Origin of the sequence: Glaciibacter kafniensis, from assembly GCF_039538945.1 — a bacterium.
Taxonomy (GTDB): Bacteria; Actinomycetota; Actinomycetes; order Actinomycetales; family Microbacteriaceae; genus Cryobacterium; species Cryobacterium kafniensis.
The window spans coordinates 386,573-501,915 of the sequence record NZ_BAABCN010000002.1; the positions used below are offsets into that span (position 1 = coordinate 386,573).

General features: G+C 65.0%; 103 protein-coding genes (2 of these 103 running past the window's edge). 80 read left to right on the forward strand and 23 right to left on the reverse strand.

What is annotated here, in order from left to right; all coding sequences use genetic code 11:
- Positions 1-1,438 carry the 3' portion of a lipase maturation factor family protein gene (locus tag ABD791_RS02325; protein WP_345061893.1) on the forward strand. Its footprint begins 20 nt before the window's first position, so only the last 1,438 of its 1,458 coding nucleotides appear in the window; its start codon lies beyond the left edge, outside the window; the stop codon is at positions 1,436-1,438.
- Between the two features lie 21 nt (positions 1,439-1,459).
- Here the strand turns inward: ABD791_RS02325 and ABD791_RS02330 are convergent, their stop codons facing one another.
- Both ABD791_RS02330 and ABD791_RS02335 read right to left on the reverse strand, forming a co-directional pair.
- Positions 1,460-2,845 carry an MFS transporter gene (locus ABD791_RS02330; RefSeq protein ID WP_345061895.1) on the reverse strand — a complete coding sequence of 462 codons (1,386 nt, stop codon included), beginning with the start codon at positions 2,843-2,845 and terminating at the stop codon, positions 1,460-1,462.
- 278 nt (positions 2,846-3,123) lie between these two features.
- Entirely contained in the window at positions 3,124-3,495 is a 372-nt protein-coding gene (locus ABD791_RS02335; RefSeq protein WP_345061897.1) for an RNA-binding S4 domain-containing protein, read from the reverse strand.
- Between the two features lie 48 nt (positions 3,496-3,543).
- Here ABD791_RS02335 and ABD791_RS02340 point away from each other — a divergent pair, with 48 nt between their 5' ends.
- From ABD791_RS02340 to ABD791_RS02370, 7 genes are all read left to right on the forward strand, one after another.
- Entirely contained in the window at positions 3,544-4,107 is a 564-nt protein-coding gene (locus ABD791_RS02340) for an adenine phosphoribosyltransferase (RefSeq protein ID WP_345061899.1), read from the forward strand.
- 50 nt (positions 4,108-4,157) lie between these two features.
- On the forward strand, positions 4,158-4,607 hold the full coding sequence (locus ABD791_RS02345) for an NUDIX hydrolase (RefSeq protein WP_345061901.1): 450 nt from the start codon (positions 4,158-4,160) through the stop codon (positions 4,605-4,607).
- A gap of 102 nt (positions 4,608-4,709) precedes the next feature.
- Positions 4,710-5,210, forward strand: a complete 501-nt coding sequence (locus ABD791_RS02350; RefSeq protein ID WP_345061903.1) for a hypothetical protein — start codon at positions 4,710-4,712, stop codon at positions 5,208-5,210.
- 82 nt (positions 5,211-5,292) lie between these two features.
- Entirely contained in the window at positions 5,293-5,910 is a 618-nt protein-coding gene (locus ABD791_RS02355) for a CDP-alcohol phosphatidyltransferase family protein (RefSeq protein WP_345061905.1), read from the forward strand.
- Between the two features lie 10 nt (positions 5,911-5,920).
- On the forward strand, positions 5,921-6,412 hold the full coding sequence (locus ABD791_RS02360) for an FHA domain-containing protein (protein WP_425562209.1): 492 nt from the start codon (positions 5,921-5,923) through the stop codon (positions 6,410-6,412).
- On the forward strand, positions 6,412-7,110 hold the full coding sequence (ftsR, locus tag ABD791_RS02365) for a transcriptional regulator FtsR (protein ID WP_345061907.1): 699 nt from the start codon (positions 6,412-6,414) through the stop codon (positions 7,108-7,110). Before ABD791_RS02360 ends, ftsR begins: the two co-directional genes overlap by 1 nt.
- Positions 7,111-7,269: 159 nt before the next feature.
- Complete coding sequence (locus ABD791_RS02370) at positions 7,270-7,821, forward strand: MerR family transcriptional regulator (protein WP_345061909.1); 552 nt, start codon at positions 7,270-7,272, stop codon at positions 7,819-7,821.
- A 753-nt stretch (positions 7,822-8,574) separates the two neighbouring features.
- Here ABD791_RS02370 and ABD791_RS02375 read toward each other — a convergent pair.
- On the reverse strand, positions 8,575-9,390 hold the full coding sequence (locus tag ABD791_RS02375; RefSeq protein ID WP_345061911.1) for a ParA family protein: 816 nt from the start codon (positions 9,388-9,390) through the stop codon (positions 8,575-8,577).
- Between the two features lie 77 nt (positions 9,391-9,467).
- On the opposite strand from ABD791_RS02375, the gene ABD791_RS02380 reads away from it, so the two are divergent.
- From ABD791_RS02380 to def, 3 genes are all read left to right on the forward strand, one after another.
- Positions 9,468-12,872, forward strand: coding sequence for a pyruvate carboxylase (locus ABD791_RS02380; protein WP_345061913.1), 3,405 nt, complete (start codon positions 9,468-9,470; stop codon positions 12,870-12,872).
- A 35-nt stretch (positions 12,873-12,907) separates the two neighbouring features.
- Positions 12,908-14,329 carry a MinD/ParA family ATP-binding protein gene (locus tag ABD791_RS02385; protein ID WP_345061915.1) on the forward strand — a complete coding sequence of 474 codons (1,422 nt, stop codon included), beginning with the start codon at positions 12,908-12,910 and terminating at the stop codon, positions 14,327-14,329.
- Between the two features lie 123 nt (positions 14,330-14,452).
- Positions 14,453-14,944 carry a peptide deformylase gene (def, locus tag ABD791_RS02390; protein WP_345061916.1) on the forward strand — a complete coding sequence of 164 codons (492 nt, stop codon included), beginning with the start codon at positions 14,453-14,455 and terminating at the stop codon, positions 14,942-14,944.
- Between the two features lie 325 nt (positions 14,945-15,269).
- Here the strand turns inward: def and ABD791_RS02395 are convergent, their stop codons facing one another.
- Complete coding sequence (locus ABD791_RS02395; protein ID WP_345061917.1) at positions 15,270-17,105, reverse strand: AMP-dependent synthetase/ligase; 1,836 nt, start codon at positions 17,103-17,105, stop codon at positions 15,270-15,272.
- 174 nt (positions 17,106-17,279) lie between these two features.
- Here ABD791_RS02395 and ABD791_RS02400 point away from each other — a divergent pair, with 174 nt between their 5' ends.
- The 3 genes from ABD791_RS02400 (at position 17,280) to ABD791_RS02410 (ending at position 20,414) form a co-directional block, all read left to right on the forward strand.
- A complete protein-coding gene (locus ABD791_RS02400) occupies positions 17,280-18,236 on the forward strand; it encodes an ROK family glucokinase (RefSeq protein WP_345061919.1) in 957 nt (318 codons plus the stop codon).
- A gap of 23 nt (positions 18,237-18,259) precedes the next feature.
- Entirely contained in the window at positions 18,260-18,949 is a 690-nt protein-coding gene (locus ABD791_RS02405) for a lysophospholipid acyltransferase family protein (RefSeq protein WP_345061921.1), read from the forward strand.
- Between the two features lie 94 nt (positions 18,950-19,043).
- A complete protein-coding gene (locus ABD791_RS02410) occupies positions 19,044-20,414 on the forward strand; it encodes a class II 3-deoxy-7-phosphoheptulonate synthase (RefSeq protein ID WP_425562210.1) in 1,371 nt (456 codons plus the stop codon).
- 143 nt (positions 20,415-20,557) lie between these two features.
- Here ABD791_RS02410 and pknB read toward each other — a convergent pair whose 3' ends face one another.
- Positions 20,558-22,615: a Stk1 family PASTA domain-containing Ser/Thr kinase gene (pknB, locus tag ABD791_RS02415; RefSeq protein ID WP_425562233.1), complete on the reverse strand. Its 2,058-nt coding sequence runs from the start codon at positions 22,613-22,615 to the stop codon at positions 20,558-20,560.
- A gap of 117 nt (positions 22,616-22,732) precedes the next feature.
- A complete protein-coding gene (locus tag ABD791_RS02420; protein ID WP_345061925.1) occupies positions 22,733-24,043 on the reverse strand; it encodes a muramidase family protein in 1,311 nt (436 codons plus the stop codon).
- Between the two features lie 186 nt (positions 24,044-24,229).
- Between ABD791_RS02420 and ABD791_RS02425 the strand changes: the two genes are divergently transcribed.
- On the forward strand, positions 24,230-24,571 hold the full coding sequence (locus ABD791_RS02425; RefSeq protein ID WP_345061927.1) for an Rv2175c family DNA-binding protein: 342 nt from the start codon (positions 24,230-24,232) through the stop codon (positions 24,569-24,571).
- Positions 24,572-24,600: 29 nt separating this feature from the next.
- Here ABD791_RS02425 and ABD791_RS02430 read toward each other — a convergent pair whose 3' ends face one another.
- Positions 24,601-25,686 carry a polyprenyl synthetase family protein gene (locus tag ABD791_RS02430; protein WP_425562211.1) on the reverse strand — a complete coding sequence of 362 codons (1,086 nt, stop codon included), beginning with the start codon at positions 25,684-25,686 and terminating at the stop codon, positions 24,601-24,603.
- A gap of 75 nt (positions 25,687-25,761) precedes the next feature.
- On the opposite strand from ABD791_RS02430, the gene ABD791_RS02435 reads away from it, so the two are divergent.
- The 21 genes from ABD791_RS02435 to dnaE all read left to right on the forward strand — a co-directional run bounded on the left by ABD791_RS02435 (position 25,762) and on the right by dnaE (position 50,102).
- Positions 25,762-26,157, forward strand: coding sequence for a DUF3040 domain-containing protein (locus tag ABD791_RS02435; protein WP_345061930.1), 396 nt, complete (start codon positions 25,762-25,764; stop codon positions 26,155-26,157).
- A gap of 438 nt (positions 26,158-26,595) precedes the next feature.
- Positions 26,596-27,027 (forward strand): division/cell wall cluster transcriptional repressor MraZ, encoded by a 432-nt coding sequence (gene mraZ / locus ABD791_RS02440; protein WP_345061932.1) that lies wholly within the window; start codon positions 26,596-26,598, stop codon positions 27,025-27,027.
- A gap of 101 nt (positions 27,028-27,128) precedes the next feature.
- Positions 27,129-28,082 (forward strand): 16S rRNA (cytosine(1402)-N(4))-methyltransferase RsmH, encoded by a 954-nt coding sequence (gene rsmH, locus ABD791_RS02445; protein WP_345061934.1) that lies wholly within the window; start codon positions 27,129-27,131, stop codon positions 28,080-28,082.
- Positions 28,079-28,789 (forward strand): cell division protein FtsL, encoded by a 711-nt coding sequence (gene ftsL, locus ABD791_RS02450; RefSeq protein ID WP_345061936.1) that lies wholly within the window; start codon positions 28,079-28,081, stop codon positions 28,787-28,789. Before rsmH ends, ftsL begins: the two co-directional genes overlap by 4 nt.
- A 42-nt stretch (positions 28,790-28,831) precedes the next feature.
- Positions 28,832-30,640, forward strand: coding sequence for a peptidoglycan D,D-transpeptidase FtsI family protein (locus tag ABD791_RS02455; RefSeq protein ID WP_345061937.1), 1,809 nt, complete (start codon positions 28,832-28,834; stop codon positions 30,638-30,640).
- Positions 30,641-30,652: 12 nt separating this feature from the next.
- Positions 30,653-32,197: a Mur ligase family protein gene (locus ABD791_RS02460; protein ID WP_345061939.1), complete on the forward strand. Its 1,545-nt coding sequence runs from the start codon at positions 30,653-30,655 to the stop codon at positions 32,195-32,197.
- A gap of 2 nt (positions 32,198-32,199) precedes the next feature.
- Positions 32,200-33,648 (forward strand): UDP-N-acetylmuramoyl-tripeptide--D-alanyl-D-alanine ligase, encoded by a 1,449-nt coding sequence (locus ABD791_RS02465; RefSeq protein ID WP_345061941.1) that lies wholly within the window; start codon positions 32,200-32,202, stop codon positions 33,646-33,648.
- Positions 33,645-34,742, forward strand: a complete 1,098-nt coding sequence (gene mraY, locus ABD791_RS02470) for a phospho-N-acetylmuramoyl-pentapeptide-transferase (RefSeq protein WP_345061943.1) — start codon at positions 33,645-33,647, stop codon at positions 34,740-34,742. Before ABD791_RS02465 ends, mraY begins: the two co-directional genes overlap by 4 nt.
- A complete protein-coding gene (gene murD / locus ABD791_RS02475) occupies positions 34,721-36,223 on the forward strand; it encodes a UDP-N-acetylmuramoyl-L-alanine--D-glutamate ligase (RefSeq protein ID WP_345061945.1) in 1,503 nt (500 codons plus the stop codon). Before mraY ends, murD begins: the two co-directional genes overlap by 22 nt.
- A complete protein-coding gene (ftsW, locus tag ABD791_RS02480) occupies positions 36,220-37,473 on the forward strand; it encodes a putative lipid II flippase FtsW (RefSeq protein ID WP_345061947.1) in 1,254 nt (417 codons plus the stop codon). The genes murD and ftsW overlap by 4 nt, the downstream gene beginning before the upstream one ends.
- Positions 37,470-38,537 (forward strand): UDP-N-acetylglucosamine--N-acetylmuramyl-(pentapeptide) pyrophosphoryl-undecaprenol N-acetylglucosamine transferase, encoded by a 1,068-nt coding sequence (locus ABD791_RS02485; protein ID WP_345061949.1) that lies wholly within the window; start codon positions 37,470-37,472, stop codon positions 38,535-38,537. Before ftsW ends, ABD791_RS02485 begins: the two co-directional genes overlap by 4 nt.
- A 168-nt stretch (positions 38,538-38,705) precedes the next feature.
- Complete coding sequence (gene murC / locus ABD791_RS02490; protein ID WP_345061951.1) at positions 38,706-40,103, forward strand: UDP-N-acetylmuramate--L-alanine ligase; 1,398 nt, start codon at positions 38,706-38,708, stop codon at positions 40,101-40,103.
- 13 nt (positions 40,104-40,116) lie between these two features.
- Entirely contained in the window at positions 40,117-41,235 is a 1,119-nt protein-coding gene (locus tag ABD791_RS02495; RefSeq protein ID WP_345061953.1) for a cell division protein FtsQ/DivIB, read from the forward strand.
- Positions 41,236-41,377: 142 nt separating this feature from the next.
- On the forward strand, positions 41,378-42,577 hold the full coding sequence (ftsZ, locus tag ABD791_RS02500) for a cell division protein FtsZ (protein ID WP_345061955.1): 1,200 nt from the start codon (positions 41,378-41,380) through the stop codon (positions 42,575-42,577).
- 42 nt (positions 42,578-42,619) lie between these two features.
- A complete protein-coding gene (locus ABD791_RS02505) occupies positions 42,620-43,330 on the forward strand; it encodes a YggS family pyridoxal phosphate-dependent enzyme (protein ID WP_345061957.1) in 711 nt (236 codons plus the stop codon).
- Between the two features lie 36 nt (positions 43,331-43,366).
- A complete protein-coding gene (locus tag ABD791_RS02510) occupies positions 43,367-43,870 on the forward strand; it encodes a cell division protein SepF (protein ID WP_345061959.1) in 504 nt (167 codons plus the stop codon).
- Positions 43,871-43,879: 9 nt separating this feature from the next.
- Entirely contained in the window at positions 43,880-44,185 is a 306-nt protein-coding gene (locus ABD791_RS02515; RefSeq protein ID WP_345061961.1) for a YggT family protein, read from the forward strand.
- Between the two features lie 92 nt (positions 44,186-44,277).
- On the forward strand, positions 44,278-44,922 hold the full coding sequence (locus tag ABD791_RS02520) for a DivIVA domain-containing protein (protein WP_345061963.1): 645 nt from the start codon (positions 44,278-44,280) through the stop codon (positions 44,920-44,922).
- Entirely contained in the window at positions 44,912-45,607 is a 696-nt protein-coding gene (gene lspA / locus ABD791_RS02525; RefSeq protein WP_345061965.1) for a signal peptidase II, read from the forward strand. The genes ABD791_RS02520 and lspA overlap by 11 nt, the downstream gene beginning before the upstream one ends.
- A gap of 8 nt (positions 45,608-45,615) precedes the next feature.
- Positions 45,616-46,539, forward strand: coding sequence for an RluA family pseudouridine synthase (locus ABD791_RS02530; RefSeq protein ID WP_345061967.1), 924 nt, complete (start codon positions 45,616-45,618; stop codon positions 46,537-46,539).
- Between the two features lie 38 nt (positions 46,540-46,577).
- A complete protein-coding gene (gene dnaE, locus ABD791_RS02535) occupies positions 46,578-50,102 on the forward strand; it encodes a DNA polymerase III subunit alpha (RefSeq protein ID WP_345061970.1) in 3,525 nt (1,174 codons plus the stop codon).
- Positions 50,103-50,300: 198 nt separating this feature from the next.
- Here the strand turns inward: dnaE and ABD791_RS02540 are convergent, their stop codons facing one another.
- Positions 50,301-50,465, reverse strand: a complete 165-nt coding sequence (locus ABD791_RS02540) for a hypothetical protein (RefSeq protein ID WP_345061972.1) — start codon at positions 50,463-50,465, stop codon at positions 50,301-50,303.
- A 179-nt stretch (positions 50,466-50,644) separates the two neighbouring features.
- Between ABD791_RS02540 and ABD791_RS02545 the strand changes: the two genes are divergently transcribed.
- Together ABD791_RS02545 and ABD791_RS02550 are read left to right on the forward strand one after the other, a co-directional pair.
- Positions 50,645-51,565 (forward strand): hypothetical protein, encoded by a 921-nt coding sequence (locus ABD791_RS02545; protein WP_345061974.1) that lies wholly within the window; start codon positions 50,645-50,647, stop codon positions 51,563-51,565.
- 293 nt (positions 51,566-51,858) lie between these two features.
- Positions 51,859-52,641, forward strand: coding sequence for a lysophospholipid acyltransferase family protein (locus ABD791_RS02550; RefSeq protein WP_345061976.1), 783 nt, complete (start codon positions 51,859-51,861; stop codon positions 52,639-52,641).
- An 18-nt stretch (positions 52,642-52,659) separates the two neighbouring features.
- Here the strand turns inward: ABD791_RS02550 and ABD791_RS02555 are convergent, their stop codons facing one another.
- Positions 52,660-53,238 (reverse strand): flavin reductase family protein, encoded by a 579-nt coding sequence (locus ABD791_RS02555; protein WP_345061978.1) that lies wholly within the window; start codon positions 53,236-53,238, stop codon positions 52,660-52,662.
- Positions 53,239-53,310: 72 nt separating this feature from the next.
- Between ABD791_RS02555 and hisD the strand changes: the two genes are divergently transcribed.
- The 3 genes from hisD (at position 53,311) to ABD791_RS02570 (ending at position 56,350) form a co-directional block, all read left to right on the forward strand.
- Positions 53,311-54,621: a histidinol dehydrogenase gene (gene hisD / locus ABD791_RS02560; RefSeq protein WP_345061980.1), complete on the forward strand. Its 1,311-nt coding sequence runs from the start codon at positions 53,311-53,313 to the stop codon at positions 54,619-54,621.
- A 118-nt stretch (positions 54,622-54,739) separates the two neighbouring features.
- Complete coding sequence (gene nrdR / locus ABD791_RS02565) at positions 54,740-55,231, forward strand: transcriptional regulator NrdR (protein ID WP_345061982.1); 492 nt, start codon at positions 54,740-54,742, stop codon at positions 55,229-55,231.
- 90 nt (positions 55,232-55,321) lie between these two features.
- Complete coding sequence (locus tag ABD791_RS02570) at positions 55,322-56,350, forward strand: quinone-dependent dihydroorotate dehydrogenase (RefSeq protein WP_345061984.1); 1,029 nt, start codon at positions 55,322-55,324, stop codon at positions 56,348-56,350.
- On the opposite strand, the gene ABD791_RS02575 is transcribed toward ABD791_RS02570, so the two are convergent.
- Positions 56,347-56,808: an SRPBCC family protein gene (locus ABD791_RS02575; RefSeq protein WP_345061986.1), complete on the reverse strand. Its 462-nt coding sequence runs from the start codon at positions 56,806-56,808 to the stop codon at positions 56,347-56,349. The two genes, ABD791_RS02570 and ABD791_RS02575, sit on opposite strands and share 4 nt — an antisense overlap.
- Positions 56,809-56,868: 60 nt before the next feature.
- Positions 56,869-57,762: an SDR family oxidoreductase gene (locus ABD791_RS02580; protein WP_345061988.1), complete on the reverse strand. Its 894-nt coding sequence runs from the start codon at positions 57,760-57,762 to the stop codon at positions 56,869-56,871.
- 101 nt (positions 57,763-57,863) lie between these two features.
- Between ABD791_RS02580 and ABD791_RS02585 the strand changes: the two genes are divergently transcribed.
- The gene (locus tag ABD791_RS02585; RefSeq protein ID WP_345061990.1) at positions 57,864-58,559 is read left to right on the forward strand and encodes a pyridoxine/pyridoxamine 5'-phosphate oxidase; all 696 of its coding nucleotides are present in this window, start codon (positions 57,864-57,866) and stop codon (positions 58,557-58,559) included.
- A gap of 153 nt (positions 58,560-58,712) precedes the next feature.
- Here ABD791_RS02585 and ABD791_RS02590 read toward each other — a convergent pair whose 3' ends face one another.
- Entirely contained in the window at positions 58,713-59,747 is a 1,035-nt protein-coding gene (locus tag ABD791_RS02590; protein WP_345064448.1) for an App1 family protein phosphatidate phosphatase, read from the reverse strand.
- A gap of 170 nt (positions 59,748-59,917) precedes the next feature.
- Between ABD791_RS02590 and ABD791_RS02595 the strand changes: the two genes are divergently transcribed.
- The 5 genes from ABD791_RS02595 to ABD791_RS02615 all read left to right on the forward strand — a co-directional run bounded on the left by ABD791_RS02595 (position 59,918) and on the right by ABD791_RS02615 (position 64,012).
- Positions 59,918-60,628: a TetR/AcrR family transcriptional regulator gene (locus ABD791_RS02595; RefSeq protein WP_345061992.1), complete on the forward strand. Its 711-nt coding sequence runs from the start codon at positions 59,918-59,920 to the stop codon at positions 60,626-60,628.
- Positions 60,629-60,730: 102 nt separating this feature from the next.
- Complete coding sequence (locus tag ABD791_RS02600) at positions 60,731-61,609, forward strand: ABC transporter ATP-binding protein (protein WP_345064451.1); 879 nt, start codon at positions 60,731-60,733, stop codon at positions 61,607-61,609.
- Positions 61,606-62,349, forward strand: a complete 744-nt coding sequence (locus ABD791_RS02605) for an ABC transporter permease (protein ID WP_345061994.1) — start codon at positions 61,606-61,608, stop codon at positions 62,347-62,349. Before ABD791_RS02600 ends, ABD791_RS02605 begins: the two co-directional genes overlap by 4 nt.
- Entirely contained in the window at positions 62,346-63,086 is a 741-nt protein-coding gene (locus ABD791_RS02610) for an ABC transporter permease (RefSeq protein ID WP_345061996.1), read from the forward strand. The genes ABD791_RS02605 and ABD791_RS02610 overlap by 4 nt, the downstream gene beginning before the upstream one ends.
- Complete coding sequence (locus tag ABD791_RS02615; protein WP_345061998.1) at positions 63,086-64,012, forward strand: ABC transporter substrate-binding protein; 927 nt, start codon at positions 63,086-63,088, stop codon at positions 64,010-64,012. The genes ABD791_RS02610 and ABD791_RS02615 overlap by 1 nt, the downstream gene beginning before the upstream one ends.
- Positions 64,013-64,069: 57 nt before the next feature.
- Here ABD791_RS02615 and ABD791_RS02620 read toward each other — a convergent pair whose 3' ends face one another.
- Together ABD791_RS02620 and ABD791_RS02625 are read right to left on the reverse strand one after the other, a co-directional pair.
- On the reverse strand, positions 64,070-65,029 hold the full coding sequence (locus ABD791_RS02620; RefSeq protein ID WP_345062000.1) for a M56 family metallopeptidase: 960 nt from the start codon (positions 65,027-65,029) through the stop codon (positions 64,070-64,072).
- 56 nt (positions 65,030-65,085) lie between these two features.
- Entirely contained in the window at positions 65,086-65,481 is a 396-nt protein-coding gene (locus tag ABD791_RS02625) for a BlaI/MecI/CopY family transcriptional regulator (protein WP_345062002.1), read from the reverse strand.
- A 110-nt stretch (positions 65,482-65,591) separates the two neighbouring features.
- On the opposite strand from ABD791_RS02625, the gene ABD791_RS02630 reads away from it, so the two are divergent.
- From ABD791_RS02630 to cydC, 4 genes are read left to right on the forward strand one after another with little or no spacing between them, the layout of a single operon-like run.
- Positions 65,592-67,004: a cytochrome ubiquinol oxidase subunit I gene (locus ABD791_RS02630; RefSeq protein WP_345062004.1), complete on the forward strand. Its 1,413-nt coding sequence runs from the start codon at positions 65,592-65,594 to the stop codon at positions 67,002-67,004.
- A gap of 9 nt (positions 67,005-67,013) precedes the next feature.
- Positions 67,014-68,018 carry a cytochrome d ubiquinol oxidase subunit II gene (gene cydB, locus ABD791_RS02635; protein WP_345062006.1) on the forward strand — a complete coding sequence of 335 codons (1,005 nt, stop codon included), beginning with the start codon at positions 67,014-67,016 and terminating at the stop codon, positions 68,016-68,018.
- 3 nt (positions 68,019-68,021) lie between these two features.
- Positions 68,022-69,737: a thiol reductant ABC exporter subunit CydD gene (gene cydD / locus ABD791_RS02640; protein WP_345062008.1), complete on the forward strand. Its 1,716-nt coding sequence runs from the start codon at positions 68,022-68,024 to the stop codon at positions 69,735-69,737.
- Positions 69,730-71,514, forward strand: coding sequence for a thiol reductant ABC exporter subunit CydC (cydC, locus tag ABD791_RS02645; protein ID WP_345062010.1), 1,785 nt, complete (start codon positions 69,730-69,732; stop codon positions 71,512-71,514). The genes cydD and cydC overlap by 8 nt, the downstream gene beginning before the upstream one ends.
- Positions 71,515-71,558: 44 nt before the next feature.
- Here cydC and ABD791_RS02650 read toward each other — a convergent pair whose 3' ends face one another.
- The 3 genes from ABD791_RS02650 to ABD791_RS02660 form a co-directional block, all read right to left on the reverse strand.
- Positions 71,559-72,323 (reverse strand): DedA family protein, encoded by a 765-nt coding sequence (locus tag ABD791_RS02650; RefSeq protein WP_345062012.1) that lies wholly within the window; start codon positions 72,321-72,323, stop codon positions 71,559-71,561.
- Between the two features lie 55 nt (positions 72,324-72,378).
- Entirely contained in the window at positions 72,379-72,777 is a 399-nt protein-coding gene (locus ABD791_RS02655; RefSeq protein ID WP_345062015.1) for a PPOX class F420-dependent oxidoreductase, read from the reverse strand.
- Positions 72,778-72,839: 62 nt separating this feature from the next.
- The gene (locus ABD791_RS02660) at positions 72,840-73,634 is read right to left on the reverse strand and encodes an SDR family oxidoreductase (protein ID WP_345062017.1); all 795 of its coding nucleotides are present in this window, start codon (positions 73,632-73,634) and stop codon (positions 72,840-72,842) included.
- 149 nt (positions 73,635-73,783) lie between these two features.
- Here ABD791_RS02660 and pabB point away from each other — a divergent pair, with 149 nt between their 5' ends.
- From pabB to holA, 5 genes are all read left to right on the forward strand, one after another.
- A complete protein-coding gene (gene pabB, locus ABD791_RS02665) occupies positions 73,784-75,274 on the forward strand; it encodes an aminodeoxychorismate synthase component I (protein WP_345062019.1) in 1,491 nt (496 codons plus the stop codon).
- A gap of 81 nt (positions 75,275-75,355) precedes the next feature.
- Complete coding sequence (leuS, locus tag ABD791_RS02670; RefSeq protein ID WP_345062021.1) at positions 75,356-77,935, forward strand: leucine--tRNA ligase; 2,580 nt, start codon at positions 75,356-75,358, stop codon at positions 77,933-77,935.
- 434 nt (positions 77,936-78,369) lie between these two features.
- Entirely contained in the window at positions 78,370-79,119 is a 750-nt protein-coding gene (locus ABD791_RS02675) for a helix-hairpin-helix domain-containing protein (protein ID WP_345062023.1), read from the forward strand.
- Between the two features lie 36 nt (positions 79,120-79,155).
- Positions 79,156-81,912 carry a ComEC/Rec2 family competence protein gene (locus tag ABD791_RS02680; RefSeq protein WP_345062025.1) on the forward strand — a complete coding sequence of 919 codons (2,757 nt, stop codon included), beginning with the start codon at positions 79,156-79,158 and terminating at the stop codon, positions 81,910-81,912.
- Between the two features lie 29 nt (positions 81,913-81,941).
- A complete protein-coding gene (holA, locus tag ABD791_RS02685) occupies positions 81,942-82,985 on the forward strand; it encodes a DNA polymerase III subunit delta (protein WP_345062027.1) in 1,044 nt (347 codons plus the stop codon).
- A 331-nt stretch (positions 82,986-83,316) separates the two neighbouring features.
- On the opposite strand, the gene rpsT is transcribed toward holA, so the two are convergent.
- From rpsT to ABD791_RS02700, 3 genes are all read right to left on the reverse strand, one after another.
- Positions 83,317-83,580 carry a 30S ribosomal protein S20 gene (rpsT, locus tag ABD791_RS02690; RefSeq protein ID WP_345062029.1) on the reverse strand — a complete coding sequence of 88 codons (264 nt, stop codon included), beginning with the start codon at positions 83,578-83,580 and terminating at the stop codon, positions 83,317-83,319.
- A 206-nt stretch (positions 83,581-83,786) separates the two neighbouring features.
- On the reverse strand, positions 83,787-84,413 hold the full coding sequence (locus ABD791_RS02695) for a response regulator (RefSeq protein ID WP_345062031.1): 627 nt from the start codon (positions 84,411-84,413) through the stop codon (positions 83,787-83,789).
- Positions 84,410-85,729 carry a sensor histidine kinase gene (locus ABD791_RS02700; RefSeq protein WP_345062033.1) on the reverse strand — a complete coding sequence of 440 codons (1,320 nt, stop codon included), beginning with the start codon at positions 85,727-85,729 and terminating at the stop codon, positions 84,410-84,412. The genes ABD791_RS02695 and ABD791_RS02700 overlap by 4 nt, the downstream gene beginning before the upstream one ends.
- 123 nt (positions 85,730-85,852) lie before the next feature.
- Here ABD791_RS02700 and ABD791_RS02705 point away from each other — a divergent pair, with 123 nt between their 5' ends.
- The 8 genes from ABD791_RS02705 (at position 85,853) to hemW (ending at position 95,117) form a co-directional block, all read left to right on the forward strand.
- Positions 85,853-86,818 (forward strand): NAD(P)H-binding protein, encoded by a 966-nt coding sequence (locus ABD791_RS02705; RefSeq protein WP_345062035.1) that lies wholly within the window; start codon positions 85,853-85,855, stop codon positions 86,816-86,818.
- 129 nt (positions 86,819-86,947) lie between these two features.
- Entirely contained in the window at positions 86,948-87,691 is a 744-nt protein-coding gene (locus tag ABD791_RS02710; protein WP_345062037.1) for a hypothetical protein, read from the forward strand.
- Between the two features lie 72 nt (positions 87,692-87,763).
- The gene (locus ABD791_RS02715) at positions 87,764-88,333 is read left to right on the forward strand and encodes a DUF2087 domain-containing protein (protein ID WP_345062039.1); all 570 of its coding nucleotides are present in this window, start codon (positions 87,764-87,766) and stop codon (positions 88,331-88,333) included.
- A gap of 207 nt (positions 88,334-88,540) precedes the next feature.
- A complete protein-coding gene (locus tag ABD791_RS02720; protein WP_345062041.1) occupies positions 88,541-89,431 on the forward strand; it encodes a methyltransferase in 891 nt (296 codons plus the stop codon).
- Positions 89,432-89,851: 420 nt separating this feature from the next.
- Positions 89,852-91,702 carry a translation elongation factor 4 gene (gene lepA / locus ABD791_RS02725; protein WP_345062043.1) on the forward strand — a complete coding sequence of 617 codons (1,851 nt, stop codon included), beginning with the start codon at positions 89,852-89,854 and terminating at the stop codon, positions 91,700-91,702.
- 150 nt (positions 91,703-91,852) lie between these two features.
- Positions 91,853-93,022: a hypothetical protein gene (locus tag ABD791_RS02730; protein ID WP_345062045.1), complete on the forward strand. Its 1,170-nt coding sequence runs from the start codon at positions 91,853-91,855 to the stop codon at positions 93,020-93,022.
- 206 nt (positions 93,023-93,228) lie between these two features.
- Positions 93,229-93,876, forward strand: coding sequence for a DUF1990 domain-containing protein (locus ABD791_RS02735; RefSeq protein ID WP_345062047.1), 648 nt, complete (start codon positions 93,229-93,231; stop codon positions 93,874-93,876).
- A gap of 2 nt (positions 93,877-93,878) precedes the next feature.
- Complete coding sequence (gene hemW, locus ABD791_RS02740; protein ID WP_345062049.1) at positions 93,879-95,117, forward strand: radical SAM family heme chaperone HemW; 1,239 nt, start codon at positions 93,879-93,881, stop codon at positions 95,115-95,117.
- A 107-nt stretch (positions 95,118-95,224) separates the two neighbouring features.
- On the opposite strand, the gene ABD791_RS02745 is transcribed toward hemW, so the two are convergent.
- Positions 95,225-95,599 (reverse strand): DUF4870 domain-containing protein, encoded by a 375-nt coding sequence (locus ABD791_RS02745; RefSeq protein ID WP_345062051.1) that lies wholly within the window; start codon positions 95,597-95,599, stop codon positions 95,225-95,227.
- 83 nt (positions 95,600-95,682) lie between these two features.
- A complete protein-coding gene (locus tag ABD791_RS02750) occupies positions 95,683-96,120 on the reverse strand; it encodes a DUF4870 domain-containing protein (protein ID WP_345062053.1) in 438 nt (145 codons plus the stop codon).
- Between the two features lie 154 nt (positions 96,121-96,274).
- Between ABD791_RS02750 and hrcA the strand changes: the two genes are divergently transcribed.
- The 11 genes from hrcA to ABD791_RS02805 all read left to right on the forward strand — a co-directional run bounded on the left by hrcA (position 96,275) and on the right by ABD791_RS02805 (position 107,113).
- Positions 96,275-97,297, forward strand: a complete 1,023-nt coding sequence (gene hrcA, locus ABD791_RS02755) for a heat-inducible transcriptional repressor HrcA (RefSeq protein ID WP_345062055.1) — start codon at positions 96,275-96,277, stop codon at positions 97,295-97,297.
- Between the two features lie 80 nt (positions 97,298-97,377).
- Positions 97,378-98,481, forward strand: a complete 1,104-nt coding sequence (gene dnaJ, locus ABD791_RS02760; RefSeq protein ID WP_345062057.1) for a molecular chaperone DnaJ — start codon at positions 97,378-97,380, stop codon at positions 98,479-98,481.
- A 9-nt stretch (positions 98,482-98,490) separates the two neighbouring features.
- On the forward strand, positions 98,491-99,267 hold the full coding sequence (locus ABD791_RS02765) for a 16S rRNA (uracil(1498)-N(3))-methyltransferase (protein ID WP_345062058.1): 777 nt from the start codon (positions 98,491-98,493) through the stop codon (positions 99,265-99,267).
- 19 nt (positions 99,268-99,286) lie between these two features.
- Positions 99,287-99,646 (forward strand): HIT domain-containing protein, encoded by a 360-nt coding sequence (locus tag ABD791_RS02770; protein ID WP_345062060.1) that lies wholly within the window; start codon positions 99,287-99,289, stop codon positions 99,644-99,646.
- 106 nt (positions 99,647-99,752) lie between these two features.
- Positions 99,753-100,769, forward strand: a complete 1,017-nt coding sequence (locus tag ABD791_RS02775; RefSeq protein WP_345064454.1) for a PhoH family protein — start codon at positions 99,753-99,755, stop codon at positions 100,767-100,769.
- Positions 100,766-101,230: an rRNA maturation RNase YbeY gene (ybeY, locus tag ABD791_RS02780; RefSeq protein WP_345062062.1), complete on the forward strand. Its 465-nt coding sequence runs from the start codon at positions 100,766-100,768 to the stop codon at positions 101,228-101,230. The genes ABD791_RS02775 and ybeY overlap by 4 nt, the downstream gene beginning before the upstream one ends.
- Positions 101,230-102,558 (forward strand): hemolysin family protein, encoded by a 1,329-nt coding sequence (locus tag ABD791_RS02785; RefSeq protein ID WP_345062065.1) that lies wholly within the window; start codon positions 101,230-101,232, stop codon positions 102,556-102,558. The genes ybeY and ABD791_RS02785 overlap by 1 nt, the downstream gene beginning before the upstream one ends.
- On the forward strand, positions 102,542-103,444 hold the full coding sequence (gene era, locus ABD791_RS02790; protein WP_345062067.1) for a GTPase Era: 903 nt from the start codon (positions 102,542-102,544) through the stop codon (positions 103,442-103,444). Before ABD791_RS02785 ends, era begins: the two co-directional genes overlap by 17 nt.
- 204 nt (positions 103,445-103,648) lie before the next feature.
- Positions 103,649-104,356, forward strand: coding sequence for a lysoplasmalogenase (locus ABD791_RS02795; protein ID WP_345062069.1), 708 nt, complete (start codon positions 103,649-103,651; stop codon positions 104,354-104,356).
- 152 nt (positions 104,357-104,508) lie between these two features.
- A complete protein-coding gene (locus ABD791_RS02800) occupies positions 104,509-106,419 on the forward strand; it encodes a sensor histidine kinase (protein WP_345062071.1) in 1,911 nt (636 codons plus the stop codon).
- A 10-nt stretch (positions 106,420-106,429) separates the two neighbouring features.
- Positions 106,430-107,113, forward strand: a complete 684-nt coding sequence (locus ABD791_RS02805) for a response regulator (RefSeq protein WP_345062073.1) — start codon at positions 106,430-106,432, stop codon at positions 107,111-107,113.
- Here the strand turns inward: ABD791_RS02805 and ABD791_RS02810 are convergent.
- A complete protein-coding gene (locus ABD791_RS02810; protein WP_345062075.1) occupies positions 107,110-107,760 on the reverse strand; it encodes a TetR/AcrR family transcriptional regulator in 651 nt (216 codons plus the stop codon). The two genes, ABD791_RS02805 and ABD791_RS02810, sit on opposite strands and share 4 nt — an antisense overlap.
- A 128-nt stretch (positions 107,761-107,888) precedes the next feature.
- Between ABD791_RS02810 and ABD791_RS02815 the strand changes: the two genes are divergently transcribed.
- The 5 genes from ABD791_RS02815 to ABD791_RS02835 all read left to right on the forward strand — a co-directional run.
- Positions 107,889-109,316 (forward strand): MFS transporter, encoded by a 1,428-nt coding sequence (locus tag ABD791_RS02815; protein ID WP_345062077.1) that lies wholly within the window; start codon positions 107,889-107,891, stop codon positions 109,314-109,316.
- A 165-nt stretch (positions 109,317-109,481) separates the two neighbouring features.
- Complete coding sequence (locus ABD791_RS02820; protein ID WP_345062079.1) at positions 109,482-110,243, forward strand: ABC transporter ATP-binding protein; 762 nt, start codon at positions 109,482-109,484, stop codon at positions 110,241-110,243.
- On the forward strand, positions 110,240-111,637 hold the full coding sequence (locus tag ABD791_RS02825) for an ABC transporter permease (protein WP_345062081.1): 1,398 nt from the start codon (positions 110,240-110,242) through the stop codon (positions 111,635-111,637). Before ABD791_RS02820 ends, ABD791_RS02825 begins: the two co-directional genes overlap by 4 nt.
- Before the next feature lie 163 nt (positions 111,638-111,800).
- The gene (locus ABD791_RS02830; protein WP_345062083.1) at positions 111,801-113,072 is read left to right on the forward strand and encodes an alpha/beta hydrolase; all 1,272 of its coding nucleotides are present in this window, start codon (positions 111,801-111,803) and stop codon (positions 113,070-113,072) included.
- Positions 113,073-113,088: 16 nt separating this feature from the next.
- Positions 113,089-115,343: the 5' portion of a phosphatidylglycerol lysyltransferase domain-containing protein gene (locus ABD791_RS02835; RefSeq protein ID WP_345062085.1), read on the forward strand. Its footprint extends 280 nt past the window's final position; the window shows 2,255 of its 2,535 coding nt (coding positions 1-2,255); the start codon lies at positions 113,089-113,091; its stop codon lies beyond the right edge, outside the window.

A 115,343-nucleotide genomic window follows, 5' to 3' on the forward strand; every position in this document is an offset into this window, starting at 1 on the left:
CTGGTGGAACGCCGGTGACTACTACATCGCGCGTGAGATTCTGCAGCGCGGAGTGGCCGCCTGTTTTCTGATCGCCTTCATCTCCGCCTTCAATCAGTTTCCGGCCCTGCTCGGCGATCACGGGCTGTTGCCCGTCGCCCGATTTGTCAGACGCATCAGGTTTCGTGATTCTCCGAGCCTGTTCCATTGGCGCTACTCAGACCTGTTGCTGCGGACGCTGGCCGTCGCTGGTGCGGTGGGCGCGGCAACCCTCATCATCGGGCTCCCGCAGCTCGGGCCGCCGTGGCTGCCGATGCTGCTCTTTCTGCTGCTCTGGGCGATTGACCTGTCGATCGTCAACGTCGGCCAAACCTTCTACTCGTTCGGTTGGGAGAGCCTGCTGCTCGAGGCCGGGTTCGTGGTGGCGTTTCTCGGGTCGAATGAGGTCGCCCCGCCGCTCGTCGTGATGCTGTTCTTGCGGTGGCTCGTCTTTCGGCTCGAATTCGGAGCCGGCATGATCAAGATGCGCGGCGGGCCGGAATGGCGAGACCTGACCGCGCTCTACTTTCACCATGAGACCCAGCCGATGCCGAACCCGGTCAGCTGGTACGTGCATCATCTGCCGAAATGGGTGCATCGCGGCGAGGTGCTCGGCAACCATTTCGCCCAACTGGTCGTGCCGTTCTTTCTGTTCGCGCCGCAACCCGTCGCCTCCGTCGCGGCAGCCGTCATGATCCTCACGCAGCTCTGGCTCGTGCTCACCGGAAACTTCGCCTGGCTGAACTGGCTCACCATTGTGCTCGCCTGCTCGGCCATCGACGACCGCACATTTCGCACGATTCTGCCCGGCCTGGCCACTGAGCGAGTGGCATCCGTCTCGCCGCTCTGGTTCGTGATCGTGGTCGCGACGGTGACCGTGGGGCTCCTCGTGCTCAGTTGGTGGCCGCTTCGCAACCTCTTCGCCCATCACCAGCTGATGAACGCCAGCTTCAATCGCTATCACCTGGTCAATGCCTACGGTGCGTTCGGCACCGTGTCACGGCATCGGTTCGAGGTCGTCGTGGAGGGTAGTGCGGCGGCGACACCGGGTGCCGACGGATGGCGGGAGTACGAGTTTCGAGGCAAACCGGGTGACCCGAAACGGATGCCACGCCAATTCGCCCCCTATCACCTGCGACTCGACTGGTTGATGTGGTTCCTGGCGCTCGGCACGCCAGACACCCGGTGGTTTGAGATGTTGGTGGTGCAGCTGCTGGCGGGGGATCACACCCTGCTGCGGATGCTGCGGGTCAACCCGTTCCCCGATGAGCCGCCCCGGTGGATTCGGGCACGCGTGTTTCTCTACCGGTTCTCGACGAGGCAAGAACACCGGGCCGACGGCGTCTGGTGGAGCAGAGTCGAGTTCGCGGAGCTCGTTGCGCCGGTGTCCCTGGCGAGAATCGGGCGTCGCGCCAGTTGAAAACCGCCACGCGGCGTGACGTCAGCCGGTGTGGCTGTTTTCAACCCGCGTAGAGGTTGTGGCACGCCCCGGCAGGAAGCTCGCAACGACGATTCCCGCAATTGCAACGATGATCAGGGGCACCATCGCCAGCACGTACCCGTCGCCGGGGCCAGCCACGTTCAGCGCGAGGACTGTGACGACAAGCGCGGTTCCAAAACTTGACCCGAGGTTGGAGATGCTGCGCGAGAGCCCTGAGATTTCTCCTTGCTGTTCCTCGGGGAAGGCGGACTGCACCAAGTTAACGCTTGGCGTGAGCATGAGTCCGACGCCGAGTCCGATCGCGAGAAGGCCGGGTGCGAACGGCCAGGCGCCGGGGACCGCCGCCACAAGAAGCAGGAGAGGCAGGCCGACGCCAGTGATCACAAATCCAGCGATGATCAGCGTGCGCTGCGAGAATCGCCGCACGAGTGAGCTCGCGGACAGAGACGACACCAGAATGCCGAGTGTGGCGGCGCTGAAGATGATCCCGGTCTCGATCGCATCGTAGCCGCGGACCACTTGGAGGTGGCTCGCCACGAGCATGGAGGTGCCGAGCAGCAGCAGCCATTGGAAATTCTGCGTCACGAGGGCCAGATTGGAGACTCGGCTCCGGAACAGTGCCGTCGAGAGCAGCGGTTCTCGCTTATCCCGTTCCAATCGGCGCACCCACCAGAAGAACAACGCGATCACGCCGGCGCCGGCCGCCATCAAGCCGAGCGAGAGGAGGAGATTGTTGTCGGCGGCAAGGATGCCGATGACGAACACGATCAACCCCAGCGCCGAGAGGATGGCACCGACCACATCGAACGGTCGGTCTGGTTCGCGGGCGAGCGGATCCTTCAGGCGCACGGCGAACAGAAGGATGATCACGATGATGAGCGCCTGGAATCCGAATGCTGCCCGCCAGCTGAAGGCCGCGGTGATCCAGCCGCCGATCAGGGGTCCCGTTGCCGCTCCAATTCCCCCGGCGGCGCTGACAATCCCGAATGCGCGAACGCGCTCGGAGAGGCCGGTCCAGTACATGGTGACCAGAATGTAGACCGGCGGGATAAGTAGGGCGGTACCGGCGCCCTCCAGCAGTGAATTCCCGAGGATGAGCACACCGAGCCCCGGGGACAGCGCGCTGATGATGGCGCCGAGACCGTAGACGGCGAGCCCGACGATGAAGCACACCTTTCTCCCGAGTTGCACGGTCAGTTTGCCGAATGGAATCATCAGTGCGGCCATGACAAGCAGGAAGAGCGTGATCGAGATCTGGATCCCCTGAACTGTCGTGTCGAGATCCTGGCTCATGTCGGTGAGCATCACATTCATGTTCGAGCCGGCGAACGAGCAGATGAACTGCGCGAGCGCAAGCGGCACCAACGTCCACTTCGCCGGGACCACGAGCCGCACCTCCGCGTGGGAAGACACCGGGCCCTACCGAACTCCGAGGCTGTGCATTCCGGGGCTGTGCATTCCGGGGCTGTGCATTCCGAGGCTGAGCATTCCGGGGCTGTGCATTCCGAGGCTGCGCATTCCGGGGCTGTGCATTCCGAGGCTGTGCATGATGACCTGCCCTCAGTCAGGAAACGTGACGTGATGGTCCTGCATCCCAGCTTGCGCCGCGTTGGACCAATTCAAAATCGCACAGAGTGGATGACGCGGGCAGGCACATTCGCGAATCAGTGCCCGCGCAACTCCTCGAGCTCACGACGCTCACGCTTCGTCGGACGCCCGGTTCCTCGATCGCGGATCGGGAGCAGCGCGACTTCTTCGCGTGGGGGAGGCGGCGGGGTCAGATCGGTGTAGCACTCGACGGCGACGGCCGCGCCGACCCGCTTGGCCACGATGCGGGTGACGACCACGATGGTGTCGAACCCCGCTGAGCGCACCCGCACTTCATCGCCGACTTTCACCGACTGCGCGGCCTTCGCCCGGTCACCGTTCACGCGCACGTGCCCGGCACGGCAGGCAGCCGTCGCCAAAGATCGCGTCTTGAACAACCGAACGGCCCAGGTCCAGCTGTCGACGCGCACGGTCGAGAGAGGGTCCATGCTTCGACTCTACGGCTCTTCCCATCTGTGAGCGCCTACAGTTGAGTGGTGAATTCACCCGAAACCTCCTCTGCTCCCGCCGCCAGTACGCGCACTGCCGCCGATGAAGTGAACGCGCTCCTCGCGTCATACCCCGATTTTCCGCAGGACGGCATCCTGTTTCGCGACCTCAACCCGGTCTTTGCCAACGCGCAGGCGTTCAAGTCGATCATCGACGCTCTCGTCACGCGTTTCAGCGGCACGTTCGATGCCGTTGCCGGAATCGAAGCGCGCGGCTTCTTGCTCGCAGCGGCAATCGGCTACGCAGCGGATGCCGCGGTTCTGGCCGTGCGCAAGGGCGGAAAGCTGCCGGGAACGGTTCTGACAGAGGAATACGACCTCGAATACGGCTCGGCCCGTCTGGAGCTTGAAGTCGGTCAGCTCCCGGCCGGCTCCCGCGTGCTGATCGTCGACGACGTGCTCGCCACCGGCGGAACCATCGCCGCGACCGCCCGCCTCATCGAACGTGCAGGCTACGTCCTCACCGGCGTCGGAGTGGTGCTGGAACTCGCCGAACTCGATGGGCGCAGCCGCCTCGGCGACGCCGACGTTCACACGATCGTGTCGGTTTAAGTCATTTTCACTCGGCCATTCCCACGCCCCGGATGCGGCATGCTTGAACCATGAGCGGCAGCGACGAGGCGTGGGTCTACGGGCCGGACGGCCACAAGTATTGGGGCCGCTTCGGAGCGGCAGGATTGCTCGTGCATCACCCCGAACTCGGCGTGCTGCTGCAGCACCGCGCGCTCTGGAGCCACCACGGCGACACCTGGGGGCTGCCGGGAGGCGCCCGTCACGAATATGAAACTGCGGTCGAGGCTGCCCTCCGCGAAGCCCGCGAAGAAGCCGGAGTGCCGGCTGAGCTCGTTCGGGTCAGTTTCACCACCGTGTTCGACCTCGGATTCTGGTCGTACACGACTGTTGTGGCGGAGGCCACCGACCGCTTCGAACCGGTGATCAGCGACCCGGAGAGCATCGCACTGCGCTGGGTGCCGCCGAGTGAGGTCGAGCTCCTTCCGCTGCACCCCGGCTTTGGAGCGAGCTGGCCGATGCTCCTCGCCCGGCTCGGCTGAACGCGGCGGCATCCGTCTCACCGATGCAACTTTCAATGGATGCGGGGCGTCTGCGTGCCCATTACCGTTGAGCGTGACAAGCGAGCGTGACTATGGAGACGAATGAATCTTGAGCCGATGTTTCTCAAGCTCGACCGCATCGCCGGAGGGCGCGGCGTTGGCTACACCATTCCCGAAGAGATGCGCATTCATCCGACGACGCGCGCTGCGTTCGTCGCGATCACCTGGCTTCTCGTCGCCGAATTCGTGCTGGGCATCATCGCGGTGATCATTGCGATCGTGCTCCAGCTCAACGGCACCGATGTTCGATTCTCAGTCTGGATGCGCGGGCTTGTCGTGCTCGCCATGACCGCGACACTGTTCTACTTCGCCTGGCGTGCCCAGAAGGGCTACTACTGGGCCTACTCCCGGCTCAAGCTGTTCAGCAAGATCTTTCCGATCGTCACCCTGGTGTTGGCGGCGATTCCCGGCCTCTACCCGCTGTGGATGGTGACGGAACAGATTCTGTTCAGTCTCATTCTGATCGGGGTGTCCGATTATTTGTCGAGCGACCACATGCGCGCGGCATTTCCGAAGCCCCCGAAGCGCGTCGACGCCGAATAGGCAGCTCGCACCCCGGGTCGTAGCCCGGTTTGTGCCGTGGCTTGCGCAGAAGGGCGCGTCACGCTCAGTAGAATCAGGAGGTGTGAGAGCTGTAGGGGAGAAGGACGCCGGCTCACGAGTGTGGACGGTGCCCAACATCCTGTCGTTCATTCGACTGGCCTTGGTTCCGGTCTTTCTCTGGCTGATCGTCGAGGGCGAGGACATCGCCGCGCTCCTGGTGCTCGTCGTGTCGAGTGCGACAGACTTTCTCGACGGCTATCTGGCCCGCCGTCTGAACCAGATCACACGACTCGGCCAACTTCTCGATCCGGCCGCCGATCGGCTGTACATCTTTGCGGCGCTGATCGGCTTGGCCTGGCGTGACCTGGTGCCGTGGTGGATCGTTTTGGTTGTGGTTGGACGCGACGTCTTTCTGCTCGGCCTCGGCGTCGTCTTGGCCAACTTCGGTTTCGGCCCGCTGCCCGTGCACCAACTGGGCAAGGTCGCAACATTCTGCCTGTTCTATGCCCTCCCGATGATCATGCTCGGCGAGGCATTCCCCGCCGTGGCGTGGTGGTCGCAACCCGTCGGCTGGGCATTCGGCCTCTGGGGAGCCTTCCTCTATTGGTGGGCCGGCATCATCTATGCCATTGAAACCGTGCGAGTGATTCGCCTGCCGCGCGGCACGGCACCCGTTCAATCCGATACGCTGGAACTCTAGGAGGTCTACGGTGGGAAATTCCGACGAGAAGCACGACGCAGAGCGCCAGGTGGCGCCCGACAGCTCGCCGGGGAGCACTGATACGACACTGAACTTTAGCCAAGAGTTTGCGGCTGCGATGGCAGGCATCGACGCAGACGTCAGCGCCGAAGAGCAAGATGCGATTGCTGCGCTTCCCTCTGGCTCAGCGCTGCTTGTCGTGCGCCGCGGCCCGAACACCGGTGCGCGTTTTCTCCTCGACGCCGATGTGACGACGGTCGGTCGTCATCCGGAGGCTGATATTTTTCTTGACGACGTCACGGTTTCCCGCCGTCACGCCGAGTTTCTGCGACACGGAAAAACGTTCGAGGTCAAAGACCTCGGTTCTCTGAACGGCACCTATTTCGATGGTGAGCGCATCGAAACTGCCGCCCTCAGCGACGGCGCCGAAGTTCAGGTCGGAAAGTTCCGTCTCACCTTCTACGCGTCGAGGCACGACCGCGTGCGCGCAAAGAGCAACTAGTGAGCCCTGTCTCCGCCGCGGCAAAGTCTTCAAGCGCCGCTCCGTTGCTGAGCATCGGGCAGGTGCTCGCCCGACTGACCCCGGAGTTTCCGGATTTGACGCCGTCGAAGCTCCGATTTCTTGAAGAGCAGCGGCTCGTGTTTCCTGCGCGCACCGAATCTGGCTATCGCAAGTTCGGTACGAGTGATGTCGAGCGCCTTCGGCTGATCTTGTCGACGCAGCGCGACCAATACCTTCCGCTCAAGGTCATCCGTACCTACCTCGAAGAACTCGACGCCGGACTGTCGCCGACCCTTCCGGGTGGGGCAACCCTCGGACCGACGATGCTGACAACCGCGCGACGATTTACTCGTGAGGAGTTGCTGCGCGAGGCAGCGGCGTCAACGACGTTGCTGCACGACGCGATCTCGGCCTCGATCATCCTGCCTGCCGATCACTACAGTGACGAATCCTTGAACGTGCTCAAGGCCCTGGTCGAACTGCAGCGCAGCGGAATCGAGCCCCGTCACCTCCGCGGTTTTCGCGGAGCAGCAGAACGCGAGCTGGGGCTCATCGAAAGCGCTCTGGTTCCGCTTTCCCGGCGCAAAGATGCCTCGAGTCGGGCGAAGGCTAGCGAGATGGCGGTCGAGATTGCCGGGCAGCTCGAAGTCGTGCGCGGCAGCCTGATTCGGTCGGCTCTCGGCCGTCTTGTCACCTAAAGACGTAGACTAGAAAAGCGCCACCGGTCGGCTTGTCGGAATGACTTGGCTCGACACGCCGAATCTGTCTAACGGATGTGAAGGCCGAACGACCTTTGCCTCGATAGCGTGGTTACTGCGAGCCGTCAGCGTCGCAGACAATCCCCGAGAGGCAAGCGTATGAGTGAACTCAATTCCCAGAGCGAAGCTTCTCGCTATGGCTTGGATCTGCTGTTCACCGATGGTCTGCCAGAACTCGATGAGCACACCGGGTATCGGGGGGCGGTTGCCGCTCGCGCTGCCGGAATCAGCTATCGCCAGCTGGACTACTGGGCACGCACCGAGCTCGTGCAGCCCACCGTGCGTGGCGCGGCCGGCTCAGGTTCGCAGCGGCTCTACGGTTTTCGAGACATCCTGGTGCTGAAGCTCGTGAAGCGTCTTCTCGACACCGGAATCTCGCTGCAGCAGATTCGTACCGCCGTCAATCAGCTGCGTGAATCAGGCGTGAGCGATCTCGCTCAGACGACTTTGATGAGCGACGGCGCCAGCGTCTACCTGTGTACCTCGAACGATGAGGTCATCGACCTCGTCAGCCGCGGCCAAGGCGTCTTCGGCATTGCCGTCGGCAAAGTGCTGCGCGAAGTTGAGTCCAGCCTGGTCGAACTCGACATTCAGGCTGTTGACCAGGCTGACGAGCTCGCCCAGCGTCGCACGTCGCGCAAAATCTCGTAGTCAACGTCCATCTCGGTGGTCGAGGAGGACGCCCGCGATCGGGTCGAGACCCCGTGAGCCAATGTTTGAACGCCACCCGATTTCAAGGATTTGCTCGCGAGATCTCGAGACGCGTGCTCGCAAGCTCGCGCGCTCCTCGATCAACGAATTGGCCCATCTGCCTCATAGTCACGGGCTCGCTCGTTCCTCGACCAACGAAATGACGCGGCCTCCCACGTCGGCTGCTCCTCGATCACCGAAGCGGCTCGATCACCGATCGGTTGGTCGAGCTTGCCGACCCCGTTAGCCGCTCCGCGTGCCCGCCCCGGCCACGGGCAGGTGTCTCAGGCCGATCGTTGGTGCTGCGCAGGTCGAAAGCCGCGACGCCCACTGAACTCAATGGGCGTCGCGGCTTTCGGCCCTCGGATTACGAAACGGGCCGACCACGGATGGCGCTGCGCGGGTTGAGCGCCGCCGCGCGGGTCGGAAGCCCGGCCGCTTTCAGGCGAAATACCGATGCGCGGGTTCGATGCCGCGGCGCGCACTGGGCCGGTGCGCGTAACGGCGCCTGACCCGCGCGGCGGCAATGTGGTGGTCGAGCTCGAGACGTCGCGAGCCAATCCTCGAACTCAACCCGAGTTCAAGGATTGGCTCGCGAGATCTCGAGACGCGTGCTCGCAAGCTCGCGCGCTCCTCGATCAACGAAACGGTCATATGCCTCAGAGACGCGGCCGACTCCGTCGGGCGCTCCTCGACCACCGAGGTGGAGGTTGACTACGCGTCGCGCGGCTTCTCCGCATAGTCGCCGATGCGCGCAGTGCGCAGCACCCGGTCGAGCAGCTGGTCGAAGTACCGCGCCATCTCCTGAGCGCTGTCGCCCGGCCAGATGTGCAACGGCTTCGCCGCGCCCTGCGCCTGCTGCAGTGAGGTCCGTTCCGGCAGTTGCGGGCTGAGCACGAGCGGACCGAACATGTCACGCAGTTCCTTGATGCGGAACTGGTGCTCCAGCGATGCCGTGCGGGCTCGGTTCACGATGATGCCGAGCGGCTGCAGACGCGGACTGAGACCACGACGAATCTCTTCGATGGCACGCAATGCACGGTCGGCAGCGGCAACCGAGAACAGGCCAGGCTCGGTGACAACAGCCACCCGGTCGCTGGCTGCCCAGGCGGTGCGGGTGAGTGCGTTGAGCGACGGGGCACAGTCAATGAGCACGAGATCGTACTCGTGCTCAACCGTCGACAGTGCCTCTTCAAGTTTCCAAATATCACGGATGCTGGGGTGCGGTCCGTCGAAATTGATGGCCGACGGGCTTCCGATCAAAACGTCGATCGTTCCGGAGCGACCCTTCGTCCAGCCGCTCGGGGCAATGGCGGCCCGCACCGTCTTCTCCTTGGGAGAAGCGAGCACATCCGCCACATTCAAATGGCCTGCCACCTGGATGTCCATGCCGGTGGAGACATCCGATTGGGGGTCGAGATCAACGACCAAGGTGCGCACACCGCGGGCGAAGGCAGCAGAAGCCAGACCAAGGGTCACCGTGGTCTTTCCTACGCCTCCCTTGAGGGAGCTGACGCTAAGTACGTGCACAAGTAGCTACGTTACCTTCAGTAGGCTTACAGAACCTAACCGTTAGCTGTGTGCCGCACCACGCTCGAAAGGTCTGAATGTTTACCAAGATTCTTGTTGCCAACCGTGGTGAAATCGCGATTCGCGCGTTTCGTGCGGCCTATGAACTCGGCGCGAAGACCGTTGCCGTCTTCCCGCACGAAGACCGCAACTCGCTTCACCGTCTGAAGGCCGATGAGGCCTATGAGATCGGTGAGCCCGGTCACCCGGTACGTGCCTACCTCACGGTGAGTGAAATCATCCGTGTCGCTCAGGAGTCCGGTGCCGACGCCATTTACCCCGGCTACGGCTTTCTGTCTGAGAACCCCGAGCTGGCTGAGGCTGCTGCCGCCGCCGGGATCACCTTCATCGGCCCTGGCAAGAGTGTGCTGGAGATGGCCGGTAACAAGGTCACCGCGAAGGAGCACGCGATTGCCGCCGGAGTTCCGGTGCTCAAGTCGACCCCGCCGTCAGAAGACGTCGACCTGCTGATCAGCCAGGCCGATGAGATCGGTTTTCCGATCTTCGCCAAGGCCGTCGCCGGAGGCGGTGGCCGAGGCATGCGCCGCGTCAACACGAAGGCCGAGCTGCGTGGCTCCCTCGAAGAGGCCATGCGTGAGGCGAAGAGCGCATTCGGCGACTCGACGATGTTCCTTGAGCAGGCTGTGCTCCGCCCCCGTCACATCGAGGTGCAGATTCTTGCAGACGCCTCTGGCGAGACGGTTCACCTCTTCGAACGCGACTGCTCTGTACAGCGTCGCCACCAGAAGGTCATTGAGATCGCTCCGGCGCCGAACCTCGACGAGAACGTGCGCCAGAGCATGTACAAGGACGCCATCGCGTTCGCCCGCTCCATCGGCTACGTCAACGCCGGCACCGTCGAGTTCTTGCTCGACACCGAAGGCGAGCGCGCCGGTCAGCACGTTTTCATTGAGATGAACCCGCGCATCCAGGTCGAGCACACGGTGACCGAAGAGGTCACGGATGTCGACCTCGTGGTCGCGCAGATCCGCATTGCTGCGGGGGAGTCGCTGTCCGATCTCGGCCTGCTGCAGAAAGACATCAAGCTGCGCGGCGCCGCCCTGCAGTGCCGCATCACGACCGAGGACCCCACTGCGGGATTCCGGCCTGACACCGGCAAGATCACGACGTACCGCTCACCCGGTGGCGCGGGCGTCCGTCTCGATGGTGGAACCATCAACCCGGGCGCTCAGATCAGTCCGTACTTCGACTCGATGCTGGCCAAGTTGACCTGCCGTGGCCGCGACTACACCGCCGCTCTGACCCGTGCGAAGCGGGCGCTGGCCGAGTTCCGCATCCGTGGCGTCTCCACGAACATCCCGTTCCTGCAGGCTGTGCTTGACGATGCCGACTTCGCTGCCGGCAACCTGAGCACCTCCTTCATCGACGAGCGTCCAGAGCTGCTCAAGGGTCGTGCGTCGAAGGACCGCGGCACGAAGATCCTCAACTGGTTGGCCGACGTCACGGTGAACCACCCGAACGGTGTGCCGGCGACAACGCTGCACCCCGCCGAGAAGCTCCCGACCGTTGACCTGTCGATTCCGGCTCCGGCCGGTTCGCGTCAGCAGTTGCAGGAGCTCGGCCCGCGCGGCTTCGCTCAGGCTCTGCGCGCGCAGACCGCGCTGGCGGTGACCGACACGACCTTCCGTGACGCTCACCAGTCGCTGCTTGCCACGCGGGTGCGTACCCGTGACCTCGTTGCCGCCGCTCCCTACGTGGCACGGCTCACCCCGCAGCTCTTGTCCGTTGAAGCCTGGGGCGGTGCCACCTACGACGTGGCCCTGCGTTTCCTCGGCGAAGACCCGTGGGAGCGTCTCGCTTCGCTGCGTGATGCCCTGCCGAACATCAACATCCAGATGCTGCTGCGCGGTCGCAACACGGTCGGCTATACGCCGTACCCGACAGAGGTGACGGATGCTTTCGTCGCGGAGGCCGCGGCCACCGGCGTCGATATCTTCCGTATCTTCGATGCGCTGAACGATGTCTCGCAGATGCGTCCAGCCATCGACGCGGTCCTGGCGACCGGCACGAGTGTGGCCGAGGTGGCCGTCTGCTACACCGGCGACCTGATGAACCCGGACGAGAAGCTCTACACGCTGGACTACTACCTCCGTCTGGCCGAGCAAATCGTCGACTCCGGCGCCCACATCCTGGCGATCAAGGACATGGCCGGGCTCCTGCGTCCTGCCGCGGCGGCCAAGCTCGTCACGGCGTTCCGCGACCGCTTCGACCTGCCGGTTCACGTGCACACGCACGACACCCCCGGCGGGCAGCTGGCGACGTTGTTGGCCGCCAGCGCGGCCGGCGCCGACGCCGTTGACGTCGCATCCGCTTCGATGGCCGGCACCACCAGCCAGCCGTCGGCATCCTCGCTCGTTGCGGCTCTGGCTCACACCGAGCGCGACACGGGCATCCCGCTGCAGAACGTGCTCGACCTGGAGCCGTACTGGGAAGCAGTGCGCATGGTCTACCGCCCGTTCGAGTCCGGCCTCGCCGGCCCGACCGGTCGCGTCTACAAGCATGAGATTCCCGGGGGTCAGCTGTCGAACCTGCGCACGCAGGCCGTCGCCCTGGGGCTCGCCGACCACTTCGAGCTCATCGAAGACATGTACGCGGCGGCGGATGCGATCCTCGGCCGCGTGCCGAAGGTCACCCCCTCGTCGAAGGTCGTCGGCGACCTCGCCCTCTACCTCGCAGCGGTGAAGGCCGACCCGGCCGACTTCGCCGAGAACCCGGGCAACTACGATGTGCCGGACTCCGTTGTCGGATTCATGGCCGGAGAGCTCGGCGACCTGCCGGGCGGCTGGCCGGAACCCTTCCGCACCAAGGTGCTCGCCGGACGCAAGATCAAGATCGGCGTCACCGAGATCACCGAGGCTGAGCGCAAGGCGCTGAACGCCGACAGCACGTCGCGTCGTCAGATGCTCAACCAGCTGCTCTTCCCGGCGCCGACGCGCCAGTTCGAGCAGATTCGTGAGCTGTTCGGCGACCTGTCGGTCGTCGACACCGTCGACTACCTCTACGGGCTCAACCAGGGCCGGGAAAGCATCATCGAGATCGAGAAGGGTGTGCGTCTCTACGCAGGCCTCGAAGCGATCGGTGAAGCCGACGACAAGGGCATGCGCACCGTCATGACCATCCTCAACGGCCAGATGCGCCCCGTCTTCGTGCGGGACCGCAGCATCACCGTCGAGACCAAGGTCGCCGAGAAGGCCGACACCAACCAGCCCGGCCAGGTCGCTGCGCCGTTCTCTGGCGTGGTGACCCTGCAGATCGAAGACGGGGCCAGTGTTGAGGCGGGCCAGACCGTCGCATCCATCGAAGCAATGAAGATGGAAGCGGCGATCACCTCGCCCATCGCCGGCACCATCGAACGTGTGGCAATCCCGAAGACGCAGCAGGTCGACGCCGGAGATCTGCTCGTCGTCGTTCGTCCACGGTAGGCTAGGCCTCGGTCCACCGAGGGAAGATTGGTCTTTTGTCTGAAAAACGCACCGACGAAGAGGGTTCCGTTGAACTAGTTTCGACGGAACCCGACGTCGCCCTGATCATTGAGCCCGGCGACGAGTATCACAGCGAGCTGCCGCCACACACGATCAAGAACCTGGCGGCGGCTCTGCCCGACAGCTTGAGCGTTTCGCTGCCCACCGAACCGGTGTCTGCGCGTGCACGGGCTCTCGACGAATCGCGCGCTCGGTCGCGTGCGTTCGACAGCGGCCCTCGGTCGTCAGTTTCGAACTCTGGTTTGAACACCTCTGGTTTGAACTCGCTGTCGAGCCGAAGCGCTGCGGCGTCTTCGTCGCAGCCTGCGACGCACACCATTGAGATCAGCACCCCGTCGGTGGCCCGCTCAGAGCGCTCAGCGGCGTCGAGCCAGGGTTACTCCGACGGGCACGTCGGCGCGCACTCCGATTCCGCGATCGCACCGGCCCGCCGTTCCGGCGCGACGGATGCTCCTGAGTCGGCGTCGATGCTCACCTCCGACCGTCTGCTCACGGTCAACCGGCGCACGCGCAAGGCCCCTCGCGGGGGCTGGAACCGTTTCGTCTACAACGTCACGTTGCACCTGGTTAACCTCGGTGACTCAGCCAAGGTGCGCGCCGCCGATGAACTCGCCGCCCGCATCCGCAAGCAGTTCGAGGGTGGCGCGCGGTTCGTGCCGATCCTCACCCGCAAGGGTGGCGTCGGCAAGACCACGGTCACCGCGTTGCTCGGGATGGCCCTGGCCGACGCCCGCGAAGACCGCATCATCGCGATTGACGCCAATCCTGACCGGGGCACCCTCTCGGAGCGGGTCAGCAAGCAGACCAGATCGACGGTGCGCGATGTTGTCACGAAGGCGGCCTCGATCGGCGGCTTCACCGACTTCTCGGCACTCGTCTCCCGCGATGAGACCCGTCTCGACATTCTCGCGTCTGACACCGACCCGCTGCTTTCCGAAGCTTTCGACGAGAACGACTACAACGTGGTCGCGGACCTCGCTGCCCGGTTCTATTCGATCGTGCTCACCGACTGCGGCACCGGCATCGTTCACTCGGTCATGCGGGCCACCCTGCAGCGGGCCGACTCGATCGTCATCGTCTCCGGCGGCAGCGTCGACGAAGCCCGGTTGGCGTCTGAGACGCTCACCTGGCTCGAAGCCAACGGCTACGGTGAGCTCGTGCGCAACTCCATCGTCGCGCTCAACACCGCAACCCAGGGCACCAACCTGGTGAAGCTCGAAGAGATCGAGTCGCACTTCCGGTCGCGCGTGCGCGAGATCGTGCGCATCCCGTATGACCCCCAGCTGGCTGCGGGAAGCGTCGTGTCGTACAAAGATCTGCAGCCGATCACGAAGCTCGCGTCGCGCACCCTGGCCGCACTCGTGGTCGAGGGTCTTCCGGTCGACCGCGCGGTCTGACGCAGCGTTCTCGCACACACCGGTGCGAGTCGCTGCCATACGCATCCGCCCACACGCATCCGCCCAGACACAGGCATCCGCCCAGACACAGGCATCCGCCCAGACACACCCAGGGAGTCCACCGTGGCCGAGCGCCCGATTCGTCTCTTCGGAGACCCGGTTCTGAAGACCGTCTCCGACCCGATCACTGTCATCGATGATCGCGTGCGTGGTCTCGTCGCCGATCTGATCGATAGCGTGCGTCTTCCCGGCCGGGCCGGGGTCGCCGCTGCGCAGATCGGCGTCAACCTGCGAGCCTTCAGCTACAACGTCGACGGCGAGATCGGCTACATTCTGAACCCCGTCATCGTCGAACTGTCTGGAGAGCCTGAGCTCGTCGACGAGGGCTGCCTGTCGGTGCCGGGACTCTGGTACCCGACCCAGCGCTATCCGTTCGCCCGGGTGACCGGAATCGACCTTGAGTCGAAGCCGATCGAGCTCTCCGGAAGCGGACTGATGGCGCAGGCATTGCAGCACGAGACCGATCATCTCGACGGAATGCTCTACCTCGATCGTCTCGATCGCACGAACCGCAAGGCCGCGATGAAGGAAGTCCGCGAGTCGACCTGGTTCTAGCGCTGCGCTGGTCGGGTGCCGCTGCGCTGGCTGGCCCCAGCGCGCGCGGCGGCGCCTGACCCGCGCCACGTGCTTTCCCGGGCTCAGGTCGTTTCACGCCCCGCCGCAAAGACACCCCTCTCTTCGGCCCAGTTTCCCTCCCATTCGACGGAGAATTGGCGCAAATAGTGAGATTTCGGCGCGGAGACAGCCGAAATCACGAAAATCTCCGTCGAATGGTTCAGACGAGCCGGGTGCTACTGCGCTGGCTGGGATGCGTGGGGTAACGAGAGAGGGCGGGCCCGACCACCGAAATGGTCGAGCCCGCCCCAGCGTCGTGAGCGCTCTACTCGCGAATCACCGGCTGGCTCTCGGTGACCGTCGAGCCCGCATACATGTTTTCGATCGTCTCGGCGAAATCGCGCAGGATGATGTTGCGCTTGATGCTGAGTTTCGGCGTGAGGTAGCCATCGGCTTCGGTCAGTTCGCCGGGCAGCACCACGAACTTGCGAATCGATTCGGCCCGCGACACCCGGTCGTTGGCGTGGTCGACTGCGCGCTGCACTTCGGCCAGCACGACAGCATTCTTCGAGGCCTCGGCGAGGCTCATGCCGGCATCCTCGCCATTGTTGTTCAGCCAGACGGGCAGCATCTCCGGGTCGAGCGTGATCAGCGCGCCGATGAACGGCTTCTGGTCGCCGACCACCACCACCTGTCCGATCAGTGAGTTCGAGCGGATCGGGTCTTCCAGGGCGGCAGGGGCGACGTTCTTGCCACCGGCCGTGACAATGATCTCTTTCTTGCGGCCGGTGATGGTGAGAAATCCGTCGTCGTCGATCGCACCGATGTCGCCGGTCTTGAACCACCCGTCGGTGAACACCTCGGCCGTCGCCTCCGGGTTCTTCCAGTACTCCTTGAAGATGTTGACGCCCTTGATCCAGACCTCGCCATCGTCGGCAGTGCGCACCGACACGCCGGGCAGCGGTGGGCCGACGGTGCCGATCTTCGATTTCGTGGCCAGGTTCACCGTGGCCGGCGCCGTGCTTTCGGTCAGGCCGTAGCCTTCGAGGATCACGATGCCGAGACTGTGAAAGAAGTGGCCGAGGTGGGCGCCGAGCGGCGCGGAACCCGACACGGCGTACTTGACGTTGCCGCCCATGGCCGCGCGGAGCTTGCTGTAGACCAACTTGTCGAACAGGGCGAACTTGATCTTGCCCATCAGCGGGATGCTCTGACCGGCCTCGAGCGCCTTCGAGTGCTCGACGGCGGCCGAGGCTGCGGCGCGGAAGATTTTGCCCTTGCCGCCGGCTTCGGCCTTCTGCTCGGCCGAGTTGTAGACCTTCTCGAACACGCGGGGGACCGCAAGGAGGAAGGTCGGCTTGAAACTTCCGAGCGAGGGCAGCAGCTGCTTGGTGTCGGCCTGGTGTCCGACCCGCACGCCGTTGTCGACGCAGAGCACGGCGATGAAGCGGGCGAAGACGTGGGCTGTCGTGATGAACAGCAAAGTGGATGCGCCGTCTTTGCCCGAGAGCACCTCGCTCAGGGCGACGCCGGCGTTGCGACTCGTCTCCACGAAGTTGGCGTGGGTGAGCACGCAGCCCTTCGGCTTGCCGGTGGAACCAGAGGTGTAGATGAGTGTGGCCATGTCTGAGCTCACCGCGAGGTTGCGACGGCGCTCGATTTCGGCATCCGTGACGCCGGTGCCGCCGGCGACGAGCTTGTCGAGGTCGCCGAGGTCGATCTGCCAGACCGAATCGATCAGCGGCAGGTCGGCGTGGACCTCGTCGAACTTGGCGAAGTGATCTGCGGTCTCAATCAGGATCGACGTCGCGCCTGAATCGCTCATGCACCACTGGATCTGGCTGGGGGAGCTGGTCTCGTAAATCGGAACGAGCACGGCACCGGCGAACCAGACAGCGAAGTCGATCAGCGTCCATTCGTAACGGGTCTTGCAGATCAGGCCGATCTTGTCGCCTGGTTCGATACCGGCGGCGACGAGGCCCTTGGCCAGGGCGATGACCTGGGCGTGGAACTCAGCCGTGGTGACCGGACTCCACCCACCGTTGTTCGGCAAGGAGAACAGCTCAGAGTTCGGGGTGGCTGCCAACCGGCCGATCAGCAGGTCGGTGCAGTTGGCTTGGGGGTCTGCGGGGACAACTGCTGGCATCTCGATCTGTTTCACGGCAACTCCTTTGGTACCGGGCGAATGGTGTTAACCGGTGGCCGCGCGGCGTGGATTGTCTCTTTCGCCCTGCGGCTAGCTGGTTTACTACACTCTAGGGGGTGCTGCTCCCACTGCTCTGACAGTGGGTTATCGCGTTCTCCCCACCACTCCCCTCAACGAAAGGTGCTCGCTGTGCATGCGATCGGCATTGATATCGGCGGAACGAAGATTGCCGGCGCCCTCGTCGACGAGGACGGCGCAATTGTTCGAGCCGAACGCGTGCCGAGTCCAGCCGGCGACCCGCGTGAGATCGAAGACGCCGTCGTGGCCATGATCGAAAGCCTCTCGTCCGGTGAGAGCGTGATCGGGGCAGGGGTCGCCGCCGCGGGTTTCATCGACGCCGCACAGTCGACCGTGTACTACGCCCCGAACATCAACTGGCGCAACGAGCCGTTCCGCGACAAGCTCGAAGCCCGCCTCGACCTGCCGGTCGTCATCGAGAACGATGCGAACGCGGCCGGCTGGGCAGAGTTCCGCTACGGCGCCGGCCGGCTCTACAGCGACATGGTCACCCTGACCATCGGCACGGGTGTCGGCGGCGCCATCGTCGCCAACGACCGCCTCTTCCGCGGTGGCTTCGGCGCCGGCGCCGAAATCGGCCACCTGCGTCTCGTGCCAGATGGGCTTCCCTGCGGCTGTGGCTCCCATGGCTGCATCGAACAGTACGGCTCAGGCCGCGCGCTGCTGCGCATTGCCAATGAGTTCGCGGATGCCGGCGGCGTCGGTCTCGGTCTCGCCGCAGTGCGTGAACGCAACGGGGCACTCACCGGCAGCGATGTCGGCCAGTTGATCATCGACGGCGACGGCGGCGCATTGGCTGCCCTCCGCCAGCTCGGAGCCGCCCTGGGGCAAGCCTGCGCGAGCCTGGGGGCAGTGCTCGACCCGCAGGTCTTCGTCTTCGGTGGGGGAGTCGCCGCTGCCGGCGAACTCTTGCTCGACCCCATCCGCACCTCGTACCTCGACCACCTCCCTGCACGGGGCTACCATCCCGAAGCCGAGTTCAAGACCGCAGAACTCGTCAATGATGCCGGCGTGGTCGGTGCAGCGGACCTCGCCCGCCTGCATGCCCTCTCGCTCGCAGTAGGCTGAAGAGCGGCGAAGGAGAGTCAACGATGTTCTACTGGATCATGAAGAACATTGTCGTCGGACCGATCCTTCTCGGTTTGTTTCGGCCGTGGGTGATCGGGCTGGAGAACATCCCGAAACAGGGTGGCGTCATCCTGGCCAGCAACCACCTCTCGTTCATCGACTCGGTATTCTTGCCTTTGGTGGTTCCGCGTCGCGTCGCCTTTCTCGCCAAGAGCGAATACTTCACCGGAAAAGGCCTGAAGGGCTGGGCCACCCGCCTGTTCATGACTGCGTCTGGCCAGCTGCCCATCGACCGTTCGGGGGGCAAAGCCTCCGAGGATTCCCTCAACACCGGGCTCAGAGTGCTCGGCTCCGGCGACATCCTCGGCATCTATCCCGAAGGCACACGCAGCCCTGACGCCAAGCTGTACCGGGGCCGCACCGGGGTCGCCCGGATGGTGCTCGAGGCCGGCGTGCCGATCGTGCCCGTTGCCATGATCGACACCGAAAAGGCCATGCCGACCGGAACCCGCCTGCCGAAGATTCGTCGCATCGGGATCGTCATCGGCAAGCCGTTGGACTTCAGCCGGTTTGAGGGAATGGAGGGCGACCGTTTCGTGTTGCGCTCTGTGACTGACGAGCTCATGTATGAGCTGCAGCACCTCAGTAATCAGGAGTACGACGACGTTTATGCGAGCAGTGTGAAAGAGAAGCGCGCCAGCCTTTCGCGATAAGCTTCGACCTACGCGCTCGCGTGACGATGCGCACCTTCCATCACCCCGGCCCGCGTACATTCGCGTGTCACCGAAGAGAAAATAGGGATAGTCAGTGGTAGACCCCACCGAACCAGTCGTGTTGGCAGACGAATCTGTGATCGCGGGCCTCGACTATTGGCGCACCCTCCCGATCAAGCAGCAGCCGTCGTGGCCGAACGCCGACGCTGTTGCAGCGGCATCCGCCGAGCTCGCCACCCAGCCGCCGCTCGTGTTTGCCGGCGAGGTCGACATTTTGCGCGACCGCCTGGCCGAGGCCGCTCGCGGTGAAGCCTTCCTCCTGCAGGGGGGCGACTGCGCTGAGACCTTCAGCGGCGCGAACGCCGACCAGATCCGCAACCGGGTCAAGACCGTGCTGCAGATGGCCGTCGTGCTCACCTACGGTGCGTCGATGCCGGTCGTGAAGATGGGCCGGATGGCCGGGCAGTTCGCGAAGCCGCGCTCCAGCGACTTCGAGACCCGCGGCGACGTGACGCTGCCGGCCTACCGTGGCGACATCGTCAACGGCTACGACTTCACCCCCGAATCGCGTGAGGCCGACCCGGCCCGCCTGATCAAGGGCTACCACACGGCTGCCTCGACCCTCAATCTGATCCGCGCGTTCACGCAGGGTGGCTTCGCCGACCTGCGCCAGGTGCACAGCTGGAACCAGGGCTTCGCCAAGAACCCGGCCAACCAGCGCTACGAAAAGATGGCGAAGGAGATCGACCGCGCCATCAAGTTCATGATCGCCTGCGGCGCAGACTTCGAAGCGCTCAAGCGCACCGAGTTCTACACCGGCCACGAGGGCCTGCTGATGGACTACGAGCGCCCGATGACGCGGATCGACTCGCGCACGGGCACTCCGTACAACACCTCGGCTCACTTCATCTGGATCGGAGAGCGCACGCGTGAGCTCGACGGTGCCCACGTCGACTTCCTGTCGCGGGTGCGCAACCCGATCGGTGTGAAGCTCGGCCCGACCACGACCGCCGATGACATGATGCGCCTGGTCGACCTCCTCGACCCGAACCGCGAGCCAGGGCGTCTGACGTTCATCACGCGTATGGGTGCCGGCAAGATCCGGGATGCCCTGCCCCCGCTTCTCGAAGCGATCAAGGCGAGCGACGCCCAGCCGCTCTGGGTCACCGACCCGATGCACGGCAACGGCATGACGACCCCGCTCGGTTACAAGACCCGTCGTTTCGACGACGTCGTCGACGAGGTCAAGGGCTTCTTCGAAGCCCACCGTGCTGTCGGAACCCACCCGGGCGGCATTCACGTGGAGCTGACCGGCGACGACGTCACCGAGTGCCTCGGCGGTTCGGAGCACCTCGACGAGGCTGCGCTGGCTACCCGCTACGAGTCCCTCTGCGACCCGCGTCTGAACCACATGCAGTCGCTCGAACTGGCGTTCCTGGTCGCTGAGGAACTCGCTCAGCGCTAGCCGCGCTCCTGCATCAACTGGCTCTGGCCTGTCGACTCTTGTCGGCAGGCCAGAGTTGTTTCTGCGCCGCGTGAGCTGCGCGTGGGGGTGCATACGGGCTCGACGCCGCGTGTACGGGCTCGATACCGCGTTGAGAGCGCGAGCTAGAGCGAGAAGGTCACCTTGACGGTGGAACCACGCGGAACCGATTCGCCCACGCCCGGCGTGACGGTGGTCACCGTGACCAGCGCGGGGAAGGTGTCTGCAAAGGCGTTGTAGTCGAGCCGCAAACCGGCATTCTCGAGGATCGACTTCGCATCGGCCCAGGTCTTGCCGACGACGTCAGGCACCTCGACCGGTTCGGGGCCGCGCGACACGGTCAGCGAGAAGGTGTCTCCCTGGCGCACAGGACCCTCCTTGACGGGCGCGGCCGAGATCACCCGCCCGACCGGCACGGTGTCGCTGTACTGCTCTTCTCCCGATTCGCCGGTCAACTGGGCCTCGCCGAGAATGGCCTGTGCGTCGTCAACCGACTTACCGGCGACATCCGGCACAGCTCCGAGTGAGACAGCGAGGTTGACGGTCTTGCCCTCGAACGACGGTCCGCCCTGGGAGAGGTCGGCGCCATCGCCCTCGCTGCCGGCAGCGAGCACGATGCCGGCGGAAACAGTGTCGTTGAACTGCAGGTCGATTGAGCCGACAAGAGCCTTCAGACCGGTGATGGCCTCCTTTGCCGCGTCTTCGGTCAGACCGGCTAGAACGGGGATCGTGATCGGCTGTGGGCCTTGCGACACGTTGAGCGTGACGGTGCTGCCCTTGTCGACATGGATGCCCTTGCCAGGGGACGTACTCGCCACGAGGCCTTCTGGAATGGTTCCGCTGTACTCGGTGCCGAGCTTGGCAGCGAGGCCGAGCGCTTTCAATTGCGCCGTCGCCTTTTCGGGCGTCGACGAGATGAGCGTCGTCGGAACGGCAACCTGGGAGCCGGGCCCCGCACCGAAGTACCACCCGGTGCCGCCGGCTACCGCAGCAAGAAGAATGACGAGCGCGAACAGCCAATAGCCTCGACGCTTGCGCTTGTGTGCCTTCTCGGTGAGTTTCGCTCCGGGGTTGGGCGGGGAATCGTCGCCATCGTCTGAGCCGCCGCCTGTCAGCGGACGTGACCCGAAGATCTGCGTGTCAGCATCGGCGATCTCGTCGAATCCGCCTGGCATCACCATGGTGGCACCGGCGGCAGAAGCCGCAACAGTCGACGCAGCATTGGACATGGCCAGCGCTGCGGGTGCGGCCGAGGCGGCCAGCGCAGTTCCGGCCAGCGCGGTTGGGGTCAGTACCGTCGTGGCCAACGTCGAGGGATCGGCGGCCAGGGGAGTGCCGGCCAGAGGTGCGCCGGCTTCCGGCGGACCGACGACAGCGCCACCGGACTGCAGGTAGTCGAGCAGAACGCGCGCATCACGCGGGCGGTCTTCCGGGTCGCGGGCCGTCGTCCAGGCGACGACCTGGTCGAAGATGGCCGGGATGCCGGGAACCTTGCTGCTCGGCACCGGCACCGTGTCATTGGCGTGCTGGTAAGCGATCCGCATGGGCTCTTCACCCTGGTACGGCTGCTCGCCGGTGAGCATCTCGTAGGTCAGAATGCCGAGCGCGTAAATGTCGCTGCGGGCATCCGCTACGCCGCGGGTCACCAGCTCAGGGGAGAGGTAGGCGATTGTGCCGAGCAGGGCCTGGCCGGTTGCCGTGTTGTTGCTCGCCGCACGGGCAAGACCGAAGTCGCCGAGCTTGATGCGGCCGTCATCGGCCAGCAAGACATTCTCGGGTTTGACGTCGCGGTGCACGATGCCGGCCTTGTGCGCTGCAGCGAGGCCGCTGAGCACAGCGACCAGAATGTCCATCGTCTGCTCGGGAGTGAGCCGACCGTAGTCCTTGATCAGATCGCGCAGGGTGATTCCCGGCAGGTACTCCATCACCAGGTAGGCCATGTCGGCATCTTGGCCCTGGTCGAAAACGTTGACGACGTTGGGGTGAGCCAGTCGCGCAGCAGAACGAGCCTCTTGCACGAAGCGGCTCTTGAACGTGTTGTCGTCGGCAAGGTGGCCGTGCATGATTTTGATGGCCACGCGGCGCTCGAGGCGCAGATCGGTGGCCAGGTAGACGGTCGCCATGCCCCCGCGGGCGATTCGGGAGCGCACCTGATACCGACCGTCAATCAGACGGCCGAGCATGGGGTCACTCGGGGTATCGCTCACTCGTCGATTCTAGGGAATGGCAGGAGCTTCGCCCCGATAAAACACCGTGAACGAGCCGTTTGGTCGCGAAGTCGTTACCGAATGCGTGACAAATCAGCCGAGTTGGGCGAGCCACGCGCGGGCTGAGCTCTCCCATTTTGCGTAGAGGTCGGGGTGAGCCGAAATTTGCACGGCCTGTGCGGCCTGAGTGACTGTCATCGACTCCCAGCCCGAGATGTCGAGCAGGCCCCTGATGCCGGGATTCGGGTTGCCGGGGCCACCGAAGAACGCGCGGGTGGCGCGGTCAGGGTCTGTCACCTGTTCGGGTGTGCCCCAGCCGGCGCTTGGACGCTGCTGGAACAACCCGAGCGAGTCGCGATCACCGTGACCGATATTGCGCAATCCAGACTCCTGAGCCGCGGCGGCGAGGGCGATGACAATTCCGTAGTCACTGATGCCCGTCGAACGGCCGATCGAGATGATCGTGTTGGCGTTCTGGCGCATCTCGTCGGTCAACGCCACGACGTCGGGGGCGACCTGGGCCGGAGGCGCAGCGGCGGGTTCCTGTGGAGTCACCCAGACCGCTGATTCCGCGGCGTGTCCGATGGGCACTGCCAGGTTCTGACCTGGATAGATCATGCTCTCCCAGCTCAGCCCGTTGGCGTCGAGGATCGACTGAACCGAGACGCCCAGTGCAGAGGCGACGCCGCTGATGGTGTCGCCGCTGACGATCGTGTAGGTCGACGCCGACGCGGCAGGCTGGGTCGAGCTGACGGGCTCGACGGGGGAGCTGGCTCCGGCACCGCTCTCCGGGAGCACAATGGCCTGGCCCGGAAAAATCACGCTGCTGGTGGAGAGTCCGTTGGCTCGAAGTACCGCGTTCGTCGTCAGGCCGTGAGCTGAGGCGATGCCGCTGATGGTGTCGCCGCTCTTGATCGTGTAGCGGCTGATCTCACTGGCGGGGCTGACCGGGCGCTGGATGCTCTGGGTCCCGGTGTTCTGCACGCTCAACGTGAGTTTCTGGCCGGGGAAGATGACGGCTTGCCAGCCGAGGCCGTTCAGAGCGAGCACGGATGCAGTGGAGAGCCCGAACCGGCCGGCGATGCCGCTGATGGTGTCGCCCTCCACCACCAGGTAGTCCTTCGGCGCCGCCGTGACGGTTGCCGGAACCGCCGACGCCGCCGAAGCTGCAACAGCAGAGGGGGTCACCCCGGCTGGAGTTGTCTTGAACTTGAGCGGCTTTTTGGTGTGTGTCGAAGCATCGGCGGGGGAGACCATGTGAAAGGTCATGGCGATGGCGCTGACCATGACGACGGGGATGCTGGCGAGAATCTTGCGGGAGCGTCGAGCGCCGCGGGGTTTCGCTTGGCCATGATTCTGCGGTGCAGAGTCTGCCGGGTCGTGATTCATTTCCTGCGCCGGCATGGTGTCCCCTTGGTTCGTGGTGCGCTCTCCACGCTGACATAGATGCATAGGCGAGTCAATCAGCCGTGCCGGTGAGGCGAGAGTTCCGTCACCCAAATGGGGCCAAAGTGCCAATTTCGAGATGATTTCGGATGCGGTCGGTGCGAGAGGTTTCGCAAGTGCCTCGAGTCGTGGGAAGGTTGGACTGTGACAGACACGTACTCTGATCAGCAGTGGCTGACCATTCCTGACCTTGTTGAACTGCTTGGATTGAGCCAGAGCCGGGTGCGGCAGCTCATCGAAGACAAAAACCTTCTGGCCGTGCGCCGGGACGGCCGACTCCAAGTCCCCGCCGCTTTTCTCAAAGATGGCGCGCCGATGGGCGAATTGCGCGGCACGATCTATGTGCTGGCCGACGACGGATTCACCGATGAGCAGGCCATGGACTGGCTGCTCAATGTCGACGACAGCCTGGGCGTTTCTCCGATCGATGCGCTTCGTGCCGGCCGCAAGGCCGAGGTGCGTCGCGTCGCTCAGGCGCTCGCGTAACCCCAGCCCGTCTCATTCTCGCGAGGCGGCTAGAACGAGCGGCGCGTCACCGTGTCGGTGAGTGCGCCCAGTTCGGCCACCGCATCGGCGTGCAGGGGAGCCGATGCGAGCACCCGGCGTGCCTCAGCGACATTGTCGGCGATGAGGGTTTCGACGCGATCGACCGCTCCGCTGGCCTGGATCGCGCTCTGAAGTCGCACGATCTGCGACTCGGTGAGGTCAGGGTTGCCGAGCAGCTCGTCGATCAGGGTGCGCGTTTCTGCACTGCCGTGATCCCTGGCGAGAGCAATCAACACTGTGCGCTTGCCCTCCCGCAGATCGTCGCCACTCGGTTTGCCGGTGACGGCGGCGTCGCCGAACACGCCGAGCACGTCATCGCGTAGCTGGAAGGCAATCCCGAGCGGCAACCCGAACTCCCGCAGTGAACCCAGCTGCTCTGCAGTCGCACCGGCCAGCGCCGCCCCGATCACGAGTGGGGCCAGCACGCTGTATTTGGCTGACTTATAGACGATGACGCGGTGGGCGCGGTCGAGTAATTCAGAATCGGGCTGGGTGACCCAGGCGCGCTCCTCGAGAATGTCGAGATACTGGCCGGCGGTGACCTCGGTGCGCATCCGGTTGAACTCGATGCGTGCCTGACGGGCGCCCGCCGCATCGGTCGCCTCAAGCAAGGCGTCGTCGAGGAGTTCGTCGCTCCAGCCGAGCATGAGGTCGCCGAGCAGAATCGCGGATGCCCGACCGAACTCGGTATCGTCGCCGGCCCACCCCGAGCGAGCGTGCAAGCCGTCGAAGAGTCTGTGCGCAGACGGCGCGCCCCGACGAGTGTCTGAGTTGTCGATGATGTCATCATGCACGAGCGCGGCGGCGTGAAAAATCTCGAGAGCGGATGCTGCTCCTACGACGGGGGAGAGGGGGGAATCGGGCGCGCAGACGCTGCGCCACCCCCAATAACAGAAAAGCGCCCTGAAACGCTTGCCACCGCTGAGAAACTGCCGTGAGAACTCAACGAGCGGAGTGAGGTCGGGGCTAATCGAGGTCACAATGGACTCACGGCTCGCCACGAAATTCTCTATGCGAGAGTGAACTAAATCGACTAGACGAGTGCTTTCAACCACGTGTCTAGCCTAGCCAACCCCGCGGCGCTAGAATTAAGAGCCAACCCGCTCGATCCCGTAATTGGAGGGAATGAGATGCCGCTTTCAGAACAGGAGCAGCGACTCCTCGAAGAGATGGAGCGCAGCCTCTATCACAACGACGCTGATTTTGTGGCGACCGTCGGAGCAACGCGACTTCGACCCAGCTATCGTTCGATAGCACTGGGGGTGCTCCTCGTCGTTGCCGGTATCGCCCTGCTGATTGCGGGCGTCGCCCTCCATCTGCTGTGGCTCGGCATCATTGGGTTCGTTGTCATGTTTGGCGGAGTGCTTCTGGCCATTACCCCCGGACGCACGAGCCGCGGGTTCGCGCCCAGCGCGTCGCAGGGCAATGGCCACGGTCACGGTCACGCATCTCCACAGAAATCCGATCAGGGTTTCATGGACAAGATGAACGACCGTTGGGATCGACGCCAAGACGGAAATCACTGAGCCAGTGGCTCACTGAGTCAGTAACCCAGTGACTCGCTGACTCACTGAGTCAGCAGTACAGGCTTCAGTTGCGTCGGCTTCGGCGGCACCGGCCTTCAGAAATCGCGCCCTCCGCAACTGTGCCCTCCGCAACTGTGCCCTCCGAAACCCTGACGTAGTCACACCTGTACTTGAGCTCACCACACGGGCCGATCCTCGGATCGGCCCTTTTTGTTTGCCCGAAAACGGTCGGCTTTCGTATGCCCCAAAACGATCGGCCTCGTCCCCTGTTCGATTGCTCCCCTTCCCTCCACCGTCCCTCCACCGCCGTGTCGCCCTTAATTTCGGGCATCCGTGGGCGACATCTGGCCGAATATCTCTCAATTTCCCTCGAAAGTGGGGGGTTGTGGAGTAAAGTGGAGCAACTCCTGACCCTGGCCGGAAGAGAAGAGGTGATGAATGTTCCTTGGGACCTATGCCCCGAAGCTCGACGAGAAGGGGCGCATCATTCTCCCGGCCAAGTTTCGCGATGAGCTGGCCACCGGCGTGGTCATGACGCGCGGACAGGAAAACTGCATCTACGTGTTCAGCACCGACGAGTTCGAGCAGCTGCACGAGAAGATCAAACAAGCCCCTGTCACCAGCAAACAAGCCCGCGATTACTTGCGGGTTTTTCTTTCTGGTGCCTCGGCCGACACCCCTGACAAGCAGAACCGGGTCATGATTCCGGCCAATCTGCGCAGCTACGCCGGCCTCGACCGCGAGCTCACAGTGATCGGCGCGGGAAGCCGCGTCGAGATCTGGGACAGCGCGGCGTGGGACAGCTACCTCACCGAACAAGAAACCGCGTTCGCCAACACTACGGAGGAGGTGATTCCGGGACTCTTCTAGCCCCTGGTGCCTGACTCCCAGCCGTTCACCCCTGACACACTTCCCCGGTGCCAGGTCGAATGGATGGGGATCCGGAATCAGGGTCGTTCCCGGCACTATCTATGGCCATCAACGACATTCACACCCCGGTGCTGCTCGAACGCTGCATTGAGCTTCTCGCACCCGCCCTGCAGAAACCCGGCGCCGTTCTCGTCGACGCCACCCTCGGAATGGCTGGCCACGCCGAAGCGTTCCTTACCCGATTTCCCGAGCTGACACTGGTCGGGCTCGATCGCGACCTCGAAGCGCTCGCGATCGCCGAAGAACGTTTGAAGCCATTCAGCAACCGCATCCACCTCGTGCACACCGTCTATGACGGCATCGGCGAGGCCCTCGACGAACTCGGCATTCCCGAGGTCGACGGGATCCTGTTCGACCTCGGTGTCTCCTCGCTGCAGCTCGACAGGGTCGAACGCGGCTTTTCCTACTCCAAGGATGCGCCGCTCGACATGCGCATGGACAACACCTCAGAACTGACCGCCGAACGCATCCTCGCCGAGTACAGCGAGCAGGACCTCCGTCGCATTTTTCACGAGTACGGCGAAGAGAAGCTTGCTGCACGCTACGCGAAGGCGATCGTGGAGGCTCGGGAGCACACCCCGTTTGTGCGCTCGGCACAGCTCGTCGCGGTGATCACAGCCGTCACTCCCGTCGCCGTGCAGCGGCAGGGGCACCCCGCCAAGCGGGTCTTCCAGGCCCTCCGCATTGAGGTGAACCAGGAACTCGCTGTTCTCGAACGAGCGATTCCCGCAGCCCTCGAAGCTGTCGCGGTCGGGGGGCGCATCGTCGTGATGGCGTACCAGTCCCTCGAGGACCGCCCGGTCAAGCGGGCCCTGGCCGCCGCATCCAGCTCCAGTGCACCCGCCGGCCTGCCGGTGGAACTGCCGGAGCACAAGCCGCTGTTCACCCTTCTCGTGCGCGGCGCTGAACTTGCTTCCGACGATGAAAAGGCAGAGAACCCGCGCGCAACGCCGGTTCGTCTGCGCGCAGCCGAACGCATCAGGAGAGCCGAATGAGTGACAACCTCGCCCGGGTTCTAGGCCAGAGCCAACCTCCGGAATTCGAGCACGAGCACACTCAAGTGAGTGGCAACCTCGCCCGGGTTCTAGGCCAGAGCCAACCTCCGGAATTCGAGCACGAGCACACTCAAGTGAGTGGCAACCTCGCCCGGGTTCTGCGCCCGAGCCAACTCCCCGAACCCGAGCGCGAGCAGACACCGGCTCGCCGGCCACTCCAGATCGTCACCACGCGCACCCAGCGCAAGGCTCGCCCGCGCATCATCTATGCGTTCACCGCGGTGACCGGCATCGTGGTCATCATCCTCGCGCAGCTGCTGGTGAGCGTCGGCATCTCGCAGGGCGCCTTCGAGATCTCGACGCTGCAGAAGAGCCAGGTCGAGCTTGGACGCACCGCCGACAGCCTGAACGAGAACCTCGTTCGGGTGTCAGCACCGCAGGCACTCGCAGCCAACGCCGAGGCACTCGGCATGGTGAGCAACTCGAACCCCGTCTACCTGCGCCTCTCCGACAACGCAGTGCTCGGCGCGCCCAGCCCTGCGGCCGGAACCGCCGTCAAGGCTGCGGCACTGGTTCCGAACTCGCTGTTGACCGGCATCCCGCTGGTCACCCAGCTCCCTGTCGCCGGTGCAGCGCTTGCCCCCGCGCCGGGAGTGCCGGCGATCATTCCCGCCGACAGCGGGATTCCGACCCCGATGACGCACTAACCGCAGACCCCTGCAGAACATGAGAGCAGTAAGGATTCGATAGTGTCGATCAGCACTGGGCCGAGCACCACAGGAACGGTCAACAGCCGGTCGACCAAACGACGAATCGTCTGCACGATCATTCTGCTGTTCGTGATCGTCGCCGTCTTCGTCGTCAAACTCGTCGACATTCAAGTCGTCAGGGCCGACACCCTCAACTCGGACTCGCTCGGCAACCGTTCGGTCGAAAACACCGTCTACGGCTCGCGAGGCGACATCGTCTCCGCCAACGGCGTGGTGCTCGCCGGAAGCGTCATGCGCTACGACGTGACAGTGTCGCCGAAGTACGCCGCGTCGTTCAAGCGCGACGTCGACGGCACCAAGACGAAGGTCTCGCTGGCAGAGGCGGCCGCCGAGATCGGCGCGCTCACCGGCCAGAGCGGCGATGCCATCCTCGCCATCATTTCATCTGCCCTCGCCGACAACCCGAGATCCGACTATGCCGTGGTGGCGAGACAGATCGACGTGGATGCCTTCCAGGCTCTGGACAAACTCGACATTCCCTGGGTCTACTTCGAGAAGCGCCCGGGGCGGGTTTACCCGAACGGGGCTGTCGCCGGCAACCTCGTCGGATTCGTGTCGTCGGCCGGCGAGGCGCAGGCCGGTCTCGAACTCGCTCAAGACACCTGTCTCGCCAGCAAGAACGGCAGCGAGACCTATGAGAAGAGCGCAGGCGGAGTTCCGCTCCCCGGCAGCACCGTCACCACGAGCAAGGCACAAGACGGCGGCAGCATCGTCACCACCATCGACTCCGACCTGCAATGGTTCGTGGCACAGGCCCTGGCCGCTCAGGCGCAGAAGACCGGCGCCGCCTGGGGCAACGTCATCGTGCAGGAGGCGAAGACCGGCAAGCTACTCGCCGTCGCCGACTACCCGTCTGTCGACCCGAACAACGTCAACGGCACGCCCAACCCCGACGATCGCGGTTCCCGTGCGTTCACTGCCTCGTTCGAGCCAGGCTCGACCTTCAAAGCACTCACCGCCGCGTCGGTGATCGACGCCGGAGTCGCAACGCCGAACGACAAGATCGTCGCCCCCTACCGCTACATCCCGGCTAACGGCGCCGACATCAACGACAGCTCGATCCACGGCGACCTGAATCTGACTCTGACCGGTGTGCTGATCGAATCCTCGAACACCGGTATGTCGAAATTCGGCGAACGTCTGACCGACGAGCAACGCTACGACTACATGACGAAGTTCGGAGTCGGCACCGAAAGCGAGGCGGGCTTCCTCGCCGAAGACTCCGGAATCCTGCACCCGTGGGAAGACTGGGACAACCAGACCTCCTACGCCACGATGTTCGGCCAGGGCCTCACCACCACCGCCATCCAGGGCGCAAGCATCTACCAGACCATTGCCAACGGCGGGGTGCGGATGCCCGTGCAGCTGGTGTCGGGATGCCGTCAGGCTGATGGAACGCTCACCGAGGTGCCGTCGACCGAGGGCCGACAGGTGATTTCAGCATCCGCTGCCACAGAAACGTCACAGATGCTCGAGATGGTCTATCAGCAGGCGTGGCTGAAAGATGTCTGGAATATTCCCGGGTATCGCGTCGCCGCAAAGACCGGAACCGCGCAGATGCCAGACGGCAACGGCGGCTATTCCAAAGGCTACTTGGTGTCGGTTTCGGGGTTCGCCCCTGCTGACGATCCTCAGTACGTCGTTACGGTGAGTCTCGCGGATCCTGTTAACATGAATACATCTGCCGCGCCTGCTCCGGTCTTTCAGGAGGTCATGAGCCAGGTGCTGAAGAAGTATCGGGCAGTTCCCTCAGGTGCCCCTGCACCTGCACTCCCTGCCACCTGGTAAGAAAGCGAGCCTGTGACCAACTCGGCGCCCTCGGCTCTTCGTCCACAGCACCCCGTACCCCGGTCGCTGTCAGGACTTGTCGAAGAATTCAACCTCGATCTCCGCGATGACATCGATGGACTCGAAGTGACCGGTGTGAGCCTCGGCTCACACACCGTTCAACCCGGAGACCTCTACGTCGGTGTCCCCGGCCGCAACAGCCACGGCGCCCAATACGCCGCTCAAGCGGCCGAGGCCGGCGCTGTGGCGATCCTGACCGACGAGGCCGGTGCTGCCTTCGCCGCCGGCAGCGGTCTGCCGGTTCTGGTGACCCCGGATGCCCGTGCCGCACTCGGCGCCGTCGCCGCCTGGATCTATCGCACCGACGAGAACCCGGCCACCCTGTTCGCCGTGACCGGCACAAACGGCAAGACCAGCGTCGTCTACCTGCTCTCCGCCATCCTGAACCAGCTCGGGATTGTCTCCGGGTTGACGTCGACGGCGGAGCGTCGCATCGGCGACCTCGCGGTGACCAGCTCACTGACCACGCCGGAGGCGAGCGAACTTCACGCTCTCCTCGGCCGGATGCGCGAGGCAGAGGTGCGCGCCGTCGGTATCGAAGTCAGCGCACAGGCCCTCACTCGCCACCGCGTCGACGGTCTCGTTTTCGACGTGGCCGGGTTCACCAACCTCAGCCATGACCACCTCGACGACTACGACGCGATGGAAGACTACTTCCAGGCCAAGCTCGAGCTGTTTCAGCCCGATCGCTCGAAGCGCGGCGTCGTGAACGTCGACTCTGAGTGGGGCCGTCGTATCGTCGACGAATGCCGCATTCCGGTGACGACCCTGACCACACGCACCGACATCGAGGCCGACTGGCGGATGCGTGTCACCGCCGAGAGTGCCCTCTTCACCGAGTTCGTGCTCGAAGGCCCTGAGGGCCGTCAGCTCACCACGCGTGTGCCGCTGCTCGGCTGGTACATGGCTGCCAATGCCGCCCTGGCCATCGTCATGCTCGTCGAGAGCGGCTTCGACCTCGAAGCGATCGAGCACACTCTCGGTCGTGACGGCGGAATCGACGCCTACATTCCGGGACGCGCCGAGCGGGTGTCCGGCGAGCACGGCCCCCTCGTCTACATCGACTACGGCCACAGTCCAGACGCGTTCCTCAACACGCTCGACGCCATCCGCAAATTCACCACCGGCCGCGTGATCATGGTTTTCGGCGCCGACGGCGACCGCGACACCACCAAGCGCGCCGAGATGGGCGCAATCGCCGCTCGCGGCGCCGATGCGGTCGTCATCACCGACTTCCACCCTCGTTTCGAAGACCCCGCCCTGATTCGGGCAGCCCTGCTCGACGGTGCACGGGCCGCCGTGCCCGACGGCGAGTTCTACGAGGTGCCCGACCCACGTGCGGCATTCCGCACGGCCCTGTCGCTAGCCAAAGATGGCGATTCCATCCTTTACGCCGGCCCTGGCCACGAGGACTACCACGAAGTTGCCGGAGTGAAAATCCCCTATTCAGCACGCGAAGACGCCCGTACCGCACTCCGGGAAGCCGGGTGGTTGTAAATATGATCGCACTGACACTTGCCGAGATCGCCTCGGCCACGAACGGCATGCTGCATCTCGACGGATGCGACGCCACGCCAGAGACCATCGTCGACGGCTCTGTGCACACCGACTCCCGTGAGGTCGTTCCCGGCGCCATTTTCGTCGCCAAGCCCGGCGCGGTGACCGACGGCCACCTTTTCGCTCCGATCGCCGTCGCCAATGGCGCAACCCTGCTGATCGTCGAGCGCGTGCTTGACCTTCCCGTCGCACAGCTCGTGGTCGCCGACGCCGTCACCGCTCTCGGCGACCTGGCCACCGAGGTCGTCACCCGCGTGCGCGCGCTCGGCCGCCTGAAGATCGTCGGGGTCACCGGCTCCAACGGCAAGACCACCACCAAGAACCTGATCCGGGCGGTGCTCGAACGCGTCGGACCCACCATCGCGGCGCGGGCATCCTTCAACAACGAGGTCGGCGCGCCGCTGACCATGCTCGAGCTGACCGAAGAGACCCAGTTTCTTGTCGCAGAGATGGGTGCCAGCGGCGTCGGCGAAATCGCACGTCTCGTGCGCATGGCGCGCCCCGACGTGGGCATCGTGCTCAAGGTCGGACTCGCGCACGCCGGCGAGTTCGGCGGCATCGAAGCCACAGTGCGTGCGAAAACCGAGATGGTCACCGACCTGCTTCCGACGGATGTCGCTGTGCTGAACGCCGACGACTCTCGCGTCGCCCAGATGGCCGCGCACACCGCTGCCCAGATCACCTGGTTCGGTCTCGACAGCCCGCTGCTGACCGCGCCAGACGTTCATGGCTCTGAGGCGCATGCGGTGCGCGCCACCGACGTTCACGCCTCGGCACAGGGCACCACCTTCACCCTGCACCTCGCCAACGGCGACTCGCGCCCTGTGGCCTTCCAGGTGCTCGGCGAACATCATGTGATGAACGCCCTGGCCGCCGCAGCGGCAACCGAACTTCTCGGCGTGCCCATTGACGACATCGTGTCTGCCCTCGAATCGGTGCAGACCGCCGAGCGTTGGCGCATGGAGGTCATGGGCGGCAGAGACGGCGTGACCATCATCAATGACGCCTACAACGCCAGCCCCGACTCGATGGCCGCAGCGTTGAAGACTCTGGCACAGATCAAAACTCCGGGGCAGCGCACCATTGCGGTGCTCGGCGAAATGAGCGAACTGGGCGAACTGGCCGGGGAGGAGCACGACTTAATCGGGCTGCTCGCCGTGCGGTTGAACATCTCGCAGCTCATCGTCGTGGGCTCCGCGGCTCGCCGGATGCATATCAGCACCATCAACCAGGGCTCTTGGGACGGCGAATCACTCTTCGCCGACACGCCGGAGAGCGCCTTCGAATTGCTTCGCACCACAGTGAAGCCGGGGGATCTGGTGTTGGTTAAATCATCGAACTCCGCAGGCTTGCGCTTCCTGGGCGACCGACTGGGAGAATTGTTCTCGTGAGAGCCCTTCTGATTGCCGGAGCCTTGTCGCTCGCCTTCACTCTCTTTTTGACCCCGCTGTTCATTCGGTTGTTCAAGAAGCTCGGCTGGGGTCAGTTCATTCGTGACGACGGCCCGCAGAGTCACCACGCCAAACGGGGCACCGCCACCATGGGTGGCATCATCATCATCCTCGGCGCTGTGATCAGCTATTTCACGGCGATGTTGGTGACGGGTGAACACATTCCGGCCTCCCCATTGCTCGTGCTGTTCATGATGGTCGGTCTGGGTCTCGTCGGCTTCGTCGATGACTTCCTGAAGACTCGAAACCAGCGCAGTCTCGGTCTGGGCGGCTGGTCGAAGGTCGCCGGTCAGGTCATCGTGGCCGGAACCTTCGCCTGGCTGTCGGTCCAGTTCCCGAATAAGAACGGTGTGACACCGGCCTCCACCCACATCTCGTTCCTGCGTGACCTTCCGCTCGACTTCCTGGCTCTCGGCATGATTGTCGGAACGATCCTGTTCATTGTTTGGGTCTGCCTGCTCGTCGTCGGCACGTCGAACGCGGTCAACGTGACAGACGGTCTCGACGGCCTCGCAACCGGCGCGTCGATCCTCTCCATCGGGTCATTCATCATCATCGGGTTCTGGCAGTCGAACCAGGCGCGGTTCGGGGGAGCGGATGTCGCTGACCTGTACCGCTCCTATGACGTGCGCGACCCGCTCGACCTCGCCATCGTCGCGGCAGCCATCGTCGGTGGCCTGATCGGGTTTCTCTGGTGGAACACCTCCCCAGCGAGGATCTTTCTCGGCGACACCGGTTCGCTCGCCATCGGTGGCGCGCTGGCCGCTCTGGCGATTCTCAGCCGTACCGAGCTCTTGCTGATCCTCATCGGTGGCATCTTCGTCATCGAGACCGGTTCGGTCATTGTGCAGCGCGCCTACTTCAAAGTCACCCGCGGCAAACGCATCTTCCTGATGAGTCCCATCCACCACCACTTCGAGCTCAAGGGCTGGGCGGAAGTCACCGTCGTCGTGAGGTTCTGGATCATCGGCGGTCTGCTCGTTGCGGCCGGCGTCGGAACCTTCTACCTCGAATGGCTGTCGCGCACACCATGAACCGTCTCGATACTCTGACCAGCTGGCACTCGGATTGGACCGGCCTGAAGGTTGCCGTGCTCGGGCTTGGTGTGACGGGCTTCGCCGCGGCGGATACCCTCGCCGAGCTCGGCGCCGACGTGCTCGTCGTGGCCGCCGACACCAACACCGAGCGCGCGCAGCTGATCCCGGTGATCGGCGCGCGACTGGTGCAGGCCGACGCCGATGAGATCCCGACCGAGCTGATTGACCTCCGTCCCGACGTCATGGTGGTCTCGCCCGGCTACCACCCCGACCACACCCTGCTCGAATGGGCGATGGCCAACGATGTTCCGGTCTGGGGCGACATCGAACTCGCCTGGCGACTGCGTGACAAAGTCGGCGCGCCCGCCGCATGGATTCTCGTCACCGGCACGAACGGCAAGACGACGACGGTGCAGATGACGGCGAGCATTCTGGCCGCCGCCGGTCACCGTGTCGCGCCGTGCGGCAACATCGGCATTCCCGTTCTCGACGCAATTCGCGACCCGCAGGGCTGGGACGTGCTCGTCGTCGAACTGTCGAGCTACCAGCTTCACTACCTGCCGACGAGCGGCCCAGGCGCCCTGGTGCCGTGGGCAAGCGTGTGCCTGAACATTGCTGACGACCACATCGACTGGCACGGTTCGGCCGAGGCCTATCGGGCGGCGAAAGCCACGGTCTACGCGAACACGATCACCGCCTGCGTCTACAACAAGGCCGACAATGCGACGCGTGAGATGGTCGAGGAAGCCGACGTGCAGGACGGCGCCCGCGCGATCGGGTTCGGCCTCGGGGTGCCAGGTCCCAGCGATTTCGGAATCGTTGACGGCATCCTCGTCGATCGCGCATTCTTGCCAGAGCGGTTCAACGAGGCTCTCGAGCTGACCACGCTCGACGACCTGGCCGCGGCAGGGCTGTCGGCGGCCCACATCGTGTCGAACATTCTCGCCGCGAGTGCGCTCGCGCGATCGTTCGGAGCCACTCCAGCGCAGATTCGCCTGGCCCTCGATACCTTCCGGCTCGATGCGCATCGCATCGAGGTGGTGAGCGTCGTACGCGACATCCGCTGGATCGACGACTCGAAGGCGACCAACCCGCATGCGGCGGATGCCTCGCTGCGCGCTTTCGACTCGGTGGTCTGGCTGGTCGGCGGGTTGCTCAAGGGTGTCGACATCGACGACCTCGTTGCGAGCCATGTCTCCCGCCTCCGTGCAGCAGTCATCATCGGTGTCGACCGGGTTGCCTTGCGTGAGGCATTCGCCCGGCACGCTCCTGAGCTGCCCGTCATCGAGATCGACACCGACGTGTTCGACAACGTCATGCCAGCCGCCGTCGACGCCGCCGGCTCGTTCGCCCGCGCCGGCGATGTCGTTCTCCTGGCCCCCGCTGCCGCCTCGATGGACCAGTTCGCCTCCTATGGCGAACGTGGCACCCGTTTTGCCCAGGCTGTTCACGAGTATCTCGCAAGGTGTGACGGGTGAAGAATCCGCCTCGGACGCGCGCGAGGAGGCCGGGTGACGCAGAGGGAACCGGGCTGGAAAACGCCGAGGCTGCCGTGCGGGCCACGGCCTCGTCAGCTCGAATCTCGCTGGGACGCGTCTTTCGGGCCGAGTCGGCGAACTATTTTCTGCTTCTCGGCACCACCCTGTTTCTGGTCGCCTTCGGGCTGATCATGGTGTGGTCGTCGTCATCGGTGATCTCCTATCTCGACAAGTCAGGATTCTTCGGCGGGCTGCTCAGGCAGGGCGGGTTCGCGATCATCGGCATCCCGATCATGCTCATCGCCAGCCGGATGCCGGCGAAGTTCTGGGCACGCATCGCCTGGCCGACGCTGCTCGTCGCCTGTTTCCTCCAGGCTCTCGTGGTGTTCACCGGGCTGGGCCACACCGTTGCCGGAAACACCAACTGGCTGACCATCGGCAGCATCCAGTTTCAACCGTCTGAAGGCATCAAGGTGGCCCTGGTCATCTGGCTGGGCATGATTCTCGCGCAGAAGCAGGACAAGCTCGACGACTGGCGCCACGTTTTTATTCCGGTTTTCGGAGTAGGCGGCGCCGCCGTCGGACTCGTGTTGATCGGTGGCGACCTCGGCACAGTGATCATCATGGCCGGGCTGCTCTTCGGCGCGCTGTTCTTTGCAGGGGTGAAACTGCGGTTGCTTGCTGTTCCGCTGATCGCAGGCACCGTTCTCGCCGTGATCGTCGCGCTCTCGAGTTCCAACCGGTTCACCCGCATCATGAGCTTCATCGGTGAGGGCTGCGATGAGGTGAAGGGGTCGATCTCCGACGCCTGCTGGCAGCCGCTCCACGGCACCTGGGCACTGGCCAATGGGGGAGTGACCGGGGTCGGCCTCGGCAACTCCAAGGCCAAATGGTCTTGGCTGCCCGCCGCGGACAATGACTACATCTTCGCCATCATCGGTGAGGAGCTCGGGTTGATCGGTGCGATCGTCGTGCTGCTGATGTTCGTGCTCCTGGCGATTTCGCTCATCAGAATCATGCGTTCGAGTACGTCGGCCCAGGGCAGGATCACCACCGCAACCGTGCTGGTCTGGATCATCGGCCAGGCGCTGGTGAACATTGCGGTGGTGCTCGGCCTCCTTCCCGTTCTCGGTGTTCCGCTGCCCTTGATCTCCTCGGGCGGCACCGCCCTGATTACGACTCTGCTCGCGATCGGCATCGCGCTGTCGTTCGCGCGCACCGACACTTCGCTGAAGGAACTTCACCCATGACCACCTATCTTCTCGCCGGCGGGGGGACTGCGGGGCATGTGAATCCGTTGCTCGCCGTGGCCGACGCCATCCGTGCGACAGAACCCACCGCGACGGTACTCGTGCTCGGTACCGCTGAAGGACTCGAGGCCCGGCTGGTTCCCGCTCGCGGCTACGAACTGATCGTCATTCCGAAGGTGCCTTTTCCGCGCCGGCCGAATCGTGCGGCACTCTCCTTTCCCGGTCGCTTCAACAACGCGATCACGCTGGTCGCCGACGTGATCAGCAGCCGGTCGGTGGATGTCGTCGTCGGATTCGGCGGCTACGTGTCGACGCCCGCCTACCTGGGCGCGCGTCGTGCCGGCATTCCGATCGTGATTCATGAGGCCAATGCCAAGCCCGGCCTGGCCAACAAGCTCGGTGCGCGATTCAGCACTCACGTGGGGGTGGCTTTTCACGGCACCCCGCTTCGCCACGCCGAGTTCGTTGGCATGCCGCTACGGCCAGAGATCGAGAACCTCGACCGGGCAGTGACCCGGCCGGAGGCGCTCACATTCTTCGGTCTCGGCGCCGACCGCCCGACGCTCCTGGTGACGGGAGGCTCGCTCGGCGCCCGGCGGCTGAACCAGACTCTGGTCGCGTCGGCCGCCCCGATCATTGCCGCCGGCTGGCAGGTTCTGCACATCACCGGGGAGAAGTCTGAAGTGTCGGACCCCGTACTCGAGCACTACCGCATGATCGCCTACTGCGATCGGATGGATCTCGCACTGTCGGCAGCGGATGCCGCTGTCTCACGTGCCGGCGCAGGCACAGTCAGCGAGCTGGCCGCGCTCGGCATCCCCGCCGTGTACATTCCCTACCCCGTCGGCAACGGTGAGCAGCGGTTCAACGCCGCCGAAGTTGTGGCGGCCGGCGGCGGAATCCTCGTCGACGACGCCGACTTTGTGCCGGAATGGGTGGGCTCCGATCTCGTGCCGTTGCTGGCCGATCGCGCGCGAGTCAGCGCGATGGCCACCGCGGCGGCATCCGCCGGAGTGCGCGATGGGGCAGCGCGAATGCTCGACCTGATTCACCGCGCGCTGTAACCAATCCCGACTTCCCAGCCGCCGGAGCGTAACGTGGAATGCGGCAGGATTGAGCTGCACGTCTGGTGAAGCCCCAGGCGGTCGAACGGCCAGCCAGACTGTCACCACCACGTATCCACCGCGTATTTTCCAGCACGATCGTCAAGAGCAAGAGAAGAGCCTTCACCCGTGATCAAACCCGACCTCACCCTTACGGTTCCGCAAGAACTCGGCGCTGTGCACTTCGTGGGTATCGGCGGAGCCGGGATGAGCGGTATCGCCCGGCTGTTTCTGGCTGCAGGCCACACCGTCACTGGGTCAGACCAGAAAGAGTCAGAGAACATCGACGCCTTGCGCAATCTCGGCGCCGTCATTGCGATCGGACACGACGCGAAGAACGTCGGCGATGCCGACACCCTCGTCGTGACCGGCGCCCTCTGGCAAGACAACCCGGAGTATGTTCTCGCACTGGAGCGCGGCATCCCTGTGCTGCACCGGGCACAGGCTCTGGCCTGGCTGATCAAGCAGCAGCGCCTCGTTGCTGTGGCCGGTGCGCACGGTAAGACGACGTCGACCGGCATGATCGTGACGGGTCTGCTCGGCCTCGGCCAAGACCCGAGTTTCGTCAACGGCGGTGTGATCGAATCGCTCGGCGTGAGTTCTGCGAGCGGTAGCGACGACCTCTTCGTCGTCGAAGCCGATGAATCAGACGGCTCATTCTTGCTCTACCAGACCGCCGTTGCGCTCATCACCAACGTTGACCCTGACCACCTCGATCACTACGGCTCTGTCGAAGCCTTCGAAAGCGCCTTCGTCTCGTTCGCCCAGTCGGCATCCGAGTTCGTTGTCGTGTCCTCTGACGACAGCGGCGCCGTCGCGGTCACCGAGAAGCTCGTCGACAAGCGGGTGATCACGTTCGGTGAGGATGCCGCTGCCGACGTGCGCGTGCACAGTATCGTCACCGACGGCCCCGTGCGGTTCAGCGTCGCCTGGAACGGCGCCGACTATTCGGCCACCCTGCGTGTTCCGGGCCGCCACAACGCCATCAACGCGGCCGGAGCCTTCGCGGTGCTCGTCGGACTCGGCTTCGAGCCTGCCGCCTCACTCGCCGCGATCTCCGCCTTCGGCGGAACCGGCCGCCGCTTCGAACTGCACGGAACGGTGGGCGGCGTGAGTGTCTACGACGACTACGCGCACCACCCGACCGAGGTTGCAGCCGCTCTGTCGGCCGCGCGCACCGTCGTCGGCACCGGGCGCATCATCGCCGTGCACCAGCCGCACCTCTACAGCCGCACCCGTTTGTTCGCCCGCGAGTTCGCCGATGTGCTCGAGAGCCACGCAGACCACACCATCGTGCTCGACGTCTACGGCGCGCGTGAAGACCCAGAACCCGGTGTGACCGGAGCACTCGTCTCCGAGAAATTCGCCGATGCCTCGAAGGTCGCGTTCGTGTCTGACTGGCAGGAAGCCGCCGACTACCTGGCGAGCATCGCCCAGGACGGCGACTTCGTCGTGACCCTCGGGTGCGGTGATGTGAACCGCATCGTTCCCCAGCTGCTCGAGTCCCTGACCCGGACGCGCGGATGACGCGCCGCCCCGCATGAGGCGGCCACCGAGCCTGGAGAGGCCGGCCGATCCCGATCCGGCAGCGGAGCGCGCCGGAGCTGCGGCGAGCCCGAAGCCGCGTCGCACGCGAAAGTCGGCGGATACGGCCGGTTCCGCTGTACCCAGCGCATCCGCTGCGTATGCTGCGCCGCCGCCGAGTGACCTGAGTAGCGCGACAACCGAACCGATCACGCTGCCGACCCTGCCAACGCAGCCGGTCGTGCCGACCCAGTCGAGCGCCGCTGCCGCCACCGTGGCCCCTGTCGTCGCTCTGCAGCGTCCAGAGAAGAAGAAGCCCAGCGCAAAGGCCACGCGCGACGCGGCGACTAACGATCCAGCCGCCCTCTCGCCGGCCGCCGCCCGCAAACAGCTGCGTGCGGCAACCAAAGCCCGTAAGCACTATGAGCGTGGCGAGGTGCGCCGGTTCACCTGGCGGTCGCGTCGCCGTCGCCGCACCTGGCTCGTGCTCGGCGGAGCGGTTGCCGCCCTCGTCGCCTTCGTCGTCGTCGGCGCATATTCGCCGCTGATGGCGCTTCGCACGATCGAGGTCGTCGGAACGAACCGCATCCCGGCCGAACAAGTGCAGGCGGCGCTTTCTGCACAGATCGGCACCCCGCTGCCCATCGTCGACGGCGATCAGATCAAGCGGGAGTTGTCGACATTCACCCTGATCCAGAGCTACTCCACCGAAAGCCGCCCTCCGAACACGCTGGTGGTGCGCATCGTCGAGCGCGTGCCGGTCGGGCTGCTCACGACGGCGGGCGGATTCGAACTCGTCGACGCCGCTGGCGTTGCATTGCAGTCCGGTGCCGAGCGGGTGCCAGGCTACCCGGTGATTATCGCGACGAACGGTGTCGGCCATCCCGGTTTCACCGCAGCGGCCGCCGTGATCAGGGCCTTGCCTGAGAGCATCCGCACCCAACTCGATTCCGTGACCGCTGCAACGACAGACGACGTGACGCTCACCTTGGCCGGTGGGGAGCGCATCGTCTGGGGGAGTGCGGAGCGTTCGGACTACAAGGCCGTCGTGCTCGCCGCGTTGATGGTGACGTATCCGCCCGGGTCGGTCGGAGAATACGACGTGACCTCACCAGATAGCGCTGTGCTGCGTTGAGTTTCGACCACACTTCGCGACACGCGGGCGCGCCTCCCCATTGTGGGCACACACCCGCATAACTTCGAAATCAGCAATTGCATACTCAGCATAACTTTAAACTTCGAGTAGAGGTTTAAGGTTTCACCGGAGGACCGGACACGTGTCAACAAACCAGAACTACCTCGCTGTCATCAAGGTTGTCGGAATCGGCGGAGGCGGCGTCAATGCCGTGAACCGCATGATCGAGCTCGGTCTCCGCGGTGTCGAGTTCATTGCAATTAATACGGATGCCCAGGCGCTGCTGATGAGCGACGCCGACGTCAAGCTTGACGTCGGTCGCGACCTCACTCGCGGTCTCGGTGCCGGCGCAGACCCCGAGGTCGGTCGCCGTGCGGCTGAAGACCACGCCGAAGAGATCGAAGAGGCACTCGCCGGAGCCGACATGGTCTTCGTGACCGCCGGCGAAGGTGGCGGAACGGGAACCGGTGGAGCACCGGTAGTCGCCCGCATCGCCAAGTCGATCGGCGCGCTCACCATCGGTGTCGTCACCAAGCCGTTCGGTTTTGAAGGCAAGCGTCGCCAGGCCCAGGCTGAGACCGGTGTCGCCACCCTCAAGAACGAGGTCGACACCCTCATCGTCGTTCCCAACGATCGCCTGCTCGAGATCAGCGACCGCGGCATCAGCATGCTGGAGGCCTTCTCCACGGCCGACCAGGTACTGCTTGCCGGCGTGCAGGGCATCACCGACCTGATCACCACCCCCGGCCTGATCAACCTCGACTTCGCCGACGTCAAGTCGGTCATGCAGGGCGCCGGTTCTGCCCTGATGGGCATCGGCTCCTCGCGCGGCGCAGACCGCGCCATCAAGGCCGCAGAGCTCGCTGTCGCCTCGCCGCTGCTCGAAGCCTCCATCGACGGTGCGCACGGCGTGCTGCTCTCGATCCAGGGTGGTTCGAACCTCGGTATCTTCGAGATCAACGACGCTGCTCGTCTCGTGCAGGAAGCCGTTCACCCCGAAGCCAACATCATCTTCGGTGCCGTCATCGATGACACCCTCGGCGACGAGGTGCGCGTCACGGTCATCGCCGCCGGATTCGACGGTGGAGAGCCAGGTGCCAAGGCTGTCGAGGTGCGCCGTGCCGACCTCGTCGCCGCCGGAGTCTCATCTGCCACGTCGGCTGCAACCGGTGCCGCCGTCGCCGACGCGCTGGCCGCTCCGGTCGCCTCAACCGACTCCAGCCAGTTCGACACCGTGTCTCCTGCGTGGATGTCCACCGACTCGCAGGCCGGCGCCCCGGTTGCCGACCCCGCCTTCGAAGAAGAGTCAGACGACATCGACATCCCCGACTTCCTCAAGTAGAGCGTTGCTCTGCGCAAGCACGTCAGGGGCGAGGTGCAACACGTGATCGCAGCACACCAGAACGAGCCGGCTCTGTCGTCCTTCCCCGGGCTGGCAGAGCGGCTCGCTGCGGTGCAGGGCGGCGTCGCGGATGCCGTGCAGCTGGCCGGTCGGTCTGCCGACGAGATCACCACGATCGTCGTGACGAAGTTTCACCCGGCCAGCCTGATTGAGGCGCTGGCCGAACTCGGTGTTCATGACATCGGAGAGAACCGGCACCAAGAGGCGCAGGCGAAAGCTCAGGAGCTCGCGGCGCTTGATCTGCGGTGGCACTTCATCGGCCAGGTGCAGGGCAAGAAGGCGCGCCAGGTGCGTGCATACGCCGACGTCATCCACGCCGTCGATCGCGAGTCGCTCGTCGCAGCGTTGGCCTCAGACGAATCGGTCATCGACGCCTTCGTGCAGGTGAATCTCACCGACGATCCGGCGCGCGGAGGCGTGTCGCCCGACGGCCTGATACCCCTGGTCGAGCGCGTGCTCGAGACCCCCGGGTTGCGCTTGCTCGGTCTGATGGCTGTCGCACCGCTGGGCGCCGCGCCGCGTGCAGCATTTGCTCAGGTGCGCGAGCTGGGGGAGCGAGTTCAACAACTCGCACCCGACGCCACACGGTTGTCGATGGGAATGTCGGCCGACTACGCCGATGCCGTCGCGGAAGGCGCGACACACCTGAGAATTGGGTCGGCAATCACGGGCAATCGCCCGCGTGAGCGTTAATCTCGAAGCAGAAGCATTACCAACACGGAGGTTTTGATGTCCAACCCGCTCAAGAAAACCATGGTCTACCTGGGTCTTGCAGACGAAGAGCTGGAATACGACGCGCCGGCCAACGCTCAGGCCCCCGCGGCGGCATCTCCTGTCGGTCAGGCTCCTGCCGCGACACACGCTCCGAGCGCCGCAGCCGGCGCGGGCCGTGCCCCGGTCACGCCGCTGCACAAGACCGCAGTGCCGCGCAGCGTCGCCGCCTCGGAGATGAACGAAATTCTGACCGTGCACCCGCGCCAGTACCGCGACGCGCAGGCCATCGCCGAGTCGTTCCGTGACGGCATCCCCGTCATCATCAACCTTTCGCAGATGAGCGATGCAGACGCCCGCCGTCTGATCGACTTCGCCAGCGGCCTCTCACAGGGCCTCTACGGCAAGATCGAGCGCGTGACGTCGAAGGTGTTTCTGTTGTCGCCGTCGCACGTTGTCGTTTCCGGCGAAAACGCTCACGAAGACGCCGACGCTGAGGCGTCGTTCTTCGCTCAGTCGTAGCATTAGTTCGTGTTCGTCGTCGTCCTTCTAGGAAATCTTCTTTATTTCCTCCTCCTGATCTATTTCTTCGTGCTCTGGGGGCGGTTCATCGTCGACCTGGTGCGCGGAATCAATCACTCGTGGCGGCCACACGGCTTCGGCCTGGTCGTCATCGAGCTGGTGTACGCGGTCACCGACCCGCCCATCAAGTTCTTTCGTCGGATCATGCCGTCGCTGTCGGTCGGTCAGATCTCGTTCGACTTCGGGTGGAGTCTGACGATGCTGTGCTGCATCATCGGCATGTACCTCGTGCCGTTGCTCACGCGACTCGCCTAGGTTCAGGCGGGTCACACGGTCAAGACATGTATTCTTGATCGGTAAATGTTCTCTTTTGTTCGCAACTCAAGTTCTAAGGGTGGAAAGCAGCCATGGCGCTAACTCCGGAAGATGTAGTCAACAAGCGGTTTCAGTCCACAAAGTTCCGCGAGGGATACGACCAGGACGAGGTTGATGACTTCCTCGATGAGGTCGTTGTCGAGCTGCGCCGCCTGACCGCAGAAAACGAAGAGCTGAAGGCTCAGGTCGCCGCAGGCGGTGGCCAGGTTGCCGAGCCCGTTCGCGCCGCAGCCGTCGTTGCTGCTCCTGTGGTCGTTGCCGCTCCGGAGCCCGTCGCTGTGCCGGAGCCCGTCAAGGCTCCTGTCGTCGTCGCCGAGGCAGCCGATGAGACCGCCGGTACCACCAACCTGCTTCAGCTGGCTCGTCGCCTGCACGAGGAGCACGTCAAGGAAGGCGCTGAGAAGCGCGACGCCTTGATCGCAGAAGGTCACGCGACAGCAGCCCGCGTCGTTGCCGAGGCCGAAGCGCGTCAGCGTGCTCAGATCGCCGCTCTCGACCAGGAGCGCTCGGTTCTTGAGAACAAGATCGACGAACTGCGCACGTTCGAGCGCGAGTACCGCCAGAAGCTGAAGAGCTACATCGAGGGTCAGCTGCAGGAGCTTGACTCCGCATCACCGGTTGGCGCCGGCGCGGACTCCAACGCCCCGAAGTCAAGCTTCTCGGGCTTTGGCGCCTAACACTCGCACGAAGGTCAGCTTCAGCGCGCTCTTCGTTCTCGTCGGTGTTGCGCTGGGCGCATATGCGCTTGACCAAATCAGTAAGGCCCTTGTCGTCGCCAATCTGACCGAGGGCTCAGTTGTGCCGGTTCTGGGCGGAGTGCTTCAATTGCACTTCGTCCGGAACCCCGGCGCGGCGTTCTCTCTCGCCAGTGGGATGACCTGGATCTTCTCGATTCTCGCCGCCTCTGTCGTCGTCTTCATCATCTGGTTCGCCGGACGCATCCGTTCGGTGGCCTGGGCCCTGGTTTTCGGCCTGCTGCTCGGCGGCGTGCTCGGCAATCTCACCGACCGGCTGCTGCGTCCTCCGGGCTTCGGCGTGGGCCATGTGATCGACTTCGTCGCCACCCCGTGGCTGATTCCCGCCATCTACAACGTGGCGGACATGTGCATCGTCACGAGCATGGTGATCTTCATGATCCTCACGATCCGTGGCATTGGGCTCGACGGCAAACGCATGCCCAAGCCGGTGACTGACACCGGTTCGGTTGCGGTTCCCGCGGCCGACGCTGACGCTACGACCGAGACAGTGCTCGATACTGCTCCCGACGCCACTTCCAACACCGTTTCCGAAGCGGATGCTGATGCGTCGACTGACGGCGGAACGGCACGTCCCGTAGACCCCCAACCCAGAACTGAGTCTTGATCGCCGGCATGGAATCTCGTTCCCTCTTCTTGCCCGATAGTTTCGAAGGCGTGCGGGTAGACGCCGGCATGGCGAAACTTCTCGGGTTCTCCCGCAACTTCGCGGCCGACGTCGCCGAAGCCGGCGGCGTGCTGCTCGACGGCAGCGTCGTCGGCAAGTCTGACCGGCTGCGCGCCGGCGGCTGGCTCGAAGTCAACTGGAAGCCGAAAGAAGAGATCACCATCGTTCCGATGGCGGTTCCCGACCTGAGCATCGTTTACGACGACGACAGCATGGTCGTGGTGAACAAGCCGGCCGGGGTTGCCGCCCACCCGAGCGTCGGCTGGACCGGTCCCACCGTCGTCGGCGCCCTTGCAGCGGCTGGCTATCGTATTTCGACCTCCGGTGCTGCCGAGCGGGCCGGAGTCGTGCACCGTCTCGATGCCGGAACCAGCGGACTGATGGTCGTGGCCAAATCTGAGGCGGCCTACACGGCTCTGAAGCGGGCATTCCATGACCGCGAGGTCGAGAAGATCTATCACACGGTTGTGCAGGGCCACCCCGATCCTCTGGCGGGCACCATCGACGCGCCGGTCGGCCGTCATCCGCGCTCCGATTGGAAGTTCGCGGTCATCGCCGACGGCAAGCACGCCATCACGCACTACGAGACGCTGGAGGCTTTTCCGTTCGCCTCTCTTCTCGAGGTGCACCTGGAAACCGGGCGCACCCATCAGATTCGTGTGCACATGGCCGCCCAGCGGCATCCGTGCGTGGGCGACGCCATGTACGGCGCCGACCCGTCGATCTCGGCGCGACTCGGGTTGACTCGTCAGTGGCTTCACGCGAAGCAGCTGGCGTTCAACCACCCGGAGACGGGGGAGTGGGTCACCTACACCTCCGATTACCCTTCAGATTTGGCGAATGCACTCCGCGTGCTTCGCGATGAAGGTTAAGCTAGTTATTCACCCACCCCCAGCATTTCGGAGCAGTTTTGTCCTCTCAGAGTGATTCGTTCGTTCACCTCCATGTGCACAGCGAGTACTCGATGCTTGACGGTGCCGCCCGGGTAAAGCCCCTGATCAGCGCGGCCGTCGAGCAAGGGATGCCCGCTGTCGCGGTGACTGACCACGGCAACGTGTTCGGTGCATTCGACTTTTGGCGCACCGCCACAGAGGCCGGCATCAAGCCGATCATCGGCACCGAGGCGTACATCACGCCCGGCACGCACCGGGGCGACAAGACCCGGGTGAAGTGGGGCACGAACGCGCAGAGCCGCGACGACGTCGGTGGCGCCGGCTCCTACACGCACATGACGCTGCTCTCCGAGACCACAGAGGGCATGCACAACCTGTTCCGGCTGTCGTCGCGGGCGTCGCTCGAGGGCTACTACTTCAAACCGCGCATGGACCGCGAACTGCTCAGCCAGTACTCGACCGGTCTGATCGGCACGACCGGATGCGCCGGTGGGGAAGTGCAGACCCGTCTGCGTCTCGGCCAGTACGACGAGGCGAAGAAGGCGGCCGGCGAGCTGCGCGACATCTTCGGTGCCGACAACTACTTCTGCGAAGTCATGGACCACGGCATCGACGTGGAACGCCGCACCATGAGCGACCTGCTGCGTCTGGCCAAAGAGCTCAACTTGCCGCTCGTCGCCACCAACGACCTGCACTACACGCACGCCCACGACGCCACCGCTCACGCCGCGCTGCTCTGCGTGCAGTCCGCGTCGACGCTCGACGACCCGAACCGGTTCAAGTTCGACTCCGACGAGTTCTACCTCAAGACCGCCGCGCAGATGCGGCACATCTTCCGCGACAACCCAGAGGCCTGCGACAACACCCTGCTCATCGCGGAGCGGTGTGAGGTTGAGTTCAACACCAAAGCCAACTACATGCCGCGCTTTCCGACACCTGAAGGGGAAAACGAGGAGAGCTGGTTCATCAAAGAGGTCGAGATCGGTCTCCTGGGCCGCTACCCGAACGGCGTGCCAGACGACGTGCGGAAGCAGGCCGACTACGAGGTCGGCGTCATCACCCAGATGGGCTTCCCCGGCTATTTCCTGGTGGTTGCCGACTTCATCGCCTGGTCGAAGCAGCAGGGCATCAGGGTCGGCCCCGGCCGTGGTTCAGGCGCCGGCTCCATGGCGGCATACGCCATGGGCATCACCGGCCTCGACCCGCTGGTTCACGGACTGATCTTCGAGCGGTTTCTGAACCCCGACCGCGTCTCCATGCCCGACTTCGATATCGACTTCGACGAGCGTCGGCGCGGCGAGGTCATCCGCTACGTCACCGAGAAATACGGCGATGAGCGCGTCGCCCAGATCGTCACCTACGGCACGATCAAGGCCAAGCAGGCGCTCAAGGACTCCTCGCGGGTGCTCGGATTCCCGTTCGGCATGGGCGACAAGCTCACCAAGGCGATGCCGCCCGCGATCATGGGTAAGGATGTGCCGCTGACCGGCATGTTCGACAAAGACCACCCGCGCTACAAGGAGGCAGTCGACTTTCGTGCGGTGATCGAGTCTGACCCAGAGGCCCGCACCGTCTTCGACACTGCATTGGGCCTCGAAAACCTCAAGCGCCAGTGGGGTGTGCACGCGGCCGGCGTGATCATGTCGAGCGACCCGTTGATCGACATCATCCCGATCATGAAGCGTGAGGCCGACGGCCAGATCGTCACCCAGTTCGACTACCCGGCCTGTGAGTCGCTCGGACTGATCAAGATGGACTTCCTGGGGTTGCGCAACCTCACCATCCTCGACGACGCCCTCGACAACATCGAAGAGAACCGTGGCCACCGCCCGATTCTCGAAGACCTCCTGCTTGACGACCCGTTGGCCTACGAGCTGCTCGCCCGCGGCGACACGCTCGGTGTGTTCCAGCTCGACGGTGGACCGATGCGTGCGCTGCTGCGCTCGATGAAGCCTGACAACTTCGAAGACATCTCGGCCGTCATCGCGCTCTACCGTCCGGGCCCCATGGGCGCGAACTCGCACACCAACTATGCGCTTCGGAAGACCGGCCTGCAGGAGATCATCCCGATCCACGCAGAGCTCGAAGAGCCGCTGAAGGACATCATCGGCGGAACCTACGGCCTGATTGTGTATCAGGAGCAGGTGATGTCGATCGCGCAGAAGCTCGCCGGCTTCTCGCTCGGCCAGGCCGACCTGTTGCGTCGCGCGATGGGTAAGAAGAAGAAGTCAGAGCTCGACAAGCAGTTCGAGGGTTTCTCGGCCGGAATGGTCTCGAACGGCTATGGTCCCGAGGCGATCAAGACCATTTGGGACATCCTGTTGCCGTTCTCCGACTACGCCTTCAACAAGGCGCACTCGGCGGCGTACGGCGTGCTCTCCTACTGGACTGCCTACCTCAAGGCGCACTATCCAGCCGAATTCATGGCCGCGCTGCTGACCAGTGTCGGCGACTCCCGCGACAAGCTCGCGCTCTACCTCAACGAGTGCCGTCGCATGGGCATCCAGGTGATGGCCCCCGATGTGAACGAGTCGATCGGCTACTTCGCCGCCGTCGGCACCGACATCCGTTTCGGCCTCGGTGCGGTGCGCAACGTCGGTTTCAACGTGGTGGATGCGATCCGTGAGGCCCGCAAGGAGAAGGGCCGGTTCGAGTCGTTCCACGACTTCCTGGCCAAGGTTCCGATTCAGGTCGCCAACAAGCGCACGATCGAATCACTCGTGAAGGCCGGCGCGTTCGACTCACTCGGGGCGACCCGACGAGCGATGGTCGAGATTCACGAGTCGGCCGTCGAGTCGGCGGTCAAGATCAAACGTGATGAGGCCCACGGCAACATCGGCTTCGACTTCGACAGCCTGTTCGACGATGAGACTCAGAACACCGAGAAGGTGCCTGATCGCCCGGAGTGGAGCAAAAAAGAGAAGCTCGCTTTCGAACGCGACATGCTCGGGCTCTATGTTTCTGATCATCCGCTCGCCGGACTCGAGATTCCGCTCGCGAAGCACGCCAGCACCACGATCGCCGATCTGATGGGGTCGGAGTCGACCCAAGACGGCGACACGGTCACCGTCGCCGGGCTGATCACCGGGGTGCAGCACCGGGTGGCCAAGAAATCGGGCAACCAGTACGGCATGATCGACGTCGAAGACTTCAGCGGTGAGATCACCGCGATGTTCATGGGCAAGGCCTACCAAGAGTTCGCGCCTGACCTGGTCAGCGACACCATCGTTGTCGTGCGTGGCCGGGTGAGCATGCGCGATGACGGGATGAACCTGCATGCCTACAGCGTCTTCGCGCCGGAGCTCGGTCAGGTCGATGAGGCCGGGCAACTGTCGATCACCCTGTTCGAGAACCGGGCGACCGAGGTGACGGTGCGGGCGTTGGCTGAGGTCTTGCAGAGGCACACCGGTTCGGCTGAGTTGCGGTTGAAGCTGGTCAAGGGCGATGTGGCGCGGGTCTTCGAGTTGCCGTATCGGGTGAAGGTGAGCCCTGACCTGTTCGGTGAGTTGAAGAGTTTGCTGGGCCCGTACTGCCTGACCTGACCTGATCTGACCTGACCTGACCTGACCTGACCTGACCTGACCTGACCTGACCTGACCTGACCTGACCTGACCTGACCTGACCTGTTGTGATCAGCCCTGATCGTCCCACCGAGTTTGACCGTTCCGGTCGAGTTTGACCGGCGCATCGGGGTACCTCGACCGCACGTGTCAAGCTCGGCGGAGCCGGGCAGGCAGCGGTCACCGCAGAATCTCCACCATCAGCACCCAGGCATCAAGCATCGAACCGATGATGGTGAACAGCATGCCGGCCGCGATCCAGGCGAGACCGAGTACTGCCGCGCTGTCCCTCCGCGAAGGACGAGGGACGCGAGAGCTCCGAAGCAGCACCGGGTGGTGCCGCACGACACAAGCCCTGCCCCGTCAAGGTTCGCCCATTTTTGCTAGTGCATGTGGCCCTCGCACTAGCAAAAATGGGCGAACCATTGATCGAAAGGGATGCGAGCCGCGGCAGCGCAGCTGCAGCGAGGCGCCACTGTGCATAACTTCAACGGGACGACGAGCGGATGCGTCACAGTCCTGGAATGAGCGCTCGACATCCGCTGCCGCCCGGCCTCCCCACTCCTGCCTTCCGCGTCGGCGACGCGCACCGCGCCGGCGTCCCTCCGCACCGGCTGCGTGCATCCGATGTGAGAACCAATGTGACCGGGGTGCGCAGCATTATGCCCCCGAACACGCTCGCCGAGCGGTGCGCACTCTTCGCACTCAGGATGCCGATTGCGAGCTTCTTCAGCCACACCACTGCGGCGCAGCTGTACGGAATGCCGGTTCCCTACCGTCTGTCACTCGACCCACGAGTTCACATCGCAGTGCCGGCCCCGGCGCGAGCGCCGCACGCCCGCGGACTTGTCGGACATGCACTTGGGGTTGGCGAGCACGAACTCTGCACAATGGTAGACGGGCTGCGCGTGACGACGCCGATTCGCACGTGGTTCGACCTAGCGCACGCGCTGCCGCTGCTTGACCTTGTGGCAGCGGGCGACTACTTGCTGCACGGGGAATACCCGATGGTCGAGGCCAACGACCTAGTGCAGGCGCTTGGAACGCTGCGCAATCGGCGGATCAGGCGCAAGCTTCTCCGTGCTGCCGATCTACTCGACCCGCGTGCAGAGTCGGCTCCCGAATCGATCTTGCGGACGCTGCTCATGCTTGCCGGCATTCCGGTGTCGCGAGTCAACCACAGCGTGACCGACCGCTTCGGTGAATTCGTCGCCCGCACCGACCTGATCATTGACCGTTACCGGGTCATTCTCGAGTACCAGGGTGACTACCATCGCACGACGAAAGGGCAGTGGCGGGCCGATATGACGCGACGGGCGCGCCTCGAAGCGGAGGGCTGGCGGGTGATGGAGCTGAACGCAGACGACCTGACCAATCCTGTCGAGCTCGTGCGGCGCATCCGCACCCTGGCTCAGCTGCCGCAGTTGCCTCTTTCACTGTCATGACTCGCCCATATTTGCTAGTGCAGGGGGAGGGTGCACTAGCAATTCTGGGCAACCCAGCTCGAATGGGGACGACAGGCCAATGAGAGTCGCCCGTTTTGGCTAGTGCAGAAGGTATCTGCACTAGCCAAAACGGGCGAACCACGAGCTACGCGGACGGGAAACGCGTTCGATGAAGTCCTGCGCCGTGTTGAAACAGCGGCGAATGCCGCGCGGATCGGTTGTTCCCTCGCACGCCGATCAGGCGCGAATGGTGACTCCTCGTTGTTCCTGGCCACCGGGGCTACTCTTGCAGCATGACGAAGCGACGAAGCGAGCCGGTCTACACACTGGCGATTGGGGCCGGCCGTGCGCTGTTCGGGCTGCTTCGGGTGAAGCCGCTCCCACGTGGTCTGCAAAACCTACCGGCCACGGGTGGCGCCGTGCTGGCGATCACTCATTTCGGTTATCTCGACTTTGCGCTCACCGAGTGGATGGTCTGGCATCGCAACCGCCGGCGCATCCGTTTCATGGCCAAGAAGGGTGCGTTCGATCAGCCCGTCGTCGGCACACTGCTGCGCGGAATGGGACACATCTCCGTCGATATGGATCATGGCGCCGACGCCTATTCGCAGGCCGTTGCGGCATTGCGTTCCGGCGAACTGCTCGGCGTGTTTCCCGAGGGAGGCGTGAATGCCTCATTCACCGTGCGGGAACTGAAGACCGGCGCGATTCGGATGGCGGCCGAGGCCGGAGTGCCGGTCATTCCGATTGCCGTCTGGGGCGGTCACCGCCTGATGACGAAGAATCACAAGCCAGCCTTCACCGAATTATTCGGTGTTCCGGTGGCGTTCTCGGTCGGCACGCCGTTCACCGTCGCCGCCGATGCCGACACGCATCAGCTCACCGAAGAACTCCACACCACGCTGCAGCGCCTGGTCGACGAGCTGCAGAAAAACTACCCAGAAGACGGCACCGCACAATGGTGGCAGCCGGCTCACCTCGGCGGAACCGCCCCGACGCCCGAGCGGGCCGCACTGGCCGAGGCGGAGCGTCGGCGGCGGCGGGCAGAGGCGAAGGCAGCCGCAGCGCCGAAGTGAGGCGCGCAGGGTGACTGGCTAGACGGCGGCGCCCGGCGTGCGGAACATGCGCTCGTGATAGAGCAAGGCCTCGTCGTCGATGCCCATTCCACCGCTCTCGATCTGCACCACCACGACCGCGTTGTTGTGCACCGCAACCCGTTCGATGATGCGACAGACCATCCACGAGGTCACGCCGTCGAGCAATGGCAAACCGAACGGTCCCGGATGCCAGTGGTCGCCGACGAATCGCGCGGCATGGGGTCCGGCCAGCAGCTCTGCGACGGACCGATTGCGCGCACCGAGCATGTGGATGATCACACGTTCGCTCTCGACGATGGCCGGCCAGGTGCTCGCAGAGCGCGCCATGTTGAAGGTGGCGAGTGGCGGAACCGCGGAGAGCGACGCTAGCGAGGTGGCGGTGAAACCAACCGGCGAGCCATCGGGGGCCAGCGTGGTGATCGCTGCGACGCCGGCCGCATGCCGACGAAACGCATGCTTGAACGCGGCGAGGTCGATGGGTTCGGAAGCGTCGAGCTGGGAAGGGTCGATCGGGGGAGGAGTGGTAACCCGTCGCGGATCGGTGTCGTTCGGCCGGGGTGTGATGGAACTATTCATTCAGATGCAGCACTCTCTTTCGACAATGAGCCTAATCCCCAGCACCGAAAGTTCGCGGATAGGCTAGATCCGATGATCCAGACCATTGACCTCCGAGGAACCCGGCTCAGCCCGGCCGAACTGCTCGCCGCCGTGCCGCGGGCACTGACCGATGTCGCTGTCGCCAGCGACGTTGCGGCTGAGTTGATTGACGATGTGCGCACGCGGGGCGTTGCCGCCCTGCTCGATCAGGCCGAGCGCCTCGACCGGGTGCGCCCCGAGCATGTGCGGGTTCCGGCTGAGCAGATCGCCGAGGCGGTCGCTGAGCTCGATCCGGCTGTGCGGGTTGCCATCGAAGAGACGATCAGGCGAGTGCGTCTGGCGTCTGCCGCTCAGGTGCCGCCGCGCCTCACGACCACGATCGCGGAGGGCGCTGAAATCACCCAGCGTTGGCAGCCAATCCACCGGGTCGGTCTCTATGTTCCCGGCGGCAAGGCCGTCTACCCGTCGAGCGTCGTGATGAACGTTGTTCCCGCCCAGGTCGCAGGGGTCACCCAGATCGCGCTGGCCTCCCCGCCGCAAAGTCACTTCGGTGGCCGCGTGCACCCCACCATTCTTGCCGTCGCCGGCTTGCTCGGCGTCGACGAAATCTATGCCATGGGCGGGGCCGGTGCGGTGGGCGCCTTTGCCTACGGCGTGCCTGACCTCGGACTCGACCCGGTGCAGTTGGTCACCGGCCCCGGCAACGTCTATGTCGCGGCAGCGAAGCGTCTGGTGCGCGGGCAGACCGGCATCGATGCCGAAGCCGGGCCCACCGACATCCTGGTCATCGCCGATGAGACGGCCGACCCTGAGTTCGTCGCGGCAGACCTGGTCAGCCAGGCCGAGCACGACGAGCTCGCCGCCGCGGTACTCGTGACGACGTCTCCGGCTCTGGCCGCGAATGTCGAAGCGCGCCTCGGGCAGCTCGCTCAGTCAACGATGCACAGCGAGCGGGTGAGCGCCTCGCTCAGCGGCACCCAATCGGCCATCGTGCTCGTCGACGACCTGGCCACCGCCGCGGCGTTCAGCAACGCATTCGGGCCGGAACACCTCGAGATCCAGACCACTGACCCGGATGCCGTGCTCGAGAACATCGAGAACGCCGGCGCCATTTTCATCGGCCCGCACTCTCCGGTGAGCCTCGGGGACTACGCGGCAGGCTCGAACCACGTGCTGCCGACCGGCGGCCAGTCGCGGTTCTCCTCTGGACTCGGTGCCTACACGTTCCTGCGTCCGCAGCAGGTCGTGCGCTACAGCAAGGAAGCCCTGCGCACCGTGGCTGCCCACATTGGAGCGCTGTCCGACGCCGAGGCGCTGCCCGCCCACGGCGATGCGGTGCGGGTCAGGTTCGTGGGGGAGTAGCACCGTTCCTGGCTGGTCGAGGGCGTAGGACGGGGGCGCTCGCGAAGTCACGCGAGTGACACCTGCTCGGGGTGGCGGCATCCGCTTCACCGATTCGTCACGGTAAGCTGGATACACAATGTTCTGCCCGTTCTGCCGCCACCCAGACTCCAGAGTCATCGACTCGCGCACGAGCGACGACGGACTGTCCATCCGCCGCCGGCGTCAGTGCCCCGAATGCGGTCGCCGCTTCAGCACCACTGAGACCGCGAGCTTGAACATCATCAAGCGCAGCGGCGTGGTCGAACCGTTCAGCCGTGAGAAGATCGTCGCCGGAGTGCGCAAAGCCTGCCAGGGGCGTCCGGTCACGGATTCCGACCTGGCATTGCTGGCGCAAAAGGTCGAAGAGACGATTCGTCAGACTGGGGCCTCCCAGATCGACGCCAACGACATCGGCCTCGCGATTCTGCTGCCGTTGCGTGAGCTCGACGAGGTCGCATACCTGCGGTTTGCCAGTGTCTACCAGGCCTTCGATTCGCTCGACGACTTCGAGAGCGCGATCACCCAGTTGCGTGCAGAACACCAAGACGGCACGCGCGCGCAGCCAGGGTCATCGACTCCGTCCGCGTGACCTGTGACCGCGTTGATCCCGTGACTGCACTGTTTTCGTGCGGTCGCACTCCGTCCGTACACACCCTGACCGAGCGGTAGAGACTCCCAAATGTATCGACTTCTGTTTTCGCAGGTGCTCAGCCGACTCGACCCGGAGCGTGCCCACCACCTCGCGTTCGTCGTGATTCAGGCGCTGCCGACGCTCGGCTTCGGCCGACTCGTGAACCGCTTCACGCGTCCGCGCACAGATCAGAGCGTGACGACCCTCGGTCTGCGCTTCGAATCACCGTTTGGGCTCGCTGCCGGTTTCGACAAAGACGGCAAGGCTGTCATCGGCCTCGGCCAGCTTGGCTTCGGTCACGTCGAGGTCGGAACGCTCACCGCTGTTGCGCAGCCCGGCAATCCCACGCCGCGGCTATTTCGCTTGATTGCAGACCGTGCGGTGATCAACCGCATGGGCTTCAACAACGGCGGGGCGTCATCCGCCGTGCCCCGTCTGTTCAAAGTGCGATCGGTCGCCGGTCGCCCCGTGCTCGGCATCAACATCGGCAAAAGCCGTGTCGTCGAGGTTGAGAACGCCACAGCCGACTACCTGGCCAGCGCCACCGCACTCGCGCCGCTCGCCGACTACCTCGTGGTGAACGTGAGCTCGCCGAACACGCCTGGCCTGCGCGGATTGCAGGAGCTCGACCAGCTCGCCCCGCTGCTCACCGCCGTGAAGTCGGCCGCCGGTACGACGCCGCTGCTCGTCAAGATCGCACCCGATCTCAGCGACGACGAGGTCACCCGCATCGCCGAGTTGACCGTTGCGCTGAACCTCGACGGAATCATCGCCACCAACACCACGCTGTCACGCGCAAATCTGAAGACGGATGCCGCGGTGGTCGAAGCCGCCGGAGCCGGCGGGCTCTCCGGAGCCCCGCTGCACGCTCGCGCACTTGCCGTTCTGAAGATCATCAGGGCCTCGGTGCCCGCCGAACTCTGCGTGATTTCGGTCGGCGGTGTCGAAACGGCCGAGCAGGTGGCCGAGCGCCTCGATGCCGGTGCCACACTCGTGCAGGGCTACACCGCGTTCCTCTATCAGGGTCCGCTCTGGGCGCGCCAGATCAACCGGGGACTCGACCGCCTGCGCGGCTAACGAGTGTGGTCGGCTGCCGCGGCAGCCAGAAACTGATTGCGCTGCTCGATCAAGCGGCGCAGGTAGCGTGCGAGAACGACTCTCTCAGCGACGCGACCGAGGATCCCGAACGGCGCACTGAACTCGACGTGATCGATCATCGTGGTTTCGCCGTCGCGTGCGATAAAGGTGTGCTCGTGCCGGAACGTGCGAAACGGCCCGCGCACCTGCTCGTCGACAAAGGAGTCGGGAGCGAACATTGAGGTGATCCGGCTCGTCATCCGAAACGGAATCCCGAAGTGGCGTGCCCGCCAGCTCACCTCGTCGCCTGCGGCGATGAGACCGCCCGTCACGCCGCCGACGGCGCGCTCCTTCGAACGCGACATCGAGTCGACGTGCAGATCGATGTTGCGCGCCAGATCGAACGACTGGTGAACCGTTGTCGGCAGCTCTGTTCGGCATTCGAAGGCGACGCTCATACTCGAAGTCTGTCAGTTCGACGAGGCGGAAGGAGTCAGCCGGGCCGCCCGAAGACGGGATTATCCAGACGACGGGCTCAGCCCGACCAACTCGGCGCTGACCTGCCAGAGGCGGGCAGCATCCGTTTCGTCGTAGCTGCGCGGTGACGATCGCACGGGCTTGCCGTTGGCGAAGAAACGGCCAGAGACCGAGGCGAGTTCAGGGGCGGAGGCGAGGCGGATCGACGTCGTTGCCCCCTGAGCCGGGCTCTTCATGAATGGTCGAGCGAGGGGCACAAACAGTCGTTGGATCGGCGCGGGGTCAGTCGCCCCGAATCCCGTGTTCACGACGCCGGGATGCAGGGCGTTGGCCGTGACCGAGATGCCGGTCAGCTTCCTCGCCAGCTCGTAGGTGAACAGCACATTGGCGAGCTTGGACTGGTTGTAGGCGCGCGCACCCGAGTAGCCCCGTTCGCCCTGGAGGTCGTCGAAATCGATTCGTCCGAGAGCTTGGGCGTTGGAGGAGACGGTGACGACGCGCGATGGGGCGCTCTGTTCCAGCCGGTCGAGCAGCAGATTGGTCAGCAGGAACGGCGCGAGGTGATTGAGCGCGAAGGTGTGCTCGAGGCCGTCGACGGTGACCTGCCGCGTGTTCCAATAGCCGCCGACGTTGTTGATGAGTACATCGAGGCGGGGCAGCCGTGCGAGCACTTCTTCGGCCAGCCGACGCACCTCCGCCTGGGACGACAGATCGGCGACGAAGGCGTGCACCGTCCCACTTCCGGCACTCTGGATGTCTCGCCTCGCTTGCTCAGTGCGGGCCACGTCCCGTCCGGTGATCGCCACGTCGGCACCCAGCGCGGCCAGGCCGAGAGCGGTCGCACGGCCGATGCCCCCCGTGGCGCCGGTGATCACAACGACTCTGCCGGTCAGTGACGTGCTGCCGGTCAGCGACGTGTTGATGGGGCGTTGCATGTTCCGGCTCCTTCGATTCGGGTGGAACGTGCGGGCATCTCTAGGGTAAGTCTGCCTTTCGTCCGCTGACTTCGCGCGGGGAACTTCGCTACGCTCCAGACATGACCAGTGGATCACCAACCGGAACGCCCGACTCCGAGGAGACGCCGCGCGACTGGTTGCGTCGTCTGCCCATGTTTCCGGCCGATCTGCCGACGCTCGAGGTGCCGGCACTTGCTGCCGACCCTCAGACGCTCTTCGTGGCGTGGATCCGCGAGGTCGTGGCGGCCGGCCAACTCGCCGCTCGGGTGATGACACTCGCGACGAGCGACGCCGAGCGGGACAACGCGCCGGGTGCACGCGGCGTCTTGCTCACCGACCTCGATGAGCGCGGGTGGCAGTTCGCCACCCACGCGTCGAGCCCGAAGGGGCGTGCCCTCGCGGCGCATCCGTTCGCGGCATCGACCTTCTTCTGGCCGGTGCTCGGGCGCCAAGTGCGGCTGTTCGGCACCGTTCACCAGCTGCCAGCGGATGCCGCGGCACGCGACTTTCGGGGGCGTTCCGAGACCGCGCGAGCGTCAATTCTCGTCGGACACCAGAGCGAGCCACTCGAACGGCCGGAAGACTACTCTGCCGCTTTTGAGCGCGCGCGGACCGCTCTGCAGAGCGACCCCACCCTTATTGACGAAGATTGGGCCGTGTACGCCCTCGCGCCAGAGCGGGTCGAGTTCTGGCAGGGTTCGACGACCGGTCCGCAGACTCGAGTGCTCTACCGCCGCGTCGGCGAATCGTGGGCGACGTCGCGCCTCTATCCCTGACCGGCACACCCTCGTCGAACTGTGACAAATGACCATGTCGGGCGCGTGAAAATGGTGATGTGACACAGTTCGGCAACGGTAGGCGTGACGATCGCGTGCGCGAGGGCGAAGTGACCCGCGACGAGGAACGCCACCCAGCACGCAGCGAAACGGCTAGAGCAGACCGCGCTCAGCCAGTTGGTTGGCCAGACTCAAGCCATCGGGGCCATAGAACCACGGCGCATCTGGGGTGCCCTGCACGGCGTCTTTCGACCGGCCGCCGGCCAGGACGGCTTCGCTGGGGGAGAGCTGACGGATGGCCACCGCGGCCACGCTCGCCGGGAACTCGCGTTGAAACTCGCTGTAGATCGCCTCGTCGTGCTGCCCGTCGTCGCCGATCAGAATCCAGCGCATCTGCGGAAACTCAATGGCCAGACGACGGAGGTTGTCGCGTTTGTGCTCGCGACCGCTGCGGAACCAACGGTCGTGAGTCGGTCCCCAATCGGTGAGCAGCAGCGCGCCGGCCGGATATAGATTGCGGGACAGAAATCGGGTGAGTGTCGGGGCAACGTTCCAGGCACCGGTCGACAGATAGATCACTGGCGTCCCTGGCGTTGCGACGGCCAGCCGGTCGAGCAACACGGCCATACCGGGCGTGGGAACCCGGGCGTGCTCGTCGAGAACAAAGGTGTTCCAGGCCGCGAGAAGCGGGCGGGGAAGCGTGGTCACCATGACCGTGTCATCGACATCCGAAATAATGCCGGTGGTCACGGATGGCGCCACGATGAAGACAGGAGACTCGACCGGGTCAGACCCGAAGGTGCGCAGCAACGCGGTGTGCCAGCCGGGGCTCAGCGTGGCCGGAACCACCGCATCGACGACGCCGCCGCGGTCGGCCTGCACCTCGTGCACCGTGCCGTCGATTTCGATGGTCACCAAGGCATCGTGCACGGGAACGCTGGTGAAACTGCGCCAGCCGCGCAGGCCGGCGTCGCGACGCTCGGCCCGTCGACGCAGAAAACTGCGAGTCGATTCTTTGCGCTTCGGCTTTGGCGGCTTGGTCAAGAGAACTCGGCACAGTATGCGCGCCCAGTCGGTGGAACCGTAGCCGGTGTAGGGGATCACCGTGGGGCGATGGCCGCGGCGTCGTGCGAATCGATCGCGGACATCGTGCAACGCGTCTTCAAGACGAGCCGCGCCGTGCATCATGGTTGCCGGAGCCGTCGTGTTCGATCGTTCGGCGGGAGAATGTTGCACTCGCTCAGTCTGGCATGCCCGGCTGGAGATCAGCCGGTGGCCGGGGGGAGACACACGAGCGACTGTGCGCAGGCGGCGGTGCGGGGTCCTTTAGAATTAGGGTCACTAAATCAGGAGGAACCGTGGCGTTTGGCGACATGTTCAGTGTGGAATCTGGAGCTACGAATCAGCAGATTCGCGTTGAGCCAATTCAGCAACGGAGTGCAGCGCGGCTGTCAGCTCTGCTCGATGCCGCCGCGGAGGTCGTCGATGAGGTCGGGTTCGACCGCATCACAACGGCCATGGTCGCTGAGCGTGCCGGTGCCTCGATCGGCACGGTCTACCGCTACTACCCTGATCGCGTCGCAGTGCTGAATGCGTTGCGGGATCGTGCAGACCAGCGTTTTCGTGAACGAGTCATCCTGGAGCTCGACATCAACGAGCCGGAGACCTGGTGGGATGCCCTCGATTGCGCCATCACCGCCTACGTGGGGCTGCACCGTTCGGAGCCGGGCTTTCGCATCATGAGTTTCGTCGATCGCGACCGTACCTCATTCGGTGACGGTGTCGACGGTGGCTTCTTCGCCACCCGTCTCGCTCGGGTTCTGGCCGAGGAATTCGGGCTGCCCAGCGGACCAGATCTGATCTTCCGCCTCGAAGTGGCGATCGAAATGGCCGATGGGATTATCACCCGTGCGTTTTATTCAGACCCGCAGGGCGACGAACGGTTCATCGACGAGAGCCGCCGCGCCGTGCACGATTACCTCGTCGGCTACTACGGTCCGAGCGCTTCGCTCGTCGCGCCGCAGAAGTCAGCACCCGGCATTCCCGCTTTGGCGCTTCTCGCAGACTGATCACAACTCGCACCAATCTTTTTTTGCCTCTGGCTCCGAAGAATGGTTGGGTTGATACCTGGCACGTGTTGATCCGACTCCATTCGAGGAATGAGCCACCCCATGATCGAGTTTCGCGCAGTCACAAAACAGTTTCCCGACGGCACTATTGCCGTCAACGATTTCAGCCTGGTCATCCCGTCCCGCAAGACGACCGTACTGGTGGGTTCGTCTGGCTCTGGCAAGACCACCCTGCTGCGCATGATCAATCGCATGGTCGATCCGACGAGCGGCACCGTTGAGATCGATGGCACCGACATCAGCACCCTGCCGCCGGTGAAACTGCGGCGCAGCATCGGCTATGTCATGCAGAACTCCGGCCTGCTTCCGCACCGCACGGTGATCGACAATGTGGCAACGGTTCCCCTGCTGCGCGGAGTGGCCAAGAAGAAGGCGCGCCAGGATGCGCTGGGCTTGCTTGATACCGTCGGCCTGCCCCGAACGCTGGCCGACCGCTATCCCAACCAATTGTCTGGCGGGCAGCAGCAGCGCGTCGGGGTGGCGCGCGGGCTCGCTGTCGATCCGAACATCCTGCTGATGGACGAGCCGTTCGGCGCCGTCGACCCGATCGTTCGCCGGGAGTTGCAGCACGAACTCATCCGGCTGCAGCAGGAGCTCGACAAGACCGTGGTTTTCGTGACCCACGACATCGAAGAGGCCTTTCTGCTCGGCGACCAGGTCGTCATCCTGCAGCAGGGCGGTTTCATCGCCCAGGTCGGTTCACCGAAGCAGATTCTGAGCGCACCGGCGAATGATTTCGTCGCCAGCTTCGTCGGAGCCGAACGCGGCAAACGCGCACTCCACCTCGAGACCCACAACGGAAACGACGTGCTCGTCGACAGCGAAGGACGCATCGCCGGCGTGCTCGTCGGCAGCACGGGTGCTGCCGAGCGCGATCCGGCGTTCGACTCGGAGAGAGAGGCGCAGGGAGGGGTCAGGTGACCTGGATCTGGTCGAACCTCGATCTGTTGGGCGAGCTCACGCTCATCCACCTTTCGCTGTGCCTCCCCGCCATTGTTCTCAGCTTTCTGATCGCCATTCCACTCGGCTGGCTGGCCAATCGCTACCGGTTGAGCCGCGGGCTGCTGTTGACGATCTGTGGTCTGCTCTACGCCATCCCCTCCTTTCCTCTCCTCGTCACTCTGCCGGTCATCGTCGGCGTCGAAGTCCGCTCGCCGGCCAACCTCGTCATTGCCCTCACCATCTATGGAGTGGCACTGATGGTGCGTGTCGTCGCGGATGGCTTGGCAGCCGTCGACGCGGACGTGCGGCAGTCGGCCGTCGCCGTCGGGTTCTCGGCGTGGACTGCCTTCTGGAAGGTCGAGCTTCCGCTGGCCGGCCCGGTGCTCGTGGCCGGCATCAGGGTTGTGACCGTGAGTACGGTGAGCCTAGCCACCGTTGGAGCGCTCATCGGAATCCAGAGCCTCGGCAGCCTGTTCACGGATGGGTTTCAGCGGGGGATCGACGCTGAAATAGTCGCCGGAATTGTGCTGACGGTGGGCGTCGCCCTGGTCCTTGACGCACTTGTGGTCGTGCTCGGCCGCACGCTGATGCCGTGGACTCGGCACCAGAAAAGCAATCGCAACGGCACGTCGAACGGTTACACAACCGGATCTCCGAACGGTTCGCCGCAGCCTGACCAACCGACGAAGTCTGATCCAGAGCCGGCGGTGACGTCATGAACTACTTCGCCGAGGCACTCGCCTGGCTGGCGGATCCTGCCCATTACATCGGCCCTAACGGCATCCCAACCCGGCTGGCTGAGCACATTCTGTTTACCGTCGTCACGATTCTGATCGCATCGGCGATCGCGATCCCGATCGGTTTCGCCATCGGACATACCGGCCGCGGCCGCGGAATTGCGGTGTCGGTCTCGGGTGGGTTCCGGGCGATTCCGACGCTCGGATTGCTGACGCTGGTCGCGCTCTGGGTGGGGATCGGGTTGGAGGCGCCTTATGTGGCGCTCACCATTCTGGCCATCCCGCCCATTCTTGCCGGTGCGTACAGTAGCTTCGAAGCGGTCGACCGACGCACGATCGACGCGGCGCGTGCCGTCGGCATGAGCGAGATGCAGATCGTGCGGAAGGTTGAGATTCCGCTCGGCCTGCCGCTCTTGATCGGCGGTATCCGCTCAGCCACACTGCAGGTTGTGGCGACTGCGACGCTGGCTGCCTACGTCGCCAACTTCGGTCTCGGGCGTTTTCTTTTCGAGGGCACGAAGACCAACAACTATGCAGAAATGCTCGGCGGGTCGATCATCGTGATCCTGCTGGCTTTGGCCTGTGAGGGGTTGTTGGCCCTGACCCAGAGGCTTGTTGTTCCACGCGGCGTCGCAGCAGGACGCCCTCGAGATGTCCGTTCGCGACCGACCCGGTCGCGCGCGGTGATGGGAACCCCCGTCGAGGAAAGGAAGAACTGATGTTCGCAGCACGTAAAGGCCGACTGGCACTTGTTAGTGCCGTCGCGGTCGGGGCCATGATCGCCCTGTCAGGGTGTTCAACCGGTAATCCTCTGGGCAGTGGGGAAACGACTCCGGCCGACTCCACCACTCTCGTAGTCGGTTCGCAGGACTACTACTCCAACGAAATCATCGCCGAAATCTACGCTCAAGCACTTGAGGCCAACGGTTTCACCGTGCAGCGCGACTTCAAGATCGGGCAGCGTGAGGTCTACCTGCCCGAAATCGAGGCCGGCAAAATCGACGTCTTCCCCGAATACACCGGTGACCTGCTGCAGGCTCTCGACAAGAATGCGGTCAGCGCCTCGAGCGAAGAAGTCTTCACCGCCCTGCAGGCCGCTCTGCCCGCCGGCCTTCGCGCACTCGACCAGGCGCAAGCCAGCGACGCGAACACCTGGACGGTGACGAAAGCCTTCGCCGACAAGTACAAGCTCACCGACATCGCTTCACTCACGAACGTGACGGAGCCGATCATGGTCGGCGGCAACTCCGAGCTCGAAACCCGACCATATGGTCCCGCAGCGCTCAAGGAGAAGTACGGCGTCGTGACAGCCGGCTTCACTCCCGTCGAAGATGGCGGCGGCCCGCTCACCGTGAAGGCGCTGGAGGACAACAGTATCCAGCTCACGAACATCTACACGGCCAGCCCCGCTTGGGCATCAGGCAAGCTCTTTGCCCTGGCCGACCCCGACCACCTGTTCTTCCCGTCGAACGTCGTGCCGATCGTGTCGAAGAAGGTCGATGACAAGGCAGCTGCAGTTCTGGACAAGGTCAACGCGGCACTCACCGAGGAAGCCCTCGTCTCGTTGAACGACGAGAGCGTCAATCAGCAGAAGTCAGCGGATGTCATCGCGACGGCGTGGCTGAAGCAGGCTGGGATTCTGTAGGTCCCACGATCGTTGGTCGAGGAGTGTGCTCGCTACGCTCGCTCCTCGACAACGGATTCAGCTGAGCAACAACAACATCGCCGTCGGCGCTGCCAAGAGTGCAACCGCCGCGGCGCCGACGGCGATGCGCGCTACCACGGGCAGCGGCGGGTATTGGCCGGTCAGCCTCCGCACTCGGGGGAGCACCATGTCGAACTGATGATCGGGTTCAGCGGCAGGCTCCGCGTGTGTGGCCTCCGCCAGTGACTCGATCGCCGGGTCGAATTGACCGGCTGTGCCAACGAGCGCAATGGCGCGGGCCAACGTGATGTCGTCGACGACGTGACGAGCCTGATCGTCGGCGAGCATCTCAACGAGTAACGCCACCGCGTTCTCTGAACGGTTCGCGATCGGAAACCAGGGCAGGGCGCTGTGCCACGACTTGAACGCCAGCAAGACCATGTGGTGCTGCTGGGAGAGGTGCGCTTTCTCGTGCGCGATGACTCCGCGCAACTCATCGGGCTGCAGCAGCTTGAGCATCCCGGCCGACAGCACGGTGATTGAGCGCGTCGCTCCGGGTAAGCAGTAGGCGACGGGCGCAGCATGTTCGATCACGCGGGTGCCAGGGCGATCGGGCAGCGGCTGGCTGAGCAACTGCACCAATTGATGGTGTCGACGTCGCTGCCGCTCACTGCGAACGAAGGTCATCGCCAGATTGAGCAGGAGATGGGTGCCGAGCAGAATCGCGGCGGTGAGCGCGATGAGGTGTCCGAAGCCGGTTGCCTCCGGCAGCGTGCCGCTCAGCAGGTGATCGACCAGCGACGCGAGGGCGCTCGGAAGTGTGTCCCCGAACGGAATGAGTCCCCAGGTGAGGAACGCCCCGATCATCGAGAGTCCGCCGGCCAGCGCGATCGACTGCCAGAGTGCCAGTGCAGCACCGGGAGCCCGATTGGGCCAGCTCGCGTTGGCGAGCAGAATGGGGACCGGCCAGGCCAGTGCGACCGTGAGGATCGCGAGAACGATGGCAGCGAGCAGCACGTCGATGTGGCCTGTCTCGGGTGTCGGGGAGTGGGAGTCGGTGAGGGACTGTCGGCTTAGCGCGCGCCGACGGGAGCACCAACCGTGCCGCCACCGAGCAGCTGCCGCAGCGTCTCGGCTTCTTGCGGGCTCACATTGCCGATGAAGCGCGCCAACGCTGCCTCGCGGTCGCCGCCGGAGCCGAGAACCTCATGCATCAGTTCAGCCGTGTGCTCGGCCCGGGACGTGACCGCGTGATAGAGGTGCGGGCGGCTGTCGCGATCCCGCGTGACGAAGCCCTTGTTCTCCAACCGTGAGAGCACGGTGAGCACCGTCGTCGTGGCGAGTTCGCGAGAAACGGGTGTGGTTCTGTGGTCGGCAAGCCGATCGCGAAGTTCATTCGCCGATAGTGACTGATTGGTGTCCCACAGCACATCCATCAGCGATCGTTCCAATTCACCCAAACTTGCCATGTCATTAGTTTATCGGCATTTCAATTTGCTTTCTACACAACGTAGAAGAGTATTGTTCTACTTGTCGTAGAAATTGCCTCGACATGGCAGTGAACTGAAGCGGAGAACAGATGAATGAGTGGCTAGACCCGTTACTCCTCTCGAGGTGGCAATTCGGGTTGACAACCGTCTATCACTTTCTCTTCGTTCCCCTCACGATCGGGCTCTCGCTCACCGTCGCCCTGTTTCAGACAGCGTGGGTGCGCACCGACAAGGTCAAGTACCTGCAGCTGACCCACTTCTTCGGCAAGATCTTCTTGATCAACTTCGCCATGGGCGTCGTCACCGGAATCGTTCAGGAGTTTCAGTTCGGTATGAACTGGTCTGATTACTCCCGCTTCGTCGGCGATGTCTTCGGCGCCCCGCTCGCCTTCGAAGGCATCGTGGCGTTCTTTCTGGAAGCCACATTCATCGGCCTCTGGATCTTCGGCTGGGACAAGCTGCCCCGCAAACTGCACCTCGCCACCATCTGGCTGGTCACCATCGGCAGCACGGCATCCGCCTATTTCATCATCGCCGCCAACGCCTTCATGCAGAATCCGGTGGCGTTTCAGATCAACGAGGCGAAGGGGCGAGCCGAACTGACCAACATCGGTGAACTACTCAGCAACCCCATCGCCCTGGCCGCGTTCCCGCATACGATCTTCGCCTGTTTCATGGTCTCGGCCGGTCTGATCATCTCGGTGGCTGCCTGGCACCTCTACCGCAATCAGCACCTCGACACCATGCGGCCGGCCCTGAAACTCGGCCTCTGGATGATGGTCATCGCCGGCATCGGCACCACCCTGATGGGCGACCAGCTCAGCCTCGCCATGGTGGACGCGCAGCCCATGAAAATGGCCGCGGCGGAAGCGCTCTATCACACGGCTACCGGGGCGAACGCATCCTTCTCGATCTTCACTCTCGGCACACCGGACGGTGTGCATGAACTCTTCTCGATTCGCGTGCCCTACCTCCTGTCGTTGCTCTCGACGCACAGCTTCGACGGCACCGTCGAGGGCATCAACAACCTGCAGGCGCAGTACGTGCAGCTCTACGGACCCGGCGACTACACGCCGATCATCTGGGTCACCTACTGGTCATTCCGCTGGATGATCGCCTTGGGCGTGCTGCACATCCTGGTGGCGCTCACCGGCCTGTGGCTCACCCGCAAGGGGCGGATGCCGAAGAACAAGTGGGTCTGGAAGGCCGCGATCTGGAGCTTTCCGCTCTCGCTTGCCGCGATGATCGTCGGCTGGGTGTTCACGGAGATGGGCCGGCAACCCTGGCTGGTCTTCGGACTGCTGAAGACCGAAGACGGCGTCTCGCCGGGAGTGAGCGGCGTCGAGGTCTTGATCTCGCTCATCGCCTTCACCCTGATCTACGGCGCCCTCGCGGTGGTCGAGTTCAAACTCATCATCAAGGCGGTGCAGAAGGGGCCGGAGGACGCCCCGACACCGCACCCCGAATCCGGCGAAATCGCCCCTCGCGTCACCGTCTACTAGGAGCTGATGATGGATCTCAACTACCTCTGGTTCTGGATTATCGCCGTGCTGTTCATCGGCTACTTCGTGCTTGACGGGTTCGACTTCGGGGTCGGGATGTCGTTGCCGTTTCTCGGTAAGGACGACACCGACCGCCGGGTTCTGATCAACACGATCGGTCCGGTCTGGGACCTCAATGAGACCTGGCTGATCGTGGCGGGAGCCGCCCTCTTCGCCTCCTTCCCCGAGTGGTACGCGACGATGTTCAGCGGCTTCTACCTGCCGCTGCTGATCATTCTGCTGGCGTTGATCGCCCGCGGTGTCTCGTTCGAATACCGCCACCAGCGCCCAGAATCCCGCTGGAAGGCGTGGTTCGACGGCATGATCATCGTCGGCTCGGCCGTGCCGGCTCTGCTCTGGGGTGTCGCATTCGCAAACGTGGTGCGCGGTGTTCCGCTCGATGCCGGACACAACTACATCGGAACGTTCTTCGACCTGTTGAACCCGTATGCACTGCTCGGCGGTCTCACCACCCTGCTGCTCTTCTTCACCCACGGGGTCGTCTTCGTTGCGCTGAAGACGGAGGGGGACATCCGGGTACGAGCCCGCAGTCTGGCCATTCGGTCCGGTGTGGTGACGATTCTCGTCGCCGCTTCCTTCCTGGTCTGGACAACCCTGGCCTATGGCACCGTCGCATCCGCTCTGCTCGCCCTCGGTGCGGCGCTGACCCTCGTGGCCTCGTTCGTGGCCAACCTGCGCGGCAAGGAGGGGTGGGCGTTCGCTCTGATGGCGGCTACGATCGCGCTGGCCGTGCTGACCCTGTTCGCCTCGCTGTTTCCGGACGTCATGCCCGCCAGCAACAACCCGGCGAATAGCCTGACCATCGAGAACGCCTCATCGACCCCGTACACTCTCAGCGTGATGAGCTGGACGGCGTTGATCGCCGCCCCGGTGATTCTGCTCTACCAAGGCTGGACATACTGGATCTTTCGCAAACGCGTCACCCGCGCCCACATCGAAGAGGCAGCCCACTAACCCATGCGTCCCCTCGACCCCCGACTGCTGCGCTACGCCTCAGCGGCACGCTGGTTTCTCGCCGGTACCGCCCTGGTCAGCCTGGTGCAGACCTTCGCCATCATCGCCTTCGCCTGGCTGCTCAGCCAAGCGATCACCGGTGCGGTCGAGGGGCGCCCGCTCGCCGACCTGGCGGGCGGGATCGGGACTCTGGCCGCGGTCATTGTGCTGCGTGCGGTACTGATCTGGCTGCAGGAGCTGTTGGCCCAGAGGGCGGCGGCGATCGTGAAGACCCAGTTGCGCTCGCAGGTTCTGGATGCCGTGGCCCGGCGAGGGCCGGACTGGCTCGCCGGGCGGCAGAGCGCGCAGGTGTCGACCGTGGTCACGACCGGGCTCGACGCACTTGACAACTATTTCTCCCGCTACCTGCCGCAACTGCTGTTGACGGCGATCGCGACGCCGATTCTGGTGCTCGTGATGCTGATTCAGGATGTGCCGAGCGGGATCACCGTGATCGTCGCGTTGCCGCTCATCCCGGTCTTCATGATTCTGATCGGCTTGGCTACCCGCGGCGTGCAGAAGGCGCAGTGGGAGTCGCTGCAGCATCTCTCGAACGGCTTTCTCGACCTGGTCGGCGGGCTCGGCACCCTGAAGATTTTCGGGCGTGAGAACCGCCAGACGGGTCGGTTGCGCGCTATCACCGAGGACTACCGTCAGCGCACCATGGCGGTGTTGAAGGTGTCGTTCCTGAGCGGCTTCGTGCTCGAACTTGCCGCGAGCCTCTCCGTCGCCCTGGTTGCGGTCGGGGTCGGCCTGCGCCTGGTCGACGGCTCGCTGCTGCTCGGGGTGGGGTTGTTCGTATTGCTGTTGGCTCCTGAGGTGTTCTTGCCGGTGCGTCAGGTCGGCGCCCAGTTCCACGCGGCGGCCGACGGGCTTGCCGCAGCCGAAGAAGTTTTCGCGATTCTGGAGGAGACGAGCGGGGGAGACGCCGGCCGCGCTTTCGATCCCACGTCTGTTCGCACGTCTGGTCGCATGGCTGGTCACACGGCTGGTCACACGCTAGGTCGCATCGCCGCCGACGCGTCGTCATTCGATCGTGCGACGGATGCCACGCTCTGCTTCGACGACGTGACGATTCACCGCGGCGAGACGCCGATCGTGCACCGATTCACCGCGGAGTTTCGGCCGGGTGACTTCAGCGTGGTCACCGGCCCGAGCGGTGCCGGAAAATCCACCCTGATCGCGGCGCTGCAGGGATTCATCGACTATGACGGCATGATCACCCTCGGCGGAGCGCTGATCGCTACGGACTCCCCGCGCGACTGGCTCGCCTGGTCGGGGCAACGGCCCGGACTGTTCGCCGGAACGATCGCCGAGAATGTGACGCTGGGGGAGACATCCGTCAACGACGCAGCGCTTCGCTCGGCGCTCGCCGACGCCGGGGCGGCGGACCTCGACCCGGCGACAATGCTGGCGGTTGCCGGCGAGGGACTCTCGGGAGGTCAAGCGCAACGCGTGAGCGTGGCGCGCGCCTTCTACCGGGCGCGGGTTCGCGACTGCGCCGTCGTGGTTCTGGATGAGCCGAGCTCTGCACTTGATGCGGCGGCCGAGACCGCGCTCATCCGCGGGCTGCAGGCGCTCGCCGCAGAGGGACGCATCGTGATCGTGATCAGCCACCGGCCGGCCCTCTGTGCCGAGGCGCAGCAGGTCGTCAGGATTCAGGTGCCCGCCCATGTCTGAAACCACGATGACCGCTGCGTCGGCGTCGGCGCATGCCGCCAACGCGTCGGCCGCTCGCAAGGCCGAGACCCGCTCGATTCTGCGTTTGGCGCAGCCGCGACCGCGCTCGTTTGTGCCAGGCCTGTTGGCCGGTGTGGCCGGCGCACTGATGGCGGTGGCGTTGCTCGCGTGCTCGGCCTGGCTGATCACACGGGCGGCCGAACAGCCGCCGATCATGTTTCTTTCGATGGCTGTCGTCGGGGTGCGTGCGTTCGCGCTGGGCCGATCGGCGTTTCGCTACCTGGAACGGGTGGTCAGCCACGACGGTGCGTTCCGTCAGCTTGCCGCGCTGCGGCTCGGCGTGTTCCGACGGCTGTTGCCTCTCGCGCCGGCCGGATTGTCGGGCGCCGGACGCGGCGATCTGTTGACGCGACTGGTTCGGGATGTCGACGACTTGCAGGATCTCCCGCTGCGCGTCGTGCAGCCGCTGCTGACCTCACTCCTCGTTGCGGTGCTGAGCGTCGTCGGGGTGTGGCTGATCCTTCCCGCTGCGGCCATCGCGCTCGCGGTCTGCCTGGTGCTCGGCGGGCTGCTCGGCACGGCGCTGTCGGGGGCCGTCGCCGCGTCGTCAGAGCGCGCCATCGCCCCGCTGCGCGGAAAGCTGTCCAATGACGTGCTCGAAGTGGTCGAGAACCTCGACGTGCTGCGTTCCTTCGACGCGCTCGACACACGTCTCGCCGGGATCGCCGACCTCGACGCGCAGCTGCGACGCGCGACGCTGCGCCGGGCTCTCGGGTCGGGACTGCAAGCCTCCATCACGTCTCTCGTGGCCGGGGCGGCGACGCTTGCCGCCCTGGTGCTGGGAATCCCGGCGCTCGATCTGCCCGGTGCCGGAGCAATGCTCGGCGCACTGAACGGACCGGCACTCGCCGTGATCGTGCTCGTGCCGATGGCTGTTTTCGAGGTGTTCGCCGCGATTCCTGCGGCGCTCGGCGTCTGGCGCCAGGTGCGCGCGAGCGCCGAACGCGTGGCCGGGGTGGCGCCCGCTGAGGTGCCGGTTGAGATTCCGGTGGATGTCGTGGGTGACGCGGATGCCGGTGAGCAGTCTGACGCTCAGATTGACGCGCTCACGGCGCAGGCTGACGCGCTTCGGGTGCTCGGCCCCGTGCTCGAGGTGGCCGATCTGTCGGTGCGTTGGCCGGGGCAGTCGGCTCCGGCGGTTTCAGGGGTGTCATTCCGGTTGCAGCCGGGAGACCGGATGCTGGTGGCCGGCCCGAGTGGTGCTGGCAAGACCAGCATCGCCCACGCGCTCGTGCGTTTTCTCGACTACTCCGGCTCCTACCGGATCGACGGCATCGAAGCCCGCGAGTTGCCCCAGCACGAGGTGCGACGCGTGGTCGGACTGTGCGAGCAGCGACCCTGGCTCTTTGACGAAAGCATCCGTCAGAATCTGCTCTTCGCCCGCGAAACGGCCACCGACGACGACCTTCTCGCCGTGCTCGACCGGGTGGGCTTGGCCGGATGGACGGCCGAGCGCGGCGGTTTAGACGCCCGCGTCGGCCAACGCGGCGCCCTCGTCTCGGGTGGTCAAGCGCAGCGGATTGCTGTCGCGCGGGCGGTGCTCGCCGACTTTCCGGTGCTGATCCTGGACGAGCCGACAGCGAACGTCGACGTGCAGCAAGCCGACCGACTGGTGCGGGACATCTTGCAGGCGGCCGGCGACGAGCGTGCAGTGCTGCTCATCTCGCACACCCCGGTGCCCGCTGAGCTGATCACGGCGCGGCTGGACCTGGCCTGACGAACGACGCTCGTCGCACGTCTAACCCGTCGTCGCCGGGATTCCTACACGAAGGGCGGGTCGTCGTCTGAACGGACGTCGGCGGAGCCCGAATCGCCGGCCTCTGATGCAACGGCCTCTGACGCAACGGCCTCTGAGCCCGCGGCCTCTGAGCCCGCGGCGTCATCGTGTGCCGCGGTCATATGCCGAGCCTCACGCCGATTCAGCCACTTCTTGACGAAGAACACAATCACGATGAACGCCGCGATAATGCCGACGAAGATGTAACCGGCGAAGTGCAGCCGGCCGGACAGCTCGCGGTAGCTTCCGGCTGCTGCCGCACCGACACTGACGTAGGCGAACGACCAGATCAGGCAGGCGGGCACCGTCCACGCGATGAAGGTGCGGTATCGCATGCCGCTCATCCCGACGGTGAGCGGAATGAGTGAGTGCAAAACGGGAAGAAATCGCGACAGAAAGACCGCAATCCCGCCGCGGCGGTCGAGGTAGGCCTCAGCCTGTGTCCAATGCTTCTCGCCAATTCTTCGGCCGAGCCCGCTGCGCCTGATCCGCGGGCCGAAGTAGCGGCCGAGCGCAAAGCCGATGCTCTCTCCGATCAGCGCGCCGGCGATCACCGCGATGACGAGGGCGAAGTACTCGACCGGGTTCTTCACGCCGGTCGCGGCGACGATCACGATGGTGTCGCCCGGCACCACGAGTCCGATCAGAACCGAAGTCTCCAAGAGGATGCCGACGAAAGCGATGAGCGTGCGCACGACCGGGTCGACACTGGAGACGGTGTCGAGGATCCAGCCGAGAAAGTCGTTCACCCCAGACAGCCTAAGGGGTGGGCGCGTGAGGTGACGAGGCGCCGATCGGCATGGTTCAGGCGGGAGTGATCCGCAACAGCACGCGATCCTTGTTGCCGGAGGTGGCCAGCCGTTCGATGAACATGAAGATGCGGTATTCGAGGCGATATTTCGCACCGAAGACCGCGGTCAGGAGTGCGCGACTCGCGTCGTCGTCGACGACCATCGCGGCGCCGGCGATCGTGACGGCATCCGCTTCAACCTTGCCGGTGCGGCTGCACGGCCGCATCTCGACGCGACGACTGTTGCGCAAGCGCTTGACCTTGCCGCTCTCTTTCGGAGTCGTCACGATCAGGTCGTCGCCGTCTCTGGCGATCCAGACCGCGGTCGAAACGGGCACGCCGTTCTTTCGAAACGTGGTCAGTGAGACGAAGCGGTTGTCGGCGAGGGCGATGAACTCAGCGGTAGTAGGCACCTGCACACACTAGACGAGACGACGCTGCCTACCAGCCCCGCCCAGTCACGCTGCTCAGGCAATCATGCGGTGCGGCCGAGGTGTTCGGCCAGAAACTCTTCCCAGGTGCGCCGGCCGACCGCCTGGGCGGGTGCGAGGGCGGCGCCGGCCCGAATGGCCCGAGCGGCCTGACCGGGGAGGTACAACGGAAGCAGCAGCTTGTGCCGGTGCACGGCCTCCAGATAGCTGTAAACCAGATCGGCCAGTGTGTAGGTGCGCGGTCCACCGAAATCAGCGACCCGTCCGGCCGGCTCGCCGAGTGCGAGCTCCGTCAGTCTCGCGGCCACCTCTGTGGAGTCGACCGGTTGAAACCGAAACCCGGACGGGGCCGGGATCACCGGGAGTTTCACCAGCTGCTCGGCCACCAACAGGACAAGGTCGTAGAACTGGGTGGCGCGCAGCGTCGTGAAGGGTAAACCGCTGCCGGAAACCACACGTTCGGCGGCGAGCTTTGAGCCGAAGTAGCCGAACATGGTGCGATCCGCCTTGCTTCGCATCGGGATGCTCCCGGCACCGACGACGGAGATGAAAACGAGATGCGGGCGGCCAGAGCGCGCAGCGGCGCGCACGAGAGTACGAGCCTTCAGGTCGTCGCCGCTGCTGCCGCCGGCACAGTGCACAATAATCTCGGTGCCCTGGACGGCGCCGGTGATTCCCTCGCCGGTGCTCAGGTCGCCGGTGACGAAGTCGACCCCGTCGACGGGGGACTGAGGATGTCGGCTGAGAACCCGAACCTCACGGCCGGTGCCCCGCAGGAGCGTGACGACCTGACGACCGAGCGTGCCCGATCCGCCGGTGACGAGAATTGGTGAAGTCATGCTGTCTCCATTTCCCCTCCAATCATGCCGCGAGGTGCCGAGAGACGACAGGCGTCGCCTTCGCCAGTTGAACCCGCTGGTCGGTCAACTGGCTGGTCAACCGACTTGTCAACTCACTTGCCCGCCGGCTCACGCCCTAGGCTGAGATCGTGTCTGCGACGGTTCGAGCTTTTCCCCTGGCGCACTGGTGGGAACCCGCGCACGTTTTTCAGACGCTGTACGGCGAGAGTAGTCATGCGTTCTGGCTCGACGCAGGTGCTGACGCCGAGAGCGGATTCAGCTATCTGGGGGCGGCGACCGAGCGGTCGCGTGTGGTGACGGCATCCGTGTCTGAGGGAACGGTGACGGTGACGGTTCCTGCTGCAGCGGATGCACCGGGCACGCCGCCACACACGTCGCAGCAGTCGATCTTTGACTTTCTCCGTGACGACCTCGCCGGCTCGCAGTCCGACCTCGATGCCCGCCCGCTGACCGACCCCGGCACCGGCGGATTCCGCCTCGGTTGGGTGGGCTGGCTGGGTTACGAGCTCGGTGCCCAGACGGTGGGGGCGCCGGTGCACCCCTCGCGCTATCCGGATGCCGCGCTGTTGCACGTCGATCGCGCGCTTGCCTTCGACCATGCTTCCCGCCAGGTCAGTGTGCTGGTCTGGGTCGGGTCGGCCCAGGATACCGCCGGCCTCGAACTCTGGACGACGCAGCTGGAGTCGCAGCTCGCGCTCGCGCTCGCCCCCGGAGACCAGTCCGAGGCGAGTCCGACGGCCGCAGCCGGTCCGGCATCCGTGACTTCGACCACCGCCTCGGACTACACCCCGGCCAGCCCCCGCTGGCGGCACAGTGAGCACGAATACGCCGAGCTGATCCGTCGCTGCCAGAGTTCGATCACCGCCGGCGACGCCTACCAGATCTGCCTCACCAACGAGATCGCGCTCGACCTGCGCCCCGATCCGCTCGAGACCTACCTGGCCCTCCGCGCCGGGAGCCCGAGCCACCACGGGGGGCTGCTGCGATTCGGCGACATCGCCCTGCTGAGCGCCTCACCCGAACAGTTTCTGACGGTGACGGCCGACCGCCGTGTCACGACCAAACCGATTAAAGGCACTCGCCCGCGCGGCGCCGATCTCGCAGAAGACGCGCGACTGCGTGCCGAGCTTCTGGCCAGCGACAAGGAGCGCGCTGAGAACCTGATGATCGTCGACCTCATGCGCAACGATCTCGGCCGCATCGCGCAGCTGGGCTCTGTCTCGGTGTCGCATCTGCTGGCCGTCGAGTCGTACGCTCACGTGCACCAGCTGGTCAGTACCGTCGAGGCTGACTTGGCCGCCGAAGTGACGAGCACGGATGCCGTCGCAGCCTGCTTTCCAGCCGGCTCCATGACTGGTGCGCCCAAGCGCAGTGCCATGACCATTCTTGACGGGCTGGAAGGCGGCCCGCGCGGAATCTATGCCGGAGCGTTCGGTTATCTCGGCTTTGACGGCGCGGTCGACCTGGCCATGGTCATCCGCAGCATCGTGCTGGATAGTCACGGCGTCACGATCGGCACCGGCGGGGGAATCACCGCGCTCTCCGACCCCCTCGAGGAGATCGAGGAGACCCGGGTGAAGGCCGCTGCTCTCCTGGCCGCGCTCGGCGTGCGGGTTTAGTACCCTAGAAGCTTGGACGTCGCTCACAGGAGCTCGTCTGTCTGAGCGAATGCTCCAACACCCGCATTGAATGAGAGTCACGTGGCACACGAGCACGACAACACACAGAACTGGGCCGAGGCCGAGGGCGACATCTACGACTTCGCAGCAATCCAGGCGAAGTGGCAGCCGATCTGGGACGAGCTCAAGCCGTTCGAGACCAGCGACCCCGACGACAACCGCCCACGCAAGTACGTGCTCGACATGTTCCCGTACCCCTCTGGCGATCTGCACATGGGTCACGCCGAGGTCTACGCACTCGGCGACATCGTGGCCCGCTACTGGCGCCACCAGGGCTTCAACGTGTTGCACCCCATCGGCTGGGACAGCTTCGGCCTGCCCGCCGAGAACGCCGCCATCAAGCGAGGCATCGACCCGCGCGGCTGGACCTACGACAACATCGCGCAGCAGAAGAAGAGCATGAAGCTCTACGCGGCATCCTTCGACTGGTCGCGCGAGATTCACACCAGCGACCCCGAGTACTACAAGTGGAACCAGTGGCTGTTTCTGCAGATGTACAAGAAGGGCCTCGCCTACCGCAAGGACAGCTGGGTCAACTGGGACCCGGTAGACCAGACGGTTCTGGCCAACGAGCAGGTGCTCGCCGACGGCACGAGCGAACGCAGCGGCGCCGTCGTCGTCAAGAAGAAGCTCACCCAGTGGTACTTCAAGATCACCGACTACGCCGACCGTTTGCTCGACGATCTCAACCAGCTCGAGGGCGCCTGGCCCTCGAAGGTACTGCAGATGCAGCGCAATTGGATCGGCCGTTCGATCGGTGCGGATGTCGACTTCACGATCGAAGGACGCGCCGCGCCGGTCACGGTCTTCACGACGCGCCCCGACACGCTGTTCGGCGCGACCTTCATGGTCGTCGCCCCCGACGCCGACCTCGCCTCGGAGCTCGTCGCGGACGCCGCCCCTGAACTGCAGGCTGCGTTCAAGGAATACCTGGTCAAGGTTCAGAACAGCACCGAGATCGAGCGTCAGGCCACCGACCGCGAGAAGACCGGTGTGTTCCTCGGTCGCTACGCGATCAACCCGGTCAACGGCGAGCGACTGCCGATCTGGGCCGCCGACTACGTGCTGGCCGACTACGGTCACGGCGCAGTGATGGCTGTTCCGGCACACGACCAGCGCGACCTCGACTTCGCCCGCGCCTTCGACCTGCCCGTGCGGGTTGTCGTCGACACGCTCGCCCCCATCACGGGTGCGATCCCCGTGGTCACAGAGGGAATGCTCGACGGCAGCGAAGAGCTTCCGCAGCTCGACCCCGCATCGACCGGAATCGCGCTGGCCGGCGAAGGCCGCCTGATCAACTCTGGCGCCCTGAACGGGATGAGCAAGAACACCGCCGTTGCCGCGATGATCACGACGCTGACGGATGCCGGAACCGGTCGTGCCGCCAAGAATTACCGCCTGCGTGACTGGCTGATCTCCCGCCAGCGCTACTGGGGCACCCCCATCCCGATCATCCACGGCGAAGACGGCACCGAGATTCCGGTTCCCGAAGACCAGCTGCCCGTGCTGCTGCCGCCGACGGAGGGCCTCGACCTCAAGCCAAAGGGCACTTCGCCGCTCGGCGGAGCGACCGACTGGGTCAACGTGCCGAACCCGATCGACGGCACCCCGGCCAAGCGCGACGCCGACACCATGGACACGTTCGTCGACAGCTCCTGGTACTTTCTGCGCTTTCTCAACCCGAACGACGACACGAAGGCTTTCGACCCGAAGGAAGCCGACAAGTGGGCGCCGGTCGACCAGTACGTCGGTGGCGTCGAACACGCCATCCTGCACTTGCTCTACGCCCGATTCATCACCAAGGTGCTGCACGACCTCGGCTACCTCAACTTCACCGAGCCGTTCAGCGCGCTGCTGAACCAGGGCATGGTCATCCTCGATGGCGCGAAAATGTCGAAGAGCAAGGGAAACCTGGTCTACTTCACCGAGGAGATCGACCGCCACGGTGTCGACGCGGTGCGTTTGACGATGGCGTTCGCCGGCCCGCCGGAAGACGACATCGACTGGGCCGATGTGTCTCCGGTCGGTTCGTCGAAGTTTCTCGCGCGTGCCTGGCGCGTGGCGAAGGATGTCACGAGCGCGCCGGAGGTCGACTGGTCAACGGGTGACGTGGCACTACGCCGCGTGACCCACCGGTTCCTGGCCGATGCACCGGGACTCACCGAGTCGTTCAAGTTCAACGTGGTCGTCGCGCGCCTGATGGAGCTCGTCAACGCGACCCGCAAGGTGATCGACACCGGTGCCGGCCCCGCGGATGCCGCAGTGCGCGAAGCCGCGGAGGTCACCGCCATGGCGCTGAACCTCTTCGCCCCGTATACGGCTGAAGACATGTGGGAGCGCCTCGGTTACGAGCCCTGCGTCGCCCTCGTGCAGTGGCGCAAGGCCGACCCGACACTGCTCGTGACCGAATCGCTGACCGCTGTAGTTCAGGTCGACGGCAAGGTGCGTGACCGCTTCGAGGTCTCGCCCAAGATCGATGCCGACGAGCTGGAGAAGCTGGCCAGGGAGTCTCGGGCGGTCATCCGCTCGCTCGGCGATCGTGAGATCGTCAAGGTCATCGTGCGTGCACCGCGCTTGGTGAGTTTCGTCACCAAGCCGTAGTTTTCGATCGCCTTCGGTATCTCAACGCGAGCCGACATCCTCACCGGATGTCGGCTCGCGTGCGTTGGGTGACCGGTCCATCCCGTTGGTCGAGCCTGTCGAGACCACGCATGCCGAACTCGAGACCTGACCTTCGCAGAAATCGGCATAGCCTCCGTACGTAAAACCGGAGATTGTGCAACACGCCGCGGTGAGGTGCCCGTTTTGCACGGCGTGTCGCAGAATCTCCTCCTTTACGTTGCGGGCTCGGGGCGGGGCGGATGTCCGGACAGTCCCGTCTCAGCGGTCGAGCTCATCGTGCGATGTACCGAGCCCGTCAGCGATCCCGCGAGCCGCCCTCGCGACCCGACCTCCACAGCTCCCCCCGCCTCCGGTTCCTCACCGATTCTCAGCGCTCCTGAAGTCAGCCGGAATTCACGGCCTAACCTGCCGCAATGGAGCCAGATTCCGCTGCAGATCCGCTTGCCCAGCTGCATCCAGCTGCGCGTTCCGCATCCCCGCGGGTGCGTATCGGCATCGGCGCAGCGATCGTACTTCTGATCCTCGCCCTGATCGTGGCAGTCGTTGTGTCTGCGTTCAGACAGGAATCGGGCAGCACGGTGGTGGCGCCAGGCAGCATGACGACGAGCATGTCGCCGAACGACGCTTCCGGGGGAGCGGATGCTGCGGCATCGCCGTCCGCAGCGGGTCAGGATTCCGAGAGCGGCGCAGGCACAACGGGCGAGGGGGCCTTTCTCTTTGTGCATGTGCTCGGTGCGGTGCGCAAACCCGGACTGTTCCAGCTCGCAGAGGGCGCGCGCGTCGTGGACGCGATCGCGGCCGCCGGGGGCTTGTCGGAGGCGGGAGATCCGGCCGGAGTGAACCTGGCGCGTGCGGTCAGCGACGGGGAGCAACTCTACGTTCCGGCGCGCGGCGAGGCGCAGCCTCAAGCGCCACCCGCCAGCGGAGGCGGCGGCGCGGTCGGCGGTTCTGCATCCGGGGGCGTGGTCGCTGCGCTGGTGAACCTCAACACGGCGACGATTGCCGACCTCGATTCGCTCCCGCGAATCGGACCGGCGATGGCCCAGCGCATCATCGACTTCCGCACGGCGAACGGGAGATTCAGCAGCATCGATGAGCTGCGAAATGTGACGGGAATCGGAGAGAAGACCTTCGACGGGTTGAAGGACTTGGTCACGGTATGAGCGGCTCGGTCACGGCATGAATGGCTTGGTCACGGCATGAACCTCGATCTGCGCTTGGCCGCACCGGCAGGTGCGGCGTGGGTGATCGCCGGCGTGCTCGTCGCGACACCTGCCCCGGTGGCTGCGTGGTCGAGCGTCGTGCTCTGGACCGCATCGGGCGCGCTGCTGTGCTGGCTGGTGCTGCAGCGGCGTGCGCGGGCCGGCCCACTGCGCGCAGGGGTTTCCGCGTCTCGCTCCCCGGACATCCCGAGTCCCGCATCGTCGGCTCTGCGCCCCGCGAAGCCGAGAGGGTCGTGGTGGGCAATGATCGCGGTATCGTGCGCCAGTGGGGCGCTGGTGGCTTCCGTTGTCGCGATGACGGCGCCCAGCCGGCTTCCCGAGAGCGTGGTCAGCGCAGCGACCGAGCGCACCGCCGTCACCGCAGCGCTGACGGTGTGGTCGACTCCAGTAACCTCGCAGTCGTACGGGGCCGGTGCCGCCGGTGCGCCCGGATCATCCGGTGCGCCCGGGGCGCACGCGCCGCCTGAGCGCGTACGGTTTCGGGCCACGCTCACTGTGCTGACGGTGGGTCGTGACGCCAGGCAGATGTCGGTGCCGGTCGTGGTCTTCGCCGAGACGCCCCTGATCGTCGAAAACCCGCCGGGCCCAGGATCGAGGCTCCGTATCGGCAGCCTGATCGAGCTCACCGGCAGCCTCGTTGCCACCGAGCCCGGTGATGCGGCGTCGGCTCTCTTCTTCGGGCGCAGCCCGCCCCGCATCGTCGCGCAACCGCCGGGTTGGCTCGAGTGGGCGGATGTCCTCCGCACTGAATTCTCGGCAGCCGCCGCTCGGCTTCCCGGCGCTGGAGCCGACCTTCTGCCCGGCCTCGCGATCGGTGACACCAGCGCGGTCGACGACACGCTCGACGCGGCGATGAAGGCGAGTTCGCTCAGCCACCTCACTGCGGTGTCCGGGGCGAATTGCGCGGTCGTCGTCGCCGGGATCATGCTGCTCACCCGCTCGCTCGGCCTGCGGCGACGCTGGCGGATCGCCTTCTCGCTCGCGGCATTGCTCGGGTTCGTGGTGTTGGTCACGCCGGAGCCGAGCGTGCTGCGGTCGGCGGTGATGGCATCCGTCGTCTTGATCGTCGGGGGCCTGGGGCGTACCGGCCGCGGAGTGTCGACCCTGTGCCTCGTCGTCATCGGGTTGCTCGCCGTCGACCCGTGGCTGTCCCGCAACTATGGCTTCACACTCTCGGTGCTCGCAACCGGCGGACTGCTGCTACTCGCCGGGCCGCTGACCCGGGTTCTCGCACGCTGGATGCCGCGCGTCATCGCGGCCGCCATCGCGATCCCGTTGGCCGCCCAGATCGCCTGCCAGCCGGTTCTGCTGCTTCTGACGCCGACTCTCGCGCTGTACGGGGTGCCGGCGAATCTGTTGGCGGCACCGGCCGCGCCAATCGCGACGGTGATCGGCTTGATCGCCTGCCTCCTGCTTGCCGTGGTTCCGTGGTTGGCCACCCCTCTCGTGCACCTGGCCTGGTTGCCATCGGCGTGGATCGCGGCCGTCGCCCAGACCGTCGCAACGTTGCCGGGCAATCGGCTGCCCTGGCTCGACGGGGTGCCCGGTGTTCTGCTGATCGCTCTCGTGACGGTGCTCGCGCTGCTCCTGGTGCTTCGTCCGTCGGGGAGACGGATACTGACGCTGCCGGTCTCGGGGCAGCTGGCGCCGCTGCCGGCGCCGCTGCCGGGGTCGCTGGCATCGCTGCCGGGGTCGTTGCCGGTGTCGCAGTCGCCGGCGATGAGTGATGCATCGAGCGCGCCGCAGAGGCGCACGGCGCTTGGCAGCCGTCCGCTCTGGCGGCTCGTCGCATCCGCTCTGCTGCTCATCGTGTGCGGCGCCTACGCCGGAACGCTGTTCGGCACAGGAATCGGTCGAGTCGCCGGCAGGCCGGGGGATTGGCAGATTGCCGCCTGCGACGTGGGGCAGGGCGATGCGGTCGTCGTACGCGATGGCAGCGCGCACGCCCTGGTCGACGTCGGACCAGATCCCGCCCCGCTCACTGCGTGTTTGACCGACCTGGGCATCGACCGCATCGAACTCTTGGTGCTCAGCCACTACGACCTCGATCACATCGGCGGCCTCGACGCCGTCATCGGCCGCGTCGACCATGCCATCGTCGGCCCGCCGGAGAACGCGAAAGACGAGTGGCTGCTCCAGCGGCTGATGGGCGGGGGAGCGAGCGTGACCATGGCCGCGCGCGGTGACACCGGGATGCTGGGCGGGCTGCGCTGGGACGTGCTGTGGCCCCTCCCGCCGTCTGCCCAGAGCGGCGTCGATCACGCCGGCAACGCCGGAAGTGTGACCGTCAGTTTTGAGGGCAGGGGCATCCGGTCGATCTTTCTCGGTGACCTCGGCGAAGATGCCCAAAACGGCCTGTTGGATGCGTCGCACCCGGCCGCAGTGGATGTCGTCAAGGTCGCCCATCACGGCTCCCGCGATCAGAGTGCTGCTCTGTACGCCCGACTTCACGCGACGGTTGGGTTGATCTCGGTCGGGGCCGACAACGGGTATGGCCATCCGACTCAGGCATTGCTCGATCTGCTCGCATCGGTCGGAACGGTGGCCGTGCGCACCGATCTGCAGGGGATGATTGTGGTCGCGCCAGCCGCAGCGGGGCACGGGGCGCTGTCGGTGTGGACCGAGCGCCAGACTGGGATTGTGCCAGCCGCGGCAGCATTTGTCTCGACACTGCCCGCTCCTCCCGCGCCCGCCACGCCGCCACCCGCGTCGAGGCGTCCCGGCCCCGGCTAGGCTGGAATGAGCAATCGAAGGGAACTCACGTGGCTGCACGACCTGCTGCACGAAGCGCCGGCGCCGGCAAGGCGACGAAGGCCGCGGCTATCCCGCAGCTGGCCTGGCATCAGGTGCGACCGGCACCCATTGTGCTCGTTTCCGGAACCGAAACCGTGTTGGCCGAGCGCGCCATCCGTCAGTTGCGCGACTTTCTGAAGCTCGAAGACCCGAGCCTGGAGGTCAGCGATGTTCAAGCTGACAGCTACGCGCCGGGGGAGCTCGTCACGCTCGCCAGCCCGTCGCTCTTCGACGAGCCACGGATGATCAGGGTCAGCGCGGTCGAGAAATGCAGTGATTCCTTTCTGGCCGAGGCGCTGGAGTATCTCGAGAACCCGGCAGAGGGTGCCTACCTCGTGCTGCGTCACGCCGGGGGTGTGCGCGGAAAGAAGCTCCTCGAAGCGATTCGCTCTGGCAGCGGCGGCGGCATTGAGATCGTCTGCGCTGAGCTCAAGAAAGATACAGAGAAGTACGACTTCGCCTCGGCGGAATTCAAGACGGCCGGCAAGCGCGTCACCGCGAGTGCTCTGCGCGCCCTCGTCGGGGCGTTCTCCGACGATCTGGCCGAACTGTCCGCAGCCTGCCAGCAGCTGATCTCCGATTCCAGCTCTGAAGTGACCGAGACCACCGTCGACCGCTATTACGGCGGTCGGGTCGAGGCCAACGCCTTCAAGGTTGCGGATGCCGCGATCGCCGGGCGAAACGGCGAGGCGTTGGTGATCCTGCGGCATGCCCTCGCGTCGGGCGCCGACCCGGTGCCGGTCGTGGCCGCTTTCGCCAGCAAGATCCGCACGATGGCGAAGCTGTACGGCGTGCGCGGTGCCACCGGCCAACTCGCCTCCCAGTTTGGTTTGGCGCCCTGGCAGGTCGAGCGTGCTCAACGTGATCTCCGCGGCTGGACCGACGAAGGTCTCGCCCGGTGCATCCAGGCTCTGGCCGAGACCGACGCCAGCGTGAAGGGCGCCGGGCGCGATCCGGTGTTCGCGATCGAGCGTCTCATCGGCATCATTACGCGGCGCGGCGCCGACGCTTAGCCGCTCGTGCGGCTAAGCCACTCGTCCGGCTAAGTCACTCGCGCGGCTTAGCCGCTCGTGCGGCCAAGCCACTCGTCCGGCCAAGCCACTCGCGCGGCCAATGCACTCGTGCGGCTTGACGTCCTGGCCTGAGCGGGGCATCCGTTCTGCGCGCATTTGCCCGCGAGAGGTCGCAGACCGCCCCTTCGACGCGATTCATGGGGCGGTCTGCGACCTCTCGCGAACAAATTGGGGTGCTCGATGAATTCTGCCGGACAACGCGAAAGGCCCCCACCTCGAGAGGTAGGGGCCTTGTCGTCAGACACGCACGAGGCGCGTCTGAGAAGAACGACTAAACGAGTGCGTTGACCGACTTCGAGATTGCGGACTTCTTGTTCGCAGCCTGGTTCTTGTGGATGACACCCTTGCTGACTGCCTTGTCGAGCTTCTTCGAAGCCAGAACCAGGCTTGCAGCAGCCTTGTCCTTGTCGCCGGCGATGACGGCAAGGCGCGTTGCACGGATGGCACGCTTGAACTCGCTCTTGACCGCCTTGTTGCGCTCCTGAGCCTTCTTGTTGGTGCCAATACGCTTGATCTGCGACTTGATATTTGCCACTTTTATTTGCTTTCGTTAGTTGCTAATTGGATGTGCCGCTAGGCGGTAGAGGGGCGCTTCGCGGCTAGTCGTGTGGGGTGGGACCCAACACGCAAGTCAACAAGCAACGTTATCAGCTTAATCGTGGCGGCAACAATCGACTCAGAAGATTGGGTCGGATGTCATGCCCGAGCCGGCCAGGAACAGTCTTTTGCTCCCGGCTGCCGTCAGGCTTTCCTGATCGTCCCCAGTGCGCGCGCCTTGGCGACGGCGGCAGTGCGCGAGGTGACCCCGAGCTTCGTGAAGATATGCACGAGGTGCGACTTGACCGTCGCCTCGCTGAGAAAAAGGTCTTGGCCGATTTCCCGGTTCGATCGCCCGGCGGCCACCAGGCCGAGCACCTCGGCTTCGCGCAGGGTGAGCTGTGTCTCGGGGGCGCGCGTGCGCGTGTCGAGTCGGCTCGCAACCGCCGGAGCCAGCGCACTCTCGCCGGCCGCGGCGGCACGCACGGCGGCGATGAGTTCGGACGGCGGGGCATCCTTCAGCAGATAGCCGCTGGCCCCGGCCTCGATCGCGCCGAGAATGTCGGCATCGGTGTCGTAGTTGGTCAGCACGAGCACGCGCGGCGCCCCCGGCTGCGAGCGCACCCGCCGGGTGGCCTCTGCGCCATGCAGCTCGCCGCCGAATTGCAGGTCCATCAGTACGAGATCGACCGAACCGGATGCCGCGGCCGCGACAGCCTCCTCGGCGGTCTGAGCCTCGGCGGTGACCTCCATGTCTGGCTCGGCCGAGAACAGCGCACGCAGTCCGGCGCGCACGACGGGATGATCATCGGCAAGCAGCAGGCGGATCATCGGGTCTCCTCCCCGAGAGGAAAGGTCACGGCGAGCGCCGTTCCTTGCTCAGGTGTTGATTCCAGCACGAACGTACCGCCGAGCTGTTCGACGCGCTGACGGATGGCGACGAGACCGAATGACTCGTGCTGCTCACCAAGTGGGGCTGCCGTCGGGGTGAAACCGCGGCCGTTGTCGACGATGTCGAGGGTGACCTCGTCGGTCATATAGCTGAGGGTGACTTCCGCGCGGCTGGCCGCGGCATGCTGGGCGACATTGGCGAGGGATCCCTGGGCGATCCGCAACAGCGTCGCCTCGAGCCGCATCGGCAGCGGAACGGGCTCACCGGTGACGTGCAGGCTCACGATCGTGTGCACGTCGGACTGGGCGGCCTCGGTGGTTGCCGTCTCGGTGAGGCGCTTCAACGCTCCTGGCAGCGTCTGCTCGACCAGGGCCGGCGGGGTGAGTTCGCGGATGAATCGCCGTGTCTCCTGCAGGTTGGCGGCGGCCGTCTCGCGGGCGAGCCGCAGGTGGTCTCGCGCCGTCGCATCCGTCACCGTGCGTTCGGCCGCATGCAGCAGCATCTGAATGCTCGACAGTCCTTGCGCGATGGTGTCGTGAATCTCTCTGGCCAGACGTTCACGCTCGGCGAGGGTGCCTGCCGCGCGCTCGGTGGCGGCGAGCTCGGCGCGCGTGGCGATCAGGTCGGCGATCAACGCTTGGCGCTCGGCTGCCTCGCGAAGCAGTGCCTGGTAGGCCATGCCGATGGCGATGGCGACGCCTGCGCCGATGAGCGGGCCGAGCACGGCGCCGAGGTTGAAGCCCAGGTGATAGGTGAGCGCCCAGATGGCGAGGAGCACGCTGACCATCACGGCCGGGATGCCCCAGCGCAGGGGGAGAACGTGAAGCTGGAGAAAGAACAGCGGAAACACGATATATGCGGCGTCGGAGGCGAGCAGTGTCAGCACGAGCCAGAGCGCCATCAGAGTGATCAGCCAGACCGGAATGACCCACGGCGCGGAGTTTGTGCGTGCCAGGTGTCCGCCGCCGATGTACACGCCGAGAAAGAGTGCGGCCAGGGTGACGACAACGCCGGGCAGTGGCCAGACGCCGAACAGTGCGCGCACGATGACGAGTGCGGTGAGGGCGGCGATCAGGGTGTGCATGCCGATCCGAAGCGCCAAGAAGACCGGCGTCAACGCCGAGTGGGGGAGCTGGCTGCCGATGCTGGCGTCGGGCCGGGTGATGGCGTCGGGGAGCAGGCTGGCGTCGGGCCGGGTGGTGCCGTCGGGGAGCAGGCTGGCGTCGGGCCGTGTGTTGGCGTCGCGGAGTGACATTGCGTTCAGCCTAGCCAGCACACCGGTGAGGGGGCATCCATCGAAATGTTGACCGCGCGCGAGGCTGCGCGACGAACTCAGGGATGCTTGCTTGCTATTTAGCACTAGTGCTAACTTGCGAATATGCAACGGAATTCGAACAGGCCGGTTGGGCCGATTGGCGCGACGTCGCTCAAGCTCGCGATCACGGGCGGAACGGGGTTCGCCGGTCGCCACCTGGCCGAGCGTTTCGACGCCGAGAACGTCGTGATCATGTCGAGGCGAACCGGCGTCGACGTGGACGACGTCGAGGCGCTCGCCCGCGCATTCTCCGGGTGTGACGTGGTCGCCCACTTCGCGGGCATCAATCGGGAGATCGGCACGCAGACCTACGACCGAGTGCATGTGCGGGGCACAGCGGCGGTCATCGAGGCGGCGAAGCGGGCGGGAGTGACGAAGATCGTGATGCTGAGCTTTCTGCGTGCCCGGCCCGACTGCGGATCGGCGTACCACGAGTCGAAGTTCGCGGCAGAGGAGCTGATCCGTGCCTCGGAACTCGACTTCACCATCCTGAAGGCCGGCATGATCTACGGGCGCGGCGACCATTTGATTGATCACCTCAGCCGCACCGTGACAACGATTCCGCTGTTTGCCGCGGTCGGTCTGCAGGAGAAGCCGATCCGGCCAATCCCGATCAACGACCTCGTCGACATCACCGTGGCCGCGGTGGCCGGGCGGATGCCGCGCGCGACTGTCGCGGTCACGGGCGCGGAGCAACTCATGCTCAGCGAGGCGGTCAGCCGGGTTGCACGCGTCGTGGGGCGCCGCGTGTGGGTGTTCCCCGTGCCGATCTGGGCGCATTACCTTCTGGCGCAACTCACCGAGTGGACGATGACGGTGCCGCTGATCGCGAAGGCGCAAGTGCGCATGCTTGCGGAGGGGGTTGTCGACGCGGCCCCGGCGGCGGCGGAGGTTCCCGCCGATCTGACGCCGCGCAACCGCTTCACCGATGAACAGATTCGCCGCGCGCTGCCGCAGGCGGGCGGATTCGGCTGGTGTGACCTGCGGCTGGCGCAGCGACTGGCTCGACGTGGTCGACTATCGGGCTGACCCCTGAAAGGGCTGATCAATCGGGCGTTTCGGGCTCCCCGGTGAGAACGTGCGCCGCTAGGCTCGCCGCATGGCAATTCACGCGCAGCGTTCTGCACCCTTTCCGGTACTGGCCAGTATCTGACCAGCATGAATAATCCTGAGGGGGAGACGATGACACGGTCGACGACACAAAGAACGGGGCACCGGCGAGCGCTTGCTTCTGCACTGCTGGCCGGCGCAGTGGCCGGGGCCGTTGTCGCCCTGCTAGCAGGCTGTGCGAGCGAACCCGTCGGGCGCACTCCCAACCCAACGGCGACTGCGCAGCTGGCCGTCACCATCCCGATGCCCGATCTCGGTGCGTCGCCGACCAGCCCGCCACTTTCTCCCGCAGAGAAGGAACGGCAGAGGGTGAGTGCGCAGGATGCGCTCTGGGGCACCGTGTTGGCGACCTATCCCGATGCCGTGCGCCCTGAGGTGTCGTTTACTGACTACGTGACCGACGAGAACCGTGTGGACGTGCGCTCCTCGTGCTTCGCTGCAGCAGGTCTGGAGGTTGAGACGGGGTCGACTGCCGACGGCGTCGTCTTATCTGTGAGCGCGCTACCCCGGAACCAGGCCGAGGCCGTGAGTGCCTATGTCTGCGACGCGGAGCATCCGACCGAACCGTATCCGCTGCCGAACGACGCGGTGTTGAGCTGGGTGTACGACTACCTCACGCAATTTCTCGCTCCGTGCTACGCAGCGAACGGCATCGAAAACCCTGCTCCGCCCACGCGGGAGGACTTCGTGGCGCAGTGGCCGAACCAGAACTGGTTCCCTTCGCTGGGAGACATGCCAATGGGAACTCCCCGGGAGGAGGCGATTCTGAGTGCGTGCCCCACGGCCAACTAGAAACCGGCGCTTATCTGCGCGCAGGCTCTGGCGCATCCGCCCCGCAATCGAGCTCGTGGGGGAGACTGAAGCATGACCCTCGCCTGGAGAAACGTGATCGCGATGCTCGTCAACCCCGAATTGCGACGCGCGTATGCCGAGGTCGTGCTGGCTGAGGCGGTGGCGAAGCCGCTGACGGATGTCCAGCGCGGCAAGGCACTCGCCAAGCTCGAACGAGCCGGATTCATCGCACGCTCCGACGACGGAACACTCACGGCCCCGAGCGAGTCGCTGACGGCTCTGCTGGCCGAGGCTCCCGTCAGGCCGGTCCGTGAGGGGCCCCAGCGGTTCCTGACCGCTGAGGGTCAGATCGATCGGTACCCGGCGAACGGAGAGGAGCGCCGTGTCTTTCTCGCCTGGATCGCGAATGAGACGTTCACCGAAGGCGAGATCCTGACCGAGCCCGCTGTCAACGAGCGCCTCAGCGTTTATGGTCCCGACGTCGCTGTGCTCCGACGCTCCCTTGTCGACCATGGGCTTCTCGAACGCACGCGCAGCGGAAGCTCCTATGCACTCGCCGCTCAGCCCGGGGCATCCGCAGCATCTGAGGCACCTGCCGCATCAGCGCCATCCACCGAATCTGATCGTCACGCGGAGCTGTGACGCGATTCGCAGGCAGAAGTCAGCCTCGGCTCTGGTGAGAGCGCAGCCATTCAGCTATCGTTGCCCTGCTTAGTTCTCGCAGACGCACCACATCGAAGGAGGTGAGACCCATCAACGCACGTCAGGTTTCAGGGCTCTCCTCCGCCACCGTGTGACTCACACGGCATAGGTGACGAGAGCGCCATCGGTTTTCCGAAAGGCACACTCATGTCAGCATCTCCCACAGCACTCACTGAATCAGCACTTGTCACCCGGCTTCGAGCCGCCGGGTGCGTCTTCGCCGAAGACGAGGCGCGCTTGCTTCTCGCCGCAGCGGAAACTCCCGCCGCGCTCGCCGAGATGGTCGACCGGCGCGTCTTGGGCCTACCGCTCGAACACATCCTCGGCTGGGTCGAGTTCTACGGCCTCCGCGTTGAAGTAGATCAGGGGGTCTTCGTTCCCCGCCGCCGCAGCGAGTTTCTGGTGCAGGAGGCCGCGGCGCTCGCCGAGCCCGGCGCAGTGGTTCTCGATCTGTGCTGCGGATCGGGCGCGTTGGGGGTGGCGCTGGCGTCGGTCGTCCCCGGTATCGAACTTCACGCCGCCGATATCGAGCCAGCCGCGGTGCTCTGCGCTCGCCGCAACGTCGAGGGCCTGGGCGCCCGGCTCGGGCGCGCCGAACACGTCGGGCAGGCCGGGCACGCCGGGCACGCCGGGCACGTCGGGCACGCCGGGCAGGCCGGGCAGGCCGGGCACGCCGGGCACGTCTATCAGGGCGACCTCTACGCGCCGCTCCCGGCGATCCTGCGCGCACGCGTCGACATCCTGATGGCCAACACTCCCTATGTGCCGACGGATGCAATCGGCTTGATGCCGCCGGAAGCTCGCTTTCATGAGCCCCACGTCACACTCGACGGGGGAGCCGACGGCCTCGATGTGCAGCGCCGCGTGGCTGCCGCGGCGACAGAATGGCTGGCGCCCGGCGGGCATCTGCTCGTCGAAACGGGGGAGAGCCAAGCCGCGACAACCGCAGCTTTCTTTGCGAGCAATGGTCTCGATGTGCGCATCGCGACCTCCGAGGAGTTCTACGCCACGGTCGTGATCGGAACGCGGCCGGTCTGAATCGCGCCGGCGCCGCGCGGGCCGAGTGCCGTCACGCGGGTCGGACGCCGCTGCGCGGGGCGGGAGCCTGCGGCAACCGCGTGCAGAATCACGGCGCGCGGGTCCGGTGCCGCAACGCCAGTCGGCGCCGACCCGCGTGCCGGCGCCTGACCCGCGCAAAGGCATCCGCCTCGGTCGGAAGCCTGCGCCACCCCCCTTCGGAACGCGGCCGGTCTGAATCCGCGCCGGCGCCGCGCGGGCCGAGTGCCGTATCGCCACTGCGAGGCGAAAAACCGCTCCGGGCGTGCGCTCAAATCGTCGCCAGCGTTGACCTCCGGCGACGATTTGAGCGCACGCGTGGTGATTTGGCCGCGAGAACGACGCGACCCACACGCAGAAGCGGCGCCCAACCGCCCCCGGTCATGGGAGAATTGCCAGATCATGTCACCGAGAGCTCTCAAGGCGCTTGAACCGGCCGCAACTGCCCCCGCGTTCATCCGTAACTTCTGCATCATTGCCCACATCGACCACGGCAAGTCGACCCTCGCCGACCGGATGCTGCAGATCACCGGCGCCGTCGACGACCGGGCGATGCGCGCCCAGTACCTCGACCGCATGGACATCGAGCGTGAGCGCGGCATCACCATCAAGAGCCAGGCCGTGCGCATGCCGTGGGAACTCGACGGTCAGACGTACGCACTAAACATGATCGACACTCCCGGCCACGTTGACTTCACCTACGAGGTTTCCCGCAGCCTGGCCGCCTGCGAAGGCGCAATTCTTCTCGTCGATGCGGCTCAGGGTATCGAAGCCCAGACCCTCGCGAACCTCTACTTGGCGCTTGAGAACGATCTGACGATCATCCCGGTGCTGAACAAGATCGACCTGCCCGCTGCCGACCCCGAGAAGTACGCGAAGGAGCTCGCCAGCCTCATCGGCGGCAGCCCCGACGACGTACTGCGTGTCTCGGGCAAGACCGGCGTTGGCGTGGGCGAGCTGCTCGACCGCGCCACCCGGCTCATCCCGGCTCCGGTCGGCGACCCGGATGCCCCTGCTCGCGCCATGATCTTCGACTCGGTGTACGACAGCTACCGAGGGGTCGTCACCTACGTGCGCATGATCGACGGTGAGCTCAAGCCGCGCGAGAAGATTCAGATGATGTCGACTCGAGCCATCCACGAGATTCTCGAAATCGGTGTGAGCTCGCCAGAGCCAACCCCGAGCAAGGGACTCGGCGTCGGCGAGGTCGGCTACCTGATCACTGGCGTGAAAGACGTGCGCCTGTCGAAGGTCGGCGACACCGTCACGACGGCGGCCAAGCCCGCCACCGTGGCGCTGCCCGGCTATACCGAGCCGCAACCCATGGTTTTCTCTGGTCTCTACCCAATCGACGGTACCGACTTCCCGGTGTTGCGCGAGGCGCTCGACAAGCTCAAGCTGTCGGATGCCTCCCTCGTCTACGAGCCCGAGACATCCGTCGCCCTCGGCTTCGGTTTTCGTTGCGGCTTCCTCGGCCTGCTGCACCTCGAAATCATCACAGAGCGTCTCGAGCGCGAGTTCAACCTCGACCTGATCGCCACGGCGCCGAGCGTGCCCTACGAGGTCACCACCGACGACAAGCGCACCGTCACCGTCACAAACCCGAGCGAGTTCCCGAGCGGCAAGATCGCCAAGGTCGAAGAGCCGATCGTCAAGGCAGCGATTCTCGCGCCGAAGGACTACGTCGGCGTCATCATGGAACTCTGCCAGAGCCGCCGCGGCATTCTGCTCGGCATGGAGTTCCTCGGCGAAGACCGCGTCGAGATCCGCTACACGATGCCGCTCGGTGAGATCGTCTTCGACTTCTTCGACAATCTGAAGAGCCGCACCGCCGGTTACGCCTCGCTCGACTACGAGCCCATCGGTGCAGCGGAAGCCGACCTTGTCAAGGTCGACATCCTGTTGCAGGGCGAGCAGGTTGACGCGTTCAGCGCCATCGTGCACCGCGACAAGGCGTATGCCTACGGCGTGCTGATGACCACGCGCCTGCGTGAGCTCATCCCGCGCCAGCAGTTCGAGGTGCCCATCCAGGCCGCGATCGGTGCCCGCATCATCGCGCGCGAGAGCATCCGCGCCATCCGCAAGGACGTTCTGGCCAAGTGCTACGGCGGTGACATCAGCCGTAAGCGCAAGCTCCTTGAGAAGCAGAAGGAGGGTAAGAAGCGCATGAAGATGGTCGGCCGGGTCGAAGTACCGCAGGAAGCCTTCGTCGCTGCCCTCACCGGGGACACGGAGAAGAAGAAAGAGAAGTAGCCCCTCGGCGCACGTCTGCCGAGCTGTGAGTTTGTGCGCGTCCCAGCGATTCGCACTCGCACAAACTCACGGCTCGGCGAAGGCCGCCGTCACCATGCTGTGATCCGGCGGGTGCGAGTCGGGCGCCCTCTCGCTCACTAGGGTGAGGGTATGACGGGGACCATACGCAATTTCATCTTTCCGAGCGCCGCGATTGCGGTGCTGCTCGCACTCACGGGATGCGCAAGTGCACCGATCCCCAAGCCGGACACGACGCCCAGTGCTGCGACTTCGACCCCGACTCCGTTCTCGTCCTCGACGGCGGACCCGGTCGGGCCAGAGCTCTCCTCGCGACCCGAAGCCCGCGTGCCGCTTGGCTGCGACGAGTTGATGGGCGAGGGCGAACTCGCTCTCGCGATGAGCGGTGTTCCCGTCGACTCGATTTCAGTGCATCCGTCTTCGGCGAACAGCGGAACCATTGCCACCCTGCAGGGTGGCATGTTGGCGTGCTTCTGGCAGACCTTGGCCGATGCCGACCCGCAAATCGGTCGATGGAATATCCGACTGGAAATCTTGCCCGATGCCGCGGAGGCCTACCAGGCCGATGCCGCAGCGTTCCCACCCAACGAGAACGATCAAGCCCTGATCGGTCCCAACTCATCGGTGAGCTGTTTCGACGACGGCCCGTCGCGTTCCTGCGAGGTGAGTTTCGAGAACGATGGTTACTGGGTTGAACTCAACTACAGCGGCCTCGCCGCTGCGCACCCGGCCCGGACTGAACTTCTGGCCGATGCCGTAGAGATCGGCACCTCGATTCGGGACGACCTCAGTGCGGCCGGACCGCCGCGACCGGCCTTCTCTCCAGCTGCCGATGCACCGGCGCCGGTGGGTTCCTGTCTTCAGATCGATGCCGACGGCGCGTTTCGCGGTGGACTCGGCACGCCGTCCCTGATCGCGCCAGTGACCGACCAGATCGGAACGGCGATGGTTGGTGTCGCGATGGAACGCGCCGGCCGCGTCATCTGCACCTGGCGACAGACGGATGTCTACGCGACTCCCGCCGGTGAACTCAGACAGATTCGCATCGAAATGATTCCCGGCGCCGGGTGGGCCTGGCCAGAGCTTCTGGAGATTGCACTCGCCACGGATGCCGATGCGCAGGTCACGGTCCCTGGCGCCGATGCTGCTGTCGTCGTGTGTAGATCGGTCGACGATTGCACGGTGCAGGCGCTTGTCGGTGGTAGCTATCTCTCAATCGATGCGTGGAACGAGGAGGGCAACACCGCTGACGCCCGGGCCGGTGCACTGAAAGCGGCTGAATTGGCGATCTCCACCCTCTGACGACGCCGTCGATGGACACCCTCTGCCGACGCCCTCGCACTAGCTCGCTGATTCACCCAATCGGCGACACCCGGTTGCAGCCAGGATTGAGTCGCGTACGCTTGAACGTTGGCAGTTCTAGGCGTAACGGAGTTTTTTGATGAATCAGCAGAGTGCGCAGTCACCGAGGTCGGGCGACCTCACGAAGAAGCCGGCGGCCTAGCCCGATGCGCCGCGCAACGTTCACCGACGCCTCAGTGACCTACGGGGCCATCGGTGGAACCCTCGCTCCTGACTTGATGATTTACCCGCCGAAGGGCCATCGCCCGGCAGAGCACACCGTGCGCCTCGGCAGCGGTGACGAACGATTCCGCATCGCGAGCGCGTCGCTGATGTCGTGGGGCGTTCAGCGCGGCAGCGGCATGGAGGTCACCGACCTGGAGATCGGAACCGGGATGCAGTACGCCGGGATTGTCTTCGACGAAGACGGCACTCCGTCGGCCGACCAGTCGCATCCGGTCAACGAGGCGACATTCGCCGAAGACGGCACGCCATACATCGCCAACGGAATGACCGCGAAGCTGAAGATTCAGGTGGGCCCGATGAGCGTGCTCGCCCCCGTTCGCGTCGTCTATGTGATCGACGAGCCCAACCGCATCGGCTTTGCCTACGGAACCATGGTGGGGCATCCGGAAAGCGGCGAGGAATCGTTCGTCGTCGAGAAACACGACGACGACTCGGTCTGGCTCACGATCCGCTCGTTCTCGCAGCCGAGCACCTGGAAGTACCGCCTCGTCGCGCCGTTCCTGCGTTTTCAGCAGGCGAAGATCACCAAAAAGTACCTGCACGCTCTGCACCCCTCGGCCGGAGCGTAACGATGCCCAGCGCACTCCCACTCGGCGATCCCGCGCCGCTCGACGGCCTGCTTCCCCCCTCCGTCACCGTCGGCGCTGAGAGCCGCGATTTCGGTGTCTACCTGCACGTGCCCTTCTGTCGGGTGCGCTGCGGCTACTGCGACTTCAACACCTACACCGCCACCGAGCTGCGTGGCGTCAAGCAGAGCGACTACGCCAGCCAGGCGATTATCGAGATCGAAGCCGGCGCACGCATTCTCGCCGAGTCCGGCCTTCCGCCCCGCCCCGCCAAGACGGTGTTCTTCGGTGGAGGAACCCCCACCCTGCTTCCTGCCGAGAATCTGATCCGGATGCTGCAGGCCGTGCGTTCCACCTTCGGCATCGAGCCGGGGGCCGAGGTCACCACCGAGGCGAATCCCGACTCGGTCGACGCCGCCTACCTTTACGCGCTGGCCGACGCCGGGTTCACCCGTGTCTCGTTCGGCATGCAGTCGGCGGTTCCGCACGTCTTGGCCACGCTTGAGCGCACCCACGACCCGGCCCGCGTGCCGCTCGTCGTCGGCTGGGCCCGCGACGCCGGTCTCGATGTGAGCCTCGATCTGATCTACGGCACGCCGGGGGAGAGCCTCGACGACTGGCGCACGAGCCTCGAGTACGCGATCGGTCAGAAGCCCGACCACATCAGCGCCTACTCGCTGATCGTCGAAGAGGGAACCAAGCTCGCCCGCCAGATCAAACGGGGTGAGGTCGCCCACGTCGACGAAGACCACCAGGCCGACCTCTATGAGCTGGCCGACGAACTGCTCGCCGGCGCCGGCTACGGCTGGTACGAGGTCAGCAACTGGTCGACCGATGAGGCCCACCGCTCCCGCCACAACCTGGCTTACTGGACCGGCCAGGACTGGTGGGGAGTCGGCCCCGGCGCGCACAGTCACGTCGGCGGCGTGCGCTGGTGGAACGTGAAGCACCCGGCCGCCTACGCCGACCGTGTGCTCGCCGGACATTCTCCGGCAGCCGGGCGCGAAACTCTCGACCCGGCGACGCGCGAGGTGGAGCGGGTGCTGCTGCGCTCGCGCATCCGTGAAGGAATCCCGGTCGCGTCGCTGACAGAGGCCGGCCGTCTCGCTGTTGCCGGCCTGATCGCCGACGATCTGATCGACCCGCGTGCCGCGCTTGGCGCGAATGCGCCGGCCTCGATCGAGCTGACCCTACGCGGGCGGCTTCTGGCCGACGCCGTGGTGCGTCGCCTGCTCGAAGACTGATCTCTGCTCGAAGACTGATCTCGCGGCATCGCCTCACACGAGAAGAACCGGCTCAGTGACTGAGCCGGTTCTTCTGGGCGGGTTCTTCTGACGAGAGAACGAGAGATCTAGCTCACGAACTTGATCGCGAGTGGGTAGACGTATGGCTCGCCCCGGTTGGCCGCCAGCGCGGCCATGATTCCGAAGACGATGCTGAGCACCCAGGCCGCGGCCAGGATGAAGAACCCGATGAGGAAGATCAGCGTGATCCACCCCACCACATAGGCGATCAGCAGTGTGATCTGAAAGTTCAACGCCGTAGCGCTGTGTTCACGAATGAACGGGCCGCGGTCTTTCAACACCAGGTAGCCGATCAGGGCCGGCAGAAAGCCGAAGAGGATGCCACCGATGTGGATGAGCGTCGCCCAGAGCCTCTCATCAGCCGGGTTCATCGGAACCTGCGCCTGATACGGGTCGTTCGTGGGGGGAGGCATATCGGTCATGTGAACTCTTTTCTCTGCGCCGCGAACGGCGGATGTCTAGGAACGGATGTCGGCGAAAACGATGTTGGCGAAACGGCGCGAGCCTACTTGATCAGGCGCGCGTTGATCGGGTAGCGGTACGGGTGGCCGTCTTTTGCCTGCATAAAGCCGAGAATTGAGAAGATCACGCTGAAGATCCAGACGACCCAGACCAACAGGCCGAACACCGACCCGAGGCCGAAGGTGACGACGGCGAGAAATGCAGTGACCACCCAAATCGCGACGTAGCCGATGAGAAGGGTGATCTGAAAGTTCAGTGCCTCTTTCGCTTCGACGGCGGTGAAACGGCCGCGGTCTTTGAAGACGAGCCAAATGATCAACGCCGGAAGAAAGCTGAGAATGCCGCCCAGGTGGGCGAACGACGCCCATTGACGATCCTCTGCTTCGGAGAGTGGCCGGGCTGGGGAGGGGGAGTGAGGCTGTTCTGGCGGGCGCTGTCCGAAGTTCGGGTCATCCGGGAGCGGTGCGTGTGGATCACTCATCATCATGCCTTTCAGCGAGGAGGGAAGTGCCCTGTGTGTTTACGCTACTGCGCTGATTCCTGCGGGGCAATGGGCGACGCTCAGCGTGGCGCGATATGATTGGCACTCAGTCAGTGCGAGTGCTAACGATGGGCAGAGGGAGGCGATTTCACACATGGTTTCTGATCGCAGTCTCGAAGTGCTCCGCGTGATCGTGCAGGACTACGTGGCGTCGCGGGAGCCCGTCGGCTCCAAGTCGATTGTCGAACGGCATTCCTTCGGGGTGTCGGCGGCCACGATTCGCAACGACATGGCGCTGCTCGAGGAGGAGGAGTTGATTGCGGCTCCGCACACCTCCTCTGGGCGCATCCCGACTGACAAGGGCTATCGGGTCTTCGTCGATCACCTCGCCGACCTGCGCCCGCTCTCTCCGGCGCAACGGCAGGCCATCGAGACTTTTCTCGGCCAGTCCGCCGATCTCGACGAGGTTCTGGCGCGCAGCGTCAGGCTGCTCTCGCAGCTGACCCATCAGGTCGCCCTGGTGCAATACCCGTCGCTGTCCCGCGCCACGGTGCGCCACATCGAACTGGTTCCGCTCAGCGACACCAGGCTGCTCTCCGTACTGATCACCGACTCCGGCCGGGTCGAGCAGCGCGTGATCGAGCTGCCACGCTTCGTCGATGAGCAGACTCTCACCGAAATGCGGGCGCGACTGAACGCCGCGGTGGGCGGCCGCAGCATGGTCGAAGCCGCGGCATCCCTGAGAACTCTGATCTGGTCCGGCTCACACGAGCTGCAGCCGGTGATCGATCTGATCGCCTCGACCCTCGTCGACCAGATCGGCGCCAATCGGCACGACAAGCTTGTGATGGCCGGGGCTGCCAACCTCGTGCGCACCGAAGAAGACTTCACCGGCAGCGTCTCGCCGGTGCTCGATGCCATCGAAGAGCAGGTCGTGCTTTTGCGCCTGTTCGGTGAGATGGCGACAGACCTGCACGGCGTGGCAGTGAGCATCGGCCGGGAGAACGCGCCGTTCGGACTGAGCGAAACCTCGGTTCTGACGAGCGGATACACCGCGTCCGGCGGCGACCTGGCCCGCCTCGGCGTGCTCGGACCGACCCGCATGGATTACTCGAACAACATGGCGGCGGTTCGCGCTGTCGCCCGCTATCTCTCTCGCCTGCTCGGCGAGAACTGATCGGCCTGTCGCCTCGGCACGCCGCTCATCCCGACTGAAAAACATCCTGAACACCCCCGGAACAACAAGGAGAGCCACCTTTGGCTGACCACTACGAAGTACTCGGTGTCGCACGCGACGCCAGCGTCGACGAAATCAAGAAGGCATACCGCAAGAAGGCGCGTCAGCTGCACCCCGACGTGAACCCGGGGGCGGATGCCTCTGAACAGTTCAAACTCGTCACCCACGCCTACGACGTGCTGAGCGATCCGCAACAGCGCCAGAAGTACGACATGGGTGGCCAGGGCGGCGGGTTCGACGGCGGCAACTTCGGCAACTTCGGCGACATTTTCGAGACCTTCTTCGGCGGCGGCGGCCAGAGCAGCCGCGGCCCGCGCTCGCGCCGCGAGCGTGGACAAGACGCCCTGCTGCGCGTCGAGCTCGACCTCGACGAGGTCATCTTCGGCACCCACCGCGAGATCGAGGTCGACACGGCCATCGTTTGCGAGACCTGCTCAGGCACCTGCTGCCAACCCGGCACCTCGCCGGTCACCTGCGACATCTGCCACGGAACCGGCAACATCCAGCGCGCCGTGCGCTCGCTGCTCGGCAATGTGATGACGTCGAGCCCCTGTGGCAGCTGCCGCGGCTACGGCACCATCATCGCCACCCCGTGCATCACCTGCCAGGGTCAGGGCCGCGTTCGCGCGCGCCGCACCGTGGCTGTCGACATCCCCGCCGGTGTCGAGACGGGCCTGCGCCTGCAGATGCCAGGCAGCGGAGAGGCCGGCCCGGCCGGCGGACCCAACGGCGACCTCTACCTCGAGATGAAGGTGCGTCATCACGACGTCTTCAGCCGCGACGGCGACGACCTGCTCTGCACCATCGAGGTGCCGATGACCGACGCCATCCTGGGCCGTACGACCACGATCAAGGCGCTTGACGGTGACATCGACGTGGTTCTGAAGCCGGGCGTGCAGAGCGCAGAGGTCATCACGATCAAGGACCGCGGCGTCACGAAGCTGCGTGGCAGCGGCCGCGGTGACCTCAAGATCGGCGTGCACGTTGTCACCCCGACCAAGCTCGACCACAAAGAGCGTGAGCTCATCGAACAGTTCGCCGCCCGCCACAAGGCGCCGGCCCCCTCGCTCAGCCACTTTCAGCAGGGCCTGTTCGCGAAGCTTCGCGATCGGTTCATCAGCTAGGACGACATCATGGCTCATTTCTTTCTCGACGAGACCTTGACGGCAGACCTCTGCCCGCCCGGTGCGACAGTGCGCATCGGCGGCAGCGAGGCGAAGCATGCCGTCACCGTCAGTCGCATCCGCCCGGGCGAAGCGCTGTTCCTCGGCAACGGTGCTGGGCTGATGCTGCACGGCACCGTCGTCGACGCGTCGCCGACCGAGCTGAGCCTGCAGGTCACCACACGCACCGTGACGCCGGCGCCCGCGCCGCGCATTGTGCTCGTGCAAGCGCTGGCCAAGGGCGACAGAGACGAACTGGCCGTGCAAGCTGCAACCGAACTCGGTGTCGACGGGGTCATCCCGTGGACGGCCGCCCGTTCCATCTCCCGCTGGGAGGGCGCGAAGATCGCCAAGGGCAGGGAACGCTGGTCGAGCATTGTGCGCGAGGCGAGCAAGCAGTCGATCCGGCCGTGGCTTCCCACGGTCGCCGACCTGGTGAGCACGAAACAGCTGATCACACTCGCCGCCAGCGCCCGCATGCTCCTGCTCGAGCCGAGCGCGGCCCGGCGACTGACTGAGTTCGATGCCGGCGACGTGTGGCCGGGCACCGCACCGGGCGCCCCGGCCGACACCGAGCTCGACATTCTGCTGGTGGTCGGTCCGGAGGGCGGCATCGCACCGAGCGAACTCGAGGCGCTGGAAGCCGCAGGAGCCCAACGCGTCAAGCTCGGCGACACGGTGCTGCGCACCTCGACAGCCGGGCCGGCGGCCCTCGCCATTCTGAATGCGAAGCTTGGGCGCTGGTAGCGCCACTTAAGATAGCTGTATGACTTCTTCGGGTTCCGCACCGTCAATCTTCAGCCGTATCGTCGCGCGTGAAATTCCTGCGACGATTGTCGCGGAAACCGAACTGATCATCGCGTTCGAAGACATCGCCCCTCAGGCGCCGGTGCACATCGTCGTGACGACCAAAACCGAGGTATACCGCAACGTCGTCGAGCTTGCCGCTGGCGACCCCGCCCTGCTGGCCGAATTAGTGCGAGTGGCCAACGTCATTGCCGAGGAGCGCACCGGAGGCGAGTTTCGTCTCGTCTTCAACACCGGGCCATCCGCCGGTCAAACTGTTTTTCACGTTCACGCCCATGTTCTGGGCGGGCAGCTGAAAGAGGGAACTCTTGGTGCCTAACGACACGACCGGCGACACGGCCGGCAACAGGGCGAACACCGGTCACGATTCATCGGCCGACGTGCCGCCGACCGTCGCTGTGCATGTGCACGTCGACGGAATCGCCATGGTGCGTCTGCTTGGCCCGCAAGACCGTTTTCTCAGCACGATCGAGAAACAATACCCACGGGTCAGCGTGCACGTGCGCGGAAATGAGATCACCCTCACCGGCTCAGAAGCCGATACCGAAGCGGTGCGTCGCCTGATCGAAGAGCTGCAGCTGATGATCCGCAACGGTCAGTACTTCGGCGAGGCCGATGTGACGACATCGGCACGGATGCTGGGCATCGACAGCACGCAGAGCCCGTCAGAACTGCTCGGACAGGCGATCCTGACCTCGCGCGGAAAGAGCATCCGCCCGAAGACCCTCGGTCAGAAGGAATATGTCGACGCAATCGATGAGAACACCATCGTGTTCGGAATCGGTCCGGCCGGCACCGGAAAGACCTACCTCGCCATGGCGAAGGCCGTGCAGGCCTTGCAGCGCAAGGAGGTTGAGCGGATCATTCTGACCCGCCCGGCCGTCGAAGCGGGGGAGCGTCTCGGGTTCTTGCCCGGCACGCTCACCGACAAGATCGACCCCTACCTGCGCCCGCTCTATGACGCGCTCAACGAGATGATGGATCCGGAGCTCGTGCCGAAGTTGCTGGCCGCCGGAACCATTGAGGTCGCGCCGCTCGCCTACATGCGCGGTCGCACCCTCAACTCGTCGTTCGTGGTGCTCGACGAAGCGCAGAACACCACGCCGGAGCAGATGAAGATGTTCCTCACCCGGCTCGGCTTCGGCTCCCGGATGGTCGTCACCGGAGATATCACCCAGGTCGACCTGCCGGCCGGCGCCAGCGGGTTGCGGTTGGTCACCCGCGTGCTCGACAACATCGACGACATCCACTTTTCACGGTTGACCAGTGCCGACGTCGTGCGTCACTCGCTCGTCGGACGCATCGTCGACGCGTACACCGAGTACGACGCCCAGAAACAAGCCCAACGTTACGAAAGCGAACAAGCCCGCGAGTTCGCCAATCGCGCGGAGCGTCGAAACGGCGGCCACACCGGCCGCCCCCTGAAACGGAGATCCAGTTGAGCATCGAGATCAACAATGAGTCAGAAATCCCGGTCGACGAGGCAGCGATTCTGCGCCTCGCCGCGTTCGCCCTGGACGCCATGCACGTGCACGCCGACGCCGAACTGGCCATCGTTCTCGTCGACGAAGGGGCCATGGAACAGCTGCACGTGCAGTGGATGGATGAGCCGGGACCGACCGATGTGCTGAGCTTTCCGATGGACGAGCTGCGCCCCGGCACGGCGGAGCAGGAGACCCCAGCGGGGCTGCTCGGCGACATCGTGCTCTGCCCGCAGGTGGCCCAGGGCCAGGCCGAGACGGCCGGACACTCCACCCTCGATGAGTTGCTGCTTCTGACCACGCACGGCGTGCTTCACCTGCTCGGCTTCGATCACGCAGAGCCAGACGAAGAAAAAGAGATGTTCGGCATTCAGCGTGAGATTCTGATGGGCTTCGCCATGCAGGAACGACGCCGCGACTGATGTTTCTGGGTTGGTTTCTCGCTGCAGCAATCGTGTTGGTCGCATTCGGTGGCCTCATGGCCGCCGTCGACTCTGCCGTCGTCTCGCTGTCACGCGCCGACATCGCGGAGATGGCTGATTCTTCACGGTCCACCCGATCTCTGCAGGCGATCGCCAACGACACCGGCGCTCACCTTAACGCCATCAATTTTGTGCGGGTCATCGCCGAGACGACGGCGGCGGTGCTCGTCACCCTGGTCTTCGCGACGGCGATCGACGAGCTCTGGCTCGCCTTGCTGCTCTCAGCGTTGATCATGACGGCCGTCTCGTTCGTGCTCGTCGGGGCCAGTCCGCGCAGTGTCGGGCGGGCGCATCCGCGTCAGCTTCTGGGTCTCACCGCACCGCTCGTGCATTTTCTACGGTTTGTGCTCGGCCCGATTGCGAACGCCCTCGTGGCGCTCGGCAACCGGGTCACTCCCGGTCGCGCGGGCCTGACGACGTTCACCTCGGAAGATCAACTGCTCAGCATGGTCGATGAGGCCACAGAGCAGGATGTCCTCGAAGAGGACGATCGGGAGTTGATCCACTCGATCTTTGAGTTCAACGACACCGTGGTGCGCGAGGTCATGGTTCCCCGCACCGACATGGTCACCATTGATGCGAGCGCCACGATCGGCGCGGCGATGGGATTGTTTCTCAGCAAGGGAAACTCTCGCGTACCCGTGCTGGACGGCGAGGTCGACGACGTGGTTGGCATCCTGTATCTGCGCGATGTCGCCAAGCTTGTCTACGAGCGCCCGATCAACGCCGACTCGCTCACCGTCGGCGAGCTGGCCAGGCCGGCGCAGTTCGTTCCGGAATCCAAGAAGGCGGATGCGCTGCTGCGGCAGATGCAGGCCGAGTCGAACCACCTGGCCATGGTCGTCGACGAATACGGCGGAATCGCCGGCCTGGTCACCTTGGAAGACCTGATCGAGGAGCTCGTCGGCGATATTTCCGATGAGTACGACAAGGATGTCGTCGAGGTGGAAGACCTCGGCGACGGACGTTTCCGGGTCAACGCCCGGCTTCCCGTCGACGAACTCGGTGAACTTTTCGATCTAGACCTGGACGACGATGACGTCGACTCGGTCGGTGGCTTGCTGGCCAAAACGCTCGGGCGTCTGCCCGACGCCGGCTCCGTCGCGTCAACGAGTGGGCTGATCCTCACCGCAGAGCGCACCGAGGGCCGCCGCAAGAGAATCAGCACCATTTTGGTGCAACGAGATCAAGCGCTGATTGATGCGCAGACCGCATTCCTCGGAATGTCGGATGATGAAGGAGTAGACGGCAATGGCCACAGCAGATGAATACCGGGCGGGCTTTGTCTCGTTCGTCGGCCGACCGAACGTGGGCAAATCAACCCTGACCAACGCACTCGTCGGTCAGAAGGTGGCGATCACCTCGTCGAAGCCCCAGACCACCCGGCGCGCCATCCGCGGCATCGTACATCAGGCGAACGGCCAGTTGATTCTGGTCGACACCCCTGGCATCCACCGCCCGCGCACGCTTCTCGGCGAGCGTCTGAACTCGCTCGTCACAGCGACGCTCGGCGATGTCGATGTGATCGGCCTCTGCATCCCGGCCAACGAGCCGATCGGCCCGGGCGACCGGTTCATCAACGAGCAGCTTGACGCGTTCCCGCGCGCCAAGAAGGTCGCCATCGTCACCAAGATCGACGCCTCGTCGAAGACGAGCGTCGCCAACCAGCTTCTCGCCGTGTCGGCGTTGCGCGACTGGGAGGCGATCGTGCCGATCTCGGCGACCAGCCACATCCAGCTCGACACCCTGACCACCGAGCTGCTGCGCCTGCTTCCGATCTCGGAAGCCCCTCTCTACCCGGCGGATGCGGTCACCGACGAGAGCCTCGAATCGCGCATCGCCGAATACATTCGTGAGGCGGCACTCGAGGGTGTCACCGACGAGCTGCCTCACTCGATCGCCGTCACCATCGACGACATCATCGAACGCGACGACCAGGAGCTCGTTGAGATCTACGCGAACCTGTTCGTCGAGCGCGACAGCCAGAAGGGCATCATCATCGGTCACTCGGGCAGCAGGCTGAAAGATGTCGGGATCCAGGCCCGCAAGCAGATCGAGCCGCTGATCGGCAAGCGCGTCTTTCTCTCGTTGCGCGTGAAGGTCGCCAAGGAATGGCAGCGCGACCCGAAGCAGCTCGGGCGTCTCGGCTTCTAACCGACGAAGCATCGGCGGCAGCGCCCACTAGTTCGGCCCCACCATCTGGTGGGGCCGAACTCATTCCCCCTCCGCCGAGTTTGACCTTTTCGGTCGAGGTGCCCCGGCACAGCAGGCGAACTCGACCGGAAGTGTCAAACTCGGCGAGTCGCTAGGGTGAACACGTCGAACCCTCTGCCCAACCCCACAGTGAAGTGAGCCGTTGTGTCACGTTTCCCCCTGCGCCGCCTGGTTCCGTTCAGCCCGTACGTTATCTTCAGCATCCTGCACCTGCTCGGGCAGCTTGCCGGGTCTGAGACGTTGACCCAGACCACGAAGCCGCTCCTCATTCTGAGTCTGGCCGCCGCCCTGATCTGGAGCGTGGGCGCACGCCTGACCGCGCCGGTCATCGTCGCCCTGATTGCTCTGCTGCTGAGCTGGGTCGGTGACGTGGCGCTGATGATCAGCGGTTCTCTCTGGTTTGTCGTGGGCCTGGGCGCTTTTCTCCTCGCCCACGTGGCGTACATCGTGCTCTTTCTGCGGCATCTCGGGCGCGGAAAGCTGCCACGCGCCGCGCTGCTCTACCTGGTCTGGTTGGCGCTGCTGGTCGTCTTTCTCGTGCCTTACCTCGGCCCGATGCTCGTGCCCGCGCTGCTCTACGCGGTGGTGATCACCACGATGGCGATCGTCGCCACCCGGTGCGGACCGATCGTGACCCTTGGCGCCCTGCTGTTTCTGCTCTCGGACTCGATGCTCGCCGTGAACAAATTCGTGCCAGACGTCGTGCTGCCACAGAGCGGGTTTCTGGTCATGATCACCTACATCGCCGCGCAGGGGCTCATCATCGTTGGCGTCGTGGCTTTCGTGCGCGCCCGTGCAGCGGCGAACGCGACCGACGGGGTGGACGTCTCCGGCGACCTGACCAGCCGATGACCGGAACAGACCAGCCGATGACCGGAACAGACCAGCCGGTGACCCGACCGACCGATGCGCTTCCTACATCGGGAGGATGATTTCAGCCGACGTGCGAGGGAGATCGCCGGCCCCAGGCATCCCGGCAACACGCCGAGGCTTACGCTGGAATGGTGACTGAGACGACTGAGGCCGACCAGGGCAAAGCCCCCTGGGGCGTTCCCTCTGCCGTCATGCGCTATCGCTGGGCGTTCGAACCACTCCTCGCCGTGCTCTTTCTCGGAGTCTGGACGGTGTCGGCCGTCTGGGCAGGCAACGCGTCGGCTCTGCAAGGAACCCTGCTTCTTGCCGTCGCCATCGCATTCTCACGGCTGAGCCCGATCGGCGCGCTGGCGTCAGGTGTCGTTGCGCTCGGGGTCGGTGTGACGGGCTCCGATTCGGTCGCACCTGCCTGGGCCTACTGTTTCGCCGGCGTCGTCGTCTGCTTCGGCGCGGCGGCACACGGCACCAAGGTCGTGCGGTGGATTGGTCTCGCCGGAGCACTCGTTCTTGCCGGAGTCATCGGCCTCATCGAGCTGTCCGACGGGTTCAGCCAGGCGAATGAGAGCATCGGCGGCATCTGGGGTGCGTTTGCCGCTTTGGTCTCGTTCCTGATCCGCGTGCTGGTTCAGGTCAGCCTGGTGCTTGGGGCCTGGGCAGTGGGGTTGGCGTTGAACCTGCGCGCACAGAACGCCGAACGTGCCGCGGTGAGTCCGGCCGACGTTGCGTCGCGAATCTCCACCGGCTGGACGAGCATCGAAGCTGCACTGATGGACCGCGACAGCCAGAACTCGTCACCGATACGTCGAGTATCCCGACTGTTTGGCAGCGTCTCCTATCGTCAGCTCTCGGCCGACATCGCCATTGCGCTCATTTTTCTCTTCGTCGTTCTCGCTTCAGGTACCAGCTCGCCGATCGAGGTCGTCGTCTCCGTCGGATTCTCGGTGTCTCTCGCTTTCCGCCGAATCTCTCCGACTCTCGCCCTGGCGATCGCCTGGGTCAGCGCGCTGCTGCAGATGTCCTTCGGCCTCCCAATTCTGACCGCGAACTTCGCCGTGCTCGCCGTTCTCTATGCCGCTTCCGCCTACGGCGGGCGCGTGTTGAAGTGGGTGAGCCTTGCCTCGGTCGGGCTCGGCGCCGTGATTGCCGCACTGTATCTCTCGGGGATTCTCACGGGCTGGTACCGCACCGAACTCGCCAACGCCGACCAGGTGGCGCCCGCAGTCGATGTCGCCGGGACCTTGTTCCGGGTCGCCGGGGTGTTCATCGCGTCGGTCGGCGTGCTCGGGTTGTCATGGACGCTCGGGTTGCTCATTCGCACCTGGCAGAACGCCAGGCTCAGCCGCCGGCAGGAAGTGCGCGCGGTCGAGGAGCAACGCATCGCTCAGCGCACCGTCGTCGTCGAACAGGAACGCAACCGAATCGCCAGGGACATGCACGACGTCGTGGCACATTCGCTTGCCGTCGTCATCGCCCAGGCGGATGGCGCACGCTACGCCAGGGCCAGCGACCCGACCGCCGTCGACTCAGCTCTCACCACGATCTCGGCGACGGCACGGGACGCCCTGGCCGACGTGCGCATCCTGCTCACCCAGTTGCGCCAGCAGGAAGCCCAGGGGCCACAGCCCGTGCTCGCCGATCTCGATCGTCTGATCGAACAGATGCGCGGAACCGGTTTGGCTATCGTCTGGACGACAGCGGGGGCGCCTCAGCCTCTCGGTTCCGGCGCCCAACTGGCGATTTACCGCATCATTCAAGAGGCGCTGACCAACGCCCTGCGCCACGGGGACCCCGATCACCGGGTACACCTCGCGCTGCGCTGGGAGCACAGCAGCGTGACGGCGGTCGTCACCAACGCGGTGTGCTCGGATCGCCCGTTCGATGAGCGCGCCGGGGTTGGCCACGGGCTGCCCGGGATGCGGGAGCGAGCCGTGCTGGCCGGCGGAACCCTGGAGACGACGCTCATCGACCGCCGGTTCACTGTCATCGCAACCCTTCCGATTCTCGCCGGCGCCGCGTCGGCGTCGAACGACACCTCCCTGTGAAAGTGAATTCATGACCGAGACCACGCCGATTCGAGTCGCACTCGTTGACGATCAATCACTGTTTCGCGCCGGCATTCGCATGCTCGTCTCCTCACAGGCCGATCTCGAATTCGTCGGCGAGGCCGGCAACGGCGCCGACGGTGTGCAGATGGCGGCCACCGTGCGTCCCGATGTGATCCTGATGGACATCCGGATGCCGGTGTTGGACGGCATCGAAGCGACGGAGCAAATCTTGCGGGCAGCGGATGCCACGGGCGAGCAGCCTCCCCGCATCATCGTGCTCACGACGTTCGACCTTGACGAGAGCGCGACCAGGGCCATTCGAGGGGGAGCAAGCGGCTTCTTGCTGAAAGACGCAGACCCCGAGTTCTTGCTGGCGTCGATTCGCACGGTTCACGCCGGAAGCTCGGTGATTGCCGCCGCCGCAACGCGTGAGCTCTTCGAGCATTTCGACCGCCGGATTGCCGTGCGCGAGGCGACCCCCGAATCGTTTGGCACCCTGACCAGCCGGGAGCGAGAAATCTTTCTGCTCGCCGCCAGGGGACTCAGCAACTCGGAGATCGCCGCGGGGGAGTACCTGTCGGAGGCGACGGTCAAAACACACATCAGCCGCATCCTCGCGAAGCTCTCGCTGCGCGACCGCGTGCAGCTCGTGGTGTTCGCTTTTCAGCACCGGCTCACTGAGGGCGACTAACCCAGAGGGGCACGCTCGGCCTGAGGGGAGAGCAAAGTGGAGAGGACTTCGCCGAGCGGTCCGCGGAGCCTCTCAACGCTCGCAGAGGCCACGGGCTCCAGCGCGATTGAGGAGCGGAATAACACCATCCCGAGCGCAGTCGACAGCGCGATTTGAGCGCGAAGCAGAAGATCGTCGTCGGCGTCTCCCGGCCGCCAACCGGCCGCGGTCGCGATGCTTTCGGCAAAGGAATGAATAGTGTCGCGTCTGATCTGATCGGCGCGACCGTCTCCGGAGGAGCGCAGCAGAAGGAGCAGCTGCAGGGAATAATCCCCGCCCGTCTGATCCGCGACCTGGTCGATGATGGTCTCGATGATCCGATCGACGGTCATTTCGGCTGCGTTCGGGCGGTCGATGGTCAGGGTGATACGGCGAAGGCAGGCCTCGAAGAGTCCTTCTTTCGAGCTGAAGTAACGGTTGATGAGGGCGACGTTCACCCCTGCGTCGGTTGCGATGTCCCGCACAGTGGTGGCGGTGTAGCCATCCCGTGCGAAGCGACGGCGTGCGGCATCGAGCAGAAGCTGTCGCGTGCCGTCGGCGTCGCGAGATCGAGCGATCCGCGTCGCGTCGGCGGGCCTGTCGTCGGCGGTGACGGGCGTTGGTTCCATGGTCGGTGCGCCTCTCTTCTGCTCTCACGGTAACAGGCTGATTACCGCTATGTAAACAATTGCTGACTTAGCGTCGGCGTGAGTTACACTCCCTAAGTCAACATTTGTTTACATGTAATCGGAGAGCAATGTCACTCACAGCCCAGGAACCCAGAACGGGGTCCGTTCCAGCGGTCGCCGGCCGCAAAATCAATAGCACGCTCCTCGTGATCTATCTCTCGCTTGGCGGTTTGTCGTTCGCGGTGCTGCAGTCGCTGGTCGCGCCGGCGCTGGCCACGATCGGCCATGATCTGGGCGTGTCGACGGGGGATGCGGCCTGGGTTTTGACCGCCTATCTGCTCTCCGCTGCCGTGATGACGCCGATCTTGGGCCGCTTGGGAGACATGGTCGGCAAGCGTCGCATCCTCATCATCGTGCTGGCTCTCCTGCTCGTCGGCACTCTGCTGGCCGCTCTGGCTCCGAATTTGGGGGTGTTGATCGTTGCGCGTGCGCTTCAGGGGGCTGCGGGCGCGATCATGCCGCTGTCCATCGGCATCGTGCGTGACGAGCTTCCTCGCGAAAAGGTCGGTGTGACCATCGGACTGCTGTCCGCGATCTTCGGCATCGGCGCCGGTGTCGGCATCGTGGCCGCAGGTCCCATCGTCGAGAACCTCTCGTGGCACTGGTTGTTCTGGCTTCCGCTGGTACTCATCGTCATCGCGCTCCTCGGCGTCATCTTCGGCATGCCGGAATCGCCCGTCAAGACGCCGGGGCGCCTCGATGTCGTTGGTGCCGCCATCCTGACCGTGGCGCTGGTGTCGCTTCTTCTCGCCATCAGCGAGGGTGCGAATTGGGGCTGGGACTCCGGCGAGACGCTGAGCCTCCTGGCCCTGGGTGTCGTTGCGCTCGTGGTCTTCGTGTTCGTCGAACTGAGAGTGAAGGAACCCCTCATCGACATGCGCCTGATGAAGGTGCGCGGAGTCTGGACGGCCCACGTCGTTGCCCTCGTCTTCGGTTTCGCGATGTTCGGCACGTTCGTTCTCGTGCCGACGTTGCTGCAGCTGCCGTCGATGACCGGATACGGTTTCGGAAAGAACGTCTCAGAGGCCGGACTGTTTCTGCTGCCCACCGTGCTGATGATGGTCGTCTTCGGCCCGCTGGCTGGAATGATGGTGCGGAAGTTCGGTCCGAAAACGCCGATGCTACTCGGCGGAATCTTCGTCACTCTGGCGTTCCTCCTCCCGGCGGTGTCGCATGGTCAGATCTGGCAGATCGTGGTCTCTGGTGTACTCACTGGCGCGGGAATCGGCCTCGCCCTCGCCGCGACATCCAACGCCATCATCGAAAGCGTGCCCGCGCAACAGACCGGTGAGGCAATCGGCGTCAACACGATTGCGCGCACCATCGGCAGCAGCGTCGGCACCGCGGTGATCGCAGCGCTCATCTCGACCAACAGCAGCCCTGAGGGGCTTCCGAGCGATGATGCGTTCACCATCGGGTTCTGGGTGTGCGCGGGTGTGGCAGTTCTCGCGATCCTCGGGGCGCTGGCCGCGCCGTCTGTGCGTAGCCGCCGCTAGCAGGTAGCTGCCCATTTCGTTGGTCGAGGAGGCCGCCCGCGGCCGTCGAGATGCGCGCTCCTGCGTCGCGTGCTCCTCGACCACCGGAGTTGTCATCCTGCCGACCGATCACGAATACACCGCCCGCCCGATTCGGGACTCCCCTTGTTTTCCTAGCGTTGAAGTATGGAAATCACACCCTCAGATCTCGGCCTCGTCGCTCGGGTCGCCACACTCTCGAAGAGCTATGGCTCAGCCGACAACACCGTCACTGCCCTCAACAACGTCTCCGTCGGCATCCGTCGCGGGGAGTTCACCGCGATCATGGGGCCGAGCGGCTCCGGCAAATCAACGCTCATGCACATCATGGCCGGTCTGGATGCGCCGACCAGCGGGCAGGTCTGGCTGGGCGACACCGAGATCAGCACGCTCAGCGATTCAGCGCTGACCGTGCTGAGGCGCCGACGGGTGGGCTTCGTCTTCCAGGCGTTCAACCTGGTGCCGACCCTCGACGTTCGCGGCAACATCCTGCTGCCCTTCGAACTGGACGGACGCCGTCCGACGACCGACGAGAAGAACTGGATCGAACAGCTCATCGATGTGCTCGGGCTGCATCCGCGTCTGGCTCACCGGCCGCACGAGCTGTCGGGCGGACAACAACAGCGGGTCGCCATCGCCAGGGCCTTGGCCACCCGCCCCGACCTCGTCTTCGCCGATGAGCCAACCGGCAACCTCGACTCGCGCAGCGGACGCGAGGTGCTCGCCCTGCTCGCGGCGGCCAGCGTCGACTACGGCCAGAGCATCGCGATGGTCACCCACGACCCCGTGGCGGCGAGCTACGCCGACCGGATTCTGTTTCTCGCCGATGGGCAACTGACGCTGGAACGCGGGCGTTGCTCCGCAGAAGAAATCTCCCGCATCATGCTCGGCATGGAGCAGCCGGCATGAGCGTGCCCGCGCGCCGCCGAGATCACCGGGCCAGTATTCTCGTCGCTGCATTGAGCTCCGCGTTCGGCGTTCTGCTCATCCAGGTGACGGGTGCTTTGGCCTCCATGATCGGTGGCACCGACCTCGGCGAGAGCCAAACCGTGCGCGCCATGCTGACGATCGTGGCGTTCATTTTCATCGTCATCGCCGTGTACGTCGGGTCAATCGTCACAGTCAATACCTTCGCCACGATCATCGCCGGCCGAACCAGAACCATCGCCCTGCTGCGATTGATCGGATCAAGCGCCCGTTCTCAACGTCGCGCCGTGGGGAATGAAGGCTTCACTGTCGGTCTTATCGGCGCACTGGTCGGGGGCGTGACCGGGGTTCTGCTCTCGTTCGCCATCGTTCAGATCGCCATGGCCGCATCCGTGATGCCGCGCTTCGACTACGCCCTGTTCGACCCGCTGAGCGCGGCGCCGGTCGTCATCGTCATCGTCTCGACCTGGCTGGCATCGTGGGTCGGGTCGCGCCGGGTTCTCACGGTGAGCCCGATGCAGGCGATCGGGGCCTCTGCCGAACGCTCGGTCGATGAAGGACGCCGGCAACGCGGGCGAAATGCCAGTGCAATCGCCCTGATGTCGGTGGGGGTGCTCCTTCTCCTTGGAGGTGTCGTGCTCGGACTGGTCAGCCCACTGGGTGTGCTCGTCGGACTCCTCGGTGGCCTGCTCTCGTTTAGCGGACTTGTGCTCGGTGCGCACCTCGTCATGCCCCCGATCTTGAGCCTGACCGGGCGGTTGCTCGGCTCATCGGCACCGGCCAAGCTCGCGGCAGCCAATGCTCTGCGCTACCCGGAACGCAGCTCACGCAGCACCATCGGCCTGGTCATCGGAGTCACCCTGATCACGATGTTCGCCGTCGCAGCCCAGAGTTTCCAGGACATCATGACAACGGCGCAGGGTGCCCGGCCAGAGGACAACGCCGAGGTGAGTCAGATCATCGGCGTGACCGTGACGATCTTCTCGGTGCTGATCGGCTTCAGCGCACTGATCGCCGCGGTCGGCATGGTGAACAATCTGGCACTGGCGGTTCTCCAGCGCACGAGAGAGCTCGGACTCCTGCGTGCATTGGGCTTCACCGTGGGGCAGGTGCGACGGATGATTCTGGCTGAGAGCCTCCAAATGACGATCGCGGCCGTCGGTTTCGGTCTGGTCCTCGGGATCTTCTACGGCTGGGCAGGGGCAGTGTCACTGCTCGGCTCCCAAGCCGGCATCGGCCTGATGGCGCCATCGATTCCCTGGCCGTTGCTGGTCGGTTGTGTGGTGGGTGCAACTCTCCTCACGCTGGGCGCCTCGCTCTCGCCGGCGCGCCGGGCCACGACCGTCTCACCGACGGTGGCCCTCGCGGCCGAGTGAGGCCGGGGCTCTGCCTCGGCTCGCCTGGGGCAGACACCGCGAACTGGTGACCCCGCTGTGCGTTCGCTGCACGCCGGCCCGTATTCCCTGAAGCCTCATTCAGAACTCGCAAAAACGACTGCGGCCACGGCGGGGGAGTGTGAGAGTTGCAGGTGGAGGCACCATGAACAGCCCGCTGGGCGAAGCAAGCATCGTCACCGGGCCGATCCTGATCGGGCTCTATCTGTTGGCGGGCGGCTTCGTCGTCGTTCTGCTGCTACGCCGACCGACACCGCGCGTGCCCACACGGCGGCGTCTGGCCGTCGCCGCCATCGCGGTGCTCGGCGGCGGCGGCGTCGGTTGGGCGGTGGCTTGGCTGGTCAGCGACGTCTGGAACCTCTACGGAATCTCGTTCTCGACGGCCACGCGACTGTGGATTTCTGCGTTCTTCGCGGCAGCAACCCTCGCGATCGTCAGCCTGTTTCAGCCCGGCTGGGTGCGCAAAGGGCTCGCGGTGCTGGCGATCCCTGTCTTTCTGCTGACCGCGGCCGCGGGGATCAACGCCGACTTCGGTGCGTTCACGACGCTCGACAGCGCACTCGGCATCGGGCAGTACTCACATCTTGATCCGGCTCCGGTGCTGGGCGGAGTCCCGAAAGCCGGTACGGTCGGCACCGTCACGATTCCCGCGACGGTATCAGGGTTCGTGGCTCGCCCCGCCCTGGTCTACCTGCCGCCGGCGGCTCGTACCGCGAATCCGCCAGCCCTCCCCGTTGTCATCATGTTGTCGGGCCAGCCCGGGAGTCCTGACGACGTTTTCAGCTCGGGTCGGCTGGCCGAAATTTTCGACGCCTACGCGGCATCCCACGACGGCTACGCTCCGATCGTCGTCGTTCCCGACCAGCTCGGCTCGCCGGAGAACAACCCGATGTGCGTCGACTCGTCGCTCGGCAACGCGGCGACCTACCTGACCGTCGACGTGCCGGCGTGGATTCGGGCGCACCTCCACGTCACGGCGGGCCCGGCCGGTTGGGCACTCGCCGGCTTTTCGCAGGGCGCGACCTGCACGATGCAACTGGGCCCTGCGCATCCCCAGCTGTTCGGAACGCTGTTCGCCGTCTCACCGGAACTCGTGCCGCAAGTGGGAAGCCTCGCGCACACCATTGCCGTCGGATTCGGTGGCAGCGTGACGGCCTATCTCGCCGCTGCGCCGTCGGCGATTATCGCCGCGCACGCGCCCTATGCCGGCCTGTTCGCGATCTTCGCGGTCGGCGGTGAAGACGCGCGCTACCTGCCGTGGTCGAAGACACTCAACGCGGATGCCGCGCGGGCCGGTGTGAAGACCGAGTTGCTGATCTCGCCTGGCACGGCCCACGACTGGCATACGGTGATCGGGGCCTGGACGACGGCGCTGCCGCAAATCGCGGTCGACCTCGGATTGCCGGGAGCTCGATGAGAGTGCGGGGAGCCCAATGAAGATGATCTGGCGACTGGCGGAGAAGCAGCCGTTCGCGCTCGGATTCGCACTCACCCTGCTGGTGGCGGCAATGCTCACCGGAGCGCTCAGGGGCCCCCATCAGCAGCTGCGGCTGCTGCTCGGCACCGGCTACGAGTCGGTCGTCGAGCTCGGCCACTGGTGGTCGCTGATCACCTACGTCTTCTTTGGCAACGGCCTGCTCGAGCTTGCGATCTCGCTCGTGGCCGCGGTGGTGGTGCTGGGCTTTGCCGAACGACTGCTCGGCACGACGCGCACCCTCATCGTGTTCGTCGTCACTGCGGTGCTCGGGGCGCTGCTCGGCATCCTGGTGCAAGGATTCGGCGTTGCCCAGGGCGAGCTGTGGTCGCAGCATGTCAGGGAGCTGTGGGCGCTGGACCCGTTCGCCCCGATCGCCGGCTGCATCATGGCCGCCAGTTGCTTCGCCGGGCCGCTCTGGCGCCGCCGCATCCGCGTGCTGACACTGGCCGGCATCCTGGTGCTGTTGCTTTACTCCGGGCAGCCGTCCGATCTCTATCGTGTCTTCGCCGCGCTCGTCGGACTCGGTCTGGGTCTGCTGTTCCGGCCCCAGCCCGTGGACTTCACCTGGCGCCGCAGCTCCCATCACGAAACGCGCACCCTGCTGGCCGCAGTCGTCGGCGTTGTCGCGGTCGGGCCGGTGGTGACGAGTTTCTCCGGCGGTCGATACGGCATCCTGGCGCCGCTCGGCCTGCTCTTCAGTCCCGATGTTCCGTCGGCCGGAAATGCAATCGATCGCTGCCTGCTCGGAAACATCACCCGGCAGTGCGTTCACGAGTTGACGCTTGAGCGGCTGGGCGGCGTCGGCCCCATCCTGGTCAGTTTGCTCCCACTGCTCGTGCTGCTCATCGCGGCGTTCGGCCTGGCCCGTGGCCGACGCTTCGCAGCCTGGGTCGCCATCGGCGTCAACCTGGGGCTGGCCGCGTTGGGCGCGTGGTACTACGGGCTGCTGCCGAGCACTGGTGCGACATTTGTCTGGCAGCCTCACGCCTCGCACTACTGGGAGATTGCGGTCGTGCTGGTGGTGTCGGTGCTGGCACCGGCCACGGTCGCCGCCGTCCTCCTGCTGAATCTTCGACGATTTCCGGTGCGCAGCAGGCCGGGCGGGCCGCGCGCCTTCGTCATCACGACGATCGCGAGCGGCGTCGGTCTCGCAGCACTCTATGTCGGCGGCGGCTGGCTGCTCAGAGACAGCTTTCGTCCGCCCGTTACCTTCCTCGACCTGCTTGCTGACGTACCGGAACGCTTCATCCCTGTCGGCTTTCTGCGCATCGAACGCGTGAGCTTTCTTCCCGGCGATTGGATGTCAGCGGCCCTCTACCACTGGGTCGGACCGCTCTGGTGGATCATCGTCATCGTCGGGGTCATTCTCTGTCTGCGCAGCGCTCCGGGCCGCGTCGACCAGCAGGGCGCCGAGCGGTTGCGCGCGCTGCTCCTCGCCGGCGGCGGCGGATCCCTGGCCTTCATGGCAACGTGGGAAGGAAACTCGAACTGGTTCACCCAATCCGGAACCACGGCGATCGCCTACCGGGTGGTGAACGGGGTGGCGATCACGACGAGTGAACCGATTGGCCCGGCAGCGGATGGCGCGGCCGCCGTCGCCGAGTTCGCCACATTGTGCGACGACCACGGCTGGATTCCGGTCTTCTACAGCCTGCACGACCAGTGGCGGGCCACCTTTGACGCGATGGGCTGGGCGACGATGGGCGTGGGGGAGGAGACGGTTCTGCGCCCTCGCAGGTGGGAGACGACGGGCAGAAAATGGCAGGACATCCGTTCATCGATCAATCGGGCCGACCGCGCCGGCGTGCGGGCCGAATGGACGAGCTTTCGGGCGCTGCCGGTCTTGCTCAGCCTGCAGATCGCCGAGATCAGCGAGCAGTGGGTGCAGGAGAAGGAACTGCCGGAGCTCGGCTTCACCCTGGGCGGTCTCGACGAGCTGCGCGACCCGGCGGTGCGGCTGATGCTGGCCGTCGATGCCGACGACCGGGTGCAGGCGGTGACGAGCTGGTTGCCGAGCTATCGTGACGGCGTCGTGATCGGCTGGACGCTTGACTTCATGCGTCGCCGGCCCGAGAGCATGAACGGGGTGATGGAATTTCTGATCGCGCAAACGGCACGCATGATGAGTGAGCGGCCCGAGATCGAGTTCTTGAGCCTGTCTGCCGCTCCGCTGGCCACGAGTCCGCAGCAGGGCGTGACAGGGGAACCCAG

What these genes read in the sequence shown, in the direction of transcription:
- ABD791_RS02335 (WP_345061897.1), bottom strand. Translation starts at nt 3,495, where the DNA reads ATGGACCCTCTCTCGACCGTGCGCGTCGACAGCTGGACCTGGGCCGTT.
- ABD791_RS02345 (WP_345061901.1), top strand. Translation starts at nt 4,158, where the DNA reads ATGAGCGGCAGCGACGAGGCGTGGGTCTACGGGCCGGACGGCCACAAG.
- ABD791_RS02350 (WP_345061903.1), top strand. Translation starts at nt 4,710, where the DNA reads ATGAATCTTGAGCCGATGTTTCTCAAGCTCGACCGCATCGCCGGAGGG.
- ABD791_RS02370 (WP_345061909.1), top strand. Translation starts at nt 7,270, where the DNA reads ATGAGTGAACTCAATTCCCAGAGCGAAGCTTCTCGCTATGGCTTGGAT.
- ABD791_RS02380 (WP_345061913.1), top strand. Translation starts at nt 9,468, where the DNA reads ATGTTTACCAAGATTCTTGTTGCCAACCGTGGTGAAATCGCGATTCGC.
- ABD791_RS02405 (WP_345061921.1), top strand. Translation starts at nt 18,260, where the DNA reads ATGTTCTACTGGATCATGAAGAACATTGTCGTCGGACCGATCCTTCTC.
- pknB (WP_425562233.1), bottom strand. Translation starts at nt 22,615, where the DNA reads ATGCTCGGCCGTCTGATTGACGGTCGGTATCAGGTGCGCTCCCGAATC.
- ABD791_RS02420 (WP_345061925.1), bottom strand. Translation starts at nt 24,043, where the DNA reads ATGCCGGCGCAGGAAATGAATCACGACCCGGCAGACTCTGCACCGCAG.
- ABD791_RS02435 (WP_345061930.1), top strand. Translation starts at nt 25,762, where the DNA reads ATGCCGCTTTCAGAACAGGAGCAGCGACTCCTCGAAGAGATGGAGCGC.
- mraZ (WP_345061932.1), top strand. Translation starts at nt 26,596, where the DNA reads ATGTTCCTTGGGACCTATGCCCCGAAGCTCGACGAGAAGGGGCGCATC.
- rsmH (WP_345061934.1), top strand. Translation starts at nt 27,129, where the DNA reads ATGGCCATCAACGACATTCACACCCCGGTGCTGCTCGAACGCTGCATT.
- ftsL (WP_345061936.1), top strand. Translation starts at nt 28,079, where the DNA reads ATGAGTGACAACCTCGCCCGGGTTCTAGGCCAGAGCCAACCTCCGGAA.
- ABD791_RS02465 (WP_345061941.1), top strand. Translation starts at nt 32,200, where the DNA reads ATGATCGCACTGACACTTGCCGAGATCGCCTCGGCCACGAACGGCATG.
- murD (WP_345061945.1), top strand. Translation starts at nt 34,721, where the DNA reads ATGGCTGTCGCGCACACCATGAACCGTCTCGATACTCTGACCAGCTGG.
- ABD791_RS02485 (WP_345061949.1), top strand. Translation starts at nt 37,470, where the DNA reads ATGACCACCTATCTTCTCGCCGGCGGGGGGACTGCGGGGCATGTGAAT.
- ABD791_RS02495 (WP_345061953.1), top strand. Translation starts at nt 40,117, where the DNA reads ATGAGGCGGCCACCGAGCCTGGAGAGGCCGGCCGATCCCGATCCGGCA.
- ABD791_RS02510 (WP_345061959.1), top strand. Translation starts at nt 43,367, where the DNA reads ATGTCCAACCCGCTCAAGAAAACCATGGTCTACCTGGGTCTTGCAGAC.
- ABD791_RS02520 (WP_345061963.1), top strand. Translation starts at nt 44,278, where the DNA reads ATGGCGCTAACTCCGGAAGATGTAGTCAACAAGCGGTTTCAGTCCACA.
- ABD791_RS02530 (WP_345061967.1), top strand. Translation starts at nt 45,616, where the DNA reads ATGGAATCTCGTTCCCTCTTCTTGCCCGATAGTTTCGAAGGCGTGCGG.
- ABD791_RS02545 (WP_345061974.1), top strand. Translation starts at nt 50,645, where the DNA reads ATGAGCGCTCGACATCCGCTGCCGCCCGGCCTCCCCACTCCTGCCTTC.
- ABD791_RS02550 (WP_345061976.1), top strand. Translation starts at nt 51,859, where the DNA reads ATGACGAAGCGACGAAGCGAGCCGGTCTACACACTGGCGATTGGGGCC.
- ABD791_RS02555 (WP_345061978.1), bottom strand. Translation starts at nt 53,238, where the DNA reads ATGAATAGTTCCATCACACCCCGGCCGAACGACACCGATCCGCGACGG.
- hisD (WP_345061980.1), top strand. Translation starts at nt 53,311, where the DNA reads ATGATCCAGACCATTGACCTCCGAGGAACCCGGCTCAGCCCGGCCGAA.
- nrdR (WP_345061982.1), top strand. Translation starts at nt 54,740, where the DNA reads ATGTTCTGCCCGTTCTGCCGCCACCCAGACTCCAGAGTCATCGACTCG.
- ABD791_RS02570 (WP_345061984.1), top strand. Translation starts at nt 55,322, where the DNA reads ATGTATCGACTTCTGTTTTCGCAGGTGCTCAGCCGACTCGACCCGGAG.
- ABD791_RS02575 (WP_345061986.1), bottom strand. Translation starts at nt 56,808, where the DNA reads ATGAGCGTCGCCTTCGAATGCCGAACAGAGCTGCCGACAACGGTTCAC.
- ABD791_RS02580 (WP_345061988.1), bottom strand. Translation starts at nt 57,762, where the DNA reads ATGCAACGCCCCATCAACACGTCGCTGACCGGCAGCACGTCACTGACC.
- ABD791_RS02585 (WP_345061990.1), top strand. Translation starts at nt 57,864, where the DNA reads ATGACCAGTGGATCACCAACCGGAACGCCCGACTCCGAGGAGACGCCG.
- ABD791_RS02590 (WP_345064448.1), bottom strand. Translation starts at nt 59,747, where the DNA reads ATGATGCACGGCGCGGCTCGTCTTGAAGACGCGTTGCACGATGTCCGC.
- ABD791_RS02600 (WP_345064451.1), top strand. Translation starts at nt 60,731, where the DNA reads ATGATCGAGTTTCGCGCAGTCACAAAACAGTTTCCCGACGGCACTATT.
- ABD791_RS02610 (WP_345061996.1), top strand. Translation starts at nt 62,346, where the DNA reads ATGAACTACTTCGCCGAGGCACTCGCCTGGCTGGCGGATCCTGCCCAT.
- ABD791_RS02615 (WP_345061998.1), top strand. Translation starts at nt 63,086, where the DNA reads ATGTTCGCAGCACGTAAAGGCCGACTGGCACTTGTTAGTGCCGTCGCG.
- ABD791_RS02625 (WP_345062002.1), bottom strand. Translation starts at nt 65,481, where the DNA reads ATGGCAAGTTTGGGTGAATTGGAACGATCGCTGATGGATGTGCTGTGG.
- ABD791_RS02630 (WP_345062004.1), top strand. Translation starts at nt 65,592, where the DNA reads ATGAATGAGTGGCTAGACCCGTTACTCCTCTCGAGGTGGCAATTCGGG.
- cydB (WP_345062006.1), top strand. Translation starts at nt 67,014, where the DNA reads ATGGATCTCAACTACCTCTGGTTCTGGATTATCGCCGTGCTGTTCATC.
- cydD (WP_345062008.1), top strand. Translation starts at nt 68,022, where the DNA reads ATGCGTCCCCTCGACCCCCGACTGCTGCGCTACGCCTCAGCGGCACGC.
- cydC (WP_345062010.1), top strand. Translation starts at nt 69,730, where the DNA reads ATGTCTGAAACCACGATGACCGCTGCGTCGGCGTCGGCGCATGCCGCC.
- ABD791_RS02660 (WP_345062017.1), bottom strand. Translation starts at nt 73,634, where the DNA reads ATGACTTCACCAATTCTCGTCACCGGCGGATCGGGCACGCTCGGTCGT.
- ABD791_RS02675 (WP_345062023.1), top strand. Translation starts at nt 78,370, where the DNA reads ATGGAGCCAGATTCCGCTGCAGATCCGCTTGCCCAGCTGCATCCAGCT.
- ABD791_RS02680 (WP_345062025.1), top strand. Translation starts at nt 79,156, where the DNA reads ATGAACCTCGATCTGCGCTTGGCCGCACCGGCAGGTGCGGCGTGGGTG.
- ABD791_RS02695 (WP_345062031.1), bottom strand. Translation starts at nt 84,413, where the DNA reads ATGATCCGCCTGCTGCTTGCCGATGATCATCCCGTCGTGCGCGCCGGA.
- ABD791_RS02700 (WP_345062033.1), bottom strand. Translation starts at nt 85,729, where the DNA reads ATGTCACTCCGCGACGCCAACACACGGCCCGACGCCAGCCTGCTCCCC.
- ABD791_RS02705 (WP_345062035.1), top strand. Translation starts at nt 85,853, where the DNA reads ATGCAACGGAATTCGAACAGGCCGGTTGGGCCGATTGGCGCGACGTCG.
- ABD791_RS02710 (WP_345062037.1), top strand. Translation starts at nt 86,948, where the DNA reads ATGAATAATCCTGAGGGGGAGACGATGACACGGTCGACGACACAAAGA.
- ABD791_RS02715 (WP_345062039.1), top strand. Translation starts at nt 87,764, where the DNA reads ATGACCCTCGCCTGGAGAAACGTGATCGCGATGCTCGTCAACCCCGAA.
- ABD791_RS02720 (WP_345062041.1), top strand. Translation starts at nt 88,541, where the DNA reads ATGTCAGCATCTCCCACAGCACTCACTGAATCAGCACTTGTCACCCGG.
- lepA (WP_345062043.1), top strand. Translation starts at nt 89,852, where the DNA reads ATGTCACCGAGAGCTCTCAAGGCGCTTGAACCGGCCGCAACTGCCCCC.
- ABD791_RS02730 (WP_345062045.1), top strand. Translation starts at nt 91,853, where the DNA reads ATGACGGGGACCATACGCAATTTCATCTTTCCGAGCGCCGCGATTGCG.
- ABD791_RS02735 (WP_345062047.1), top strand. Translation starts at nt 93,229, where the DNA reads ATGCGCCGCGCAACGTTCACCGACGCCTCAGTGACCTACGGGGCCATC.
- hemW (WP_345062049.1), top strand. Translation starts at nt 93,879, where the DNA reads ATGCCCAGCGCACTCCCACTCGGCGATCCCGCGCCGCTCGACGGCCTG.
- ABD791_RS02745 (WP_345062051.1), bottom strand. Translation starts at nt 95,599, where the DNA reads ATGACCGATATGCCTCCCCCCACGAACGACCCGTATCAGGCGCAGGTT.
- ABD791_RS02750 (WP_345062053.1), bottom strand. Translation starts at nt 96,120, where the DNA reads ATGAGTGATCCACACGCACCGCTCCCGGATGACCCGAACTTCGGACAG.
- hrcA (WP_345062055.1), top strand. Translation starts at nt 96,275, where the DNA reads ATGGTTTCTGATCGCAGTCTCGAAGTGCTCCGCGTGATCGTGCAGGAC.
- ABD791_RS02765 (WP_345062058.1), top strand. Translation starts at nt 98,491, where the DNA reads ATGGCTCATTTCTTTCTCGACGAGACCTTGACGGCAGACCTCTGCCCG.
- ABD791_RS02770 (WP_345062060.1), top strand. Translation starts at nt 99,287, where the DNA reads ATGACTTCTTCGGGTTCCGCACCGTCAATCTTCAGCCGTATCGTCGCG.
- ABD791_RS02775 (WP_345064454.1), top strand. Translation starts at nt 99,753, where the DNA reads ATGGTGCGTCTGCTTGGCCCGCAAGACCGTTTTCTCAGCACGATCGAG.
- ABD791_RS02785 (WP_345062065.1), top strand. Translation starts at nt 101,230, where the DNA reads ATGTTTCTGGGTTGGTTTCTCGCTGCAGCAATCGTGTTGGTCGCATTC.
- era (WP_345062067.1), top strand. Translation starts at nt 102,542, where the DNA reads ATGGCCACAGCAGATGAATACCGGGCGGGCTTTGTCTCGTTCGTCGGC.
- ABD791_RS02805 (WP_345062073.1), top strand. Translation starts at nt 106,430, where the DNA reads ATGACCGAGACCACGCCGATTCGAGTCGCACTCGTTGACGATCAATCA.
- ABD791_RS02810 (WP_345062075.1), bottom strand. Translation starts at nt 107,760, where the DNA reads ATGGAACCAACGCCCGTCACCGCCGACGACAGGCCCGCCGACGCGACG.
- ABD791_RS02815 (WP_345062077.1), top strand. Translation starts at nt 107,889, where the DNA reads ATGTCACTCACAGCCCAGGAACCCAGAACGGGGTCCGTTCCAGCGGTC.
- ABD791_RS02820 (WP_345062079.1), top strand. Translation starts at nt 109,482, where the DNA reads ATGGAAATCACACCCTCAGATCTCGGCCTCGTCGCTCGGGTCGCCACA.
- ABD791_RS02825 (WP_345062081.1), top strand. Translation starts at nt 110,240, where the DNA reads ATGAGCGTGCCCGCGCGCCGCCGAGATCACCGGGCCAGTATTCTCGTC.
- ABD791_RS02830 (WP_345062083.1), top strand. Translation starts at nt 111,801, where the DNA reads ATGAACAGCCCGCTGGGCGAAGCAAGCATCGTCACCGGGCCGATCCTG.